Source organism: Thioclava sp. F1Mire-8 (assembly GCF_002213165.1).
GTDB classification, from domain to species: Bacteria; Pseudomonadota; Alphaproteobacteria; order Rhodobacterales; family Rhodobacteraceae; genus Thioclava; species Thioclava nitratireducens.
The window spans coordinates 221,215-334,299 of sequence record NZ_NBNY01000004.1 but is presented as its reverse complement, the minus strand read 5'-3'; the positions used below and the strand labels follow the sequence as shown (position 1 = coordinate 334,299).

Below are 113,085 nucleotides of genomic sequence, written 5' to 3'. Positions count from 1 at the left end.
AGCCCGCGCTTCGCAAGGCCGATTGGAAGGTCACGGTCGCGATCCACGATGCGGGCGACGGGCCGCGCGTGACGGGCATCTTCCCCGGCGTGCGCGAAGTGCCGCTGTATGGGCTGGCGATCGACCTCGGCTCGACCACGATTGCGGGGCATCTGGTCGCGCTCGACGACGGGCGGGTGCTGGCGAGCGCGGGCGTGATGAACCCGCAGATCCGCTTCGGAGAAGACCTGATGAGCCGGGTCTCCTACGTGATGATGAACCCCGGCGGCGATCAGGAAATGACCAACGCCGTGCGCGATGCGATGGGCGATCTGGCGCGGCAACTGGCGGAAGAGGCGAAGGTCGAGACGGGCGAGATCGTCGAGGCGGTCGTCGTCTGCAACCCGGTGATGCACCACCTGTTGCTGGGCATCGATCCGGTGGAGTTGGGTCAGGCGCCCTTTGCGCTCGCGACCTCGGAGAGCCTTGAATTCGCCGCACGCGAGATCGGCATCGAGGCCAGCGCTGGCGCGCGCGCCTATATCCTGCCGCTGATCGCGGGCCATGTCGGCGCGGATGCGGCGGCGGTGGCGCTGTCCGAGGCTCCGCAGAAGCGCGAAGACCTGTCGCTGATCGTCGATGTCGGCACCAATGCCGAGATCATTCTCGGGAATAAACAACGGGTTCTGGCCTGTTCTTCACCCACCGGCCCGGCCTTCGAGGGCGCGCAAATCTCCAGCGGTCAGCGCGCCGCACCCGGCGCGATCGAGCGCATCGAGATCGACCCGGAGACCAAGGAGCCGCGCTTCAAGATCATCGGCAACGAGCACTGGTCGACCGATCCCGAATTCGGCACGCCCCGCATCACCGGCATCTGCGGCTCGGGCATCATCGAGGCCGTGGCCGAGATGCGGATGGCCGGGATCGTGGACACATCAGGGCTGATCGGTTCGGCCGAGCAGGTCGGTACCCCGCGCTGCGAGCCGAACGGGCGCACCCATGAATACGTGATCTACGACGGTGGTGAGGAAGGCCCGCGCATCACCGTCACCCAAGGCGATATCCGTGCGATCCAGCTGGCGAAATCCGCGCTCTACGCGGGCGCGCGTCTGCTGATGGACGAGATGGGCGTGGACACGGTCGACCGCGTGGTGCTCGCGGGTGCGTTCGGCGCGCATATCTCGCCCAAGCACGCGATGGTGCTGGGGATGATCCCGGATGCGCCGCTCGATCGTGTCACCTCGGCGGGCAACGCAGCGGGCACCGGCGCGCATATGGCGCTGTGCTCGGTGAAGGCGCGGCGCGAGATCGAGGCGCAGGTGCATCAGATCACCAAGGTCGAGACCGCGATCGAGCCGCGCTTCCAGGAGCATTTCGTGGCCGCGAACGCGCTGCCGCACGCCACCGCCCCCTTCCCCGAGCTGCGCAAGATTGCGCCGCTTCCGGAGGTCAGCTTCAACACCGGCGGCTCGGGCGAGGATGGCGGGCGCAGACGGCGCAGGCGCGGCTGAGGCAGGCCTGCGGGCCTCGCTTCAGAGCGCTGCGAGCGGCCCGATTTCGGGCCGGATCAGCTTACACACGATTTCGTGATGAGACGTAAGTGATCGGCTCGCCCCCGGCGCGCCGTAACCCTCTTGCTTTGGCGGGGACAACCGTCGCTCAACAGGGAAGGAAAACCTATGTCCATGAAATTCCGCGCATTCGCCGCGTCGCTCACCGCAGCCGCAACCTTGGGCCTCGCCCTGCCCGCGCTGGCGAACCCGATGGTCGGTGGCGCGAAAATGTATGAGAGCAAGCCGATCGCGGCGAACGCTTCGGCCGCTCCGAACCTCACGACGCTCGTCGCAGCCGTGAAAGCTGCGGGCCTCGTCGACACGCTGGCGGGCCCCGGCCCGTTCACCGTCTTCGCGCCGACCAACGCGGCCTTCGACAAGCTGCCCGCGGGCACCGTCGACACGCTGGTGAAGCCGGAGAACAAGGAGATGCTGACGCATATCCTGACCTGCCACGTCGCCAAGGGCGTGATCACCGCCGAGAACATCATCGCGACCGTTCAGAAGGGCAACGGCATGGCCACGATCAAGACGCTCGGCGGCTGTGATCTGACCGCGATGGTCAAGGACGGCATGGTGATGCTTAAGGACCCGAAAGGCGATGTCGCGACGGTTCAGACCGCCGATGTGAAACAGAAGAACGGTATGGTCCACGTGATCGACACGGTGCTTCAGCCGAAGATGTAACTACCCCCCGCGCGCCTCGTCTCCCTTTTTTCGCGCGGCGCCTGGCGCCCGGTGAGCTGATCCTCGCCGGGCGCTTTTTCATGGGAGGGCGCGAGGCCCCGCGCGATCCCTCTTGACCGTGGCTTTTGGCTGGAATACCTCTGCGTTCGCACCATGCGGGTATGATGTAATGGTAGCCTGTCAGCTTCCCAAGCTGAACGCGCGGGTTCGATTCCCGCTACCCGCTCCACCCTCCCGAGACGATAAGCTGTTGTTTTGAAAGCGCCATCCCCGCTCTACGGCGGAGAAGAGCTTTCGACTGTTTTGCTGACTGAGAAGCCAATTCAGGACATAAAACGACGGAAATTCCCGAAGAGTCCCGAAGAAACTCCCGAAGCGGATGGACCCCATGCGCCCGACCTACAAAACCAAGAGCTGGCCAGCCTACAGTAAGCCGGTGGCAGCGTCGCTCGGTTGAGCCTACCGGCGGTCGCGATGGTCGCGGGGCTCGCTGACGATCTGGTTTGACCCCGAGATGACCGAGGATGCCGTGCCGACAGGTCGACGTGGCCACCAGCAGACTGTCTGTCATGCCTGCACTGGCGCAGTTCTCAGTTTTGGAGATATTCTTCTCCGGAAAGCACTGAATTTCTTGACGTTGGTCCCTCCGAGTCCAGATTTTCAATGAAGAACCAAGAAGGAGCAGTTCGGTCGCATGGTGAAGAGCTTGTTCTCTCTCGGTGCCCTGTTTCTGGGTTCAGCGTTTTTGCTGTTCGCGGGCGGCGTCAATGCCTTGATCCTGCCTGTCCGCGGCGAGGCCGAAGGCTTCACGGCAGCGTCGCTCGGCCTGCTCGGGACAGGGTGGGCGATCGGGTATATCGCGGGGTGCTTGCGCACGCCTGCCCTCGTGGCGCGTGTCGGACACATCAGGGCATTTGGGGCCATGTGCGCGATTGCCGCCATTGCCGTTCTTACTTCTCTCATCCTTATCACACCATGGGTCTGGATCCCGGTGCGGGCGCTGTCCGGTTTCTGTTTTGCAGGAGCGGCAATGATCGTCGAAAGTTGGCTCAACGAGCGGACCGAGGCATCCTCGCGCGGTCGGGTCTTCGGCATCTATACGATGGTAAATCTTGCTGCGACGACGGCAGGCCAGATGGTGCTGACACTTGGGGATGCCAGCGGCTTTTTCTTCTTCGTTCTGGCCGCGATGGTTTACTGTCTGGCGCTTCTGCCGACAGCCATAAGCGCGACAACGACCCCGCGGCCGCTCACTAAGGTCTCGCTCAATCTGCGGGGACTTTGGAAAAATTCACCTATTGCAGTCTTTGCGGTGTTGATGGTCGGTGTCTCAAATGCTTCTTTCGGAACTTTGGCCGCCGTTTACGCGGCCCGGATCGGCCTGACGCTGGGCCATATTGCGTTGTTCGCCAGCATTCCGATTCTGGCAGGCGCTGCGATGCAAATCCCCGTCGGGATCGCCTCGGACCGTCTTGACAGAAGAAAAGTGCTGATCGCCATCACCGGCTTCGCCCTTGTTTCTGATGCGCTCTTTCTGGTCTCGGGCGCGACCACTCCAGCCGCTGTGCTTAGCCTTTCCGCTCTGTTTGGAGCGACGGTTTTTGCGATGTATCCGGTGATCGTGGCCCATGCAAACGACCATGCCGAGCCCGGAACATATATTCAGGTGAGCGGTGGTCTGTTGCTGGTGTTCGGGATCGGGTCGATCATCGGCCCTACGGTTGCCGGTATGTCGATGACGGCATTCGGGGCTCTCAGCCTGTTCGCTGTCACCGGCGCTGCACACATCCTTTTGTTTGCTTTTGCGGCCTACAGGCTAAGAAATGCTCCTGCCGTCTCCAGTGAAAACAAGGTGGCGTTCCAATCCAAACCGATGGCCCGCGCTTCGACACCTGAAACGGTCGCCCTCGGTGCTGATCAGGCCGAACTGGATGCGGACCAGCCCGAAGACGCTCCCCTCCCCATGGAATTGGCGCAACAGGACCCAAGAGAATGAACTCCGTTATTTTGGCGACAATTGGCCTTGCAGGTGTGGTGGTCGGCGGCGAACTCCTTGTGCGCGGTGCTGCTCCGTCCGCTCTGCATACGATGGAGGAATGGCCGGTCTCATGAAGCTGCAGCGCAGCGGTCTGACAAAGGCTGAGGGTCAGCTTTGGGCCGTTAACGAAGTGATGCAGGAATGGGCGGAAAACAGTCATTCGCTGCATTTGGTGCGAAAGTCCGCTAACGGCGTAGCGCGACGAGCAGGTGATCAAGGCTGAGAACGGGCCTGGGTCGGCACGCATCGTGAAGTCTCGATCCGTAGACGCGAGAGCTGTCAGTTCAAATTCAAAGCCGCGAAAACCAGCATTTCCGTTCACATGACATGCTGGTTCCTTGAGACTGTAAAAGGATCGAGCGCACAATAGTGTGCTGGTCGGAAAAATGACCGGCACACTCCTTTCCAGTGGTAAATGCTCTCAGACCGTGAAGGCTCTGCGGAAAGCCTCAAGTGCGACCTCATCATCGCCTTGCGCGAAGGCCTCCATGCCCACAGGGCCCTGATACCCCATTTTCTGCAACGCCCTCGCCACACCGGCGTAGTTGATCTCGCCAGTGCCCGGCTCACAGCGACCCGGATTGTCCGCCACCTGAACCTCACCGATCCAAGGCAAACAGGCCTCACACCAGCGGATCACATCGCCTTCGCCAATCTGCGTGTGATAGAGGTCGAGATTGATCCGCAGCTGTGGTCGATTGACGGTCGAGACCAGCGCCAGAACATCCGCTGTCGCGCCGAACGGGCAGCCCGGATGGTCGATCGGGTTGAGGTTCTCGAGGGTGAAGACCACCCCCTCCTCTTCGGCCAGATCGCAAATCCTGTTCAGCGTATCGCAAGCACGCTGGAACATGCCCGGAGCGAAGCTCCCAGAGTGCGGGATCGGGAGACCGCCGTCCCCAAGACCCGTGCCATGCAGGTTGAGCCGGTCCACGCCAAGGCGCTTGCCGATCTGCGCAATCTCACGGGCCGAGCGTAACAGCATCTCGGCACCTTCGGGGTCACTCAGCCGCCCCTGCAGATAGCCGTTCATGATCGTGTAATTCGCTCCCACCGCCTCGAGCTTGTCGAGATCGTGGTCGGGCCCGTTCCACAGCCCTACGCCGAAGCCCATCTCGGTGAGGCGCGCCGCGCGCCATTCGATCGGGCGGTCACTCCAGAGCATTTCTGCGCAGGCGGCCAGTTGAAATGGTTGTCCCATGGTTCTTCTCCCAACGGATGCCGCTCAGGCATCCCGCTCCATGATCCACTGCACAGCAGGATCAGCCTGGAAACGCCAGTTGCGGCGCGGCCCGGCCATGACGTTGAGGTAATACATCTCGAACCCGTAAGGCGCGCCGCAGGGGTGATGCCCGCGCGGGACCAGCACAACGTCGCCATCCGAGAGCGCCATCGTCTCGTCGAGCGTGCCATCCTCGGTATAGACCCGCTGGATGCCGAAGCCCTGCGCCGGGTTCAGGCGGTGGTAGTAGGTCTCTTCGAGATAGGTGATGCGCGGGAAGTCATCCTCGTCATGGCGGTGACTTGGATAGGACGACCAGTGGCCCGCTGGCGTGAAGACCTCGGTCACCAGAAGGCTGTCGCAGTAATCCTCTCCCTCCATCGCGATATTGTTGATGTAGCGCGTATTGGTGCCCTTTCCGCGCTCGGTCAGGCTGATCCCGTCGGGGCCGATGCGGCGCGCCTCATGCCCGCCTTTGCCCGGCGCGAGGCAGACCGCGATCGTGCAATCCGTCTCTGCCACGGCCTCCCAGTCCTGATCGTTCGGGACATAAAGGCAATGGGGCGGCGTCTTCTCGAACACATCCATCCGCTCGCCCAATACCCCCCAATCCCGCCCGGCGGCGTTAATCGCGGCCTTGCCCTCGACCATCACGAGGATCGCCTCGTTAGAACCGGTCGCCTCCGCCGCACTCTCGCCCGCCCGCAGCCGATAGAGCGAGAAGCCGACATAGCGCCAGCCCGCCGATTGCGGGGTGATCTCGTGGACTTTACCATGAGTGCCAAAGGGTTTGCGCAGCAGATCGGTCATTTGTCTTCTCTCGGCTTGAAGGTCACGAAAAGACGATAGGCGGCATACCCGCCCATCGCGAGGAACAGGATCGCGAAACCCGGATCTCCAGCGACGAGTTCGAACAGCCCCCAGCCAAGGGCCACCCCCACCACCAGCAGCCGCTTCCAAAGCGGGCGGAACCAGGGCGTGTCGAAATCGAGGAAGCGATCACGGGCCATGCGCTCAGGCCTGTTCGGTGGCGATCAGCCCCGCCTCGACGGCGGCTGACTTGAGTGTTTTGAGCCCCAGCGACTGATACTCGAACGGGTTGTGCTGATCGGGATCCTGCTCGGCCTCGATCACAATCCATCCGTCATAGCTCGCCTCTTTGAGGACTGAGAGCAGCGGTGCGAAATCGATCCCTCCTTCGCTATCGCCCGGCACGGTGAAGACGCCGCCGCGCACCCCGTCCATGAAGGACATGCCTTCCTCGCGCACTTTGCGCATAACTTCGGGGCGAACATTCTTGGCGTGGAAATGGCGCACGCGGTCGACGTATTTGCGCAGGATCGGAGCCGGATCGATCCCGTCGCCGCCGAAATAGCAATGCCCCGCATCGAACAGCAGCTTCGTCGCAGGGCCGGTCGCCGCCATGAACGCGTCGATCTCAGCAGGCGTCTCGACGACGGTGCCCATGTGGTGGTGATAGACCAGATCAATGCCCTGCCCGGCGGTGAACGCCGCCAGTTCCTCGACCTTGGCACCAAATTCGGCCATTTCGGCGGCGCTCAGAACCGCCTTCTCGCTCAGCGGCACGTCCTGCCCCTGCACCGAATTCGACGTCTCGCAGGCAATACAGACCTTGCAGCCATTATGCTTTAGCTTGTCGAGATGCGGCTGGATCGCGGCCTTCTCCGCCTCCACCGATTGCGCCAGCAGGTTGAGCGAATACCACCCCGAGACGAAATCCAGCCCATAGCCGCTGAGCAATTTCTTGAGCGCTTCGGGATCATCCTGCGGCCAGCGATGGCCGTTCTCGATCCCCTCGAAGCCGATCTCGGCGGCCTCGCGCAGGATCTGTTCGGTCGGGATATGCGCGCCCAGCGAATGGTCGTCGTCATTGGCCCAGGCGATCGGGTTCGTGCCGAAACGGATCATGGTTCAACTCCTCGAAGGGGGATACCCCTTCCTCTTGGTTCAAATATCCCGGGGGCTCCCGCAGGGAGCGGGGGCAGAGCCCCCGGTCTCAGTCAATTCTCAATTCACCAGCCGCGCGTTTGCGATCTGGGTCAGGTATTCCTCGAAGCGGTCGCGCTGCTTCTGGCGGTCCGAGACTTCCGGCACCGCCACTTCCCAGAATGCGCCGTGCTTGCCTGCGCTGGTCTCGAGCCCGGTGCCGGGGAAGTCGCGCGCTTCAGTTTCGATCACGATCACGGTGGGGATGTCGCGCCCGCGCGCGGCTTTCACTTCCGCTTCCAGCTGATCGGTATTCGCCGCCTTCACCGCATGCGCGCCCATCGCCGCGGCGTGGGCGACGTAGTCGATCTCGGGCTGTGCCTCGACATTGCAATCGACATACATGTTGTTGAAAGGCTCGCCGCCGCAACCCATCGTCTGCAGCCGGTTGATGCAGCCATAGCCGCGGTTGTCGGTCAGGATCACCGTAAAGGGCACGCGGCGCATCACCGCCGTTGCAAGCTCCGAATTCGCCATCATGTAGGAGCCGTCGCCCACGAAGCAGAGCACCTCGCGTTCGGGCCGCGCGAGCTTGAGGCCCATCGCGCCCGCCACCTCGTAGCCCATGCAGGAATAGCCGTATTCCATGTGATAGCCCCCCTGAGAGGGCTTCCACAGCAGCTTCAGCGCACCGGGCATCGTGCCCGCCGCACACATCGCGACCGCATCTTTGCCGGTCGCGCGCTGCACCGCGCCGATCACCTGTCCGTCGGTCGGCAGTGCCGCCTGATCCTCGGGACGCGCGCAATAGGCGTCGACCGCGCGCAGCCAGTCCTCGCGGGCATCGGCATCGGGCGCCGCGGCCTGATAATCGCCAAGCGCCGCGCTCAGATGCTCGAGCGCGACCTTGGCATCGGCCACGAGGCTTTCGGCCCCGTGCTTGGCCGCGTCATAGCCGTGGATATTGATCGAGACGAGCTTCGCCCCTGCCCCGAACAGCGTCCGCGAGCCGGTGGTGAAGTCCTGGAACCGCGTGCCGACCCCGATCACGAGATCGGCGTTCTGCGAGGCGGCATTGGCCGCCGCCGACCCGTCGACGCCGGAGGCCCCGAAACTCATCGGATGGCTCTGCGCGAGGCTCGATTTACCCGCCTGCGTCTCGGCTACCGGGATCCGGTGCTTCGACGCGAACTCCGCGAGCGTGTCTTCGGCTTGGCTATAGACCACACCGCCGCCTGCGATGATCACCGGGTTCTTCGCCGCCTTCACCATCTCCGCAACGCGCGCCAGTTCCCCCGCATCCGGAGCGGGACGGCGAATACGCCAGACGCGCGGCTCGAAGAACTCGACCGGGTAATCATAGGCCTCGGCCTGCGTGTCCTGACAGAAGGCCAGCACGGCGGGACCGCAATTGGCCGGATCGGTCATCACCCGCAGCGCCCGCGGCAGCGCGCTCAGGATATGTTCGGGGCGCGAGATCCGGTCGTAATAGCGGCTCACGGGCCGGAAGCAGTCATTGGCGCTGACGGTGCCATCGTCGAAATCCTCGACCTGCTGCAGCACCGGATCGGGACGGCGCGTGGCAAACACGTCACCCGCCACGATCAGCACCGGCAGCCGGTTCACATGCGCCAGCGCCGCAGCCGTCACGAGGTTGGTCGATCCCGGCCCGATCGAACTGGTCACCGCCATCGCCCGCGTGCGCTTCTTGCCCTTGGCATAAGCGATCGCCGCATGGCCCATCGTCTGCTCGTTCTGCCCGCGCCAGGTCGGGAAGACGTCCTTGTAGGCATGCAGCGCCTCGCCGATCCCGGCCACGTTGCCATGGCCGAAGATCGCCCACATCCCTTCGATGAACCGCTCGCCATCCTCGGTCATCTGCACCGAGAGCCACTTCACCATCGCCTGCGCGGCGGTCAGCCGGATCGTCTCGCTCATCTTGCTTTCCTCCAGCGAAGCACCGCTTCGCTCTTTCAAAATATCCCGGGGAGCTCCCGTAAGGGAGCGGGGGCAGAGCCCCCTCCCCATTTCGTTCTGCGCGCCTCCGCGCGCGGGGGCAGAGCCCCTCCCCGCTCAAACCTCAAGCAGCCTTGGCCGCCTTCGCACGTGCTCCGTCCCAGATCCCGCAGAGCCGCGTGTAGCGGCGCGCCATCTCGGCCACGGCCTCGGCATCGGTCAGCTCACCCTGCATCCAGGCCCGCGCCACGTCACCGAAGATCGTCCGGCCGACGGCGAAGCCCTTGACCAGATCGAAGCTGGCCGCGACCTCGAAGCTTGCCGCCAGCTCGGCCTCCGGCGCGTCCAAGCCCAGCACCACGATTCCGCGGGTGTGCTTGTCGTATTCCTCGATGGCGGCCACCGCCTTGGCCCATCCGGCCGCGTCCGCCATCGGTTCCAGCTTCCACCAATCCGGGTAGACGCCGATCTCGTAGAATTGCCGGATCAGGGTCGCGGTGGTGTCGGCATCGACCGGTCCCACCTTGGACGGAATGATCTCGAGCAGGAATTCCAGCCCGTTGCGCCGCGCCGCGGTAAAGAGGCGCTTGACCGTCGCCTCCTGAGTGGCGCGGGTCTCGGCATCGTCGTCGGGGTGGCAGAAGCACAGAACCTTCACCACCTCCTCGCGCGCCCATTGGGTCAGACCGCCGCAATCGGGGCCAAGCTGCGGTTCCAGCTCCAGCGGGCGGCTCCCGGGCCATTCAGCAGGCCGCCCGATCCAAAGGCCCGAGCCCGAGGCCGCATGCAGCGCAGCGCGCCCGATCCGGTCATCGCAGAGGATGCCATAGCCCGGACGCCCGTCCTGCACCTCGCGCGCCGCCGACAGGCACAGCTCCTTGAACGCCCCACCCTTCTCGAGCGTGTAACCCGGCATCTCTTCGAGCTGCATCCGGTGATCGAAGGCGAAGACCCGGTAATCCGGCCAGTCGGGCAGCGAGCGCGTGTGGCGGTTGGTCGACCAGTGGATCTGCTCCAGCTCCGCATCGTTGCGCAGATCGGGCTGCTTCACGCCGCGTTTGAGGAAGAATTCCAGCTCGGTCAGCGACGGATAGGCGGGCGTGCAGCCATGGCGCGAGACCGCAAACGCCCCGCAGGCATTGGCGTATTCGAGCGCCTTCGGCCAGCTCTCGCCATCGAGCCAGCCCTTCATCAGGCCCGAGAAGAACCCGTCGCCCGCGCCCAGCACGTTGAACACTTCGATCGGAAAGCCCGGGCCGGTCTGGCCGTCATCGAGGCTGTCGGGAATATCGCCCTCGAAAGCCACCGCGCCGGCGGCCCCGCGTTTGCACACCAGCGTGGCGTCCGAGACTTTGCGCACCGCACGCAGCGCCGCAATCGTGTCGGTCGAGCCGCCCGCAATGTGGAACTCCTCTTCGGTGCCCACGATCAGGTCGAAATGATGCAGCACGTCCTGCAGCTTGGCCGTGACTTCGGCGCTTTCCACAAAACGGCTCTCGCCCTCGCCATGGCCCGCCACGCCCCAGAGGTTCGGGCGGTAGTCGATGTCGAGCGCGGTCTTCGCCCCATGCTTGCGCGCCAGTTCCAGCGCGCGGATCACCGCCGCCCGCGTGCGCGGATGCGACAGATGCGTGCCGGTCGCCAGCACGCTCCGCGTCCGCGCGATCAGCGCCTCGTCGATATCCTCCTCGCTCAGCGCCATATCCGCGCAGTTCTCGCGATAGAAGATCAGCGGGAACTGCTCTTCATCACGGATGCCGAGGATCACCAGCGCGGTCAGCCGCTCCGGGTCCGTCTTCACGCCGGTCACATCCACCCCTTCGCGCAGCAACTGCTCGCGGATGAAGCGGCCCATATGCTCGTCGCCGACGCGAGTGATCAGCCCGGACTTCAGCCCCAGCCGCGCCGTCCCGCAGGCGATGTTCGTCGGAGACCCGCCGATATACTTCTCGAACGAGCCCATATCCTCCAGACGCCCGCCAATCTGCGCGCCATACAAATCCACGCCGGCCCGGCCAATCGTGATCACGTCGAGGTTTTTCATGCCATATCTCCGATCCGGATCGGGGCACCGTTGGAGCGCGCCATTGCGTGGATCACCGTCTCGATCTCCAGACCGGCGGCGAAATCGGGACCGGCATTCGAGCCACTCGCGATGGCCGCGCACAGGTCACGCGCCTCGATCACTTTCTGTTCGTTGAAGCCAAAATTGTGCCCCGGCGCGGGGCAGAAGGCGGCGAAGTCGGGCTGCTCGGGACCGGTGAGGTGACGTGTGAAGCCCGCCTCTCCAGCGCGGTGCGCCCACAGTTCGTTCATATTCTCCTGATCGAAGACCAACGTGCCGTCCGAGCCATGAATCTCCCATTGCAGGCGACATTTGCGGCCCCGCGCGACCCGCGACGTGGCGAAGGAGCCCTGCGCGCCGCTGGCAAACCGGATCAGCGCCATCGCGCTGTCCTCGTTCTCGACCGGTTTCGGCCCATCGGGGGAGCCGCGCTCTGGGATCGCGATCTGCGTCATCGCGGTCAGTTCCTCAACCGGGCCCATAAGCGCGACCATTTGCGACACGAGGTGGCAGCCCAGATCGCCCAGGGCGCCCAGACCACCAGCCTCGCGCGTCATCCGCCATGACCACGGGAGGCGCGGGTCGGCGGAATAGTCTTCGTCGTAGACTCCGCGGAAGGCGCGCGGCGTGCCGATCGCGCCTTCGGCGATCAGCTTGCGCGCCATCTGGAAGGCGGGCGAACGCAGGTAGTTGTAACCGAGGATCGTGACCTGTCCGGGATGCTCAGTAGCAAGCGCCGCCATCGCCCGCGCATCCTCCAACGTCAGCGCCATCGGCTTTTCGAGCCAGACATGCTTGCCTGCACGCAGCGCGGCTTCCGCCATCGGGCGGTGCAGACCGTTGGGCGCTGTAATCGAGACCACGTCGACCGCCGGGTCGGTGCAGCTCGCCTGCCAATCGTCGCTTCCGCGTGCGAAGCCGAACTGCTCGGAGAAGGCGCGGGCTTTGTCGGAGGGCGTGTCGCAGAGGACCTCCAACCGGGGATGCGCACCGCCGAATACGGTCGCGAGGTTGCGCCACGCCATTGCGTGACATTTCCCCATGAAGCCGGTCCCGATCAGGGCCACGCCAAGCGGAGTTTCGGGCATCTGAAGCGCCATGTCAGCCTCGGTTTCTGAAGTCATTGTCACTCGTGGCAGGGGCATGCCGCGCCCCTGCCCGCCTGTCAGATTGTGCCGCCGAGCGAACCTTCGAGCTGCGCCATCTCCTGACCGCCCGCCATCATGTCCTGCAACTCGTTGGGTGTGATCTCACCGCGGTTCGCGGTGCCCAGCGTCTGGCCGCGATTGAGCACGGTGAAGCGGTCGCCCACCGCCATCGCGTGACGCACGTTGTGACTGATGAAGACGACGCCCACGCCCTGCTTGCGCACCTTGTCGATCGTGGCGAGCACGTTCGAGGTCTGGCGCACGCCGAGCGCCGAGGTCGGCTCGTCGAGGATCAACACCTTCGCCCCGAAATAGACCGCGCGGGCGATGGCCACCGTTTGGCGCTCGCCGCCCGAGAGCGTGCCCACCGCCTGATCGGGACCACGCAGGTTGATGCCCATGTTGCGCATCTCTTCGACGCAGACTTCATTGGCGTGCTTCACATCGAAGCGCTTGAACGGACCCGAGCCTTTCGTGGGTTCGCGGCCCATGAAGAAGTTGCGCGTCACGCTCATCAGCGGGATCATCGCAAGGTCCTGGAAGACCGTGGCGATCCCGGCTTCCATCGCGTCGCGCGGGCTCGAGAAATTCATCGGCTTGTCTTCGAAGAGTATTTCGCCTTCTGTCGGCTTATGCACGCCGGACATCGTTTTGATGAAGGTCGATTTGCCCGCGCCGTTATCGCCCAGAAGACAGTGACACTCGCCGGGGCGGATGTCGAAGCTGACGCCCGCCAGCGCGATCACGTTGCCGAAATGCTTCTTAATGCCGCGCATCTCGAGGATCGGTTTCGTGTCGGCGGCGACGGCGCCGTGATGGAATGCGGTTTCGAGTTCCATATCAGCGTTCCCCCGTCACGCGCTTGCGGATCACGTTGTTGAAGATCACGGCTAGCAGCAGCATCCCCCCCAAGAAGACCTGGAACCAGTCCTGATCGATAGAGGTGTAGGTCAGACCGATCACAACCATGCCGAAGATGATCGCACCGAAGAAGGCGCCGATGGCCGACCCGTAGCCCCCGGTCAGCAGCGAGCCCCCGATCACCGCGGCGATGATTGCCTCGAATTCCTTCTGGAAGCCGCGCCGTGCATCGGTGGAGCCTGCGTCGATCACCGTCATGATAGCGACCAGGGCGGCGCAGCAGGCGGTCACGACGAAGAGCGTCGTCTTCACCCGGTTGACCGGCACGCCCGAATTGGAGGCGGCGGTCTTGTCGCCGCCTGCGGCGAAAATCCAGTTGCCCGCAGGGGTTCGCAGCAGGATCCAGGTCGCGAAAAGTGCGATCGCGATGAACCAAAGGATCTCGACCGGGATGCCCGGCACTTTGGGCGCGCCGGATTTGAACCGGTCGATCCAGCCCCATTCGGCGAGCTTCGCGAAGAGACCCGTAAACGCGTCGCCCGAGAAGAACGGCGCCAGCCAGTCGTCGCCCACCGCTTCGCGCACACCGCGCAGCTGGGTCGATCCGCCGGTGAGATACTTCAGACCGACGAGCGACAGGCCCCGCAGGATGAAGAGGAATGCCAGCGTCACGATGAAGGACGGCAAGCCGGTGCGGATCACCAACTGACCGTTCACCACGCCCATCAGCCCCGCGAAGATCAGAGTTCCGGGAATAGCGACGATGAGCGGCAGACCGAGATTGACCACCAACGCGCCGAAAATCATTCCCGCGAACGCGACCATCGAACCGATTGAGAGGTCGAACTCGCCTCCGATCATCAAAAGCGAAGCGCCGATGGCGAGAATGCCGAGTTGTGCGGCGGGCGTCAGGAAGTTCATGATCCCGGAGAGGGTGAACATCGAACCGTTGGCGGTGAAGAGAAAGAAGATCGTCACGAGAACGAGCCCGGCGATCGCGCCCAGTTCAGGCCGCTTCATCAAGCGCGCGAGCAGTGACTCCTCGCGTACGCGCTCGTCGGTGACCGTAGTGTCGGCTGGCATTTTGCCCTCCCTGAAAATGCTGCTCCGTGGCGCTGTTGTCCCGCGATAGCTCGCGACGGCGCCGGCAGGATGCGCGCGTATTCTTGGAGCGCGCATCCCCTTGTCTGTCATCCGATGCGGATCAGCGGATGCCCTTGGCTGACAGGTCAACCACCTGGGCGGCCTTGTCCTTGGTGATAAGGTTCGGACCCGAGGCGACGTCCGAGGCCGGGATCAGGCCGTATTTCGCATAGAGCGCGAGGAACGAAACCGGTAGGTAGCCCTGGAGGTATTGCTGCTGGTCGATCGCGAAAGCCGCGTCGCCATCTTCAACCGCCTTCAGGAAGCCGGGCGACATGTCGAAGCTCGCCACCTTGATCTGGCCGCCGCCCTTGCCGAGCGCCTTCACAGCCGCCACCGAGGGCTCGCCTGCGGTCGCCGCGCCGAGTGCCATCACCGTGTCGATAGAAGGATCGGAATCGAGCGCTGCGCGCACCTTGGCTTCGATATCGGTCGGGTCATTGGTAGTCGGCAGAACGGTCGAGTCACCGAAGCCTTCCGCGAAGCCCTTACAGCGCAGGTCGAGCGAGACGTTACCGACCTCCTGGTTGACGCAGATCGCTTTGGTGCCGCCCATTTCCTTGAGCTTCTCACCCGCACGCTTACCCGCGTCTTCCTCGTCCTGCCCCACATGCAGCAGGGCGCCGAGCGATTTCGACACGTCCGAGCCCGAGTTCATCGAGATCACCGGAATACCCGCTTCGACCGCGCGTTTAATAGACGGCCCGAGAGCGTCCGCATCGGGAATCGAGACGACGAGCCCGTCCGGCTCCTGGTTCACGGCGGCGTCGATCAGCTGGCTCATCGCGACCATGTCGAAGGTTTCGGGCGAGCGGTATTCGACATTCACGCCGGTATCCTTCGCCGCCTGTTCGACGCCGTTCTTCACAACGGACCAGAACGGGTCATTGGCCTGCCCGTGCGAGACCACGACGATATCCGTCGCGAAAGCCGGTGCAGCGAAGGCAACCGTAGTGGCCGCGACTGCAGCACGCAGAAACTGTTTCATTTATTCCTCCCAGACTCTTTCTGTTTGTCACCGCACCACGACCCTCCATGTCGCTTCCGATGCGGCCTGACCGATCCCTTCGGCCTTTGAACCACAGGCACCTCCTCGCGCCTGCGATCTCCGTCCACTCCGAGGCCGAGCCTCAAAGCGTCGCCAGATCGACGGCTTTCCCCGTCTTGGCGGATTTGGTTGCGGCCTCGGCCATCGCGAGCGCGGCCACGCCGTCCTCGAGCGTCACCGGCATCGGGCGGCCTTCAGCCAGAGCAGTGACGAACACGTCCCATTCCGCGGCATAGGCGGGCATGTAACGTTCGAGGAAGAAATAGGTGGGCTTCGCCGAGGAGACCCCGGTCACGGTCGACTTCGAGACGGTGTTCTCCAGCATATTCGCCGCGCTCAGCAGCCCTTCCGAACCCAGAATCTCGACCCGCTGATCGTAGCCGTAGACGGCCCGGCGCGAGTTCTTGATGACTGCAATGCGTCCGTCTGCGTAGGTTAGCGTGACCACGGCGGTATCCACGTCGCCCGCCCTTCCGATCGCCGGATCGACGATGGACGAACCGACGGCGCGAACGCTGACCGGCGCACTGTCCATGATGAAATTCGTCATGTCGAAATCATGGATCATCATGTCGCGGAACAGACCGCCCGAGACCTTGATGTAGGAAACTGGCGGCGGCGCCGGGTCGAAGGACGTGACCGAGAGAAGCTCGGGCTTGCCGATCTCACCGGCCTGCAGGGCTGCGCGCAACGCACCAAAGTTCGGGTCGAAGCGACGGTTGAACCCGATCATCACCGGCTGGCCGGTTTTCGACACGACTTCCAGGCAGGCCTTCGCCCGCTCCAGCGACAGATCGACGGGTTTTTCGCACAGCACCGCCTTGCCCGCCGCAGTCGCCTTTTCGATCAGATCCGAATGCGTATCGGTCGAGGTCGCGACGAGAACCGCGTCGATCTCCGGGTCGGCGATGATCTCCTCCGAACTCGCCACATTGGCCCCGAATTTCGCAGCAAGTGCCCGCGCAGCCTCCGCGTTCACGTCCGAGACCGCAACGAGCGTGCTGCCCGCATGTCCGGCAATATTGACCGCATGCACCTGACCGATACGGCCGGCGCCGAGCAATCCGATTTTCAGCATCCATTCCTCCCAGAACCGGTCCGATTCGACCGACGATTGGCGTTAACATCAGACTTTTTGCACGCGCGTGCAAGAATTTTTTGCACGCGCGTGCAAAACCGACTTCGTTGACGCTCATTTCTGTGTGTATGCTTGCGTGAAAGCTGATAGGTCAGTTTGGGAGGAGAGCCCGATGACCGAAGTCCGAAGACCAAATTTCGAAAACAACATCACCGCCGATGATGTCGCGGAAGCCGCCGGCGTGTCGCGCTGGACGGTGAATCGCGCCTTCAAGAAGGACGCTTCGATCTCGCCTAAAACGCGCACCAAGGTAATGGAGGCCGCGAACAAACTCGGTTACGTGCCCGATCTTCGCGCCGCCGCTCTGGCCTCGGACCGTTCTAATCTCGTTGCGCTTCTGGTCGATGACTTCGCCAACCCCCACAAGCTGGTAATGATGGAGCGCCTGACGCGCATCCTGCGCAAGCATGGCTGGGATACGCTTCTCGTGAACACGCTCGATCGCGACGATGCGGGACATGCGATCCTGAATGCCAGCCAACGCCGCGTCGATGCCGCGATCCTGATCGGGATCCAGTTCGATGACGACGTGCTCGAGACCGCGCTGCATGCCCGGCGCTTCCACAAGCTGATCATTTTCGCGCGCACCTCTCGCCACCCGGACACGATCTCGATCGCGGTCGACGATGCCTTGGCGATGCAGGAGATCACCGCCTATGTCGCCGAACGTGGCTATCGCCGCCCCTTGTTCCTTGCAGGTCCGCGCACCTACTCCGCGCATTTGCTGCGCAAGGAAACCTTTTTGGGTTGCTGGGAGCGGCGGTTCGGAACAATTCCTGAATTCGCCGAAGTGCCCGCCTATGATCCGATACTCGCCGAGCAAGTCGTAACCCGAATGCTCACGGATCGCCCACGCGACGAGATGCCCGATATTCTCGTCTGTGAAAACGACGCGCTCGCGATCGGAGCGATCGACGTAATCCGCCACAAACTCGGACTGCGCATCCCCGAGGATATCGCGGTGACGGGCTTCGATGACGTGCCCCAATGCCAGAGCCCGAATTACGCGCTAACGACCTATCGTCAGCCATTGACGGAGATGGCCGAATATCTCGTCGAAGTGCTCGAAAGCAGTGAAGATCGCGACTTCGACCGCGCGTTCAAGGGCACACTTGTCCCTCGCGCAAGCGCCTGATGCAGCAAAGCCCGGCCCATCGATCGACTGAAGAATTGGTCGTGGGGGCGAAAAGCGCCTTGAGCGGGCGTAACTACTTCTTTTTCCGCGATTAAATATCTTCCATAGCCCACAAAACACTGAATAGCGCCGCGTTTCTTAGACGCCTTCGTGTCTCAGTTTCTGCTGCCGCTCAAAGTCGACGGGCGACAGCATTCCGTTCCGGGCGTGCTTGCGCTTTGGATTGTAGAACATCTCGATGTAGTCGAACACATCCTGCCTGGCTTCTTCGCGGGATCGGTAGGTCCGTCGTCTGATCCGCTCACGCTTCAGCAGGTTAAAGAAGCTCTCAGCGACCGCGTTGTCATGGCAGTTTCTGCGGCGGCTCATCGAGTGCTCCAGATTGTGGGCCCGAAGGAACGCTGCCCTGTCCATGCTGGTGAATTGGCTGCCCTGGTCCGAATGGATCAGAACCTTTTCCCTGGGCTTTCTCCGCCATGTCGCCATGAGCAGCGCTTGCAGGACAACTTCGGTCGTCTGGCGGCTTTGCATCGCCCATCCAACGACACGACGCGAGAAAAGATCGATGACAACGGCGAGATAGGCGATACCCTCGATCACGAGGCGCACGGCATCGGGACTCTCGCCCTGCCGGATCACATCCGTTCTGGGCCCGAGGTAGTAGGCCTCCTTGGTCACGGCCGTCAGCCGGTCGCAATCGTCTTCCGCCAGAAAGCCTCCGTGCTTCAGTTTCCTAGTGAGGATTTCCGCCATCATGGCTCCTTGTCCTATCTCGCGGACCCGCGGGAAATTCGACCGTGAGCACCGTTCCGCCATTGTCGCCTGCGGTCCAGCGGGCGCTCCCGCCGATCTCCGAAGCAAGGTCTCGAATGAGTTCGCACCCTTGGCTTTTCGTCAAATTCGCATCGTCGGGCATACCATCGCCGTCATCGGAGACACACAGCCGCCCAGTGCCCGCAGACGACAGGGTAACCTCGATGTCGATATGGCCGTTGACGTTCATCGCCGCCGGATACGCATGCTTGATGCAGTTGGTGACGGCTTCCTGCAGGATGAGCGCGATCGCCCCGGTGCATTGGCGCGACAGGCCGGAGAGATCGTCCCGCCGTACCGATATCTCGATGCTGTGCGGCAATGCGATCTGCCGCCAAAGCTGCTCGACCCCGTCCAGATATCGATGCAGCGCCCCGTCCTCAGCGATCGAGAGACCGGTCTGAAGCTGCGAGACCGTCAATATCTGGTCGAGGACAAGCGCGAGGCGCGAGCGCGCTTCGGGGGTCTCGGCCTCTCTGAGTTGGCGGCGGGTGTGTGCCGACAGAAGCTGGAAGCTATTGGCCATCCGGTGCCGGATTTCCGCGACGCGATCGGCCTCGACGCTCTCGTGGGATATCTGTTTCACGTCACTGCCTTTCCGAGCCATTTCCTGATGCATCGACGCTGAATTCATGGGGCGCGGCTGTCTCGAACAATTGTTGGGTTAAGCCCATTACACGCTCACGCCTTTGTGGGCGGGCGGAGGCTTGCCGACGCGAATGGGGCAACGCGGCGGGTTGCGCTCAATCCGAAGGCTCCAGGAACAAGTTGCTGCCCACTTTGTTCCAACGGCCGTTCGCCGGGATCGACCCCCTGACGACGCGCAACAGCAACGCGTGACGCGGGCCGCATTCGGCCCGGACGGAGGGTTTAGCAATCACTTTCTTTCGGAGTCTTTCAGCCGCCGGTTTCGCGGCGACCGCAATCAGCTACGGCCCCGGCCGCATGGGGTTCGGCCTCTTCGTGCCCCAATTCTCGTCCACATTCTCGATGTCACCCTCCGCGGTGGGCACGGTGTCCAGCATCGGCTTCGTGGGGTTCTTCCTCGGCCTGCTCGTCGCCCAGTTCTTCCTGAACCGCCGGGGACCGGAATTCCCGGTCCTGACCGGATTGAGCGCGGCGACCGCCGGGATGGCGATTGTCGCACTTGCTCCGACTGTCGGCGTTCTGGCGCTCGGCATCTTCCTCGCGACTTCGAGCGCCGGCTTTGCCTGGACCCCGTTCAACGACGCGGTGCACCGCAAGGTCAGCGACGTGGACCGCCCGACCGCGCTGTCGCAGGTCAGCACGGGCACCAGCGTGGGGATCATGGGGGCAGGCGCTTTGGCCCTGGCAATGGTCGTGATGGAGTTCGACTGGCGGATCTGCTGGTCGGTCTTCGCCGGGGCGAGCGCTCTGGCACTTATTGGCAACTGGGCAGCTCTGCGCCAGGTGGACAAGGCCCCCGAGGAGGCCCCCGATCGGAGTTGGGGCGACCTTCTCAATCGGTGCGCGCTGCCCCTTTTCTCCATCGCCTTCGTGTTCGGCATCACCTCCGCCGTCTACGTGTCCTTCGCGGCAGACCGCTTCGCGCAGGCGGAGTATCCCGGGCTCCCCGAAGACGCGACGCCGTCCGTCCTCTTCCTCTTTTTCGGCTTCTTCGGGCTGAGCGGTCTGTTCACGAAGCGGGCGCGGGATGCGGTCGGTCTGAGCCTGCTGGTGCGTATCCTTCTTGTGGTCGCAGCTGTATCGCTTGTTTTCGCAGCGTTCGAGCCCGGAAATTGGGTCGCGCTCGTTGCTTCCGCCGCCCTGCAGGGGATCAACGTGATGATGACGAGCGCGGTGCTCGCCTTCTGGTCCGAACGTCTATTCCCGTCCTTCCCCGCGCTCGGCTTTACGGCGACGCTTCTGGCGACCGCTGCGGGCAGCGTGATCGGCCCGGCGATCGCAGGCATGGTCGCCGGGAGCTCCGGGCCCGCCGCGATGTTCTGCGGAACGGCGGCGATCCCGCTCCTCGCCGCCTTGTCGTTGCGCGCGAGGTTCGTCGTGGAACGGCCCGCGAGGATGGTGGCGACCTGAGAGGGAAGGCGCGCTGCCACCCCTGCCCCGCGTAATCGCGGCGCGCTGCATTCCGCAGCAGGCAGGAACATATCGCGCCAGCTCCTGTTCCCGGCTCAGACCACGCTGCTTTGCGCGGTTGCCAAACACGAGAGGAGAAGCTCATGTCACGGCACTATGACGATATGACCGAAGAAGAGGCCCGCCGTGCCCTGTCGCGGCGGCACCACCCAGACGAAGGCGACCCGGAAGACCGCAGATCTCGGCTCGAACAGTTCGGCTATCCAGCGGCGCCGATGGCTGGAGGCTATGCTTGGCCATTCCTCCCGCCCGTCTATGGCGGAGCACCTTACGATCCGGACCCCTATTGGCGGGCGAGACCAGCGCAGCGGCGCGGCGCAGGACGTGAAGCGCACGGCGGACGGAGCTTCATGGACCGGGCCGGCGACGAGGTCGCTTCATGGCTGGGGGACGAAGACGCCGAAGCGCGTCGGGAAGAGGATCATCGCGGGCGCGGCCCGAAGGGTTACCGGCGCTCGGATGCCCGGATCGAGGAAGATGTTCACGACCGGCTCACCGACGATCGGCTGGTGGACGCGCGCGAGATAACCGTCAGCGTCGCGGATCAGGAGATCACGCTGGACGGCTACGTGGACTCCCGCCGCGCCAAACGCCGGGCCGAAGATTGCGCCGACAGCGTCTCCGGCGTCACCCATGTGCAGAACAATCTGCGTGTCCGGACGGCGGAGTGACGCTGTCGCAGCAACGAAACGCAAAGCGCGGCGGCGCCGTCGGGCGCCGCTGCGCCACGCCCCGGAATGGCCGGGTGCGCCATCGGTGTGAAGCCTCGCCATGGATTGCGCTTATCCGACGGAGGCATCCGCCAAATATAAACCGGTTTGCCTCGACCGCCGTAAAAGGCATAAGGAGGCAAGGCATGGAAAAAGAGCACGACAAAAAGCCTCCAGGCGAGGATTTGGATGAAGCGCTCCGGCAGCAGGCAGGCGAGGTCTGGAACAAGGACGTTCCCGAACGCCTCGTGTCGCTGGCACGACGCCTGGGCAAACGCCTCGATGAACGCGACAAGCCCGAGTAATCGGCGCGATCCGCGGCGACCTAGGGTTCATCTCTAATCTTCGAGGGGATCGTTCGGCGCGCGGGCTTCGAGGTCTTCGACCACCATCGCGCGTGCGCGGTTGGCGCGGCTCTTCACCGTTCCCATCTCGATACCGAATAGATTTGCCGCGTCCTGGTAACTTTCCCCCAGCATCACGACGACGATCAGAACCTCGCGGTAATGACGCGGCAGGCGTTCGACGGCACGCATCAGCTCGCCGCCCCGGACCGACCAATCCTGCGTGGCCGGCGTCGACAAGGTGGTCGAGACGCAATCCTTCTTGCCTGTCGTCGAGCGTTTCGATTTCGCGATGTTGTTGAGGAAGGTATTGCGCATGATCGTCATCAGCCACGCGCGCAGGTTGGTCCCGGATTGAAAGCTGTCGACCTTGTCGATCGCCTTGACCAACGTGTCCTGAACCAGGTCGTCCACGTCCTCGTGCCGCTTGGTCAGCGCCCAAGCATAGGAGCGCAGCGCCGGTATGAGTTCGATAATGTCGCGTTCCTTGCTCACGCCAACCTGTCCTTCTCGTTGAGGACTCAATGAAACGCGAGGGGGCGAAGTTCCTGCCGAGCGAAGTGTGAGCAGCGACCCGCTGAGACGTTGGCGGCAATGCGGCTCCCTCTAGCTGGAAAAGTCTGGTTCAAAATGTGCTCGGGCCTAAGCGGCGAAAACGCAGGAAGTTCCGACAGAAAGCCAGAATAAGTCCCGCGCGAACGTCGGGGACAGCGGTTGTCCGGTCCGACCGGCAATCGAGCGCTGTGCGGTGACGCGGTTGCAGAAAGGTCAGCTTCGCGGCTTGCTGTCACACCCCAAGGGCCGCGCAAGCAGGAACCGAACAGGTCAGCCGTTTGTTGATTTCCCGAACCAGACAGGAGACACGCCATGAAATACGGATGGAGACTTCTTTTCATTCCGCTCTGGGTGCTCTGCATTGCCGGAGCCGTTGTGACCGCCTTTCTCGCATTCGACTGGATGAACTGGCAGGCCTTCGTCGTGGCAGGCCTGATCGGTCTGCTGGCGGGCGTTCCGGCGGGCCTTTGGAACACGTTCAAGGTCAGACGGGAGGACCCGGACTGGAACCGGTCGCCCTCGCGCAGCGGCGTCACCTGAACCGGCTTCGCGCCCCTGCCGGATGGCGTTGGCGCGTTCGCCGGTTTCGGCTTTGACGCAAGGCAAATCCAGTTGCTCCATGCGACAGGCCCGTCGCCCACCCGAGGACCAAGGAAGACGTTCGATGACGAACAAGGAAGATATAGAATACGTGGATGGCAAGGCACGTTCAGGATCGGCGGAAGCCAGCCAGCTACGCGAGACCATCGACAAAGGCGGCGCGGGTGACAAGGTGGGGTTCAGCGACCCCGCCGCCGCGCCTCTCGGCACCGATGACGAGGCGGCCGGCACACCTCCGAGCCCCGATCAGGTACGTATGGCACAGCGTCTGGAGGGTCGCCGGTCCGAGGCGGAGATCGAAAAGCAGACCCCGGCCGAACGCAACAGCGGTATCAGCAAGTGGACCGCCGTCGCGATCGCCGTCGCGGTCCTCGTCGTCCTCGTGGTGACGTGGATGTGGATCGGTTGACTCGCCCGATCCGCGCGGATCCCGCGCAGTCCGTCGGCGCGGCCGAGGGCCGGGCCCTCAAGACCAGAGAAAATGCAGCGCGCTACCGATCGCGCCACCGACCACGGCCGATATCCCGGCAACGAAAGTGAGGCGCCTCTCATGCGCGCGGCGGCGTTCATCTGCCTGTCGATGAATTTCCATGCGCGCGATCCAGACTTCGTGGGGATGTGCTTCCGCGCCGAGCGACGAACTGAGGTAGAGATCTGCGAGCGGAAACCCCTTCACGCGCTCAACTGCGATTTTCACATCCTCGGCCCGGTTCATGTCCAAGCCCGTCAGGGCCGTCTCGACCATTCTATGGGACACGGCCGGGTCGGCCTGCTCCCCCTCCAAATGAGTCTCCATCTGCAAAGCCTTCCATCATCAAAGCCCCAGCAAGCCGCCTGCCGCAATTTTAGGCAACGCGTAAAATTGTATCCCTGACAATCGCTCACCGAAGAAGGCCCCCATTTCCCGCCGGGGAAAATGCGGCTGCGACAAGCGCCCTCAGCTCTATTGAACCTTTTTGGGAAACCGAAGCGGCGAACGCGGGTTGGCTCTGCATAGGCAGGGGATCTCGAAGATCCCCTGACGTAACGCGGCACGCAAGGACACGCTCCGATCGATCCCCATGAGTCAGGAGGCACACGCGTGGAACATGCGACGTTCGACCCGGGCCTGATCGGCCACGTTTCCCGCGCGGCCGGGTTTACGCTCGGGCTCCCCGTCCCTCGTGAGCGCAAAAGCGAGGCCGATGCGCTCCGCTCTGTGAGCGGAGGCGGGTGACGCCATGGTGCTTGCAGGTCGCATTTCCGACTTCATCCGGCAGACGATGGCCGGAGGGCCAGACTGGCTCGGGCCCGCAGTCGTGCTTCTGGGCGCGCTCCTGCTGTCCTTGCTGCTGCATTGGCTGCTTTTCCGCGCCCTTAGTCGCTGGGTGGACGCTGGCAGCGGCATGGCGGGCTCGGCGCTGCGACAGGCAAAGAGACCGATGCGGCTGGCATTTCTGCTCGCGGCATTGGCGATCGCGGTGCCGCGCACCGACCTGCCGTGGCGGTTGCAGGACGTATTGGGGCACATATTCCTGATCCTCCTGATCGTGTTGATTGGCTGGACCTCGATCCTGCTGACCCGAAACCTGAGCGACCGGGTGATCCGTCGCCAGCGGATGGACCTCGATGACAACCTTGCTGCGCGCAAACTGGTGACGCAGTTTCGCGTACTGCGGCGCACCGCGACGATCCTGCTGACCATCTTTACCGTCATGGGCGTGCTGCTGACCTTCGAGACCGTACAGAAATACGGCGTCAGCCTCTTCGCTTCGGCGGGCGCGGCGGGCCTGATCCTCGGGCTCGCGGCGCGCCCGGTTCTGGCCAACCTGATCGCGGGCATCCAGATCGCGATCACTCAGCCGATCCGGCTGGAGGACGTGGTGATCGTCGACGGCGAATGGGGCTGGATCGAAGAGATCTTCGCCACTTACGTTATCGTGCGGATCTGGGACTGGAGACGCATGGTGGTGCCGCTGAGCTATTTCATCGAACAACCGTTCCAGAACTGGACCCGCGAAAGCGCGTCGATCATCGGCGCCGTGCACTGGTATCTCGACTACACCGTGCCCGTGACCGAAGTGCGCGAAAAGCTCGAAGAGATCGTCCGCGAGTCGCCGCATTGGGACGGCCAGGTGATCAACCTTCAGGTCACCGATGCCGACAAGGACACGATTGCGCTGCGCGGTTTGATGAGCGCACGCACCTCGCCGCAGGCTTGGGACCTGCGCTGCGAAGTGCGCGAGAAGCTGATCGCGTGGCTGCAGGAAGCCTACCCCGAGGCGCTCCCGAGGCTGCGCGCGGAACTCCTTTCTTCCCCCGCTGACACCGGCGCGTCGCCGGCCTGATCCGCGACCGACCACAGGAGAGCTGCCATGGATAACGACATGAACATTTCGACCCTTGCGCTGCTTGGCGGCGCGCATGTTCATCTGCCGGACCACCTGCAGCAGATGAAGGCGCGCGGCTTTAGTGTCGGCTACGTGCATGATCGCGATCCGGACCGCCGCGACCGGCTTTGCGCCGAGCTTGACGCAAAGCCCCTCGCGACGCTCGACGCGCTTCAGGGGCTGCAAACGGCGGGCGCAGTCGTCTGCAGCGAGACGGCCCACCATGCCATCGATATCGGAGCGGCGCTGTCTGCGGGTCTGCCGGTCTTTTCGGAGAAGCCGCTCGCCGGTAGCGCCCGCGACGCCGAGGCCGTGGCGCAGCACTCCGCGAAGGCCGAAGCGATACTGCACACTGCGTATTTCTTCCGAACCGTGCCCGCCCTGCGCAAGGCGAAGGGTTGGGTCTCCGAGGGGCGGCTGGGCGAGGTACGATCGGCGAGAATGCTCTTCAATCACGACGGCGGCTACGCGGACTGGCTGAATCTCGACAGTTGGATGACCGACCCGGAGCTCGCCTGCTACGACGGGTTCGTCGACGAGGCGGTGCACGCGATCGACGCCTTGCAGTGGATACTCGGGCCGATCCGCGAGGGACATGCGGCCACCGGCAACGCGCTGGGGTGGCCCTTGAACGATCACGGTGCCGCAATCCTGCGCTTTGCGAGCGGCGCCACCGGCGTCGTCGAAGCGGGCTGGACCGACACCCGGATGCGGCTCGAACTGGACCTCGTGGGCGATGCTGGTGCGATTTCACTCAAGGAAGGCGAGATGACGCTGACCCCGCGCGGGGCCGAGAGCCCGACCGAGCGCATGGTGCTCGATCCGCTCGACGCGGGCACCGGAATCCTGCCTTTCCTGAGCGCGCTCGAAGGCCGTGCCGCACCGGGGCTGGTCTCGGCCGCCGAGGCGGCGCGCGTCAACCGGGTGCTGGACGATCTCGGGCTTCGGCTCAACTGAACACGCGAAAGGAGCACGACGATGGATTATGGACTTCAAGGCAAAACGGCCCTGATCACGGGCGGCGCCTCGGGCATCGGCAAAGCCGCCGCCAGAACGCTGTTGGCCGAGGGCGCGCAGGTTATCCTCGTGGACCTCAAGGGTGACGAGGTGTCCCGCGCCGCCAAGGAGCTCGCCCACGGCACCTGCGCGCTTCAGGCCGACCTGCGCGATCCGAACCAGATCAAGGGTCTCGCCGCCACCACGCAAGAGCGCTTCACCATGCCGGACATCCTCGTCTGCGCGGCCGGTGTCACCGGCGCCAAGGGGCACCCGCTCGAGATGACGGACAGCGACTGGCACGACGCGTGGGAGAGCGATTTCATGTCGGTCGTCCGCACCGTGCGCGCCTTCGAGCCGACGATGGAAAACCGCGGCTGGGGTCGCGTCGTCATCCTCTGTTCCGAGAATGCGGCGCAGCCCTATGAGAACGAGGCGGTCTATAATGTGGCCAAGGCCGCGCTTCTCAATTTCGCCAAGGGGCTAAGCGGGGTGGCCGCGCGCCGGGGCGTGCTGGTCAATTGCGTCTCGCCCGCCTTTATCGAGACACCCATGACCGATGGGATGATGGCCCAGAAGGCGGATGCGGAAGGCATCAGCCATGACGAGGCTGTCCGGAGCTTCTTGAAATCGGATCGCCCGTGGCTGGCGCTGGAGCGGCGCGGCAGACCCGAGGAAGTGGCCGCGACCATCGCCTTCCTGTGTTCCGAGCAAGCCAGTTTCGTTGTCGGTGCCAATTACCGCGTGGACGGCGGCTCGGTCGCCTCCATCGCCGTGTGACGGTCGGGGGTCGAAGACGCGCTTGGTGCGTAGATCAAGCCGTCGCCGGAGGGCCCACGCCGCCATGGCAATACGCCTCAGGATCAGGAACCGGCGCTAAGCGGCGAGTCCGCCTCGGGAGAGGCGACCGCCACATGCCCCAGCTTCGCCTGCACCTCGCGCTCGTATTCGCCGACGCGCTGGACATTGTGCATGATCCGCGCAAACCACCGCATCGCATCAGTCGCCTGAAACGTCTCCTGCATCGTGTAGAGCCCAACATGCTCGCCCAGCAACAGGCCGCGCCGGTGCCGCGCGAGGCGATGGGCGACCGGGTCGGCCATCCGCGCCATGCGCTCCCCGATCTGCGGCAGATCGAGCGGACGTTCGGGCGACAGGCAGGCGGCGAACCATTGCGCGGGTCTGGGCGTGATCTTGCCGCGCAACAGGATCGGGATGTAGCCGCGGTGCTCGGCCTGCTCCACCAGACGCATGAGATGGTCGGCCTGATGCATCAGCGCGGCGAAGGCGGCGGCTTCGGCGGGCCGGTCTCGCGGGACCGAAATCTGCGCCATGTAATCCTTCAGGTCATCCAGAGCGATCGCGATCCGTGGCCCCAGCGTCGACATCCGCCGCAGATCGCGCGCGCGGCCGATCGCCAGCGAATAGGCTGCGAAAATCTCCTGCGCGGCCCAGATCACCATGGAATGCGCCGCTTGCATCGCGGCCCCTTCGTCGCTCAACAGGCGACGGTCCAGTTCCGGGGGCGCCCGCCCGCCGAGATCGGGCCGCAATTTCGCGACGAGCGTGGCGAATTGGCGAGTGACGGGAAGAAAGACCAGCGTTCCCAGCAGGTTGAACCCGGTGTGAAACAGCACGAGCGCCGTATCGACCCCGGTTCGCGCCGCCAGCCCCTCTAACGGAGCCGCGACCAGTTGCAGGAGGGGAAAGGCGATCACCATCGTTCCGCAATTGAACAGCAGGTTCGCGATCGCGGTCTGCTGCATCGCGCGCGATCCCCCGAGGGCCGCGATCAGCGCGGTGAAGGTGGTGCCGAGGTTCATCCCGATCACCGCCGCAGCCGCCTGGATCAGCGGCAGCGCACCGTTGCTGACCAGCACCAGCACAACCGCGATCGCCGCCGAGGAGGATTGCATCACCACCGTGACCGCGAGCCCCAGCGCCGCCATCGCGAGCAAGCCGCCCACCCCGGTTCCGGGCGTGCGCTCCACCGTGATCCAGGCCTCCGCCCCGGACATTCCCTGCTGCATCATGTCGAGCCCGATGAAGAGCAGGCAGAAGCCTGCAAGGACGCGCCCGATGCGCGCCGCCCGGCCATGCGAGAGAAACAGCGTCAGGCTCGCGAAGAACAAAAGCCCCATCGCCACCGCGCCCAGTTTCAGCTTGAAGCCCACCAGCGACACGATCCAGCCGGTGACCGTCGTGCCGATATTGGCGCCGTAGATCACGCCGAGCGCTTGCGGAAAACTAAGCAGTCCCGCGCCGACGAAGCCGACCGTCATCACCGTCGTCGCCGAAGACGACTGGATCACCGCCGTCGTCACCAGACCGCTCGCGACGCCCTTCAGCGGCGTGGTGGTGAACCGCGCCAGCAGGCGGCGCAGATTGGACCCGGCGGCTTCGCGCAGCGCCTCGGTCATTATCTTCATGCCGAGCAGGAACAGCCCGACTCCGCCAAGTGCCGCCAGTGTCTCCGACATGGTTCTCCATCCCTCGCGATCGAGCATGCGGCCGCGCGACACGGAATTCAAGCGCCGGCAGGAACGCCTCGCAAGGTTCTGTTTTGCCGGATGAATTCGTGATCGTCTGGCGTCGAAGACGGCAGTGCACGTTCGGCGCCCCCGCAGCGGGCTAACCGCGGGCGATGAATTCGAAAGAGCACTTCATTCCGGGCTTCGGCGCTTGAGGTTTCCTATCTACATGTCTCGCGGGGGCACTCCGCTGTTGCGTGACCCCTCGATGAACGCCGATCCTCAGTCGCAGCTATGCGTGCGAGTTGCAGGTCGGCGCGGCGGTCGCGGACGGGCTTTGGGAACTGCCGCAATTCGCGCGACTAGCCTGAGCCCGCGCGCCGCCCTGTCACAGGTTTCGCACGGAAGTCTGAGTGTTGGCATCGCCAGAAGTGGGCTATGCTCGCGAGGGTACCGCGCCTCCCGCGGTGCTCGGAAACGGTAGGAACGCGGCATGAGCCAATCCCTGAACCGCCTCGTCGAGCGGCAAATCCAGAAGGCCCTTGCGGAGGGCCAGTTGAGCGGGCTTTCCGGCGAGGGCAAGCCGCTCCCGGATCGCTCGGGCGAGGCATTTACCGACATGGCGACCGCCGTGGCCGCCCGGATCATGGCCGAAGCCGGCGCGCTGCCCGAGGAGTTCAAACTCAAGAAGCTGCTGGAGGCGGCCAAGCAGAGCTACCGGGAGGCGGAGGGAGACGAGGCCAAGCGCGTCGCTATGGCGCTGATCGCCGATCTGGAACAGCGCTACAACATCGCGGTCGAGGCGCGGCGGCGGTTCATGGCGCCGTAGGACGCGCCGGGTCATCATTGGCGCGATGCGCTTGACCCAGAACAAGGATTTCGGCGCGGAAAATGACGATGGTAGGGCGGCCCCTGAACGCACATCCATGGTCAGCCGAATGCCAGTCGCACCCGAAGACCTGCCCCTGCACGCCACCGCGCGCGCCTTGCTCGCCTTTCTCGCGCTGACCTTCGCGATCACCTGGGGCGTGATCGGCAGCTACATCTTCTTGTCCGCAGAAATGACCGCGCGGTTCGGCCAGATCAGCGGCTCCCATCCACTTTTCTTCCTCGCAACCTGGGCTCCGGCAATCGCAGGGTTCACGGTGGTCTTGTTCTCTGCCGGGCTTGGCGGCTTGCGCCGGTTCCTGTCGCGCCTTCTGATCTGGCACTGCCCGGTCTCGTGGTGGGGCTTCATCCTGCTCGTGATCCCGCTCGTCTTCATGGCGGGCTCACTGATCCAGGGCGGGCCCCTCCTTGCGCCGATGCCGCCCGAGGGCGTGGGCGCGACGGTCAGCGTGATGTTCATGATGCTGCTTCTCGGACCTATCGAGGAGTTCGGCTGGCGCGGCGTCGCACAACCGCTCTTGCAGCGCCATGTCGCCCCGTTCTGGGCCGGCGTGCTGATCGGCGCGATCTGGGGCATCTGGCACCTGCCCGCCTTCTACCTCGCCGGCGTGGTCTTCGCGCAGTGGAGCTTCCTGCCCTTCTTCATCGGCAATATCACCCTCGCGGTTCTGGTCACGCCGATTTTCAACGCGGCGCGTGGCAGCCTGCTGCTGCCGATGCTGTTTCACTGGCAGCTCATCAATCCGTTCTGGCCGGATGCGCAGCCTTGGGACACCTGGATACTGGTGGGCGTCGCCGCGTTGGTCGTCTGGTGGAAGCGCGAGAAGATGTTCACGCGCGCGGGCGCCGTGACTGAAGTGGTCCCCGGTGAGGCACGGCCATGAGGCGATGTGGCACAGGCAGACGCAATCACTTGGGAAAGCGGATTTCGGTCACATCGACGAGGAAGAAGGGGAAATAGTCCTCGGTTTCGAAGTTGTTCCCCGCTTCCACATGGGTCGGCAATCGAAACCCGTCGACATTACGGAACTCCGAGAGATAGCCGCCGAAGGGCTGAAGGCGGTAACGCTTTTGCGGGTTCGCATTGCTCCAGCGCTGGAAGCAGACCTGCTCCGGCCGGCCACTCTCGGCGACGGTGAGGTCGACCGCCTGCTCCAACCCGTCATGCCGCATCGTCATCCGGGCGATGTTCCTCGAGACCGGCTCCCAGGTCACATTCGGGCCCGGCAGCACTGCCGCGGGCGTCCAGAACACTGCCTCGGCCACGTAGCGACCGAAGGCGGAGCGTTTGTGATCCGCGCTGCCGCCGAACCGGGCCACGGGGGCGAGCCCGGCGACCCAGAACCGGGTCCATTTGGCGCTGTCGGAGCCGCCGAGGCGCATTCCACCGGAGCCGCCCGACATCGTCCAGACAAACCCGTGCGGCGCGGCGAGCACCTGCGTGGCGCGCATCGGCATGTAGCCCGGCGCGGATTTGTCACCCATGCCGAACTGTCCGTGCATCTCCAGCCGTGCGACGGTGTAAAGCGGCGTCCCCTCCGCGATGGCGAAGGTGAAAAACCGCCGCGCGGGCTCTGGAAGACCGGCGACCATATCGGCAGAGAAGCGCGGCGGATCGAAAGGCTGCGATGCGCTCAGTCGCGCCATCTCTGCGCGGTCGGCGCGCCGATCGAGACGCCGCCTCGCGAAAAGGCCGAAAAGCCCGATGGCGAGGATGGCGAATATCCAAAGAGCCATGCAGCTTCCCTACCTTTCCACGCTCAAGCGACCACGCGGCAACCGCCGCATCCCGAGCCGGATGATAGCATGAAGCGATCAGCGCAGGGCACGCCCTCTGACCTCTGCGTCCCGTTCGCACGGGTCATCGAAGAGATCGAACCACGCCTCGGAACATGTTGCGCGCGCGACCGGGGCGCGCCTGATATGCCTGTGACACAGCGCCTCTTCCAGCTCGGAAATTTCCGCGCTCTTGAGAAAACGGTAGGGGAGGAACGGGTCGGTTCGGGATGCCATGTGAGTTCCTTTCGCGAAAAGGGCCCCGTCACGCGCGCGCCGGGACCGGAGAAAAACGATATCAGCCGGGCAGACGCCGACGCGCGAGCGTACGCAGCAGCCCCTCGTAGCGGCCCAGCTCGTCCTTCAGACGCAGGCGACGCCGCTTGAGCCGTTGCAGCACACTCATGTCGCGCCAGGCCCGTTTCTGCTCCTGCTCCACACGCGCATCGAGGTCGCGATGCCGCGCCCGCAGGGCTGCGATACGGGCCGCGATGGCGGCATGGGTCCGATCCGAAAGGCTCATCTCTAAACTCCTGTAAAGATTGGGGTTCACTCGTGCCGAGGGGGGATCCTCGCGGGGAGACTGCGGGGGGACACAATCCGCCGCCTCCGTCATTCGCGCTCCCTCAAGGCCCCCTCGACAGATCAGAGTTGGGGTTGCGGGCGGGTAAGCTCAATCCTAAGTATCCAGAAGTTATGATCGGAAATTCCTATGGATAAGCCGCGCCTGCCGACCCTGCGCCAACTCGAATATTTCCGCGCCCTCGCGGATGCCGGGAACTTCCGCAAAGCGGCCGAGCGCGTCGGCGTGAGTCAGCCCTCGCTGAGCCAGCAGATCGTCAATCTCGAGGACACGCTCGGTGCGGCCCTCGTCGAACGCGGACGCAGCGGCGCGGTGCTGACGGCTGCCGGGCGCGAGGTGCGTGCGCGGATCGACGCCATTCTCGACGAGGTCGCAGCCCTTGCGGGCCTCGCCGAACATACACGCGCGGGCCTTGCCGGGACCTATCGACTCGGGGCATCGGCGACATTCGGGCCCTATCTGCTGCCGAGCGTGGTGCGACGGCTCCACGCCGAGCACCCCGAACTGCGCCTGTTCATCCGCGACGGGCAGCCGAGCGCCCTGCTCGACGATCTGCGCGCGGGCCACCTCGATCTGGTCCTGACGCAGCTGCCGGTGCTCTCGTCGGATTTCGCCGTCACCCGCCTGTTCCGCGAACCCCTCCAGCTTGCCGTCGCCGGGGATCATCGCCTCGCGGAGAAGACAAATGTCGAGGATGCCGATCTCGCGGGCGAGACGCTGCTCGTTCTGTCGAACGGGTTTTCGCTGCATGCCCAGCTTGTCGAGCTGGCGCGCGAGATGAAAACCACCCTGCGGCAGGATTACGAGGGAAGCAGCCTCGATGCGCTGCGCCAGATGGTGGCGATGAATATGGGCATCACGCTCCTGCCCGCGCTCTATGCCCATTCGGAGGTCGAGCAGGCCGGACGGGATATCGCCCTCGTGCCGTTCCGGCGCGGGCGGGTGATGCGCTCGATCGGGCTCGTGACCCGGCGCAGCGCGCGCATTCCGCCGGTCTTCGCCGAGGTGATCCGCGAGGTCGTGCGCACCGGTTTCGCGAAGGTGCTTCATCCCGAGAGCTGATTGCCGGGACGCGGGCGACAGGGACGCCGTCACGCGCCCGTGAAATTGCAGTTCCGGCCCCCTGCCCCTATCGTGCCGCGGAAACCGCCGATCAGGCGCGCAGGACTGGCCCCGTGGGAAATTCCCGACTGGCCCTGTCGCACCGGCAGACCACGAACACAAGCGGGCCGCGACCGCCGCGCCGAGACGCGTGGCCCGACAGGCAGCAAGACAGGAAGGCCCCTTCATGACCAAGACCGCCCTCATCACCGGAGCCACCGCAGGGTTCGGCGACGCAATCGCCCGCCGTTTCGCCCATGAGGGCTGGAAGGTCATCGTGACCGGGCGCCGTCAGGAACGGCTCGACGCGCTGGTCGAGGCACTCGGCGGACCGGAGGTCGCGCATCCCCTGTGCTTCGACATCCGCGACGAGGCGGCGACGCGTGCAGCGCTCGACAGCCTGCCCGAAGGTTTCGCGCAGATCGACGCGCTGATCAACAATGCGGGCCTCGCGCGCGGCACCGCGCCTGCGCAGGACTGCAATCTGGATGACTGGCGCGCGATGATCGACACCAATATCACCGGGCTCGCGGTGATGACGCGGCTCACGCTGGATCGGCTGATCGCGCGCCGCGGGCTGATCGTGAACCTCGCCTCGATCGCGGCGAACTGGCCCTATCCGGGCGACAATGTCTATGGCGGCACGAAAGCCTTCGTGCAGCAGTTCTCGCTTGGGCTGCGCTCGGACCTGTCGGGCACTGGCGTGCGCGTGACCTCGATCGAGCCGGGTCTGTCGGAGAGCGAATTCACCCTCGTGCGCACCGGTGGCGACAAGGCGGCCTATGACAAGCTCTATGCCGGGGCCGATCCGCTGCAGCCCGAGGATATCGCCGAGAGCATCTACTGGGTCGCCGCCCTGCCCGCGCATGTGAACATCAACTCGATCGAGATCATGCCGGTGAGCCAGAGCTGGGCGCCGTTCCAGATCCACCGCGAATAGTCCGAGGCAAGCCAATCGGAACCCGTGCTCGTGGGTATCTCCCTGTGCGGCGGCATCGTCTGGTGATTTGATCTGGCGATGCGCCGGGGCGAGAATAAGGCGCGCCTTGGCTGGGCCGAATATAAGCCCGCAAACGGAAAGGCGGGGCCCCCTGCCCGACCTTCGCCAATTCCGACGGCGCCGCGCTCGGATGCGCGCACCGCCGTTTTGGGTCAAGCGCCGGGCAAGCTCATTTCGGCATCAGCCGATAGAGTGCGCCCTCGCCCGCGTCCTCGATGATCCAGACCTCGCCATTGGGCCCCACGGCCACGTCGCGCACACGCATCTGCAGGTTCCAGCGCGCGATCTGGTCCGAGCCGTCGCCCGCCACCAGCGCCAGCCCCTGCCCGGCGAGCCCGCCGATCAGCATATCGCCTTGCCAGTCGGGAAAGTCGCGGCCCTGATAGACCGCAAGCCCTGCCGGCGCTATCACCGGCGTCCACCAGAGCTTCGGCGCAGCGAATTCGGGCCGCGTGTCGTGATCCGGGATCGGCTGGCCGGAATAGTGTCGGCCGTTCGAGACCGCGTTCCAACCGTAATTCCTGCCCTTCTCGATCAGGTTCAGCTCGTCGCCGCCACGCGGGCCCATCTCGTGCTCCCAGAGCTTGCCGTCCGGCGTGAAAGCGAGGCCGTATTGGTTGCGGTGCCCCTCAGTCCACGTCTCGGCGCGCACACCGCCCGCCCCTTCATGGGGATTGCCGGGCGCGGGCTGACCTTCGCGGGTCAGGCGCAGGATTTTGCCGCGCGGGTTGCCCGGGTCCTGCGCGGTGTCGGGCTGCATCCGGTCGCCGACCGTGAGATAAACCATTCCGTCGGGCCCGAAGGCGACGATCCCGCCCGGCTGGCCACGCCCGCCCGGCGTCTGCTGCCAGATCGTCTTCAGCTGCGTGAGCTGGGTGCCATCCAGCACCCCACGCGCCAGATGCAGCGCGTTATCCGGCGCGACATAGGTGATATAGACCTCGCGCGTCTCAGCGAAATCGGGCGGCACTGCAACATCGAGCAGCCCGTTCTGGCCGCTATATTGCACCTCTGGCAGCCCGCTGATCGCCTGCGCCCCGCCGCCCGTGACATGCCACATCTTGCCCGCCTTGCCGGTCACCAGCACCGAGCCATCGGGCAAGGGCGCGATCGCCCATGGGTTTTCCAGCAGCGCAACCGGCTTGAGGACGAAAGGAAGATCGCGGCTTATCGGCTTCTCGCCCACGTTTTGCGCGGCGGCAGGCGCGGCGAGGGGCGCAAGGCCGAGGCTCGAGAGGACGGGGATCGTCAGGGCGAGCGCCAGAGCGGCGGGCATACTCGGAAACGGGTTCATGAAGCACCTCCTCCCCTAGAGATGGGGCGGGGGCACGGAATGGGAAGGGCGCGCGATGGCAACGGGAGCGAGGGGCGCAGCCCCTCTGCCTGCGGCATTCACCCCGGGATATTTCGGCAAGCCCGAGGATTTGAGCGCGCCTCTTTGCTTCGGGTTTGCGAAAATATCCCGGGGTGACGCGCGCAGCGCGGGGGGCAGAGCCCCCCTGCCGTCACTTGAAGTTGCGGCTGTCCTTCAGCTGGTCCCAGGCCCAGACGACTTCCTGAAGCATCTCTTCCTGCGAGCGGTCGCCGCCGTTCATATCCGGGTGCAGCACCTTGATCAGCGCCTTGTAGCACTTGCGGATCTCAGCCTTGGACATCGAGTCCTTCGCCTCGAGAATGTCGAGCGCGCGGCGTTCGGTCGGCGGCAGCTTGCGCCCCATCGTCCGGCCCGGGTTCTTCGTGGCGTTGTCGCCGAGGATCTCATGCGGGTCCGAGATGCCGTGACGCGCCCAGCCCGCCTCTTCCTTGGCCTTGCTGAAGGGCTTCGTGGGCCGTTCCCAGACGGTCGCATTGTCCAGGAAAGCCTGGAATTCCTCCTCGGACTGACCCTGGAAATAATTCCAGTTCAGATTGTACTCGCGGACGTGGTCCTTGCAGAACCAGTAGTAGTCGTCGAGGATTTTCGGGCTTTTCGGCGCACGGTACTTGCCCGGCTCGTTGCAGCCTTCCTTGTCGCAGATCCGGGTCGAGGTCTCGAAAGCCCCCGACATGCCGCGTCTGCCACGCGAGCGGCGCTTCTTGTCCGCCGCGGCCGAAATGTTGAAGCCGAAAGGATCGCTGTTGCTCATGCTTGCCTCTTGCCTGCTGCCCGAATGCCACTTCGGGGCGGCATTTGGGCCTGCCTCCGAGTCGGGTCACGCAGTCTACTGGAAATGACGGATGTTGAAAGGGGGTCGGGCGGAAATGGGGCCGCTAATTGCACGGATCAAGGGCGAGCAAGGAGCGTCCCGACGGCAACGCGACTGGCGCGCTGGTGCGGGCGCGCGGCACGTTTCGGGTGGATTGGTCCGGTTCCAAGCCGCCCTACCTTCGCCCTGTCCGTAACGGTCAGTCCCCGTCGCCTGACGACCCGTCGCGGCTGGCGCGCAGTTTCGGCGCACGGCCCTCGGGCGCATCGGCGAGAAGCGCGCGGCGCTTGGCCTCGGGCGCGTCCTCGTCATTCGCCGCAGCCTCGGGATCGGGATGTGCACCGATCGCCTGCGCCGGATCGGCGCTGGTCGGGCGGCGGAATACCAGCAGGTTGTGATAGACCGTGGACTTACCCGTCAGGCCGGTGCGCTCTTCCGCAGGCAGGGTCTCTGCGCGCAGGTATTCCCAGCCGCGCGCCGCCATCTCGTTCATCACACCGGAAAGCGCATGGGCGAAACGGTCGGCGCCGGATTTCAGGCCGCGCTCCTTGTCGCCGCGCGCGGGCGCCGGGATGACCTTGTATTCGTAATGCTGCATGATGCACCTCAAGCTTTCGCGTCTTTCTAGCGGATGCCGGGTCCGGGTCAACTCACTCCAAGCCACACTGGCGGGAACGGGCCGATAAAAGCCCCGCGCATCGCGCACCATCGCCCCCTTGCACGCCTGCGCGCGATGGTTCACAAATCGACCCAACCACGAAAGGACGTCCGCGATGCTCGACCAGACCGCCAAGCCCACCGAAGAAATCGACCTGCGCGAGGTGTTCGGCCTCGATTCCGACATGAAGGTCAAAGGGTTTGCAGAGCGCACCGACCGCGTGCCGGAGATCGACTCCACCTACAAATTCGACCCCGACACCACGATGGCGATACTCGCAGGCTTTGCCTATAATCGCCGCGTGATGATCCAGGGTTATCACGGCACCGGGAAATCGACCCATATCGAACAGGTCGCCGCCCGCCTGAACTGGCCCTGTGTGCGCGTCAACCTCGACAGCCACGTCAGCCGGATCGACCTGATCGGCAAGGATGCGATCAAGCTGGTCGATGGCAAGCAGGTGACGGTGTTCCACGAGGGCATCCTGCCCTGGGCGCTGCGCAACCCGACCGCGATCGTCTTCGACGAATATGATGCGGGCCGCGCCGACGTGATGTTCGTGATCCAGCGGGTGCTGGAAGCCGACGGCAAGCTGACGCTGCTCGACCAGAACGAAGTGATCACGCCGAACCCCTATTTCCGTTTGTTCGCGACCTCGAACACGGTGGGTCTGGGCGACACGACGGGCCTCTACCACGGCACCCAGCAGATCAACCAGGGCCAGATGGACCGCTGGTCGCTGGTCTCGACGCTGAACTATCTCAGCCACGACGCCGAAGTCGCGATCGTTCTGTCGAAGAACCCGCAATACAACACGGCCGAGGGCCGCAAGGTGATCAGCCAGATGGTGACCGTGGCAGACCTGACGCGGACCGCCTTCATGAATGGCGATCTCTCGACGGTGATGTCGCCGCGCACGGTGATCGCCTGGGCCCAGAACGCGCGCATCTTCGACAATATCGGCTACGCGTTCCGCCTGAGCTTCCTCAACAAGTGCGACGAGCTGGAGCGTCAGACCGTGGCCGAGTTCTACCAGCGCCTCTTCGACGAGGAGCTGCCGGAATCGGCGGCGGCCATCGCCTCGTGATGCCGCGCCTCGCGATCCGGGGCGTGCTTCTCGCGGCGCTGCTGCCCTTCGCGGCGGCAGCCCAGGAGGCGCCCAAGGATGGCGAGATTTTCGCGGCGCTCACCGGCGATTGGAACGGCGACGGCACGCAGGATGCGGCGATGCTGGTGCAGAACGGTGCGGATGCAGCCGATCTGGTGGTCTATCTCGGCGATCCGACCTTCGGACTGAAGCGCGAGATGACGGTCGAGCGGGTTGTCTTCTCCGGTCAGGCAGGCGGCCAGACGCCATCTCTCGAGCCGCTTCCCAACGGCGCGTTCAAGCTGCATTCCGAGCAGATCGGCATCGGGCGCAACCCGTGGGAGAGCACCTATTCCATCGCGTGGCGCAATGGTGGTTTTGTCGTCTCGGGCTACAGCTACAGCTTCTACGACCGGATCGATAACGAGAATACCGGCACCTGCGACGTCAACCTGCTCAATGGGGATTACGTCATGACGCGGCGCGGGCAGGAGGCGAAAGGCTCGCAGGATCGTCGCGCCTTCCCGCTGAGTACGCTGCGCGCGGACTGGATGCCGATGATCTGCTCGGGGCTTTTCCAGTAACCGCTCGCGCTGCGACCTCTTCGCGAGGAGCGGCGCAAAAAAGCCCGGCACAAAGGCCGGGCTGGTACTCGTTACTCAACTAACTACGAAAAACAGGCGGGGTCGGATCACGCGGCCTGACGATTTTCTGCCTCGATCTTGGCAAGTTTCGCCGCCTGACCCCAGAAGGCCATGTCGTCGAGCAGCGTTTTCGCCGGACCGTCGAGATGGTCGCCCAGTTCCGCGATCGGCGTGCCCTGCGAGGCCTTCACGAAATCAGCACCGCCAATGCTGACCGCACCCGCGACGGGCACCATGCCGAAATTGATCGCGACGAGGCGCAGATGCTCGACCGCGCGGGCCGCGCCCACGCCGCCATAGCCGACGGTGCCCAGCGGCTTGCGGCGCCAGCCCTCGAACGCGTAGTCGAAAGCGTTCTTGATCGTCGCGGGAATTGAGTGGTTGTACTCCGCCGTCACCACGATGAACCCGTCGAATTCCTTGAGCTTTTCGCCCCAAGCGCGCGCGTTCTCGCTGGTCACGGGTTTCGCGGCGGGCGGGCCTGCCTCGTCGAAGAAGGGCAGCGCGGCTTCGCGCAGATCCAGAACCTCGTAGCGCATGTCGTCGCGCGCCCCGATCTTGGTCTCGAACCATTCGAGCGCGCGGTCGGCGAAGCGACCTTCGCGGGTCGTGCCGACGATCAGGCCGATATTCAGGGTCTCGCTCATGTCGAACTCCTTTCCGGTATGTCGCACGGGAAGGCCCTCGGGGGAGGAAGGGCCACGGGGGGAGACGTGCTGTCCGTGTTGCGAGTTAACCTAAGAAGTAATCGCCCGCTTCCAACCGGGAGTTATGTGCGGATGCGAACGAGTGTCGCGCGTCAAATGCGGGAACCGCGCCGGCGGCGCTGCCCGTCTGCGCCGCATCGCCCGCTTACGCGATCGGCTCTTGCGGGTCGGCGCGCGCGGTGCTTTATCTGAGGCCATGAGCAAGCCTTCCGACAACCCCGCGGATCCCTTCAAAAAGGCGCTGGCCGAAGCCACCAAGACGATGGCCGACGCGCCCGACATGACGGTGAGCTACACGGTCGATCCTTCGGGAATGACCGCCGATACGATGCGCCTGCCGCAGGTTTCGCGCCGGATGAGCCGCGACGAGGTTCTGCTGGCGCGCGGCACGGCCGATGCGATGGCGATGCGCCGCCGTCACCACGACGCCAAGATCGACAGCCGTTACGCCCCGTCGGGCGAGTTGGCGAGCGCGATCTACGAGGCAATGGAGACCGCGCGCTGTGAAGCGTTGGGCGCGCGCGACATGCCGGGCACCCTGTCGAATATCGACGCCAAGATCGCCCATGAGGCAGAGCGCAAGGGCTACGCCCAGATTCGCGCTCCCGAGGAAGCGCCGCTCTCGGTCGCCGCGGGGTATTTCGTGCGCGAACTGGCGACCGGCCGGAAATTGCCGCCCGGCGCGGATAACGTGCTCGATCTGTGGCGCCCCTTCATCGAGCAATCGGCGGGCGACGATCTGGAAAACGTCAAACACGTCCTTGCCGATCAGGCCGCCTTTGCGCGCCTCACCCGCAAGGTGATCGCCGATCTCGGTTATGCCGATCAGTTGGGCGACGATCCCGACGAGGAGATGGGCGACGACGCCGAGGACGAGCAGGAAGAGAACGCCGACGAGGAACAGGGCGAAGAGCAGGCCCGCGACGAGCAGGAAGACGACGACGCCGAGGCCTCGCCCGAATCCAGCCAGGAAGCGCAGGACGACCAGACCCAGACCTCCGTCAGCTCCGACGATCTCGCCGATCAGGAAATGAGCGACGAGATGGATATGCCGCAGGCCGATGCGCCGCTGGAGCCGCCGCCGCCCCCGCCGCATTCGCAGGCCGACCCGAATTACGTGGTCTACACGACCGAATTCGACGAGGAGATCGCCGCCGAGGACCTGGCCGAACCGGCCGAGCTGGAGCGTCTGCGCCTTTATCTCGATCAGCAGCTGGACCCGCTGAAAGGAGCTGTCTCGCGGCTCGCCAACAAGCTGCAGCGCCGCCTGCAGGCGCAGCAGAACCGTGCGTGGGAATTCGACCGCGAGGAAGGGATGCTCGATGCGGGCCGCCTGGCCCGTGTCGTCGCGAACCCGACCACGCCGCTCAGCTTCAAGGTCGAGAAGGACACCGAGTTCCGCGACACGGTGGTGACGCTACTGCTGGATAATTCCGGCTCGATGCGGGGTCGCCCGATCTCGATCGCGGCGATCTGCGCCGACGTGCTCGCCCGCACGCTGGAGCGCTGCGACGTGAAGGTCGAGATCCTCGGCTTCACCACCCGCGCCTGGAAAGGCGGGCAATCGCGCGAGAAATGGCTTGCAGATGGCCGCCCGCAAAGCCCCGGACGCCTCAACGACCTGCGCCACATCATCTACAAGCGGGCCGACGCGCCGATGCGCCGGACGCGGGCCAATCTGGGCCTGATGATGAAGGAAGGTCTGCTGAAGGAGAACATCGACGGCGAGGCGCTGGAATGGGCGCATCGCCGGATGCTCGCCCGGACCGAGCAGCGCAAGATCCTGATGGTGATCTCGGACGGTGCACCGGTGGACGACTCGACGCTGTCGGTGAACCCCGCGATCTATCTGGAGAAACACCTGCGCGACGTGATCGCCATGGTAGAGCGCCGCCGCGCGGTGGAGCTGATCGCCATCGGCATCGGCCATGACGTGACGCGCTATTACCAGCACGCGGTGACGATCACCGATGTGGAGCAACTGGCGGGCGCCATGACCGAACAGCTCGCCTCCCTCTTCGACAGCGATCCGCGGGCCCGCGCCCGCTTCCTCGGGATCAAGAAGGCTATCTGATGTTTCAGGATTTCTCGGTGCAATCGCGCCCCGAACTGGGCCCGCCCCGGCTGGCGGCGCTGCGCGAAGCCATGTCAGCCGCCGGGCTCGACGGCTTCATCATTCCTCGGGCCGACGCACATCAGGGCGAATATGTCGCGCCTTGCGATGCGCGTCTGGCTTGGCTGACCGGCTTCACCGGCTCGGCGGGCTTCTGCATCGCGCTGCCCGAGATCGCAGGCGTCTTCGTCGATGGCCGCTACCGGGTGCAGGTACGCGCCGAGGTCTCGCTCGACCACTTCACGCCGGTGAGCTGGCCCGAGGTGAAACCAGCCGACTGGTTGACGGAAAACGCCCATGCAGGCGCCAAGATCGGCTTCGACCCGTGGCTGCACACCAAATCCGAGATCGCGAAGATCCGCGAGGGGCTTGAAGGCACCGGCATCGCGCTGATCGAGAGCGAGAACCTCGTGGACCGCGTCTGGGACGACCGCCCTGCCCCGCCCGCCGAGCCCGCCCGCATCCATCCGGCGGAATTCGCAGGCGAGACTGCGGCGGAGAAACGCACGCGTCTGGCCGAAGACCTGCGCGAAGAGGATATCGCGGCCGCCGTGCTCACCCTGCCGGATTCGATCTGCTGGCTGCTGAACATTCGCGGCGCGGATATCCCCCGCAACCCGGTGGTCCAGTCCTTCGCGGTGCTCTTCGACGACGGCACGGTGAAGCTCTTCGCCGATGACGCGAAATTCGACGCCGATCTGCGCGCCCATCTGGGCGACGGGGTCTCGATCCTGCCGCCCGACAGCCTGACCGCCGCGCTGGAAGCGATCGAAGGCCCGGTGCTGGTCGACCCCGACAGCGCGCCGCTCGCCGTCTCTCTGCTGCTGGCCGATCACGACACCAAGATCGTTGAGGCGCGCGATCCCTGCATTCTGCCGAAGGCGCGCAAGAACGCAGCCGAAATCGCGGGCATGGAAGCCGCCCATCTGCGCGACGCCACCGCGATGGTCGAATTCCTCAGCTGGCTCGACGCGGAGGCCCCGAAAGGCCAGCTGACCGAGATCGACGTGGCCACCGCCCTCGAGGGCTTCCGCCGCGATACCAATGCGCTGCTCGACATCTCCTTCGAGACGATCTGCGGCGCGGGCGGCAATGGCGCGATCGTCCATTACCGCGTGAACGAGGACACCAACCGCCCCGTGAAACCGGGTGAGTTGCTGCTGGTGGATTCGGGCGGGCAATATGTCGACGGCACCACCGACATCACCCGCACCGTCGCCGTGGGCGATGTACCGGAAGACGCCAAACGTCCCTTCACCCGGGTGTTGCAGGGCATGATCGCACTGTCGCGTACGCGCTTCCCGCGCAGCGTGGCGGGGGCCCATCTCGATGCGCTCGCCCGTGCGCCCCTGTGGGCCGAGGGCTGGGATTACGATCACGGGACAGGTCACGGCGTCGGCGCTGCGCTTTGCGTGCACGAAGGCCCCGCGCGGATCTCGCGCGTCTCGACCCTGCCGCTCGAACCCGGAATGATCCTGTCGAACGAACCGGGCTATTACCGCGAAGGCACATTCGGCATCCGGATCGAGAACCTGATCCTCACCGAAGAGGCCGGGGCCAAGGGCGACAACCGCGACCAGCTCTCTTTCTCGACGCTGACCTGGGTGCCGATCGACCGCCGCCTGATCGACATCGATCTGCTCGGCCCCGAGGAGCGCGACTGGCTCAACGCCTATCACGCCGAGGTTCTGGAGCGTATCGCGCCCAAGGTCAGCGAGGGCGCCAAGGCGTGGCTGCAAACCGCCTGCGCGCCGATCTGAGGCTGCGCGCACAGTATGCCGGGGATGCCTCCGGCGGGGATATTTTTACCAAGCCGAAAAGCTGGGTCCCCTCTTTCGTATTGGTCTAAATATCCCCCGCGGAGCGTCCCGCAGGGGCCGCATGCGCCGTCGTCTAGAGGTCGAGTACCGCCTTCGCCGCCCGCGCGATGACGATTTCCTCGTTGGTTGGGATTACGAGAACCCGAACCGCGCCCGCCCCGATCTCGCGCGCATTTTCGGCATTGGCGTCGGCATTGACCGCGACCCCGAGGAAGCCCAGACCGTCGCAGGCCTGCGCACGCACGCGCGCCGAGTTCTCCCCGATTCCGCCGGTAAAGACGATCCCGTCCAGGCCGCCCATCGCCGCCGCCATCGCGCCGATCTGGCGTTTGATGCGGAAGCAGAAATAATCGATCGCTTCTTTTGCCTTGGGATCGTCCGAGGCCTCGAGCGTGCGCATGTCGTTGGAAATGCCGGACATGCCCAATAGGCCCGATTCCTTGTAGAGCAGCGTCGAAATCTCGGACGGGCTCTTCCCCTCCTGATCCATCATGTAGAGCAGAATGCCGGGGTCCAGTTCGCCCGGGCGGGTGCCCATCGGCAGGCCTTCCAGCGCGGAGAACCCCATTGTCGAGGCGACGGACTGGCCGTTCTCGATCGCGCACATCGACGCACCCGAGCCTAAATGCGCCACGATCATCCGCCCCTTGTGCAACTCGGGCTCGGTCCGCGTCAGTTCGCCATTGATGAAATCATAGCTCAGCCCGTGGAAGCCGTAGCGGCGCACACCCTGCTCGTAATAGCGGCGCGGCAGCGCGAATGTGTCGCTGACGAAGGGATGGCCGCGATGAAAGGCGGTGTCGTAGCAGGCGACCTGCGGCGTGCCGGGGAAGGTATCGACCGCGGCACGGACACCGGCGAGGTTATGTGGCTGGTGCAGCGGCGCGAACGGGGCGAGCTTGGCCAATTCCGCCATGAGCGGCTCGGACAGGGGTTCCGGCGCGGCGTGGTCGATCCCGCCATGCACGATCCGGTGGCCGACCGCGATCACTTCCAGCCCGGGAAAGGCCGACTGGAAGGCCGCAAGCGCAGTGTGTAGCGCCGCCGCATTGGTGACGAAGTCATCTGGCGCGGAAGCGGGCAGCGGAAGCGGGGATCCATCGGGTCCGCTGAGTTTCATCGCCGCCTCGCGCCGTCCGATCCGGTCGACATGGCCAAGCGCGAGCGTCTCGAGGTCTTCCGAGAACAACCCCAGCTTCAGCGAGGACGAGCCGGAGTTCAGTGTCAGGATCGCACGGGTGCTCATGCGCGGCCCCCGCAGGTGCGGTGGTAGTGGATCGAGGCTACGGCGGCAGAGGCCAGCCGCGCCATCCCGCTATCGGAGCGCGAGTTCAGGATCACCGGCACCTTCGCGCCCAGCATCAGCCCCGCCCCTTCCGCGTGAGAGATGTAAGCGAGCTGCTTGGCCAGCATATTCGCGGAATCGATCCCGGGTGCGACCAACACCTCGGCCCGGCCCGCGACCGCCGAGCGGATGCCCTTGGTGCGTGCGGCGGCCAGATCGACCGCATTGTCCATCGCGAGCGGCCCATCGACTTCGCCCCCGGTGATCTGCCCGCGCTCTGCCATTTTCGACAGCAGCGCCGCATCGAGGGACGACGGGATCGCGGGCGTCACGGTCTCGACTGCAGACAGCACGCCCACTTTCGGCACCTCGATCCCGATCGAGATCGCCACGTCGATCGCGTTTTGCACGATATGCACCTTGGTCTCGAGATCCGGCGCGATATTGATCGCGGCATCGGTGACAATCAGCGGATGCACAACGCCCGGCACATCCATGACGAAGACATGGGTGAAGCGCTTGCCGATCCGCAGCCCGGTATTCTTGTCGAGCATCGGCTTCAAGAGCGCATCGGTATGCAGATGGCCCTTCATCACCGCGCCGGCGCGCCCCTCGTTGACCAGCTGCACCGCCATGCGCGCGGCATCGCGGGCGGTCTCGGCGGGCAGGATCTCGAACTTGGTCACGTCGCGGCCGAGCTCTTTCGCGACCGACATGATCTTTTCGGGATGGCCGATCAGCAGCGGCTCGATCAGGTGATGCTCGGCGGCGAGGAGCGCACCGTCGAGCGACACCGGCTCTTCGGGGCAGACGACGGCGGTGACCAGATCGGGCAGTGGCTCGGCCTTCTCTAGCAGTTTCTCGAAATGGCGATGGCGCTGGGAGATCAGGCCGGGCACTTCGAGCGCATCGAATTTCAGGTGTTTCTGCGGGGCATGGACCTCGGCCTCGCCCTCGACGATCAGCGCGTCATCGCCCACACGGCGCACTTCCGTCTTCATCCGCAGCAGCTCGCCGGGCAGCTTCTCGAGAACCTCGACGCGGGCGCAGAGCTCTTGACCCGCCATCGCGTGATCATGGAAGCGCAGGCTTTGCGCGCGGTAGAGCGTCCCCGGCCCCGGCAGCAGGTTGCCCAGGACCGCGGTGATCAGAGAGGCCACGAACATGCCCGGCGCGTAGGCCTCCTTCTGGCCGTCGCCATCGCCATCCTCGTCTTCGAGATGGACCGGGTTGTGGTTGCCGGAGGCGGCGGCGAAAACATAGAAATCGTCGGCAGTGCATAGCCGCTTCAATTCGGCTGACTGGCCGACCTCGATCTCGTCCCATTTCCGGCTCTCGAACATCATTGGCGCGCTCCTTCTTTTTCCTGCACTGCAAGTCTGCGAGACCTGCACGCTGCTGCCTAGGCAAAGATTCGCGACAAATCCTTGATCCGAGACAAAAACCGCCGACAATCCGCTGAAACCCTTTCACTCCCGCGCGGCTGAGCCTAAACCTTTGGCAGCAAGACATGGGAGGCGTTGCATGGCACTGGCAGAGGCGCTGGCGGAACTCGAAACTTTGCTGGGCGACCGGCTCGATACCTCGAAAGGCGCGCGCGACCAACATGGCCGCAACGAGACGTGGTTTCCCTTCTCACCCCCCGATGCCGTGGCTTATCCGACCAGCACCGAAGAGGTCAGCCAGATCGTCAAGATCTGCGCCGCGCATGACGTGCCGATCACGCCCTACGGCACGGGCACCTCGCTGGAGGGACACGCCGTGCCGGTGCGCGGCGGGGTCAGCCTTGACCTGATGAAGATGGACCGAGTGGTGGAGGTTCTGGCCGAGGATATGCAGGTCCGCGTCCAGCCCGGCGTGACTCGCGTGGCGCTGAACGAGGATCTGCGCGCGACGGGGCTGTTCTTCCCGGTCGATCCGGGCGCGAATGCCTCGCTTGGCGGCATGGCGGCGACCCGGGCGAGCGGGACGACGACGGTGGGCTATGGCTCGATGCGCGACAATGTGGCGGCGCTGGAAGTGGTGCTGGCCGATGGCCGCATCATCCGGACCGGCAGCCGTGCGAAGAAATCCTCCGCCGGATATGACCTGACCGCGCTGATGCTGGGTTCGGAAGGCACGCTCGGGATCATCACCGAATTGACGTTGCGCCTGCACGGCCAGCCCGAGGCTATCTCCTCTGCGGTCTGCGCCTTCGATACGCTGGAAGCGGCGGTCGAGACGGTGCAGATGACGATCCAGATGGGCATCCCGATGGCGCGGATCGAATTCGTCGACGACCTCACCGCGCAGATATTCAACGAGGCCAACGGCACCGATTTCCCCGCGAAACCGCATCTGATGATCGAGTTTCACGGCTCGGAAAGCGGTGTGGCCGAGGCCTCCGAGCGGTTCGGCGAAGTCGTGGCTGAAATGGGCGGCGCAGATTTCCAATGGGCGACGACGACCGAGGACCGCAATAAGCTGTGGAAGATGCGTCACGGCGCCTACCCCGCCACGATCGCACATCGCCCCGGCTGCATGGGACTGGTGACCGATATCTGCGTGCCGATCTCGCGGCTGGCAGAGGCCGTGGCCGCGACCAAGCGCGACATCATCGAGGCCGGGCTGATCGGTCCCGTTGTGGGCCATGTCGGCGACGGGAATTTCCACTCTGTCCTGCTGCTCGATCCCGAGGATAAGGACGAGTTCAAACGTGCCAAGAAAGTGGCCGCGAAGATGGCCGAACGCGCGCTCGAGATGCAGGGCACCGTCACTGGCGAGCACGGCATCGGCATGGGCAAGACGGGCTACATGCGCGACGAGCATGGCGCGGGTTGGGACGTGATGGGCCAGATCAAACGCGCGCTCGACCCGCAGAACATTCTCAATCCCGGTAAACTGGTGGAGCAGGACGAATGAGCTTCGAGACTCCGGACGCGCTGCCCCGCGCCTTCGCAAAAGCCTGGGGCGCGCGCGATGCGCAGGCGCTTGCGGGATTCTTCGCGGAAGATGCCGATTTCATCTCGCTGACGGGTGGAGTCGCCTCCGGTCGCACCCAGATCGCGGAGTTGTTCGCAGGCGAACTCGCCGGCGCCTTCTCGCGCGCGCGCCTGGTGACCGGCAAGGCCAAATCGCGCCCTGTCGGCGCCGAGGCAGCGGTCGTCCTGCAGCGCTTCGTCCTGACCGGGATCATCACCGAGAACGGCGCCGATGCCGGCCGCATCGGCTGCACGCTGGCCGCAACGCTGGAACTGACGCCGAATGGCTGGCAAATCGTCGCCGCGCAGTTCGTCGTGGAGGCGGGGTAAGCGGCGCTCCCCTACCCCTTCAGCAGGTCCAGCGCCGCAGCCTTCGCGGCGTCGGTGACTTCGGCGCCTGCGATCATCCGGGCGATCTCGTCGGTGCGCTCTGCTGTGGCCAGCGCGCGGACCTCGGACGTGGTCATGCCGTCAGTCACCGATTTCGCGACGCGGAAATGGGTGGCGCCACGGGCGGCGACCTGCGGAGAGTGGGTGACGACGAGGACTTGCGCCCCTTCGGCCAGCTTTGCGAGGCGGCGCCCCACGGCATCGGCGGTGGCTCCGCCCACGCCGCGGTCGATCTCGTCAAAGATCAGGGTTAGCGTATCGGTGCCGCGCGCGAGCACGACTTTCAGCGCCAGCAGGAAGCGCGACAGTTCGCCCCCGGAGGCGATCTTGTTGAGCGGGCCCGCCGGCGCGCCGGGGTTGGTGGCGACGGTGAAGCGCACGGTATCGGTGCCTTCCGGCCCGGGCTCGCCCTCGGACAGGCGCGTCTCGAACACGGCGCGGTCCATCTTCAGCGGAGCCAACTCGCCCGCCATCGCGGCATCGAGCTGCCCCGCGGCTTCGGCGCGCGCCTGCGACAGGGCCACGGCGGCCTTGTCATAGGTTGCACCGGCTTTCGCGAGGTCGGCTTCTAGCGCACCGATCCCCTCCTCGCCCGCGTCCAGCGCAGCAAGCTTCTCGCGCAGGCCTTCGGCGAAATCGGCCAGTTGATCGGCCAGCACGCCATGCTTGCGGGCCAAACCGCGGATCGCGAACAGACGTTCCTCGCAGGCCTCCAAGGCATGCGGGTCGAAATCGAGCGCATCAAGCGCGGTCTCCACGCCTTGGGCTGCCTCGCCCAATTCGAGGAACGCGCGCTCCAAGGCCTCCAGCGGCGCGTCGAGGCGCCCTTCGGCCCGGTCCGCAGCGCCCTGCAGCCAGCGATCGGCGTCACGCATCATCCCCTCCGCCCCTTCCGGGCCCAGAGCGGCAAAGGCGCGGGACACATCTTCGCGGATTTTTGCGGCGCCCTGCATCAGGCGACGCTGACCGTCGAGTTCGGCTTCCTCTCCGGGCTTGGGATCGAGCGAGTCGAATTCCTTCACGGCGTGGCGCAGGAATTCCTCTTCCTCTTTCACGGCCGCAAGTGAGCTACGCGCCGCCTCAAGCTTGCGCGCCGCAGCTGCGCGCGCTTTCCAGGCGGAGCGGGTAGCCTCCAGCAGCTCGGAATGGCCCGCGAAGGCATCGAGCAGCGCGCGGTGGCCGCGTTCGTTCAACAAGCCGCCATCGTCGGATTGACCGTGCAGTTCCACCAGCGAGGCAGAGACTTGCCGCAGCACGTCGCCGCTCGCCCGACGGTCGTTGATCCACGCGGTCTTGCGCCCGTCGCGCGCATTCACCCGACGCAGGATCAACTCGTCAGTTACGGGAATGCCGGCCTCGGCCAGCACGTCGCGCGCGGGGTGATCGGAGGGCAGTTCGAACACCGCTGTCACCTCGCCCTGATCGGCGCCCTGACGCACGAGTTCCGCGCGCCCGCGCCAGCCAAGGACGAAGCCCAGGCAATCGAGCAGGATCGACTTGCCCGCCCCGGTCTCGCCGGTCAGCACGTTGAGGCCGGGACCGAAGTCCAGCTCGAGCCTCTCGATAATCAGAATGTCGCGGATATCCAGCGAATGAAGCATGTCAGACCATGAGGGCCCAGATCAGAGCCACTTGCCCTGAATCACCTGTCGATACACGCTGGACAGCCACCCGTCGCCCTTCGCCTCGGGCTTCAACCCACGCCTTTGCAGCAGGTTGTACGCGTCCTGATAGAAGGGCGAGGACTGGAAGTTGTGGCCGAGGATCGCCGCGGCGGTCTGCGCCTGATCGGTGATGCCGAGCGCGAGATAGGCCTCCACCAGACGTTCCAGCGCCTCGGGCGTGTGGGTCGTCGTCTGGAACTGCTCCACCACAACGCGGAAGCGGTTGATCGCCGCCGTGTAGTTACCGCGCTTGAGGTAGTAGCGCCCGATCTCCATCTCCTTGCCGGCGAGGTGATCGAAGGCCAGGTCGAATTTCAGCATAGCCGACTGGGCATATTCGGAATCGGGGTATTTCTCGATCACGTCGCGCAGCGCCTGCAGCGCCTGGAAGGTCAGGCCCTGATCGCGACCGACCTCGTCGATCTGATCGTAATAGCTGAGCGCCAGAAGATACTGCGCATAGGCCGCGTCTTCGTCACCCGGATAGGTGTCGAGGAATCGCTGCGCCGAGGCGCGGGCTTCTTCGTAATTCTTCGCCTTGTGCTGAGCATAGGCTTCCATGATCAAGGCGCGCTTGGCCCATTGCGAATAGGGGTAAAGCCGCTCGACCTCGGAGAAATATTTCAGCGCGGTGTTGGGACGCCGCGGATTGCCGACCTCGAGCTCGTATTCGCCGCGCTCGTAGATTTGCTTGGCCGTGAAGTTTTCGAGGTTCGGTGCTTTGTTCGGATCAGGACCGCAGGCGGAAAGCGCCATAACAAGACCAAGAGCCCCGAGTTTCGCTGCCGCTAATTTGCCGCGCGCCATGCCCTGCCCCATCCCTCTTTCGTTGCCGGAGAAAGGCCCCGGACCCGTCAATCACTGCCCCGGTTCGGAGGCCGTTCGGCATGTCCTAGCACAGAAAAATCCGGGGCGCAAAATGCCTTTGCGGGTTTTGCGCCCCTTTTCCCGATGCCCGCGAACCCGTGACCGGGCCGCGATGCGTTCAGGCCGATGCCAGTGCCGCTGCCGAGCATACACCAGCTCCGGGCAGGCTGTAAGCCTGTGCGGGCGAGCAGGTTTCCCAGCACCACGCATCGGGGCGCGCAAACAGCGCCCGCAGAAGCTGGTTCGTCATCGCGTGACCCGCGCGGTTGCCGCGATAACGACCGAGGATCGGCGCGCCCGCGAGCGCGAGATCGCCAAGCGCGTCGAGCATCTTGTGGCGCACTGGTTCGTCCGCGTGACGCAAACCGCCGGGGCTCAGAACCTTGTCGCCATCGACGACCACGGCATTCTCGAAGGTGCCGCCGAGGCTCAGCCCCTTCTCGCGCATCGCATCGACATCGGCGAGGCGGCAGAAGGTGCGGCTGTCCATCAGCTCGCGCACGAAGGCGCCGTTGGCCATCTTGAGACGCTTGCTCTGACGGCCGATGGCGGCGTCGGTGAAGTCGATCGCGAAATCGATCTCGAGGCTGGCGGCCGGTTCGAGCCGCGCGACGGCCTTGCCGTTGCGCACTTCGACTGGCTTGAGGATGCGGATCGCGCGCAGTTCCGCGGCGAGGTGCCGCAGACCGGCTTCGCAGAACTCGGCGACGAACGGGGCCGAAGAGCCATCGAGGATCGGCACTTCAGGCCCGTCGAGCGAGATCAGCGCATTGTGAATGCCCGAACCGACGAGTGCCGCCATCAGATGCTCGATCGTCGAGACCTGGACGCCATCCTCGTTTTCGATCAGCGTGCAGAGCGTCGCGCTCGGCACGTTGCTCCACAAGGCGGGTACGCGGGGGTTCACGCCGGACACATCGGTGCGACGGAACACGATGCCATGGCCCGACGGCGCCGGATGCACATGCATCTCGACTGGGGCGCCCGAATGGAGCCCAACGCCGGAAAAGGCCACGGATTTGGCAAGCGTCGTCTGCACGATAGACCTCACAACTTTTTTCTCTGGCGATCAACGAACACACGGGTTCGGGAGCCGCAGCATCAGTTAGTCAGAGAGGGCGCGGTTAACAATTCACTCTTTGTAACGGCCTGAAACATTGCGACCGTGATCTGGCGGAACACCGCGTATGAGGACGTAAACCTTTGTTCTCCAATAGAAAAGGGCCCGCTCGCGCAGGCCCTTTTCGATGTTTCGTGAAGTCTTTGTGACCGATTAATTTGCCTGACGACGCAGGAATGCCGGAATTTCGATGCGATCCTGATCGTCGGATTGCTCGTCATCGTAGGCTTCCGCGCGCGGCTGAGCGGTCTGCGGACGCTGCTGCTGGGGCTGCGGCGCAGGCTGCTGCGGAGCGTGCTGCTGCGGCGCGTGGCCCTGCTCGCCATGGCCGTGACCGGTCATGCGGTTGATCAGCGAGTTGATCCCGAAACGCGGACGCTCTGCCTGCGGCTGCGGCTGCTGCGCTGCGGGGCGAGTCGCAGCCATCGGACGCTGCGCGGGCGCGTTCGACGGGGTCTTGTTCACCGCCGCCTCGAGGCGACGCAGCGCCTCCGGCGAAGGGGTGCCGGGTTGACGCGGACGCGGTGCGACATAGTCATGCGCGCCGTCTTCGACATGCAGGTCCTGCGTGGGCGCAGGCTGCGGACGGTAGGCCGGCGGCGGCAGATCGTCGGCGGCCTCGTGGGCGCGCGGCTGATCCATCGTGGCGCGCGCCGCGGGCGCATCGAACAGGGTCCGCTCTTGCGCGGTCTGCTGCGATTGCGGCGCAGGCTGCGGGGCTGCCTGAGCGGCCGGCGCGTGCTGCGGCGCAGGCTGCGGTGCCGGTTGCGGCGCCGGAGCGGCGGCTGCGACGGGTGCATGCTCGATGGTGGCCTCGGCTGCGGTTTCCGCGGGCTTCAGCGGCTCGGCCAGCGAGCGGCGCGGCACCGGGATTTCCGCCGGGCTCGCCAGCGCGTCGATGCCGGTCGCGACGACGGAGACGCGCATCGCGCCTTCCATCTCGGGATCCAGCGTCGAACCCACGATGATGTTTGCGTCCGGGTCGACCTCTTCGCGGATCCGGTTCGCCGCCTCGTCGAGTTCGAACAGCGTCAGGTCGTAGCCGCCGGTGATGTTGATCAGCACGCCTTTCGCGCCCTTGAGCGAGATCTCGTCGAGCAGCGGGTTCGCGATCGCCTTCTCGGCCGCCTGAACCGCGCGATCCTCGCCGGTGGCCTCGCCGGTGCCCATCATTGCCTTGCCCATCTCGTCCATCACCGCGCGCACGTCGGCGAAGTCGAGGTTGATGAGGCCCGGGCGGACCATCAGGTCGGTCACGCCTTTCACGCCCTGATACAGAACGTCGTCGGCCATCGAGAAGGCTTCGGTGAAGGTGGTTTTCTCGTTGGCCAGACGGAACAGGTTCTGGTTCGGAATGATGATCAGCGTGTCGACGACCTTCTGGAGCTCCTCGAGGCCCTGCTCGGCCTGACGCATCCGCTTGGAGCCTTCGAACTGGAAGGGCTTGGTCACGACGCCAACGGTCAGCACGCCAAGCTCGCGCGCGGCCTGCGCGATGATCGGCGCCGCGCCGGTGCCGGTGCCACCGCCCATGCCGGCGGTGATGAAGCACATATGCGCCCCGGCAAGGTGATCGACGATCGCCTCGATGCTCTCTTCGGCCGCGGCCGCGCCCACCGTGGGACGCGCGCCTGCGCCCAGCCCCTCGGTGACCTTGGTGCCCATCTGGACCCGGGCCTGCGACTTGGACTGCTGCAGCGCCTGAGCGTCGGTATTCGCGACCACGAACTCCACGCCCTCGAGCTGCTGCTCGATCATGTTGTTGACCGCGTTCCCGCCCGCGCCCCCGACGCCGAATACGGTGATCCGGGGCTTGAGGTCCTCGTGCTCTGACATCATCAAATTCAACGCCATGTGGTATGTCCGCCTGTTGTTGCTGCCCGACCCTGTCCCAGGCCGATTTCGATGGAAATTAGGCCGATTTTAGCGATGAATCGCCGCAGCGTCACGCAAAAAACCGTCCCGAACCACAAAATCTGGAGCTCCAGATTCCGTGACCAGCGGTATTTCGCGCAAACGTCAGGATATTGTGTGGATCGTGCGGTCAGACCGCCGCCGCTACGCGAACTTGAAGTTCGCGCGACAGGCGTCTGAGATCAGTCGATTTTCACTTTTGCAACATTTCACCAATTATCGCGGAACCAGCGGATGGCCCGGCGCAGCGAGCGCCCGCCCAGCGTTTCGGGCGGCATTTCGAAATCCCACCATTCGTCTTGCGGATGCGCCGCGAAAAGCGAGAGCCCCACCACGGAAGAGAAGCCCGCCCCGGTCGCGGCCTGCGGCAGCCCCTGCACCCGCATCGGTCGCCCGAGCCTTACGTTCTGGCCGAGGATTCGCGCAGCCAGCCCGTCGAGGCCGGGGATCTGGCTCGCCCCGCCGGTCAGCACGATCTGCTTCGAGGGCAGATGCTCGAACCCTGCGGCATCGAGGATCGCACGCACGTCTTCGAGGATTTCCTCGACGCGCGGACGCATGATGCCGATCAGCTCGGCCCGGCTTACCTGGCGGCGATCCTTCTCCCAGTCGCCGGAGTCGCCGCCCAGCTCGATCATCTCGCGATCGTCCATGCCGGTAGCCACGACGCCGCCGTGGAAGGTCTTGATCCGTTCGGCCACCGACATCGGCACCCGCAACCCCGCCGCGATGTCGCGGGTGACATGCTCGCCACCCAGACGCACCGCATCGGCATAGATCATGTGTTTCTTCATGAAGATCGACACGCCGGTCGCACCGCCGCCCATGTCGATGCAGGCAGCGCCCAGTTCCTGCTCGTCTTCGACAAGGCTGGAGACGCCGGAAACATAGGCCGAACTCGCAATACCCGCGAGTTCGAGATCACAGCGCCGGATGCAGTAAATCAGGTTCTGGATCGCGGTGTCGGAGACGGTCAGCAAATGCATGTCGACCGCGAGCCGTTGCCCCGCATGGCCCCGCGGATCAGCCAGACCCGAGCGATGGTCGAGCGCGAAGTTCACTGGCTGCGCATGGAGCACTTCGCGCCCTGCCCCGAGCGGTGGGATATCGCACGACGCCAACACGCGGCTCACATCCACCTCGGTGACCTGATCGCCCTGCACTTCGATCTCACCGGCGAGACCATAGGAGCGCGGTTCGGCGCCCGCGAAACAGGCGATGACGTGATCGACACGGGTATTGGCCATCTTCTGCGCCGCCTGCACGGCGGTCCGGATCGCGCGCTCGGTCTCGGCCATCGCGTCGATCTCGCCGAAGCGCACCCCGCGCGAGCGCGTCGTCGCGGCCCCGATCACACGCACGGAGGCGTGACCCGCCAGCGAGCCTTCATCCTCGGTCCCGTTGGGATTGTCGAACTTCAGAACGAGGCAGGCGATCTTGGAACTGCCGATATCGAGAAGCGCGATCACGCCCCGTTGCATCGCTGCCTTACGCATGTTGCGCATTGCGCGCTGGAACTCGTAGAGATCGGTCATTGCGTGGCCCTCGCTTTGAGAATGTCTGATTGCACCCGGCGGAATTCGGCGAGCGCGTTATCGCTGAGCCGGATCGTCGGACGGTCCTTGTTTCGAAAATCAATCACGGTGAAATCGCGGGCGAGCAGATCCTCGGCGGTATTGAGCGCGAGGATGCGGTCGAGAGCGGCGACGGGATCGGTCTCGGGGAGCATGATGCGCTGATCGTGATCGAGCACCATGTCCCAGCGCCGCTCGCCCAACCGCTCCAGCCCGCGCAGGCGCGGCAGGATCGGACCGGCATCGGCGATGATCTCCAGCGCCTCGGGCACCGCCTTGTCCGCGCCCATGCCGGAAATCACCGGCAGATCGGGGCGCGCGTCGCGCGAAATCAGCGTGGCGACCCGGTGGCCGGAGGCGTCGAGCATTTCCAGACCCGCTGGCTGCCGCCAGAGGATCGCGGGCACGCGCTCGGTCACGTCGGCCTCGAGCACGCCACCGGGGCGGATCACGAGGCGCGCATCGGCCACCGCATCGAGCCGGCGGATCGTATCGCGATAGGCATCAAGGTCGATGTCGAAGCTGGACGCGGGCAGCCCCACCGGCAGCATCGCGCGCACGGCATGCGCGACCTCGGGACTCGCACCCTCGATCTTGAGCAGCTTGACCATGAATTCGGGGCGATGCTCGATCGCGTCCTTCACATCCTGCACCTGCGCGACCAGCTCGGCGCGTCGGCCGGGATCGCCGAGCCATACCCCAAGGCCCGCAACGATCAACACGAGCGGAAGGCCGATCCGGGTGAAGGCGCGCACGGCGGGCGTCAGCCACAGCCGTTCGAGTTTGAAAGCGAGCCGCGACGGCGCGGGATCGCGGCGCGCGGGACGTTTGGAGCGTTGGTAAACGCGAGGAGCCATGCCGCCCGAGGGGCCTTTGCGATGCCCGGGGGCTTCGCGCGGCGTGGTCCCGTTCAGCGGCCGCATGAGGCGTCCTCCACCAACCAGGCGCAAAGCTCCGGGAAGTCGATGCCGCAATGGGCCGCCTGTTCGGGCGAAAGCGAGGTGGGCGTCATGCCGGGCTGGGTGTTGGTTTCCAGCAGCACGAGACCGGCGAGCCCCCTGCCCTCGTCCCAGCGGAAATCGGTGCGCGAGAGCCCCCGGCAGCCCAGCACCTGATGTGCGCGAATTGCGTAATCGAGGCAGGCTTCGGTGATCTCGACGGGGATTTCGGCGGGAAGGACGTGACGCGATCCGCCGGGGCGGTATTTCGCGTCATAGTCGTACCAGCCCTCGGTGATGATTTCGGTCACGCAGAGCGCGCGCTCGCCCATCACGGAAACGGTCAATTCGCGGCCCGGGGCGTAGGTCTCGACCATCACCTCTTCGGGCATCTCGGCCGACAGCTGCGGCGGAGAATTCGCGCCGTCCATCACCAGGTAGACGCCGACGGACGATCCTTCGTTATTCGGCTTCACGACGTAGGGCGCGGGCAGCACGTGCCGCGCCATCACGTCACCCCTGGAGGCGATCACCGATTGCACGATGGGCAGGTTCGCGGCGGCATAGGCCTGCTTGGCGCGGGCCTTGTCCATGGCCAGCGCAGAGGCCAGAACGCCGGAATGAGTATAGGGGATACGGAGCCATTCGAGCATGCCCTGAACGCAGCCATCTTCGCCCCAGCGACCGTGCAAAGCATTGAAAACACAGTCAGGCGCGGCATCGTTCAGCCGTTGCGGAAGATCCTCTCCCGCGTCGATCTCGATCACTTCGAAACCCGCCGTGCGCAATGCCTTGGCGCATTCGCGCCCCGAGGACAGAGACACCTCCCGCTCAGCAGAAGGGCCGCCCAGAAGAACCGCCACACGGTGGGATGCCCTGCTCGACATACCCGCTACTTTCGCCTCATGCGGGGGTTGGCCCCCGTCCGGTAATTGCGTTGTAGGGTGGAGGTCTTATGCCTCGAATTCTCCTACACGCATGATTTCCCACTCTAGCGAAATTCCGCTCGATTGCACAACCTTTTTGCGCACCTCTTCCCCGAGATTTTCGAGATCGGCCGCGGTCGCCCCGCCAGTGTTGATCATAAAATTACTGTGTTTTTCCGACATTTGCGCGCCGCCGATGCGCGCGCCGCGCATGCCGGCGTCGTCGATGACCTTCCACGCCTTCAACTCATGCGTGTCATCGGCGCGTCCCGTCGAGGAAAAGCCCGCCGGGTTGCGGAAGGTCGATCCGGCGGTGCGCTCCTTGGTGGGTTGGGTCGCGTCGCGCTTGGCCAGCTGTTCAGCCATATGCGCCTCGAGCGCCGCCGGATCGCCGGGTTCGGCGCGGAAAGTCGCGCCGGTCAGCACCCAGCCCTCGGGCAAATCGCTTTGACGATAGGCGAAGTTCAGATCGGCGGGCGTGAGCGTGACCCGCTGCCCTGCCCGCGTGATCGCACGCGCTTCGATCAGGTGGTCGGCCACGTAACTGCCGTAGCAGCCCGCGTTCATCCGCACTGCGCCACCAATCGCGCCGGGGATCGTGCGCAGGAAGGTCAGATCGAGCCCCGCCTGCGCCGCTTTGCGCGCGACATGGGCGTCCAGCGCCGCCGCACCTGCGGTGACGGTCTCGCCCTCGCAGTCGATGCCGTTGAAACCGCGCCCCATGCGGATCACCACCGCGCGCAGACCGCCATCACGCACGATCAGGTTCGAGCCGACGCCCATCGGGAAGACCGCGATCTCTTCGGGCAGGCCTTTCAGGAAGGCGGCAAGGTCATCCTCGTCGGCAGGCTGGAACAGCCAGTCGGCCGGGCCGCCCACGCGAAGCCAGGTCAGCGAGTCAAGCGGACGGTTCGGCGTCAGAGCGCCGCGCGGAGTATAGGTCGAGGGGCAATCGGTCATGGCGCGTTTCGTAGCCTCGCGCGCGGGGCGAAGCAAGCGATCGTGAGCTCACTCAGCGGTGTCGCGCGTGCCGCGCAGCGCCCGGACGAGGAAAATGACCGGCCAGCGCAGCACGGACATCCCGCCCGCCATGACCAGCAGCCCCCAGATCGGACCGTTCTGATAGGTCACCCAGCCGACCAGCGGCACCCCCACCGCGATCAGCCCCCACGCGCCCGGCCAATGAAACCGCCGCGGTCCCATCGCGATCAGCGTGGCTATGAGTGCCCAGACACAAGCGAGAAAGAGCGAGACGGTCATGAGAAACCTCCCAAGGCTGCAATCAGGGCCGCTCCGGCGACTAATGCGCCCACCACCGGAACCGCCATCGGCACCTTGAACGGCGCATAGTCGGACCGGCTTTTCAGCGCGACGAGCGACAAGTTAACGAGAAGGAAGACGCCCAGAAGCACCTTCGAGGTAATACCGGCCAATTGCTCGACCGGGGCGGCGAGCGCAAGCGCAATCATCGCCACGCCGCAAAGAAGTGTCGCGAGAACCGGCGTGCCAAAGCGCGGATGCGCCTGATGAAAAACCGAAAGCGCGGGGCTGCGGCGACCGAGACCGAACAGCACGCGCGCCGCCATCACCACCTGCGCGAGCACCCCGTTCAGCGCCGCCGCCACCGCGATCGCGGCGAGGATTCCGGGCGCGTGCCCCGCCGATTGCCATACCAGCGCCAGCGGCTGTTCGGAGCGGGCGAGATCGGCCAGCGGCACCGCACGCACGGCGGCATAGCTCACGGTCAGATACAGAACGGCGGTGATCGCGAGCGCGGCGAGGATCGCGCGCGGCATGTCACGGATGGGGTCGCGCATCTCCTCGGACATGTTCACCATGTCCTCGAAACCAATGAAGGCGAAGAAAGCGAGCGAGGCGGCCGCCGCGATCCCGGCCCAGTGCGGCGCGGGCAGCGGCGTGAGATCGGGGCTCGGAGCGGCGGAGAGCCCCGCCCAGATGACCAGCGCGAGCCCGACCACCTCGACCAGCGTCAGCGCCGCGGCGAGACCGACGGATTCGAGCACGCCGAGGCATGCGACGCCGATCAGCGCCAGCCCGAAGGCGATCATCACGCCCTCGACCGGCAACGGCACCAGCAGCGTCATGTACCCCGCCCCACCGCGCAGCACCGCCGCCGCGGAGACCGTGCCTGCCACGACAATGCCCAGCCCCACGATCAGAGCCAGCGCATGGCTGCGCAGCCCCTCCTCGACATAGGCCGCCTCCCCGGCGGCTTCGGGGATGCGCGAAGAGAGTTCGGCATAGGAAAGCGCCGAGGGGGCCGCGATCAGCCCCGCAAGCACGAAGGCCAGCGGCGCCCAGATCCCTGCCTGCGCGGCGACCGCGCCGACCAGCACGTAGATACCCGCGCCCACCATGACGCCGACCCCGTAGCCGGTCATCAGCCACGGACCCAATCGACGTTTCAGATGCGCCTCGTCACGCATAGCGCGGCTTTCCTTGCCCACATGAGACGACGTGGCAGCGCCGCAAGCCTTTTGGATGTCGTGCCGGTTCACCCCGGCGCCTGCTCAGCCCCCCAGCTTCGCAGGCAGGTTGTTCGCCCAGGTCGAGATCGTCCCCGCCCCGAGGCAGACGACGATATCGCCGGGACGCGCCTGTTCACGCACCAGCCGGGCCAGATCATCTTCCGACAAGATGGCACGAGCATGACGGTGACCATGCGCGATCAGACCGGCGACCAGATCGTCGCGCGTCGCCCCCTCGATCGGCTCCTCGCCCGCCGAGAAGACCTCGGCGATGGCGACCACATCGGCCTCGTTGAAACAGGTGCAGAAATCGTCGAACAGCGAATGCAGACGCGAATATCGGTGCGGCTGGTGGACCGCGATCACACGCGCACCGGGCTTCACCGCCTGACGCGCCGCTTTCAGCACCGCGGCGATCTCGACCGGGTGGTGACCGTAATCGTCGATGATCGTCACCCCGCCCAGCACGTCGCCCACCTTGGTGAAGCGCCGGTTCACACCGCCGAAGCCCGCAAGCGCCTCCTTGATCTCGCCCATCTTCATCCCGAGGTGGCGCGCCACCGCGACGGCGGCCAGCGCGTTCGAGACGTTATGATCGCCCGGCATCGGCAGCGTACAGCCCTCGATCACCGGCTTTCCCTCTTCGCCCTGCAGCGCGATGTCGAAATGCGCGACGCCCGCCTCGTAATGCAGGTTGATCGCGCGGATATCGGCCTGCGCGTTGAAGCCGAAAGTCACGACGCGGCGGTCATTGAGCTTGCCGACCAGCGTCTGCACCTCTGGATGATCGGTGCAGCAGACAGCCAACCCGTAGAACGGGATGTTCGAAACGAAATCGTAGAAGCCCTTGCGCAGCGCGTCGAATGACCCCCAGTGCTCCATATGCTCGGGGTCGATATTGGTCACGATGGCGATGGTCGCGGGCAGACGGTTGAACGAGCCGTCGCTTTCGTCGGCCTCCACCACCATCCACTCGCCCGCGCCTGCGCGCGCATTCGAGCCATAGGCGTGGATGATCCCGCCATTGATCACGGTCGGGTCGAAATTGCCCTTGTCCAGAAGCGTCGCGACCAGTGTCGTGGTCGTCGTCTTGCCGTGGGTACCGCCGATCGCGATGTTCGATTTCAGGCGCATCAGCTCGGCCAGCATCTCGGCGCGGCGCACGACCGGAAGACCGCGGCGGCGCGCTTCTTCCAGCTCGGGATTGCCCGGCTTGATCGCGGTGGAGATCACCACGACTCCAGCCTCCCCGATATTCTCGGCGCGCTGGCCTTCGAAGATGGTCGCGCCCAGCGTGGCCAGGCGGTCGGTGATTTTCGAGGATTTCGCATCCGAGCCCTGAACCGTGAAGCCCTGCGTCATCAGCACTTCGGCGATGCCGGACATGCCGATCCCGCCGATACCGACGAAATGGATGGGGCCGAGTTCTCCGGGCAGTTTGGTCGCGTTCATTGAGTCTTTCCTGCTAGGTCTTCGACGAGGGCGACAAGCCGCTCGGTGGCGTCCGGCACCCCGTAGGAGAGGGCCGCGCGCGACATCTGCAGCGCGCCCTCGGGGTTGTCCAGCACCAGTGAAATTTGATCCGCGAGGCTCTCTGCCGAGAGCTGGCTTTCGGGGATGGTGATCGCGCCGCCGGTCTTCGCGAGACCGCGCGCATTGGCCGCTTGGTGATCGCCAGCGGCGGCGGCATATGGGATCAGGATCGCGGGCCGCCCGATGACGGAGATATCCGCGACCGATGATGCGCCCGCGCGCGAGATCACCAGCTGACATTCGCTGAGGCGGCGCGGCACGTCGTTGAAGAAGGGCTCGACCTCGGCGCTGATGCCCGCGGCCTCATAGGCGGCCACGACCCGGTCGAGATCTTCGGGGCGCGCCTGATGGGAGACGCGCAGATTGGCGCGGGCGGCTTCGGGCAGGCTCGCCATCGCGGCCGGAACCGTGTCAGACAGGATGCGCGCGCCCTGCGAGCCGCCGATCACGAGGACCGACATCGGGTAATCGCCCGGTGGAATATAGGCAGCCCCCGCACGCTCCAGCACGGAAGCCCGCACCGGATTGCCCGTGTGCTCGCCCTGCACGCCCTCGGGCAGATCGGTCGGCCAGGTGCCGCAGGCGAAGCGGTTCACCCTCTTGGCGAAGACGCGGTTCACCTTGCCCATGATGCCGTTCTGTTCGTGGATCGCACGCGGAATGCCGAGCGCGACCGCCGAGGACAGCGCCGGGATCGTCGGATAGCCGCCGAAACCCACCACGACCGTCGGCTTGTCCGACAGGTTCTTGCGGATGGCCGAGGCCACACCGCCCGCGATCTTGAAGGGCACGCCCAGCTTGCCGAGCGCCCCGCCGCGCGCGAAGGTCGCCGAGGCGATCTGCTCCACCGTCACCGTATGAGGAAAGCCGCCCGCGTAGCGCGCACCGCGCGCATCCGTGGACAGCTTGACGCGCCAGCCCCGGCGCACCATCGCCTCGGCCAGCGCCTGTGCGGGGAACATGTGCCCGCCGGTGCCGCCAGCGGCGATCAGCAGTAGCGGGGTCGTGTCCTTGGCCATGTCCCCCTCCTGAGGGTTTTAGCGACCGCGCCGGGCGAGAATATCCGAAATCTGCCCCTGCGGCCGGGTCCGAGTCAGCGCGAGCAACATACCCACCGCAATCCCCGAAGCAATGACCGAAGAGCCACCGTAACTGACGAACGGCAAAGTCATGCCTTTCGCGGGCAGAAGGCGCACCGCGACGCCCATGTTGATGATCGCCTGAACGCCGAAGGCGCATGCCAGACCCGCGCCTGCGAGCCGGGTGAACGGGTCGCGCTCGCGCATCAGGCGCAGCAGCGACCGGATCACGACCGTCGCGTAGAGCGCGATGATGACGAGGACAAGGATGAGGCCGTATTCCTCGGCGGCGACCGCGATGATGAAGTCGGTATGCGCATCGGGCAGCGACCATTTCACCGACCCCTGCCCGACGCCCACGCCGAAGAATCCGCCCTCCTGGATGGCGTTCGTCGCGTAGCCGATCTGGGTGCGCGGGTCGACATCCGTCGACAGGAACCCGTTGATCCGGCGCGCGAAGTGTTCCGAGAAGTTATAGGCGAAGAAGCCGCCTGCGACGGTCATCGCCCCGATCCCCGTCAGCAGCGCGATCGGCGCGCCCGAGATGAAATACATTACCGACCAGGCGAAGAGCACCAGCGAGGCCTGACCGAAGTCGGGCTGCAGCGCGAGCGCCACGACGATGATCACCATCAGCAGGAAGGAATAGAGCCGCCCCTTCGGCCCGCCGACCTCATGCGCTGCGGCCATGAACCAGCCGGTGATGATGACGAAACCGGGTTTCAGGAATTCGGAGGGCTGGATCGAGGCGAAGCCGAAGGAATACCAGCGCACCGCGCCCTTGCCGAAATCGGTGCCCAGCACCGGCAGCAGCATCACCGCGATGAACGCGCCCACGAAGCCGATCACGCCGAGCCTGCGCACCTGTTTCGGATCGAGCATCGAGATGCCCAGCATCACGCACAGCGCCAACACGCCGAAGGCCGCCTGTCGTTTCACGTAATAGAAGGGTTCGAGTCCGTTGCGCTCTGCCAGCGGCACCGAGGCTGCGAGCCCCAGAAGCATGCCAAGGCCGAACAACGCCAAAACGGCGCCGAGCGCCCATTTGTCGATCGTGCGCCACCATTTCGGTAAGACGGGTTCACCGACCCGCACGGGGACGGTGCCGAATGCCATTTCTGTCATGGGCTATACTGCCGTTACTGCCTCGAATACGCCCGTTTTCCGGGTCTGAATGGAATCGTAGCCCAAAAGCTTTGAGATGACTAGGAAAATTCAACTGCGACGCGATCACTCGGCGATGATCGGCAAGGGCAGGTGCGATGGCCACCGCCCTCAGGTCAGATCAAGCTCCTCGAGGATGCGCGGGAGCTTCTTCTTGATCTTGAAGAAACCGGCCGTGGCATGGGGCCAGATAGCGCGATCCCAATCCCTATTGACCTCGCACAGCGCAATACCGTGCTGGCCCAGCGCCGCGTCCGCCCTCTCCCGCCAGTCGCCAAGCGGGCCGACCGGGATAAAGGGCGTGACGATCTGCTTGGCACCAAGGCTTAGCGCCCATTCCACGAGCACGGCCAGATCGTCGGCTCCCATGGGCCGCCCTTCAGAGATTCCTGAGCGAACCGTAGCATCGGCGAGCGCGTCACGCTCGAACCGGGCGACATGTTCGGCCACCGCGCGCGGCGAGCGCAGATGGCTTGCGCTGACGGTCGCCACCCCGCGCAGGTCGAGCGCGCCCAGATCGAAATCCTCGACGCGGCAGTCTTCCTCGGTAATCAGAAGCGCCGTGGGCAGCCCCGGCTGCGGGGCGCGCGGCGCGCGTAACGGGGCGACCGGGGGCAGCCCCTCTGGCTCTTGCGCCTCCAGCCCCGCACTCACCGCCGCAAATTGTGCGGGATCGGGCGCGAACCGCCCGCCGGTATAGCGCGCGATATTGGCAGCTTCGGCGGCATAGAACTTGCCCCGCGTATGCAGCCCCGCCACCCAGCGCCAGCTGAGCGTGTTCGAGGCCGGATCGCCATCGAGCAGGTTGCGATAGAAGAAATCCGCCCCGATCCGCCACGGCAGCCGAAGCGTGAAAATCCAGATCGAGGCGAACCACATCCGGGCGTGGTTGTGCAGATAACCGGTCTCGCGCAGCTCTGTCGCCCATGCGTCGAAACAGGCGATACCGCTGCGTCCCGCCTCGGCGTCGTTCACACGCGCCGCTAGCTTGGGGCTCTCCTCGAGAGTCGCGAGGTCATGCGCCAAGCCGTCGCGATAGCGCATCCAGATTGCCGGACGATGCTCCATCCAGCCTTTGAAATAGCCTCGCCAGAGAACCTCCTGCACGAATTTCTCCGCAGCTTTTGCCCCATGGGCGTCGAGGGCCCGCGCCACCGCATCCCGCTCCAGCACAAGACGGCGGCGCAGATAGGGAGAGAGTTGCGAGACATCCCTGTGCCGACCGGCCCCGTGATCGAAATTGCGCCCCTGCGCGTAAGCCGCGCCCATCCTCGGCGTGAAGCGCGCGAGGCGCTCTTCGCCCGCAGCGCGGGTGGCAGCAGGACATGGCAAAGGCTCGGCTACAGTCACGGCGTCTCCTTTTGGGTCAGGACTACCGATCTACGCCGCGAAGAAGATATGCGATCACTCGGCCAGTTCGAACCGCACCGTCGGGTTGCTCATCAGCACCTCGACCGACCCGTCGAACGTACCCAGCCGCACGAGGCTCGGCGAGTTGGCGAAGGGCTTGTAGAAGATCGCGAGATTGCCCCACGGCGCATCAAGCGTGATGTCGCCCGTCTTCGGCTCATAGCTCCGAGGCGCGTTGGTCGCGTCGAGTTCGCGCGGTAGGTCGGCGATCTTCTCGACGCCGTGGGCGTCTCACTGGGTCAGCCCCAGCGGATCAGGCTCGCGAAAACGCGCTCCCGCGGGCGTGTCGTCCAGCTTCGCGGTCAGCACCGTCTCGCCTGCGGTCACGGTCACTATGATCGGGATCATGCTGTCTCCTTTCGCTTCCTGAGCGCTGGCCATGCTCGCGACGATGAACAGCGCCGCGACGGGTCTGAGAAACCTCGGAAAGCGCATGGCCGGTGCCTCACGCTGCTGGAGGCAATACTGCCACAGATGAACGGCGCTCATCTGTTGCGACCTGGGGCGCGCAGGTAAGCGACGCAGGCTACCTGAAATGACGCACTGTATAATCCGTGGACGTCATGAACCACGCGCCACCTCTATTACCCCAGCCGACAGCGCCCGTCCTCCGCCTTCGGGGCGGTTCTGGAAGCCCTGCGGGAGCGCAGTTGACCGGGCTCCCATTATCACGCTCGGTTGAATGAACCTGCACATTCATGGCTCTTGCTCATGAGTGCTGTAAAGATTCCACCGATTATCCTGTCGCCCCTGCCGCACTAGGTTGCAGGACATGAACCGAAGTCGTGCACTTCAAACGTCCCGTCTATGGCGGGCAGCTCTGATTTCGAGAACCTGCGCGGCTGAGCCCCGCACTCCCCTACCCCAAGAAAGGAGTTTTCCCATGAAGATCATTCGCTCCGGCACCAACGCCTCGATGCAGGGCCCCGAAGACTGGTTCACCGGCACCGTCCGCCTCGACCCGCTGTTTCAGGCCGAAGAGCCCGGCCGCACCTCGGGCAGCCATGTCACGTTCGAGCCCGGCGCGCGCACCGCATGGCACACCCACCCGGCGGGCCAGACCCTGATCGTCACCTTCGGGCGCGGCCGCGTCCAGCGCGAAGGCGGCCCCGTCGAAGAGATCAGCCAGGGCGATGTCGTCTGGTTCCCGGCAGGCGAAAAGCACTGGCACGGCGCCTCGTCCGAGACCGCGATGAGCCATATCGCGATTCAGGAGAGCATCGACGGCTCGCCGGTCACATGGCTCGAGAAAGTCGCCGACGAAGACTATAACGGCTGACCCTGATGGCCGGGCCCGCGCGGCTCGGCCTTCTCTCCAAGAACGAAACGATGCGAGCGGCTTCCGCGAGTACCGCTCGTCGCAAGCGGCTGGATCCGCTCTCCATCTCCCGCACTCCCGACCGCACCTTTATCCAGCGACCACAGCGTGGCCGGCACCGAGCCCTACTCTTTCGCGGACTGCATTGAACCGGCGAGGAAGTATTCAAAATCATTGCTACTGACCGACCGGTCAGTTACTTTCTTTCCATGACGACCTCCGACTCGCCCGAGCCCAAATTCCGCCGTCGCGCCGAGGCGCGGCCCGACGAGGTGCTCGACGCGGCCCTCACGCTCTTCGAAGAGAAGGGATACGCCCATACGTCCGTGGCCCAGATCGCCAAGACCGCAGGGCTCTCCAAGGGGGCGGTCTACCTCTATTTCCCCTCGAAACAGGCCATTCTCGAAGGCTTGGTGCGGCGGGCTGTCTCTCCGATCGCCGCGCGGGCGCAAGCCCTTGTCGAACTGAGCTCCGACGACGCGCGCGGCACGTTGCGCGCGCTGTTCTCGCTGATAGCGACCTCGCTTTCGGACCCGAAGGTGCTGGCGATCCCCAAGGTCGTGATCCGCGAAGCCGTCGTCGCCCCCGAGATCGCCGCGATGTATCGGCGCGAGGTGTTCGACCACGTCCTGCCCGCAGCGACTGAAATGGTGCGGCAGGGCATCGCGTCAGGCCAACTACGCCCGGTCGATCCCGAACTGACCCTGCGCTCGGTCATCGGTCCGATCGTCGTGCATCTCTTGCTTGCGGAAATCTTCAACGTCGTGCCGGAGGGGGGGCTCGCGATCGACCAGTTGATCGAGAACCACCTCGATATCCTGTTCCACGGCGTTTTCCTGTCCACAGAAGGTTCGACCGATGCTTGATACCATCCTCGCCTGGATCAGCGCACTGCTCGCCGCGATCATTCCCGGCTACGGGGACGCCCCGATGCCGCATTACTCGGGCTATGTCGAAGGCGAATATGTCTACGTCGCCCCCTCGGTCACCGGACGCATCAAGACGCTGGCGGTGGTGGAAGGCGACACGGTGAAGGCCGACCAGTTCCTGTTCGACATGGATTCGACCAAGCAGCAGGCTGCGGTCCGCGCCGCCGAAGCCAAGATCGGGACCGCGAGCGCCAATCTGAACAACCTCGAAACCGGCTCTCGCGACCCGGAGATCGAGGTAATCAAGGCCTCGCTGGAACAGGCCATCGCGCATCGCAATCTCGCGGAATCCGCTTTGAAGCGCACCGAAGATCTGTTCGCCCGAGAGATCGTCGCGCAGGCCAAGGTGGATGTCGACCGCGCTGCGCTCGAAGAGGCCGAGGCGCAGGTCGCCCAACTCAAGGCTCAGCTCGAAGTGGCCGCCCTGCCCGCGCGCAGCGCACAGCTTCTGGCTGCCCAGAAAACCCTCGAGGCAGCACAGGCCGATGCCGATCTCGCGCGGTCGCAACTCGATGACATGACGGTCGCCGCGCCGGTGGAGGGGCGGATCGAGACGGTCTATTACAAGGCCGGGGAAGTGGCCGCAGCGGGGGCGCCCGTGCTGTCGATCCTGCCGCCGAACGCGCTAAAGGTCCTGTTCTTCCTGCCCGAGGCCGAGCGCGCCGACTTTGCGCTCGGCGATCAGCTGGAGATGGAATGCGACGGCTGTGACACCGGCATCAAGGTGACGATCAGCAAGATGGCTTCCGAGCCGCAATACACGCCGCCAATTATCTATTCCCGCGAAGAACGGTCGCGGCTCGTGTTCCGCGCCGAGGCGCGCATTCCTGCGGGCGCGACGCTCCTACCCGGCCAGCCGGTCAGCCTGAGGCGAGTGAAATGACCACGACGCCGGCTGCGATCTCCGAGACCGAGCCCGCGATCAAAGTGCGCGGGCTGACGAAAATCTATGGTGGCAAAAAGGTCGTGGACGCGGTGGACATGTCGGTGCCGAAAGGCGCGATCTACGGCTTTATCGGACCCAACGGCTCGGGCAAGACCACCACGATCCGGATGATGTGCGCCCTGCTCACCCCCGATGGTGGCGAAGGTCACACCCTTGGCTACGACATCCGCAAGGACGCGCGCCTGATCAAGGAAAACGTCGGCTACATGACGCAGAAGTTCTCGCTCTATGGCGATCTGACGATCCGTGAGAACCTCGACTTCATGGCGCGGATGTATCGGGTGAAAAACCGCAAGAAGGTGGTGGACGAGACGCTGCGCACGCTCGGCCTCGAGGGGCGCGGCAAGCAGTTGGCAGGCACGCTGTCGGGGGGCTGGAAACAGCGCCTCGCGCTGGCTGCGTGCATGCAGCACAAACCCGCGCTCCTCTTGCTCGACGAACCCACCGCCGGGGTCGACCCGAAGGCGCGACGCGACTTCTGGGACGAGATCCGCCAGCTCAGCAAGCAGGGCGTCACGGTGCTGGTCTCGACGCATTACATGGATGAGGCGGTGCAATGCGACTACATCGCCTATATCGCCTACGGGAAGAAGCTGATCGACGGGCCGGCGGCCGAGATCTCCCATCAGGTCGGCCTGACCACCTGGCGGGTCTCCGGCCGCGATCTGATCCAGCTAGAAGACGATCTGCGCGCCGATCCCAGGGTCGAACAGGTGGCGCGGTTCGGCGCCCAGCTTCATGTCTCCTCGACCGACAGCGCCGGGCTTGACGCGGTCGTCGCTGAAAAGCGGAACGAAAACGACGCACGCAAATGGGAGAAGAAAGAGGCCGAGCTCGAAGAGGTCTTCATCTACCTGATGGCGACAGCGGCCGACAATTTCGGTGTCAACGGAGGCCCCTCCGCATGAGCTGGTTCTCTCTGTCGCGTTTCGGAGCGGTGCTCTACAAGGAATTCATCCAGATGCGGCGCGACCGGATGACCTTCGCGATGATGATCGGCATCCCGATCCTGCAGCTGATCATGTTCGGCTACATCATAAATTCCGACCCGCATCACCTGCCGACCCTGATCGAGATGGCCGACGAGAGCCCGGTGGCGCGCGCGGTGCTGTCAGGCATGGAAACCTCGGATTACTTCAAATTCGAGGGCATCGTGACCAGCGCCGAAGAGGGTGATCGCGCGCTTCGCGACGGCACCGCGAATTTCGTCGTGGTCATTCCGCCCAATTTCGAACGCGACATCGTGCGGGGCCTCTCGCCGAAGCTGCTGGTCAGCGCCGATGCCTCCGACCCGACGGCGGTGGGGACGGCCGTAGGCGCCCTGGCGGGGATCGTCGACACCGCGGTGAAGCAAACGTTCGAGGGCCCCCTCGCCCCGGTCGCAGGGCAACCGCCGCCGTTCTCGGTCGTCGTGCACAAGCAATTCAACCCGGCAGGCGAAACCTCCCTGAACATCGTGCCGGGGCTGATCGCCGTGATCCTCGCGATGACCATGGTGCTGATCACGGCCATCGCGATCGTACGAGAGACGGAGCGCGGCACGATGGAGACCCTGATCGCGACACCGGTCCGACCGCTCGAGGTGATGCTGGGCAAGATCCTGCCCTATGTTGTGATCGGCTACATCCAGACCATAGTGTTCCTGATCGCCGGGAAGCTTCTGTTCGGGGTGCCGTTCCTCGGATCGGGTCTGGCCTTCTTCATCGGCTTCAACCTCTATATCGTGGTGAACCTCGCCCTCGGCTTCCTGATCTCGACCCTCGTGCGCACCCAGATGCAGGCGATGCAGGCGAGCTTCATGACGATCCTGCCGACCATCCTGCTCTCGGGGTTCATGTTCCCCTATGCAGGCATGCCCGGCTGGGCACAGGTAATCGGCGCGGCGATCCCGGCCACGCATTTCCTGCGGATCGTGCGCAAGGTGATGCTCAAAGGCGCCCACCTGGCCGACATCACCGGCGACCTGCGCGCGATCCTGATCATCGGCGTGGCGATCATCGTCATCTCGCTGCTGCGCTACCGGCAGACGCTGGATTGATGCCGGTCCAGCGAATGAAATCAGATCGAAGATCGTAAACCGCTGGAACAGAAAAGCCCCTGACCAGACGGTCAGGGGCAGATCTTTTCATATCAATGGCCGGATCAGCTCAGCCACATTTCGAATGGCCGCAATCGGCGCAGGTCATGCAGCCTTCGACCATCCGGAGGGCGTAGGAGCCGCAGGACGGGCAGGCCTTGCCGCGGGGGGCTTCGCCGATGGCCATACGGTCGGCCTCGGGGTCGGATTTCAGGCCCATGCCCTCGCCTTCGAGAAAGCCGATGGAGATCATGTGACGCTCGATGACGCCGCCGATCGCCGCGAGCATGGAGGGGATGTATTTGCCCTGCATCCAAGCGCCACCGCGCGGATCGAACACGGCTTTCAGCTCCTCGACCACGAAGGAGACATCGCCACCGCGCCGGAACACCGCCGAGATCATCCGGGTCAGCGCCACGGTCCAGGCGAAATGCTCCATGTTCTTGGAGTTGATGAAGACCTCGAAGGGACGGCGATGGCCGCCTTGGACGATGTCGTTAATCGTGATGTAGATCGCGTGCTCCGAGCCCGGCCACTTGATCTTGTAGGTCGAGCCTTCGAGCGCCGCGGGACGGTCCAGCGGCTCGGTCAGGTAGACCACATCGGCGCCCTCATCGACTTCCGGCGCGTCTTCGGACTTCTCGGAAACGCTGAGAACCGAGCCGGTGACGTCGTTCGGACGGTAGGTGGTGCAGCCTTTGCAGCCGGTGTCCCAAGCTTCCATATAGACCGATTTGAACGCCTCGAAGGGGATATCCTCGGGGCAGTTGATGGTCTTGGAGATCGAGCTGTCGATCCATTTCTGCGCCGCCGCCTGCATCCGGACGTGGTCCATCGGCGCGAGCGTCTGGGCATTGACGAAATAGTCGGGCAGCGGTTTGTCTCCGAACTTGTCGCGCCACATCTGCACCGCGTAATCGACCACTTCTTCCTCGGTGCGCGAACCGTCGGGTTGCAGCACCTTGCGCTTGTAGGCATAGGCGAAGACCGGCTCGATGCCGCTGGAGACGTTGCCCGCGTAGAGCGAGATCGTGCCCGTGGGCGCGATGGACGTCAGCAGCGCATTGCGGATGCCGTGCTCGCGGATCGCTTCGCGCACGTCGTCATCCATCTGCATCATGTTGCCCGAGGCGAGGTATTTCTCGGCGTCGAACAGCGGGAACGGCCCCTTCTCCTTCGCGAGATCGACCGAGGCGAGATAGCTCGCCCGCGCGATCTGCTTCATCCAGGCTTCGGTTTGTGCCGCGGCCTCTTCCGAGCCATAGCGCAGGCCCAGCATCAGGAGCGCGTCGGCCAGACCGGTCACACCCAGCCCGATGCGGCGCTTGTTCTGCGCCTCTTCGCGCTGCTGCTCCAGAGGGAAGCGCGAGGCGTCGACCACGTTGTCCATCATGCGGATCGCAAGGCGCACCATCTCGTCGAGCTGCTCGGGATCCAAACCCGCATCCGCCTCGAACGGGTTCGTCACCAGCCGCGCGAGGTTGATCGAGCCCAGCAGGCAGGCGCCATAGGGTGGCAGGGGCTGCTCGCCGCAGGGGTTGGTCGCGGCGATCTGCTCGACATAGTTGAGGTTGTTCATCTTGTTGATGCGGTCGATGAAGATCACGCCCGGCTCGGCGTAGTCATAGGTCGCGCGCATGATCTTGTTCCACAGATCGCGGGCGTTCAGCGTGTGATAGACCTTGTCGCCGTATTTCAGATCCCACGGACCATCCGCCTTCACGGCCTCCATGAACGCGTCGGTCACCAGCACGGACAGGTTGAACATCCGCAGACGGGCCGAATCCTGCTTGGCGGTAATGAAGCTCTCGATATCGGGGTGATCGCAGCGCATCGTCGCCATCATCGCGCCACGGCGCGAGCCCGCCGACATGATGGTGCGGCACATCGCATCCCAGACATCCATGAAGCTCAGCGGGCCGGAGGCATCGGCGGCGACACCCTTCACCTCGGCCCCGCGCGGACGGATGGTCGAGAAGTCGTAGCCGATTCCCCCGCCCTGCTGCATCGTCAGCGCGGCTTCCTTGAGCATGTCGAAGATGCCGCCCATGTTGTCGGGGATCGTGCCCATGACGAAACAGTTGAACAGTGTCACGGCGCGGCCCGTGCCCGCACCTGCGGCGATCCGGCCGGCGGGGAGATATTTGAAATCTTCCAGCGCGCCGTAGAATTTCTCCTCCCATTTCGCGGGCTTATCCTCGACCTCGGCCAAGGCGCGCGCGATCCGCCGCCAGCTGTCTTCCACGGTGGCGTCGATCGGGGTCCCGTCCTGCTCTTTCAGGCGGTATTTCATGTCCCAGATCTGTTCGGCAATCGGGGCGGCAAAACGGCTCATGAGGTCCTCGTGGCAGCAGTTCGAGTGAGGTCAGAAATCGAAAGCCCCCGCCGCATATCGTGCGTCGGGGGCGGGCTGACACTATACCTAAGGCCTCTTCGCATGACCAGACGCAAATCGGACATTGCCGTCGCGGGAACGAAATCCTAGTTAAGGGGTATGGGTGACAAAGTGGTGAATCTGATAAAACTGTGCGTCGGCGCCGAGAAGGTCGAAGACCTGATCGCGTGGCAGGCCAGCCGTTATGGCAAAGGGCCGGCGATGCATGTCACGCGCATGTGGCCGAAACGCGCGGACGAAATCCTCAACGGCGGGTCGCTGTACTGGGTCTTCAAGGGCGCGGTGCTGGCGCGCCAGCGCATTCTGGAACTGTCCGAAGTGATGGGCGCGGACGGGATCGCGCGCTGCGCCATCGTGCTCGACCGCGAGGTGATCCGGACAGAGGCCCTGTCGCGTCGCCCCTTCCAGGGCTGGCGTTATCTCAGCCCCGAGGATGCACCCCGCGATCTGCCCAAAGGCCGTGCCCGCGAAGAGGCTCTGCCCCGCGAGCTTGCAGTGGCGCTCTCGGAAATCGGCCTGCGCTAAGAGCCGAGCCAGCGTTCCGCCTCCGCCTGCACGGTAAAGATGCGGAACGCGCCGCCCTCGCCCTGCAAATCCGCCTCGGAGCGCATATCCTCCGGCATGACCAGCGCGCAGCGCCCGGCCTGACCGTCTTCGCAGCTTTGGCGCAGCCCGCCGATCAGTTCGGCCATGTAGCCATCGAAGCGCGGCGCGACGACGACCATCATCCGGTCCGCCGTGCCTACGAGGCGCATCGCCTCGGTCACGTCATGCTTGAGAACGGTGCCCGACGCGCGGAGTGCCGCGACGCCTTCGGGTCCATCTTCCATCTTCTCGATCATCGCGAAAATCCTTCACTCGAACCTAGGCGGGTGGAGCGTCCCGGCCTGCAAGATGAACGGAAGGATAACCGACGCGGTTCCGCCCGCAGGCGGGACCGCCGAACACGTTTGGATCAGCCGCGCAGCGACTGGACCCGGGCGACAAGCTGCCGGGTCGAGCCGTCCTTGCCCTCTCCCGCATCCTCGCCTTTGAGCACCGGCGCAAGCGCAAGCGCCAGTTCCTTGCCCAACTCCACGCCCCATTGGTCGAAGCTGTTGATGCCGAGGATCACGCCCTCGACGAAGACGCGATGCTCGTAAAGCGCGACGATCCCGCCGAAGACCTCGGGGGTCAGTTTCGGATAGAGCAGCGTCGTCGATGGCCGCGAGCCCGGGAAGACGCGGTGCCGCGCCTGACGGTCCAGCTCATCGCCCTCGAAGCCTTTCTTGCGCATGATCTCGGTCGCCTCGGCCAGCGAGCGGCCCCGCATCAGCGCCTCGGATTGGGCAAGGCAGTTGGCCACGAGCAACATGTGCTGATGCGCCAGATCGGGCTCATGCCCCTCGGCCGCGACCATGAATTCGCAGGGAATGACCCGCGTACCCTGGTGGATCAGCTGGTAGAATGCGTGCTGGCCGTTGGTGCCCGGCTCGCCCCAGACGACGGGGCCCGAATTGTAAGGCAGGTCCTTGCCATCCATGCTCACGCGCTTGCCGTTGCTCTCCATCTCCAGTTGCTGAAGATAGGCTGGCAGCCGCGCAAGCCTTTGATCATAAGGCAGAACCGCACGGGTAGCGTAGTCGCAGAACTGATTGTGCCAGATACCCACCAGCGCCAGCAGAACCGGCAGGTTGTCCTTGTAATCGGCGGCGCGGAAATGGGCATCCATCTTAGCCGCACCTTTGAGGAAATCTGCGAAATCCTCCGGCCCGATCGCAATCATCAGCGACAGCCCGATCGGCCCCCACATCGAATAGCGCCCGCCAACCCAATCGGCGAACCCGAAGACGCGTGCCTCGTCGATGCCGAAGGCGGCGGTCTTGTCGGCAGCGGTCGAGAGCGCTGCGAATTGCTGCGCCGGGTCCGCGACCTTCTCGGCCATCCAGCGCTTCGCCGTCTCGGCGTTGGTCATCGTCTCGATCGTGGTGAAGGTCTTGGAGGCGACGATCACCAGCGTCGTTTCCGGGCTCAGGCCGGCCAGCGTGTCATGGATATGCGCCCCGTCCACATTGGACACGAAATGGCAGCGGGGACCGTCGTGATAAGGCGCAAGCGCCAGCGTCGCCATCGCCGGGCCAAGGTCCGAGCCGCCGATGCCGATATTGACCACATCGGTGATCTTGCCGCCCTCCCCCTTGAACTTGCCCTCGCGAACGTCGCGGGCGAACGCTTCCATACGGGCATAGGTTGCGCGGACCTCGGGCATGACGTTCTCGCCATCGACGAACACGTCCGTGTCGAGGTTGCGCAGCGCGGTATGCAGCACCGCGCGGCCTTCCGTGTCGTTGATTTTCTCACCGGTGAACATCGCTTCCGCGCGGGCCGCGACGCCCTTCTCCTCGGCCAGCTTCACCAGCAGGTCGAGCGTTTCCGAGTCGATGTTGGTCTTGGAGAAATCGAACAGGAATGGCCCGGTTTCGCGGCTGAAACCGGACGCGCGATTGTCCTTTTCGAACAATTCCGCGATTTCGCGGGACTGCACGGATTGCGCCTTGTCGAGGAGGTCTTGCCAGATGGTCATCGGTGAAAGTGCTCCCTTATTCAGCCCAGTGCACGGTCGCGTCCTTGAGAACGGCGCGCACCGGCGCCTGTTCCACGGGGAGCTTTTCCGCCGCTTCGATCGCCGCGCGCTTCTCCGGCCCGGTGATCAGGATATGCGTGTGCATCGCATCGCGCAGCACCGGGGCCGAGAGCGTGATACGCGGCTCGCCCGCAGCTTCGGCGCGCATCGGCAACAGGATCGGCGCCTCGTTCGACAACGCCTCTTTCAGGCGGTCGGCACCGGGGAACAGGCTCGCCGTATGCATATCCGCGCCCATACCCAGAAGCAGGACGGAGATCGGCAGATGCGGTTCGATCCCGGCGGCCAGTTCCGTCATTTTGTCCTCGGGCCGCTCCGCTTCCGCATAGAGTGGCACCAGCGTCGCCGCCGCCGCCCGGCCCGTCAGGAGCCGCGCGCGGATCAGGCGCGTATTCGACCGCTCCGAGGTTTCGGGCACCCAACGCTCGTCATTGAGCAGCACCGCGACCTTGGACCAGTCCAGATCGATATCCGAGAGAATGTCGAATATCGGTCCGGGCGTGGAGCCGCCCGGCACCGACAAGGTCGCGCGGCCCTCGTTGTTGATTGCCGCGCGAAGCTGGCTCGCGATGCGGTCCGCAAGCCCCATCATAAGCATCTCGCGATCGGGGTAACTTTCGAAATTCATTCGCGAATCTCCCGCCAGCGGCGGCCGTCCCGATGCATCAGCATCAACGCGTCATCGGGGCCCGACGAACCGCTGTCATAGCCTTGAGGTTTGTCGCCGCGCGACTCCCAGCCTTCGATGATCGGATCGGTCCAAGCCCAAGCCGCTTCAACCTCGTCGCCGCGCATGAACAGCGTCTGGTTGCCGCGGATGACGTCCATGATCAGCCGCTCGTAGGCGTCGGTGATGTCGGCCTCTTCGCCCAGAGCTTCCGCGAAGGACATATCGAGCGGCACCTGCACGAGGCGCATGCCGCCCGGCCCCGGCTCTTTGATCATCATCTTCAGGTTCATACCCTCGTTGGGCTGGAGCCGGATCACGAGCACGTTCTCGCGCCACTCGCCCTCGGCCTCGTCGAAGATCTGGTGCGGCGGCTGCTTGAAGGTGATCGCGATCTCGGACGTGCGGGCCCGCAGCCGCTTACCGGTGCGCAGGTAGAAGGGCGTGTTGACCCAGCGCCAGTTCGCGACATGGCATTTCATCGCGATATAGCTCTCGGTCGTCGACTCCGGGTCCTCGGCATCTTCCAGATAGCCGGGCGCGTCCTTGCTCGCCACGTATTGGCCGCGCACGATATCGGCAGGTGCGACAGGCTGCAGAGCCCGGATCACCTTGAGTTTTTCGTCGCGCACCGCATCGGGGTCGAAGTGGTAAGGCGGCTCCATCGCGATCAGGCACAGAAGCTGCATCAGGTGGTTCTGCACCATGTCGCGCATCGCGCCCGACTTGTCATAATACGATCCGCGACCGCCTACGCCGACCGTTTCGGCGACCGTTATCTGCACATGATCGACAAACTGACTGTTCCAGAGCGGCTCGAACAGGATGTTGGCGAAGCGTACCGCCATCAGGTTTTGCACGGTTTCTTTGCCGAGATAATGGTCGATCCGGTAGATCTGTGTCTCGTCGAAATACTCCGCGAGCACCGCGTTGAGCGCCTTGGCAGAGGCGAGGTCGCGCCCGAAGGGCTTTTCCACGACGATCCGGGCATCCGGCCCAGCGATCCCGCGCTTGTGCAGCCGCTCCGCGAGGTCGCCGAACAGCGAGGGCGCCACCGAGAAGTAGAACGCGTTGACCGTGTCGCCGCGGACTTTCGATTTCAGATCATCCCAGCCGCCATCGCCTTTCGCGTCGATCGCGACATAGTCGAGCATCGGCAGGAACCCGTCCAGCGCGCCTTCGTCGTCGCATTTGCTGCCCCCGAATTCGGCGATCGCCGCGCGGACCTGATCGCGGAATTCATCAGGGGTCATCTCCGAGCGCGCGGCACCGATGATGGTGGAGCCTTCGGGAATCTGTCCCGCGCAATAGCGCCGAAACAGGCCGGGGAGAATTTTGCGATTGGCGAGGTCGCCAGTGGCGCCGAAAATCACCAGGTCGAAACGTTCGACGGGAATGACGCGCGAAACCATGGGCTGCTCCGTGTTTGGGGTCCGTTAGCGCTAACGACCCCCTTGTACTCACCTTAGCGGAACAAGTCTAGCATGGCAGCGGCGCGAGACAACGTAAGGGCGCGGATTAAGCGCTCTCACGCGAGAGAAATGCCTCAAGCGCCTGAATATCCGGCAGGATTTCTTCGGCCAAACCATCCGTGAACGCCGCGAAATCCGCGCGCGTTTCTGGCGGAACGGACAGAAGCACCGGAAAATCGGAGGCCATCGCCTGCGCTATCAGGTCGCGACAGCCGCGCCCCGCGGCTTCCTGTTTGCCGAACTTGTTGAGGATCACGATGGTGCCCGGTTGCGCCATCTCGAGCGCATGGCCGACCTGTGCGACGACCTCTTCGAGCGCACCCGCGTCGAGCGAACACGCCCCCGCGCCCTGCCCCAGATCCTGCGAAATCGTGCGGGTTTCGCCCTCGGGGAGGATGCGCAGATGCATCTCGCACTCGAACCGCTGCGGCACCTCGGCGCGCACCATGCCAATCACGTCGCGCCCCTGCGACAGCAGCCTGTCGGCGAGCTGGGCAAGGAGCTTGTCGGCCGCGCCGCGCTCTTGGCATGTGATGAACCCGATCATTGCGCCTGTTTGGCGAGGCTTTCGCGGGCGGTCAAGGGGCCACGCCCTGAGACGGAGCGCAAGATCACGCCGCCAACGCCTTGCCGAAGCGCGGCAGACGCGCCCGTTTCATCAGCGCCCGGATCGGCTGCGGCTCGCCCGACAAACGCTCTGCCTCGGCGCGTACGGATTCGGTGATGGCGCGCATCTGCTCGGGGTGCTCGGACAGAAGCTGCCAGAGGAACCCGTCCGGATCGCGCCGCTCCAGCCCCTCGCCCGCCAGTGTCCCGCGCGGGAAGTCCTGCGCGTTGAAGGTCAGGATCGCATCGGCGCTGCCCGCGATCGCCACGGCCAGAACGTGCAGATCGTTTTCGTCGGGCAGGACCAGCCGGTCCTCGATCCCCGGCTGCGCCGCCACCTCGGCCTTCGGGAAGGTGGCGCGCAACAGCGCGATCTCGCCCCGCGCGATCGCTTCGTCGGCGGGCGCGCGGCGCGCGGCGGCCCGCGCCCATTCCTCGAGAATCCGCGCCGACCAGAGCGGACGATAGAGCCCCGCCTTCGCCGCCCCGATCAATATCTCGCGCAGCACCGTCGGGTAGAGCACGCAGGCATCGAGCACGACCCGCATCAGTCGAGCCGGAAGAACAGTGATTTCAGGTAACCTGATTCCGCCAGTTGCGGCAGCATCGGGTGGTCCGGCCCGGCATAACCGGTGTGGATCAGCTGCGCGGACCGCCCCGCCTTGCCGATGCCACGCGTGCAAGCTGCGCGGAATTGCGACAGATCGGCGGCATGCGAGCAGGAGCACAGCACCAGATAGCCGCCCGGTTCGACCAGCGGCGCGGCCATCCGGGCGATCCGCTCATAGGCACGCAGCCCCGCTTGCAGCGCGGGCTTGGCGGGGGCGAAGGCGGGCGGATCGCAGATCACCAGATCGAACCGCTCATCTTCTTGACCCAAAGCGTCGAGCGTATCGAAGGCGTCCCCCTGACGCGTCGCGAACCGGGCGCTGGCGCCCATCGTCTCGGCGCTCTTGCTTGCCAGCTCGAGCGCCGACGCAGACGCATCGACCGACAAAGCGGATTGCGCGCCACCGGCCAGCGCGGCCAAAGCGAAGCCGCCCACGTGAGAGAAGACATCCAGCACCCGCGCGCCCTCGGCCAGCCGCGACGCAAATGCGTGGTTCGGGCGCTGGTCGTAGAAAAGCCCAGTCTTCTGCCCGCCCATCAGATCGGCGAGGTAAATTGCACCATTCATCGGCACCTCGACCGGGGCGTCGATCCCGCCACGGAGCGTGACCGTCTCCTCGTCGAGACCTTCGAGATTGCGGGCCCGGCCCGCGCCGTTCTTGATGATCGTGGTGACGCCCGTGACCTCGGCCAGCGCGGCCTCGAGATCGGCGATCATCACCTCCGACCATGCCGCGTTCGGCTGGATCACCGCCGCGTCACCGAACCGGTCGATGATGACACCGGGCAGCCCGTCCGCCTCGGCATGGACCAAGCGATAGAAAGGCGCATCGAACAGGCGCACGCGCATCTCGAGCGCCCGGGCCAGCTTCACAGTGAGCCAGTTGCGATCGATCACCGCCTCGGCGTCGCGGCTCATCACCCGCGCGATGATTTTGGAGTTCGGATTGACCGTAACCGTCGCGAGCGGACGGCGCTCGCCATCCTCCAGCGTCGCGATCGTGCCGGGCGCGATCGCCTTGGTGCGGCGGTCGGTCACCAGCTCGTCCGCATAAACCCAGGGAAAGCCGTGGCGGATCGCGCGGGCCTCGGCTTTCGGGCGCAGCCGGACGGTCGGACGGGTGGCGGGGTCTTCGGACTGGCTCATCGGGGGCTCCTTGCGCGCGCTGTCTCAGGCGCGGCCTTCCTAGCGCCAAGCGACCCGGCGCGAAAGCCCTCGCGCTTGCCGCATCCCCGCTCTGCCCCAGATAATCGACAAAGGGAACGGGTTGCGGCGTTAGCGCTAACATGGTAGCGAGGACGCAACCGCGATCCGCGCCCGCTGCGCGAGCGGCCCTTACGGGCTGCATGTTCCGCATCAGATGCATAGCAAGGAAAGGCCCCGCCGATGACCCTCGATGCCACAATCGCCCGTGTGACCGACCGAATCCGCGCCCGCTCCGAAGGCCCGCGCGGCGACTATCTCGCCCGGATGCAGGCCGCCGCCGATGCAGGGCCCGCCCGGGCGCATCTCAGCTGCGGCAACCAGGCCCATGCCTATGCCGCGATGGGAGAGGACAAGGACAAGCTCGCCGGCGAACGCGCCCCCAACGTGGGCATCGTGACCGCCTATAACGACATGCTCTCGGCCCACCAGCCCTTCGAAACCTTCCCGCAGACGATCAAGGCTGCGCTGCGCGAGGTGGGGGCGACGGCACAGGTCGCGGGCGGGGTGCCCGCGATGTGCGACGGCGTCACACAGGGCCAGCCGGGGATGGACCTGTCGCTCTTCTCGCGCGACGTGATCGCGATGGCCGCGGCAGTGGCGCTCAGCCACAACACCTTCGACGCGGCGCTCTACCTCGGCGTCTGCGACAAGATCGTGCCCGGGCTCATCATGGCCGCCGCGACCTTCGGGCATATCCCGGCGATCTTCATCCCCGCGGGGCCGATGACGACCGGCCTGCCCAATGACGAGAAGGCCAAGGTGCGCCAGCAATTCGCCGCCGGCGAAGTCGGCCGCGACGCGCTGATGGCCGCAGAGATGGCTTCCTATCATGGTCCAGGCACCTGCACTTTCTACGGCACCGCGAATACCAACCAGATGCTGATGGAGTTCATGGGTCTTCACCTGCCCGGCGCCTCATTCGTGAACCCGAACACACCGCTGCGCGAGGCGCTGACGGTGGCAGGCGCGAAGCGCGCCGCCGAGATCACCGCGCTCGGCAATGACTACCGCCCGGCCTCGGAAGTGCTCGACGAGAAGGCCTTCGTGAACGGCATGGTGGGGCTGATGGCCACCGGTGGCTCGACCAACCATGTGCTGCACCTGCCGGCGATGGCGCGCGCCGCCGGGATCGTGCTCGATCTGGAAGATTTCGACGAGATTTCCTCGGTCGTGCCGCTGATGGCGAAAGTCTACCCCAACGGCCTCGCCGACGTGAACCACTTCCACGCCGCGGGCGGTCTGCAATTCATGATCCGTCATCTGCTCGACGCGGGGCTGCTGCACGAGGACGCCAAGACCGTCGCGGGCGACGGGCTGACCCGCTACACGCAGGAGCCGAAGATCACCGAGGACGGTCTGGTCTGGGAAGAGGCCGATCCCGAGAGCCAGAACGAAAAGATTCTGCGCAAACCCGCCGATCCGTTCCAGAAGACCGGTGGCCTGAAGCAGCTCGAAGGCAATCTCGGCCGCGGCGTGATCAAGGTTTCCGCCGTCGCGCCGGAGCGCCATGTGATCGAGGCGCCGGTCCGCGTGTTCAAGGAACAGCACGAGGTGAAGGACGCCTTCAAGGCGGGCGAATTCACCTCGGACACGATCGTCGTGGTGCGCTTCCAGGGACCTAAGGCGAACGGGATGCCGGAGTTGCACTCTCTCACCCCGACCCTCGCAGTGCTGCAGGATCGCGGGCTGAAAGTGGCACTGGTCACCGATGGCCGGATGTCGGGCGCATCGGGCAAGGTTCCCGCAGCAATCCATGTCTCCCCCGAGGCCGCCGATGGCGGGCCGCTTGCGAAGCTGCAGGACGGCGATATGGTGCGGCTCGACGCGACGACGGGCGAGTTGACCTGCCTGAGCGAAGGCTTCGAGAGTCGCGCGCCGGTCGAGCCCGACCTCAGCGGCAACCAGTTCGGCCTCGGCCGCGAGTTGTTCGGCGCCTTCCGCACCCATGTCGGCCCGTCCACCAAAGGCGCCTCCGTGGTGCTGTGAGTTTTCTTGCCTCCGGCGGGGATATTTCCACCAAGGCGAAAACAGGGTTCTGCTTTCGGCTTGGCAAGAAATATCCCCCGCGGAGCGTCCTTCCCTCTCCGCCCGCATGGGCGACCCAGACTGGAGTGATCCGATGACCCCGAGTGAACAATCCGCATCCGCCCGCAAGATCTGCGAACTGGCCCCGATCGTGCCGGTGATCGTGGTGAAGGACGTGTCTCATGCCGCGCCGCTGGCCAAAGCGCTCGTCGCGGGCGGCCTGCCCGCGCTGGAGGTGACGCTGCGCACGCCCTGCGCGCTCGACGCGATCCGCGCCATGGCCGATGTCGAAGGCGGCGTGGTCGGCGCGGGGACGCTCCTGACCCCCGCCGATGTGAAAGCCGCGAAAGCCGCGGGCGCGAAATTCGGCGTGTCGCCCGGCGCGACCGAAACGCTGGTGAAGGCCTGCGAGGACGAAGGTCTGCCGCTTCTGCCCGGTGCCGCCACTGCATCCGAAGTGATGAAGCTTCTCGAGATGGGTTACGACGTGCTGAAGTTTTTCCCGGCGGAAGCTTCGGGCGGCGCGCCTGCGCTGAAGGCGATCGGGGCCCCGATCCCGCAGGTCAGCTTCTGCCCGACGGGCGGCGTCAGCATGAAAAACGCCAATGATTACCTGAGCCTGCCCAACGTTCTTTGCGCGGGCGGCTCGTGGGTTGCGCCCGATGCGATGGTGCAATCGGGCGACTGGGCCGGGATCGAAGCACTCGCGCGCGAGGCGGCGGCGCTGCCGCGCTAATCACCCTGCTAGGGACGACGCGCCCGCCAGCCGCCGCGCCGCATCGGCGGGGCGCTTTCGCGGGTCAGACCTTCTTCGAGCACCCGGGTCATCGGGTGCTCGGGCGGCGCCTGATACGCCGCGAGCACGGTGCGCATCGCTTCGCTCGCATCCATCCCCGGCCCGAGGCTCAACGCCCAGTCCATGAAGATCGAGCGGCACTCTTCCATAGTGATCCCGTCGATCTTGAAGCTCTCGCGGATCAGCCCTTTCGGGTCCGCCTCGCTCAATTCCATAAGTTTGCGCGCCATTCAGCCCTCCAGAGCCCTGTCCACGATGGCGGCTGTCTCGGTCGTGACCTCGTTCAGACGCGCCGTCAGAGCATCGAGATCATCCAGCCCCGTCTCGCGCAACAGGAAAGCGCGGCCGCCTTCTCCGATCGCCGCCATATCCAAGGGCTTCTCGCTCAGCAAGCGCCCGCCTGCCTGCAACCGCCACAGCAGACGATAGGCCGAGGCAAGCGCCTCACCCTCTTCGCGGGTCACGAACCCGCCGCGGGGGCCTGCGCGCAGTTGCGCCTCGACCTTGCGCGCCGGGACGCCCGCGCGGAGCGCAAAACTCTGGGCGAGCAGTTCGATATCCTGCAGCCGTCCGGGGCCGACCTTCGCCTCCCAATCGCCATCGGAGGCTTTGGCCGCGAAGATCCGCGCCCGCATCTGCGCCAGATCGCGCAGCACCTCGGCGCCGCCGCCTTTCGCCTGTAGAACCTTCAGCCGGATCGCCTCCACCCGATCGGCCAGATCGGCGCTGCCGGCGACCGGGCGCGCCCGGGTGAGCGCCAGATGCTCCCAGGTCCAGGCCTCCTCCATTTGGTAGCTCTCGAAGCTTTGTACCGAGGTCGCGACAGGCCCCTGCTTGCCCGAGGGGCGCAGCCGCATATCCACCTCATAGAGCGTCCCTTCCGGCATCGGCGCGCTGAGCGCGGTGATCAGCGCCTGCGTGAGCTTCGCATAGTAAGCCCTTGAGGCAAGTGGCTTCTTGCCATCCGAGAACTCCTCCCCATCGGCGTCATAGATCACAATCAGATCGAGATCGGATTGCGCATTCAGCCGCTCGGCCCCGAGGCTACCCATGCCCAGAACCACCGCCCCCTTGCCCGGGCATGACCCGTAGCGGCGCGCGAATTCGCCCTGCACGACCGGCCAGAGCGCGCCCAGCACCGCGCCGGCCACATCGGCATATTGGCCCGCGGCTTCTGACGCATCGACGAGACCGCGCAGATGATGCACGCCCACGCGGAATTTCCATTCCTTCGCCCAGCGCCGCGCCGCAATCAACGCGGCCTCGTAATCGTCGGCGCGCTCCATCAGCCGGGCGAGATCGGCTTCCAGCGCAGATTTTCCCGGCCAGGGCGCGAAGAACGAGCCGCCGAGAACCGCGTCCAGCACCCCGGCATTGCGCGACAGGTAGCTCGCGAGCCCCGGCGCAGTGGCGCAGATGTCGACGATGAGATCGACCAGTTGCGGATTGGCTTCGAACAGAGAGAACAGCTGCACGCCCGCGGGCAGCCCCTTGAGGAAGCCGTCGAACTGGGTGAGTGCTTCCTCCATGTTTGCTGCGCGCCGCATCCGGTCGAGCAGTTCCGGCTCCAGCCGCTTGAAGATCGCGCGCCCCCGCTCGGATCGCAGCGCCGGATAGCCCGTCCAGCCCTCGACGATCTCACGCGCGGCGTCGCTCAGTTCGGGGCGCTCGGCGGCGGCATCGGGGGCGAAGAAATCATTCGTCAGGCTTTCGACCCGCTCCAGCCGGTCGCGCAGCCGATCGCGCCAGCGAGCCACATCGCCCTCGCCCATCATAGCGGCGATCCGGGCGAGCCCTTCTTCATTGCCGGGCAGAATCTGGGTCTGGGCGTCGCCCACCATCTGCAGACGGTGCTCGATCTCGCGATGCTCGCGGTAATGACCGATCAGTTCCTCCGCGACATCCTCGGCCACCCAAGTCTTCGCGGCGAGCGCACGCAGCCCGCCCACCGTGGTCCGGTCGCGCAGCGTCTCGTCGCGCCCGCCTGCGATCAGTTGCCGGGTCTGGGTGAAGAACTCGATCTCGCGGATGCCGCCCTGACCGAGCTTGATATTGTGGCCCGCCACCTCGATCGGACCGTGCAGACCCTTATGCTCGCGGATGCGCAGGCGCATGTCGTGGGCGTCCTGAATCGCCGCGAAATCGAGATGCTTACGCCAGACGAAGGGCCGCAGTCGTTCAAGGAACTGCTCCCCCGCCGCGAGATCCCCCGCGCAGGGACGTGCCTTGATATAGGCCGCGCGCTCCCATGTTCGGCCTTCGGCCTCGTAATAGAGCTCCGCCGATCCCATCGAGATGCAGACCGGCGTGACGGCGGCATCGGGGCGCAGGCGCAGGTCGGTGCGAAAGACGTAACCCTCGGACGTGCGATCGTTTAGCATCGCCGCCATCTTGCGCGTCGCCCGGATCAGTGCGCTGCGCGCCTCCATTGCGTCATCGGGGTCGTACCGGCTTTCATCGAAAAGGCAGATCAGGTCGATATCGGAGGAGTAGTTCAGCTCCCCTGCCCCCATCTTACCCATGGCGAGCGCGACCATCCCGGCGGCGCTCTCGACATCATCGTCGCTCGCACCGGGTATCTTGCCGCGGCGGATTTCCTCGGCCACCAGCCGCTTCATCGCGAGATCGACTGCGATATCGGCAAGCCGCGTCAAGGCGCCGGTCACTTCCTCGAGACACCAAACGCCACCGAGATCGGCCAGTCCCGCGAGCAGCGCGACCCGCCGCTTCGCCCGGCGCAGTTCGCTCGGTAGATCGGCGAGGCTGACGGGCGTGATCCGCGCGAATTCATCGGCCAGCGCAGCTTCCGGATTGACTGAAATCGCAGACCGCAGCCACTCGGCCTCTTTCTCCATCAGGCCTTTGAGATATGGGCTGCAACCCGCCGTGCCCCCTAACAATTCGCGCAACTCCGGCGCGAGATCGGAAAACAGCTCTTCGGCCTCGGCGGCGCGGTCGGGCTCGAAAGGCAGGGGCGAACGGGTGAGACGCGAGGCAAACGGCATGGCGCCATGCTTACCCTGCGGGGCCAGCCGGTCAATGGGGATTGCTGTCACGCGCCATCTGGCCATAACTACACCCCGCCCCGGGGCGCATCCGCGCCCTGACCGCAGACCGTCCGGAGCCTCGCCATGAGCAAATCCCTGAAACGCGTTCGTGCCGCCCTCGAAGCCGCAGGCGCGCCTTTCGAGATCACCGAACCGGGCGAGGCCCGAACTGCCGAGATGGCGGCGCAGGCGGTGGGCTGCGAGGTCGATCAGATCGCGAAATCCATCATCTTTCGCGGAGAAGACAGCGGCCATGTCGTGCTCTTCATCACCGCAGGCGGCAACCGGGTGAGCGCCGAGAAGGCGAGCGCTGTCGCGGGCCAGCCCTTGGGCAAGGCAGACGCGGGGCTGATCCGCGCGGAGACCGGCTTCGCGATCGGCGGCGTCGCGCCGCTGGGTCATGTCGGGCCGGTAACGGCTTTCCTCGACCCCCGGCTGTTCGATTTCGATACCGTCTGGGCCGCAGCGGGCACGCCTCGGCACGTTTTTGCCATCGCCCCGGCCGACCTGGAACGGATCAGCGGCGCGAAACGGGCCGATTTCACCGAATAAAACAAAGCAATTTCGGTGCCTTGCGGCAAAAATGTAAAAATCATTTACATCCCCCCTTGCAAGACACGGTCCGACTTCCGATCTTGGAGATGTGAAAGGAATTCACATACTCAACCCGGAGGTTCCAATGTCCGCCTATTCCACCAACTCCATGCCCGTCGCGGTTGGTAACTGGTTTACCCGCGCCGTTAACTGGATGGATGGGAACGGCCCCGGCGCCTGGATCGCGCTGATGGTGGCCGGCTTCATCTTCGCAGGCCCCCTCGGCCTCGTCATTCTCGCCTTCATCCTGTTCACCGGCCGCTTCGGGCGTCGCTGGCGCACGGGTCAGGCGGTGCAGAAACGCGGCTTCGGCTGCTACGGCGCCGGTGGCGTCCATGTTTCGCGCTCGACCGGCAACGCCGCGTTCGACGCCTACAAGGCCGACACGCTCGAGCGACTGCAGCGCGAACAGCAGGAATTCGAAGAGTTCCTCGGCCGTCTGCGCGAAGCCCGCGACAAGGCAGAGTTCGACCAGTACATGGAAGAGCGCGCCAAGGAAGCGGCCCAGTCGGAGAACACCTCCGAAGAGGCGAAAGCCTAACCATATAGACAGTTCGCGACGCGAATTCAGCGCCCCGGTTGACCTGACCGGGGCGCTTTCTATGTCGTCACCATGAAACACTTGGCGGGTGAGCGCTCCTTTGCTAGCCTGCCGCCACCCCTCCCCAACGAGGCTTTTGATGCGCCATTCGCTTCCGCTTGCACCGCAGTTCTATGTAACCGCGCCGCAGCCCTGCCCCTATCTGGACGGCAGGTCGGAACGAAAACTGTTCACCGCCTTGCAGGGCGAGTCCGCCGAGAAGCTCAACAACGCGCTGTCGCGCCAAGGCTTTCGCCGGTCACAGAACGTGCTCTATCGGCCGTCCTGCGCCGATTGCACCGCGTGCCTGTCGGCCCGCATACGGGTCGCCGATTTCAAACTGTCGAAATCGCAGCGCCGGGTGATGAAGAAGAACGGCGACCTGCGGCGCACCGCGACGTCTCCCTGGGCGACAGAAGAGCAATTCGCCCTGTTCCGCCGCTATCTCGATGCGCGCCACGCCGATGGCGGCATGGCCGACATGGATATCTTCGAATTCGCCGCGATGATCGAGGAGACGCCCGTGAAATCGCGGGTCATCGAATATCGCGAGACCGCGGCCACTCCCGACAGCATGCGCGCGCTGATCGCGACCTGCCTGACCGATGTGCTCGATGACGGGCTGTCGATGGTCTATTCCTTCTACGAGCCTGAACGCATCCGCGATTCCCTCGGGACATACCTCATTCTCGACCATGTCGAGATCGCGAAGCGCGTGGGCCTTCCTTACGTATATCTGGGCTATTGGGTACCCGGCTCGCCGAAGATGAACTACAAGGCGAACTTCTCCGCGCTCGAGATCTACAAGGGCGGCAAATGGACCGATATCGGTGATCCCGCCAAGCACGAGACCGAGACGCATCCGCTCTCGGTGCCGCCGATCGCAGAACAGGTCGCGCGAATCCAGCTCCCCGACACACGCAACAGTTGAGCCACCACCACGCGCCGCCGACGCTCTCGCAGACGACTGCTCAACCGTTCGGCACTCGCCGTATGTCAAATGATTTTTTTAAAACTTTTCCACGACTTCCGTTGATTACGCGCGCGTGAACTCTGGACACTCCCGGCCTGTGGTGAAACGGTCCCGGCAGACCCGCCACGGAGGATACGAGGTGGGTGGCGAGGCGCGTCCTCGCGCAACGGAGCAATAATGGGAGGATCCTAAATGGACCGTCGTTCCTTTCTGACGAAAGCCGCGCTGGGTGGTGCGGCTGCGAGCACGCTGGCAGCCCCCGCGATCGCACAAAGCAACCCGCAGATCACCTGGCGTCTCGCCTCGTCCTTCCCGAAGTCGCTCGACACGATCTATGGCGGCTCGGAAGTCCTGTCGAAGATGGTCGAGGAAGCCTCGGACGGCAACTTCAAGATCCAGGTCTTCGCCGCAGGCGAGATCGTCCCCGGTCTTCAGGTCGCAGATGCTGTGATGAACGGCACGGTCGAAGCCTGCCATACCGTGGGTTACTACTTCTGGGGCAAGGATCCGACCTGGGCGCTCGGCGCGGCAGTGCCGTTCTCGCTCAACGCGCGCGGCATGAACGCGTGGCACTACCACGGCGGCGGTATCGAGCTCTATAACGAGTTCCTCGGCAAGCAGGGCCTCTACGGTCTGCCGGGCGGCAACACCGGCGCACAGATGGGCGGCTGGTTCCGCAAGGAAATCTCGACGGTCGATGATCTCAAGGGCCTCAAGATGCGCGTTGGTGGCTTCGCGGGCAAGGTGATGGAAAAGCTCGGCCTCGTGCCGCAGCAGATCGCCGGCGGTGACATCTACCCGGCGCTCGAAAAAGGCACGATCGATGCGACCGAATGGGTCGGCCCCTACGATGACGAGAAGCTCGGCTTCTATAAAGTCGCGCCCTACTACTACTACCCCGGCTGGTGGGAAGGTGGCCCGACGGTCCACTTCATGTTCTCGAAAGAAAAGATGGAAGGCCTGCCGAAGCAGTATCAGCAACTTCTCCACACCGCCGCTCAGGCCGCCGATGCGGACATGCTGCAGAAATACGACATGAAGAACCCGAAGGCGCTCAAGACCCTGGTCGCCAACGGCACCCAGCTGCGCGCCTTCTCGCCGGAGATCATGCAGGCCTGCTTCAAGGCGGCCAACGAGGTCTATTCGGAGATGGAAGCGAACAACCCCGAATTCGCGAAGATCTGGGGTTCGATCAAGGACTTCCGCAAGGACTGGTTCACCTGGGAGCAGCTGGCCGAGTTCAACTACGATTACTTCATGATGAGCGAAGCCAACAAGGGCGAGCTGTAAGCCGCCCAAACTGGTCAAGCCAGAGAACCGAAGCCCCGGCGCGCTGCGCGCTGGGGCTTTTTCTATGCCTGCACGAGACCAGGCGCCGGGCGGAGATTCTGCGCGTGCAATGCTACATTGCAGCATGGTTTCGGAACTGTGACCACACACGACATAAAATTGCGTGATGCCCGGTTTACACCCGGAACCGGTCAAGTAAAGTGACCGCAATGCCCACACCGGAGGGAACGCCATCAATGGAGCGGTGTGGTCAGAAAAATTGACAGACATCCACGACTTGGGAGGAAACCATATGGATCGTCGTTCTTTCCTGCGCAAAGGTGCGCTTGGCGGGGCAGCCGCAGCTGCCAGTAGCGCACTCGCCGCACCTGCTATCGCGCAAGAAACCCCTACCGTGACGTGGCGCATGACCTCGTCTTTCCCCAAATCGCTCGACACGATCTACGGCGCCGCCGAGACGATGGCGAATTACGTCAAGGGAATGACGGACGGGAAATTCAACATTCAGGTCTTCGCGGCGGGCGAAATCGTGCCCGGCCTGCAGGCCATGGATTCGGTGTCGAACGGCACCGTCGAGGCTTGCCACACCGCGTCCTACTACTACTGGGGTAAGGATCCGACCTTCGCCTTCGCAACCGCAGTGCCGTTCGGCCTGAACATGCGCATGCAGAACGCCTGGTTCTACTATGGCGGCGGCAACGACCTGATGAACGAGTTCTACGCGAACTACGGCATCACCGCATTCCCCTGTGGCAACACCGGCGCCCAGATGGGCGGCTGGTTCCGCAAGGAGATCAACACGCCCGAAGACCTCAAGGGCATCAAGATGCGGATCGGCGGCTTCGGCGGCAAGGTCGTGGAGAAGCTCGGCGTCGTGCCGCAGCAGATCGCCGGCGGCGACATCTACCCGTCGCTCGAGAAAGGCACGATCGACGCCACCGAATGGGTCGGCCCCTATGACGACGAGAAGCTCGGCTTCTACAAGGTCGCACCCTATTACTACTATCCCGGCTGGTGGGAAGGCGGCGCCTGTCTGCACGCCATGTTCAACAAGAACGCTTACGAGCAACTGCCCGAGGCCTACAAGGTCGCACTGCAGGCAGCGACGCAGGCGGCGAACTCGGATATGATGGCGTCCTATGACTACAAGAACCCGACCGCGCTGAAGAAGCTCCTCGGCCAAGGGGCACAGCTGCGTCCGTTCAGCCAGGATATCCTCGAAGCCTGCTTCAACGCGGCGAACGAGGTCTACGACGAGATCAACAGCTCGAACGAGGCGTTCAAGAAGATCTACGACAGCCAGTTCAGCTTCCGCAACGACGCCTATGGCTGGTGGCAGCTGTCGGAGTTCAACTTCGACTACTTCATGATGCGCCAGCAGGCGGCGGGCAATCTGAAGATCTGAACCACGCCCAGCGTGAAACGAGAAGGCCCCGGGGTTCGCGCCCCGGGGCCTTTTTCGATCCGGGTGCGGCCCGACCTCACTTCGTGGTCGCGGCCCCTGCCGTCGCGCCTGCGACGGCCCCCACGGGTCCGGCCACGACAAGCCCGCCGACGCCGCCAGTGGCTGCGCGTTCGGTGGTGGTATCTCCACAGGCCGCGAGCGAAACCAGCAGGCCGCCCGCCATCACAATCGTCGCAATTCGCATCTTCTCGTCCTTTCGATAGCAGCCGCAACGCGCGACCTTCTCAAGGACAAGACGCCGAGACGCCTTTCGCGGTTCCCAAGCTCCGTGAAAGGCTGCTCGTCAGTTCCTGTGCGTCACCACACCTAGCCCGGCCCCGACGACCGCTCCGACAGGGCCCGCCACGACGAGACCGGCCACGCCGCCCGTCGCCGCCCGCTGCTCCTTGGTCTCACCACAGCCCGCCAGCGCAAGCAACGAAACCCCGAAAATCACCAGAAGAGGATACCGCATCCCTCGCCCTCCACTCTCTCTCTATAAAAAAGGGGCGGCCCCTGAAGGCCGCCCCGATCTTTCATTTTACGGTCGATCAGTTGCTGCCCGGTGTGGGAAGCGGGGGCAGCCCGCCCGGAGCCGCGCTTCCCGAGCTTGACCCGCCAGAGGTCGACCCACCGAGCGGCGCCAGAGACGGCAGTCCACCGAGGCCGCCCCCATCGCCCATGCCCGGCATCTGGGGCAGCTTGATCTCGACGTCCTTCAGATCAACCTGCGGCCCCTTGTAGTGCATCACCATGGCCGGGAAGGCGATCACGATGGCGATCATCGCAACCTGGATGAACACGAAGGGAATTGCGCCCCAGTAGATCTGCGAGGTCTTCACCGGCTCCATCTTCTTGCCGGTAACCTTGTCGATATAGGGTACCTTGGCCGCGACCGAGCGCAGGTAGAACAGCGCGAAGCCGAAGGGCGGGTGCATGAACGAGGTCTGCATGTTCACGCCCAGGATCACGCCGAACCAGATCAGATCGATCCCCAGCGCCTGCGCGGCAGGCGCCAGAAGCGGCACGATGATGAAGGCCAGCTCGAAGAAATCGAGGAAGAAGGCGAGGAAGAACACAAGGAACGACACCACGATCAGGAAGCCCAACTGGCCACCCGGAAGCGAGGTCAGCAGATGCTCGACCCAGACCTGCCCGTTCACCCCGTAGAAGGTGAGCGAGAAGACCCGCGCGCCCAGCAGGATGAACAGCACGAAGGCCGACAGGCGCGTCGTCGCCGCCAGCGCGTCACGCACGACGGGGAAGGTCAGACGCTTCTTGACCGCCGACAGCACCAGCGCGCCGACCGCGCCCATGGCGCCGCCTTCGGTGGGGGTCGCAACACCCAGGAAGATCGTGCCCAGCACCAGGAAGATCAGCGCCAGCGGCGGGATCAGCACGATGACCACCTGCTGGGCCAGACGGCTCATCAGGTTGATCTTCAGCGCCTTGTCGAGCAAGGCCACGATATAGACCACGATCACGGCGGCACCGGCAGCCAGGATCTCGGAGTTGTTGACGCTCGACCCGCTCGCCTCGAAATACTTCTCGGCGAAGATGAAGACCGCGACCGCACCTGCCAGCGCGACAAGGAGCGACATCACACCCGAGCCGAGCGTACGCGCCTCTTTCGGCAGGGCCGGCATCGACTTCGGCTTGATGATCGACATCACGAGCACGTAGCCGAGGTAGATGCCGGTCAGCACCATACCGGGGATCAGCGCTCCCTTGTACATGTCACCCACCGAAACACCCAGCTGGTCAGCCAGAACGATCAGCACCAGCGAAGGCGGAATGATCTGCGCCAGTGTCCCAGACGCCGCAATGACACCTGTGGCCACCTTCCGATCATAGCCGTAGCGCAACATGATCGGCAGCGAGATCAGACCCATAGCGATCACCGACGCCGCGACCACGCCCGTGGTCGCCGCCAGAAGCGCGCCCACGATGATCACCGCATAGGCGAGACCGCCGCGCACCGGACCGAACAACTGACCGATCGTGTCGAGGAGATCCTCGGCCATGCCCGATTTCTCGAGCACGATGCCCATGAATGTGAAGAATGGAATGGCAAGTAGGGTCTCGTTCGACAAGACCCCGTAGAACCGTTGCGGCATCGCATTCAACAACGGCCAGTCAAGATTGATCGTCCCGCCGGAATAGCCCGACAGTTCAACGCCGATGACGAAGAACAAAAGACCGTTGGCCGCGAGCGCGAAGGCCGCAGGATAGCCGATCAGCAGGAAGACGATCAGCGAGATGAACATGATCGGGGCCATGTTCTGAGCAATAAGCTCGAGCATTACAGACCCTCCTCTTCGGCGATGGGATCATGGCCGTGATGGCCCGCGCTGTCGGCATGGGGATCCGCGATCAACCCACGCATCACGCCGATCTTCTTGATGATCTCGGACACGCCCTGGAAGAACAGCTGCCAGAAGCCGATCAGCAGCAGGAGCTTGGCCGGCCACAGGATCAGACCGCCCGAATTCGTCGACATCTCGCCCGAGCGGATCGAGATCATCACGAAGGGAGTCAGCTTGAACAGCATCAGCACGACGAACGGCATCAGGAAGAAGATATGCCCGAGCAGATCAATCCAGTGCTGCACTTTCCGCGAGAACGCACCATAGATGATGTCGATGCGGATATGCTCGTTTTGCTTGAGCGTGTAAGCGGCAGCGCCCAGAAACGCCGCGCCGAAAAGATACCATTGCAATTCCAGCCAAGCGTTCGACGACATGTCGAAGGCTTTGCGTACAATGGCGTTGGTCGCACTCACGAGGACCGACACCAGAATAAGCCACGACACCGCCTTGCCGATGGTCTCGTTTATCCGGTCGATCGCGCGTGAAAGGGCCAGCAAAGCGCCCATCTCACTTCCTCCCTAATTTTGTCCCGAAAGCCTGCCCGAGGCTTTGCCCGTGATTGGCCGAGTGGAGGCGAAAGGTCAAGCAATTAAGGCCCTATCTGGTCTGTTCACTTGACCAGATCGACCTAAAAACATCGCTCCCCAGCGCCGACCTGGCGACTGACGAAGCGTCAACGGGATCACTTTGATGCGACTGACCTAGCGGCACCCGCGTCGCACGCCGCTCATGATTTCTCAAAGTTGCGACTCGCAGGTCGCGATGCGCAACAATCGGGAAGAAATTTCCTCCCTTCGCGACATTTTATTCAGCGTTTGGGCATTGACGCCTCCTGCACCCGCTCATAATGTCCGCGCAAAGCAGTCCGAAAGGGATCCGCAATGGATGCGATTCTTCTTGTCGTCGTAGGAGCCAAGCGCATGGGCCGGTAACGGTTAGACCATGAAGGTTCCCATGCGCCCCCGCCTCAAAGCCGGGGGCTTTTTATTGGACGATTGGACGCTTGAGAGGTAGCGGCGGGCGGCGTGGCCCTCGCGCAAGGATGGAGTGAGCATATGGCACGGCAGATGACCGGCGCGAAGATGGTGGTTCAGGCGCTGAAGGATCACGGAGTCGAGGTAATTTTCGGCTATCCGGGCGGCGCGGTCCTTCCGATCTATGACGAGATTTTCCAGCAAAACGACATCCGTCACATTCTCGTCCGCCACGAGCAGGCCGCGATCCACATGGCCGAAGGCTATGCGCGTTCGACCGGCAAGCCGGGCGTGGCGCTGGTGACCTCGGGCCCGGGCGCGACCAATGCGGTGACGGGTCTGACCGACGCGCTGATGGACTCGATCCCGCTGATCGTGCTGTCGGGGCAGGTGCCGACCTTCCTCGTGGGCACCGACGGTTTCCAGGAGGCCGACACGGTGGGCATCACCCGCCCCTGCACCAAGCACAACTGGCTGGTGAAGGACCCTGCGAAACTTTCGGAAACGATCCATCAGGCCTTCCACGTGGCGACCTCGGGCCGCCCCGGCCCGGTGCTGATCGACATGCCCAAGGACGTGCAATTCGCAGTGGCCACTTACTGCGAGCCGAAAGCCGCGAAGGTCGACCATTACCAGCCGCAGGTGAAAGGCGATCTGGACGCGATCACCAAGCTGGTCGAGCTGATCGAAACCGCCGAGAAGCCGGTCTTCTATACCGGCGGCGGCGTGATCAATTCGGGCCCTGCCGCGAGCCAGCTGATGCGCGAACTTGTCGACGCGACCGGCTTCCCGATCACCTCGACGCTGATGGGTCTGGGCGCCTACCCTGCCTCGGGCAAGAACTGGCTCGGCATGCTCGGGATGCACGGCCTCTATGAAGCCAACCTCGCGATGCATGGCTGCGATCTGATGATCAACCTCGGCGCGCGCTTCGACGACCGGATCACCGGCCGCGTGGCGGACTTCTCGCCGAAATCGACCAAGGTGCATGTCGATATCGACGCCTCCTCGATCAACAAGATCATCGCCGTCGACCTGCCGATCCTCGGCGATATCGGCCATGTGCTCGAAGACGTGCTCAAGGTCTGGAAATCGCGCGGGCGCAAGGTGAACAAGCCCGCGATCGAGAAATGGTGGAAGAAGATCGACGAGTGGAAGAAGGTGAACTGCCTCGCCTACACCAACTCGGAAAAGACGATCAAACCGCAATATGCGCTGCAGCGTCTCGAAGAGCTGACCAAGGGCATGGATCGCTACATCACCACCGAGGTGGGTCAGCACCAGATGTGGGCCGCGCAGTTCCTCGGCTTCGAGGATCCGAACCGCTGGATGACCTCCGGGGGCTTGGGCACGATGGGCTACGGCTTCCCGGCGTCGATCGGCGTGCAGATCGCCCATCCCGAGAGCCTCGTGATCAACGTGGCGGGCGAGGCGAGCTGGCTGATGAACATGCAGGAGATGGGTACCGCGACCCAGTTCCGCGTGCCGGTGAAGCAATTCATCCTCAATAACGAGCGTCTGGGCATGGTCCGCCAGTGGCAGGAGTTGCTGCATGGCGAGCGCTACTCGCACAGCTGGTCCGAAAGCCTGCCCGATTTCGTGAAACTCGCCGAGAGCTTCGGCTGGAAGGGGATGCAGGTCTCCGACCCCGCCGATCTCGACGATGCGATCATGGAGATGATCAAGCATGACGGCCCGGTGCTGTTCGACTGCCTCGTGGAGAAGCACGAGAACTGCTTCCCGATGATCCCGTCCGGCAAGCCGCATAACGAGATGCTGCTGGCGGCCGATGCCGATGTCTTCAAGGAAGGCGCGGCGCTGGTGTGAGCGACGCCGGGGGCTCTGCCCCCGGACCCCCGGGATATTTGGACCAAGCCGAAGATCGGGTCCGAACTAGGAAAAGGAGAGAGGCAATGGCCGCTCTGAAAATCAAGAAAGGCTCCTCGAGCCATTCCGCTTACGACCTGCGCGACAGCCACGATCAGATTGAGCGCAGCCATACGCTCGCCGTGATCGTGGATAACGAGGCCGGGGTTCTGGCCCGTGTGATCGGGCTGTTCTCGGGCCGGGGCTACAACATCGACAGCCTGACCGTGGCCGAGGTGGACCATAAGGGCCATCGCAGCCGGATCACCGTCGTCACCCGCGGCACCGAGAACGTGATCGATCAGATCAAGGCGCAGCTGGGCCGCATCGTGCCGGTCCACGAGGTGAAGGACCTGACCGTCGAGGGCTATCCGGTCGAGCGCGAACTGGCGCTGATCAAGGTCGCAGGCACCGGCGACAAGCGTATCGAAGCGCTGCGTCTGGCCGAGATCTTTCGCGCCAATGTGGTCGACTCGACGCTGGAGAGCTTTGTCTTCGAGATCACCGGCACGCCCGAGAAGATCGACGCTTTCGCCGATCTGATGCGCCCGCTGGGTCTGGCCGAAGTGGCCCGCACCGGGGTCGCGGCGCTGTCGCGCGGGGCCTGAGCCCGAGCGACATGGCCGAGCCGCATCCCGCCACCGATCCTGCTCTGGGTGTCGTCATTGTCACCTATCGATCCTCGGATGTGATCGCGGCCTGCATCGCCTCGCTGCGGGCGGCGACCGGCGTGGCGCTGCATGTGGTGGTAGTCGACAATGCCTCGCCCGATGACACGGTCGAGGTGATCCGCGCAGCCGTCCCCGATCTGATGGGGGCTGCGGAGGCGGGTCAGGACGGCATCGCGCTGATCGAGGCGGGGGCCAATGGCGGGTTTGCTGCGGGCGTCAATCTGGGGCTGGCACGGCTCGCGGCCAATCCCGCGCTCGACCGGTTCTGGCTGCTCAACCCCGATTGCGTGGTGCCGCCCGAGACGCCTGCCGCCCTCGCCTCGCATGATCCCGGACCGCGAGGCGCCGCGATGATCGCGCATCGGGTGGTCTATGGCGATGATCCGGGCACGATCCAGATCGACGGCGGCGTGATCGACCGGCGCACCGGGATCACCCATAACCTCAACCAGTTCGCCCCCGCCGACAGCCCTGCCCCAGACCCGTCGCGCATCGATTTCGTCACCGGCGCGAGCCTTGTCGCGACCCGCGCCCATCTCGAGCGTGCAGGGCCGATGACGGAGGACTTTTTCCTTTACTACGAAGAGGTCGACTGGGCGCTGCGCCGGGGCAATCTGCCGATCTCCTATTGCGAAGGCGCAATCGTTCATCACGTTGCGGGCACGGCGATCGGCTCGCAGCGGATGGGCTCGGTCGCCTCGCCGTTCTCGCAATATTTCAAGCATCGCGCACGCGCGATGTTCCTGCGCCGCCATTTCCCCGCCGGGCTGATCGGCGGCGCGGCGTGGTCGCTTGCCAAAGCCGCGCAATTGCGGGCGCAGGGGCATGGAGCGGAAGCCGCGGCCCTGTTGCGGGGTTTCTTCGGAATGGCACCGCCCGATCCGGTTCTGGCCGCGCTCAGCCCGGAGGCACGGGCAAAGATCGGCCGTTAATCCCGCCGATGACTCTGTGCAAACCGCGTGTAGCTGGTGGCGCGCGCCTCAGGCCGTGCCGTGTCCTCGGGGGCGTCGGCCCGCTCTTTCACCGCTTCGGTCAGCATCCACATGCCGGCGCCGAACAGGAAGAAGGTGAAGGCGTAGATCGACTCCCAGACATAGACGGTGCAGAGCGTGAAGGTCATCCCCGCGAAGGTGAACACCCAGGAGCGACGGAAATTCTGCATCCGCGTATCGCCGCTGAAATCCCGGAACATCACCTTGAACAGCCCCCAGACATAGCCGCTCGTGACCAGCAGGAAGCCGGGGATGCCATAGCGCACCGCCATCACCAGCCAGAAATTATCCATCGAGCCGGAATACATGTACCACGGTCGCACCCAGTCGTTCAGGCCGATCCCGAAGACCGGGTTGGCCCAGACATTCTTCAGCCCCCACTCGAAGATGATCGTGCGCCAATAGGCGGTATGGGCCGAGAAGGTCGCGTAGCTGAGAAACACCATGATCGGCGAGCGGTTCGACAGCAGGTCAACCGTGACATAGGCGAAAGCGAAGAGCCCCGTCAGCAGCCACCAGCGCCATTCGATCCGCACGAAGGTGATATACCAGCCGATCAGCCCCAGTTGCAGCAGCAGCGACAGAAGCGCGCCCGAAGACAGCGCGAGAAAGCCATTGAGCAGGATCATCCCGCTCGCCACCACCCGCCACCCTAGCGATTTGATCCCGTCGAAGGCCACGAAGGCGAAGGCGAAGACGACCGAGCAATAGAGCCCGAAATGGATCGGATGCGCGAAGGGGCCCTGCACACGCTCCAGCCCCAAGCGCGGCTCCTGAAAGTTGTAGGTGATCGTGCTCATTCCCGGCAGCTTGTCGATCAGCGTCGGGATCAGGGTCGTGCCGGTCTTGGTCTCGTAAAGCGAAAATGGCGTCAGGATCAGCACCGACCAGATCAGCACCTTGCCCAGCGCCGCGAAATCCTCGCGCGAGCGGATATAGGCGCGCCCGATCAGGTAGCCTCCCAGCACCTCGAGCCCCACCGAGCCCGCTTGCTGAATGACGCGATCCGGGTTGTTGACCGCGAGCGCGACCGACAGCCACAGCGCATGGAACAGGAACAGCCAGTCCACCGGCAATATCCGCCCCGCGCGCCCGCTGAAGACCCGCGCGAAGGCGGGCAGGATGAAGAACATCAGCACGAGACGGCTTCCGGTGATCGCAAGCGGGCCGAGGTTAAACTTGAAGGGCAGCAGGATCGACAGCACGAACAGCAGCACCGGCCACGGCAGTTTCGCGGTCGCGAGCGCGGCGGTCTCGGCAATGCGGTTTCGCCCACCCGCACGGCGTGTCGGGCGCGCATGCTCCTGCATGGTGCCACCGATCGCCCCGGCGCGCATCAGCGCATCGCCCCGCTCACCGCCGGGCGGCTCGCGGTCAGATCAAGGGCTTCAAGCTCGCCGTGGAAGCTGCCCTTGCCGAAGGGATTGCCCAGCGCAAGGCCCCAATATTCCATCGGCTTGAGCCGCCCCGAGACGGTGCCTTTGCCGATCACCTCCTCGCCCGCCAGCACCTCGAAAAGACTATCCTCCGAGGCGTAGCGGAAGGTGATGTCGTGCCATTTTCCGTCATAGATCGGCACGCGTTTGGTGCGAAGGAACAGCCGCTGCCCACTCTCGGGCCAGAACTCGACCTCGAAGGTACCGCGCCCGGTAACCCGCACGATCAGCGATTGATGCAGGCGCAACAGTTCTCCCGCGGATTTGTAATCGCCCATCGCTCGCAGGCTCATATGCAGCGAGAAGCGATCTGCTCCGAAGAGAGGGGCGACCATCTCGCGCGGGATCACCACTGCGCCCCCGCCGAGCCCGAATTCCAATGCGCCGGGGCTGAGCGGGATCGAGTCGAGCACTTTCGGCTGCGACCCGGCATGCGAGATCACCCGGCCCAGTTGCGGATCGTAGCTGAGGATACGGTCGTCGCGGACCATGACGTAGCCGGTGCTCTGCGCGCTCCGCCCATCGGGCAGCGTGAGCGAGAGGGTCACTTTGTGCCGACCCGGCATTCGGAAGCCCACCGGCACCTGCACACCATCGAGACTGGTCTGCCCGTCGATCTGCCACTCATAGGCGACCTCGGCGGGGTCCACGCCTTCGGGAAGCACACTCGCGCGCGCATCGAATTGCAGCGTCGTGCCGCCTCCCTCGCCGCGGGCAAACCGCATGACCGGCTGGAACGCATCCGGACCGCCGAGGATATCCAGCATCGGCGCACCGATCCCGCTCCCGGCCAATGGACCACTCGGCAGATAGGCGTAATTCGCGATCTCACGCGGCGCACCGGTGCGCGCGGCGACGAAAATATCGTCGTAATAGCCCGCCCGCTGCGGCGTGATGTCCTGGATCAGCAGGTTGTCCCGCACTCTCCAGTCGGGCTGCCCCGCGGGCCCTGCGATCTCGCTCACCGCATTGCGGGCGATCTCGACGGCGCGGGCGTCGCGCGCCACGCGGATCTGCGGGATCCAGAGAACCGGGTCGCGTTTCTCGCCCTCGGAATAGACATCATGGATGAGCGTGTTGTTGGCGATCTTCACGCCGTCCGCCTCCCCCAAAGTGATCCCGTGCAGATGGGCGTTGATGATGACGTTCCCGCTGATCTCGACGTTGCGGTAGAACATCTCCGCCCCGGCCTTGCCGCGATCGACCAGCTCGTTGCGCATCAGGATCGACTGGGTGAAGTCGCCCTCCCCGGAATTGAGCAGATTGCCCCGGATCGCGATGTCGCGGCTCGGTCGCTCGGTCCCAGCGGTCCAGAACTGGATCATGTCGGCATGATCGCCGGACGCGACCGCGCGACGGAAATCGTGAATGTGGTTGCCCGCGATCTCGGCGCGCTCGATCTGGGCGAAGTTCAGCCCGTCCATCCGCATGTCGTGGATGTCGTTGCCGACCAGATTCAGATCGGTGCAATCGGTGAAGATCGCGCCGCGATAGAAGCGTCGGAACTCGGAGCTCTCGACCGTGATCCCGGTCGAGGCGCGCACGGCGAGGCCGAAAGCAGTCGGCAGCGGGCCCTGCTCGATCAACTCGCGATCGGGCGGCGCGAGGTCACCGTCGAACACCACATTGCGGATTGTCAGATTGCGCGTGGTAAAGACCTGAAACGGGCGCGTGTTGGACCGGTCTCCCTCTGCGTAACGATAGTCGAAAATCACCGCCTCGATCACGACATGACTGACCTCCTGCAGGTCCATTCGCGCGATCACCGCCGGGTTGCCCGGATCGGCAGAGCGAAAGGTGATCGGCGCATCCTCTCGCCCCTCCATACCCCGCAGATCGAGAGCGTCATAGTCGCCCGGCGCGATCAGGACCGTATCGCCCGGCTCCAGCTTCGCCCCGATCCGCGCGAGTGCTTCCGTATCCGAGACCTGCCAATCGCGCGCCATTGCGGGCCATGCGCCGAGCATGACAAATCCGACGGTCAAAAGCCCACGCCATCCGACGCGGGCCGCATGCCTCGTGGTGAATGCGATCTGCTCCATCGCTGCCTGCCTGTCCCGGGCCGCTTCTTGCGGCTCTGATGTCTTGACGTCACGCTAGCGTGAGGGCGATCAACGCAGCAAGCGCTTTAACCCAGATTTAACTTTTCACGTCACCTTTGTGGCCTTCGCGCCGCTAAAGCCGCCCGAAAATCGCCTGCCGCAGCATCCAGCCCATCCGCGCAAGCCGCAGCCTTGCGAGCGTCCCCACCGCGCGGCGACGCTCGGTCGCACCGTTCAGCTCGGGATGGCGCAGGACCTTCGGCAGATGGGCGAGTATCGACACCGGCATCAACAGCGCCTTCGCGCCCCAACGCAGCCGCGCGGGCAGGCTCGCGCCATTCACACCGAAGCCTTCCTCGGTCAGGCGCCGCCATTTGCGCGACAGCGCCGCCCAATCCTGCCGCGACGGATGGCCCACGCGCAGCCTTTCTGCATAAACCAGAGAATACCCCTTCGCGGTCGCCCGGTGGCACCAGTCCAGATCCTCCGACAGCCCGGCGATGAAGGGGCCGGTGGCCTCATAAACATCGCGCCGGGTCAGCAGGTTGCCGGTGCCGGAGAAGCCTTTCTCCTCGATATAGCGGCGGAAATCGAATGCGAAGACGGTCTCGAACGCCTCCGCGCCAGAACGCGGCGGCGGAGTCTCGTCGAAGACGAAGACATGCCCGCCGACCAGATCGCCCTGCCCGGCCACGGCGAAAGCGGTCGCGATCCAGTCCGGGTCGGCCACGCAATCGCTGTCGATGAAGAACAGCCGCTCCGCCGTCGTCTCCGCCACGCCGCGATTGCGGGCCTCTGCCGCGCCCTTCTTGGTCTCGGTGACGATCCGAAGGTCGGGATAGGCCGCGCGGACGGGGCCAAGATCATCGGTCGAGCCATTGTCGACCACCAGCAGCTCGCAACGCGCATCCAGCTGCGGCGCAAGCGTCTCCAGGCAGCGCATCAGCCGCGTGACATCGTTGAAATGCGGGATGATGATCGCGGCCTGGGCCATCATAGAGCCTTCATCAGGTTTAACAGCGCCGCGTCATAGGCGGCGAGCCGGTCGATCCCCCGCGCCAGCGCCGATTGCGCCTCTGCGGCCAGCGTCTCGCGATTGGCGAACCCTCGCTCCAGCGCGGCCATCACCGTATCCGTATCCGCCGTGGTCGCATCGACCGTGTGATCGTAGCCAAGCGCGCCGAAAAGCCCCGCGAACTTTCGGCTATAGGCAAGCGGCACCACCGCGACACCCGCCGAAAATGCCGCGATACAGGCATGCATCCGCGCCCCGGTGAAGAAATCGAGCCCGGCGATATAGCTCTTGGCCTCGGAGGGGCTTGCGAAGGCAGGCGCGCAGATCGCGTCATGCTCGGCCGCCAGCGTCTCACAGGCGCGCAGGTCATCCTCGATCACCATCGGGCCTTCGGGCACGATCACATGCGGGACCAGATGGACCTCCGCTCCCTGCCCCTTGAACCAGTCGATCGCGCGCGCGATCAGCGCGGGATAATCCAGCGCCATCCCGAAATCATTGCTCCCGTGATAGCCCCCCGCCATCAACAGCCCCGAGACATTGACGCCGACGCGCACCGGGCCACCGTCGCACGGCACGGGCGGATCGTAGGGCAGCCGCAGCGCCAGATCGGAGGCCAGAACCGGCGCGCCGCGATAGCCCAGATCGTCCAGCGCCGCGCGCGAGCGTTCGTCGCGCACCGCCACCAGAGCCGAACGGTTGAGGCTCATGCGCGCCAGCCGCTTCGACCAGCCCTTGGTGAACGGCCCGACCGTCTGCGGCGCGACCACCAAAGGCGTGCCCGCGAGATGGGTGGCGAACTTCATCCAGAACATCTTCACCAGCCGCGAGGTGCCGTAGATGTCCGCGAAACTGTCGCCGCCGCCAATGTCGATCACCAGATCGGCGGCCTTAACTTCGGCCCACAACCCTTTGGGAGATTTCAGAAACGCGCCATCCACCTCGATCAGCCGCAGGTCATCGCCCGCGACATAGGGCGCGCGCCGGTCCTTCCAGTCGAGCACGGTAATCGCGATCTCGCGCCCCGCTTTCGTGGCCAGATCGCGCAGCAGGGCGATCTCCGACACGGTCAGTGCGCCAACGCCAAGATTGTCCGAGCGCGTCGAGTGAAAGATCATGCAGACGCGCAGCGTTCGGCTCATATCCGTCCTCGCCAGACGCGGCGCATCGTGCCTGCGAAGTTGCGCAGGTTCCGCGTCACCGGGTTCTGCAACGCGCAGGCGCGCAGGTTCATCCCCTCATAGCGCGGGATCGGGCGGGCCATCAGCTTGAGCGCCGCGAGACGCGCGAAAAGGGCGCGGCGGCGCTCGCGCTGACCGGGTTGGATCGCGGCGAGGTCCGTCACATCGAACGGCGCGGTCTCGACCGCCTCTGCCGCTTCGGCCTCCCTCAGAATGTCCGCGCCGAGCCGCGTGCGCGCCACGATCAGGCTGCGCCCCGGCGCCTCCTCGAACAGCGGATAGCCTTCGTCATCGGCTTCCCACGCATCGGCGCAGACCAGATCGGCGGCAACCCCGGTGCCATCGGCGCAAATCTTGCAGCGATGCTGGACATGGCGCGAGAGCACCCCGCCCCAGGCCGCGTGATAGCTCGTCTCGCGGGTGGAGCCATCATGCAGCGTGGCCACCGTCTTGCCCGGCCAGCCATTGCCGCGATAGCGCAGGCCTGTCAGTTGATCCTCGGGCGCGCCCATCTCCGCCAGCAACTCCCGCGCGCCCTCCGCGCCGGGAACGCCCGCGCAGAAGAAGGACAGGATCACCGGGAAAGTCCGGGCGAGTTTCGGATCGCGCGCGACCAGCGCCCGCAAAGCCACCGCATCGCAAGGCTTCCCGATCACCGCGAAGCGCCGCCCATCCGCGATCAGCGCCGACAGATCGGCCAGCGGGGCTGAGGGCGCATAGCGCGAGCCCGCAGCCCCCAGAACCTCGTCGCGCGTGGTGCTCAGCCGCATCCGGTTTCCGATCGGGTTTTCGGGGTCGGGTTCGATCTGGGCGATGGCATCGACACGACCCGATTGCAGCAGATGCAGCGCCAGCGCCGAGAGCGCCCCGCCCGAGGCCCCCGCATGGCGCAGGTCCGCGTCGGTGGCATGGCCCGCTTTCATCTGCATGAACCGCCCCCAAAGCGGCTCCTCTCCGGGCGCGACGCGCTGCGCGCTTTGCCCCAAGCCCGGGCAGCACGCGGCTATGGCGGTCTCCGCACGCGCACTGATCTCGGCGCTCTGCACCGGGCGCAGGAAGCCCCGCGCATCAGACGCCATCGCGATCTCATCCGGTGCGACCCCGGCGCAAAGCCCGCAGCCTGCACAGAGATCACCCGCCGCGACATGCGCGAGCGCATCGCTCGAAGGCGTCGAAATGGGGTTGTGATGGGTCATGCTCGGCCGCCCTGCTTTTTCACGAAGTTGAACAGCAAAGCCGGGAATCTGGCAAGGCGGCACACCGCCGGAGACCTCGGTTGACGTGGCTGTCAGGCCACAGCCGTAATGCCGCGCTTGACCAAGCGGTACCCAGGGCGGGATTATGGGCGCAAAACATGCGCGGGCGGCCAAACCCCGCCCCATATCGGACAGTACATGCTTCGCACCGCGATCCTCATCCTCAGCGGGAACGCCGCCACCTCGGCGCTGATGCTCGCGCGCAACCTCGTGATCGCGCGGCTGATCCCGGTCGCCGATTACGGCGTGGCCGCGACCTTCGCGATGGTGATGGCGGTGATCGAGATGGGCTCGACGCTGGGGCTGCAGCAGCAGATCGTACAGTCCAAGCGCGGCGACGACCCCGCGTTTCAGGCAGCACTGCAAGGTTTCCAGCTATTGCGCGGCGTGATCGCGGCGGCGGCGCTGTTCGTGCTGGCCGGGCCGATCGCCGGCTTCCTCGATATCCCAGAGGCCGCATCTGCCTATCGCTGGCTCGCGCTGGTACCGCTCCTGACGGCGGCGCAGCATTTCGACATCCACCGCGCCCAGCGCAGGGGCCACTATCGCCCGATGCTGCTGACAGGCGCCCTGCCCGCACTGGCCGCGCTGATCGCAATCTGGCCGCTTTCGCGTCTCTTCGACGACTGGCAGGTGGCGCTTTGGGCGATCCTGCTGCACGCGGCCCTCGGGGTTCTGGTCTCGCACCTGATGGCCGAGCGCCGCTACCGCCTGCGCCTCGACCGCGCCGAGATGCGCGCGAACCTGGGTTTCGGCGCGCCGCTTCTGGCCAATGCGGCCCTGATGTATCTCGTCTTTCAGGGCGACAAGATCATCGTCGGGCGACTGGCAGGAATGGAGGCGCTGGCGGTCTTCGCGATGGGCATGACGCTGACGCTGACGCCCACGCTGATCGGCGCGAAGTCGGTGCAGAACCTCTTTTTACCGAAACTCTCGGCCGCACATGGCCGTGCGGACGCCTCCGCGCATCGCCAGCTTGCCGGGGCGACATTCGAGGGGATGTTCCTCACCGGATCGACCCTCCTGCTGGGCACGGTCCTGATCGGACCGTTCGTCGTCACCGCCCTTCTGGGGACGAAATATGCAAGCCTCCTGCCGCTCCTGATCCCCTTCGCGCTTATGAACGCGCTCCGCGCGATCAAGAACGGGCCGAGCACGGTCGCGCTCTCTGCGGGGCAGACCGATAACGGTTTTTGGGGGAACCTGCCCCGGATCGCGGTTCTCCCGCTGAGCTGTTGGGCGCTTGCCCAGACCGGCTCGGTCGTGCCGGTGATCTGGCTCGGGGTCACGGGCGAGGCGATCGGTCTTGGCGTGGCGCTCTGGCGGCTGTCGCGGGTTATGGCGCTGCCACAGGTTGGCCGCGCTGCGCTGACGACCGCACTCGTGCTGGTCGCGATCCCGCTGATTACACTTGCCGCGCCCGGCACGCTGCTGATCTGGCCGATCGCGCTGCTCCTGATCGCGGCGCAACTTGCCGCCCTACCCCATCTGCGGGCCTATTTCGGACACCCGCAGATCGGCACTGCCTGACGCCGCGCCTCTTTACGATTTTCGTGCTACACTCTCCGATGACGCGCGCCATAAACCAAAGAGGGAGGATCGGTATGAACCGATTTCTGGGTTATGTCTTCGTCGCGGCGCTCTCATTCGCTACGCCTGCCCTCGCGGAGGAGATGCGCGAGGTTCCGGTGTATTTCTCAGCCGGAGCGGATAACGCGGTTCTGAGCGATCGCATCAAGGGCTATGACAGCGTGATCTACACGATCGGCGCCGAGGCCGGTCAGACGATCGATATCAAGCTGTCCACGAAACACACCGCCACGTATTTCAACCTCTACGGTCCCGGGAGCGGGCCCGGCGATCAGGCGATCATGAACAGCCAGTTCACGCCCGAGCTGAACCACTACACCGGCACGCTGCCCAGCTCGGGGACATACAAGATCTCGGTCTACATGATGCGCTCGGCGGCGCGGCGCGACGAGGTTGCGAATTTCGACATCCGGATCGGGATCACCGGCGAGACCGGCGCGATCGTGCAGGGCGATTATGCCGACGGGCTGCAGGGCGGGCCGGATTTCTGGCAGGTCCAGACCGGCGATATCAACGATCCGCTGAACCTGCGCGCGAGGCCCTCGACCGGGGCTACGATCCTCGGCCGGTTCCCCGAGGGGGCGATCCTGCGCAACATGGGCTGCCGAATGGCCGAGGGTCAGCGCTGGTGCCAGGTCGCGGCCACCGAGGGCTATCTGACCGGCTGGGTCGCAGGACGCTATCTGCGAGAAGGCTCTGCCCCGCCACCGCGCGTGGCCGAACCCGAGACCCGCGATCAGCAGGTCCAGTTCGCCCCCGGCACGAGCGGCGCGGTGCTGAGATCGACCCTCGACCCCGGCGCTGCGGTCAACTACCGGCTCGGCGCGCGGGCCAAGCAGTTCCTGACGGCACAGCTCCAGACAGGCTCGCCTGCGGTGCATTTCAACATCTTCACCCCGGACGGCCAGCTTCTCTACGAGAGCCGCGGCGGTAGGCGCGACTATCGCGGACAGCTCTGGCTCAACGGCGAAAACCGGATCACGGTGTACAATATCGGCGACGCCCCTGCCCCCTTCACGATGATCGTCGGGATCGAGTGAGCGCGGGCGCAAAGCCGGGAGGACAATCCAATGAACAAGAGGACGACACTCTCACGCAGGGCCGCCACCGCGGCCCTGGCGGGCATGACCCTGAGCGCGTTCGCAGCCTGCGTTCCAGAGCCACCCGACGGACGGCCAAGCCCGCTCGACGGGCACTGGGTCGGTAGGTACACCCCTCAGAGCATGCGTGTGATGGATCGGCCCTGCACGCCGGGCTACGGCGGGATATTCATCCGGGACGGCCGGGTTTCGGGCCAGGCCACCAACACCTACGGAGCTTCCTACAGGGTAACCGGGCAAGTCGTCGGAGCCGACCGGATCGTCGGGAATTTCTACTTCCGAACGCGCTCTGTCGGCTCACTCAAGGGGCAGCTCGTCAAAGGGCGCCTCGTGGGGGATTATCAAAACGTCGACGGGTGCAGCGGCACCTGGGTCGCGACGCGACAATGAGGAGGCTTACTCGGAAACTTTTTTCACGAATTGGGACTTCAGCCCCATCTGGCCGATGCCGGGCACCTTGCAGTCGATATCGTGATCGCCGTCGACGAGACGGATGCCGCGCACCTTGGTGCCGACCTTCACCACCGAGGAGGAGCCCTTCACCTTGAGGTCCTTGATCACGGTCACCGTGTCGCCGTCGTTCAGCACGTTGCCCACCGCGTCGCGCACCTCCGCGGGCGCATCCGCGTCACCCGAGGCCGACCATTCATGGCCGCATTCGGGACAGATCAGCAGGGCGTCCATCTCGTAGGTGAAGGACGAGTTGCATTCGGGGCACGGGGGCAAGGTATCGCTCATGGGTCATGCCCTTAGTCTCGCGCGCCTGTTATCGCCAGAAAAATCTTTCTCCTGCGACGAAAAGCGGGAAGCGATCTGTGCGGCTCCGGCCCGCTCAGGCTGGATCAGGCAAGCCGTGAACCTCGCCAGCGCGCAGGACCTCTGGCGCATAGGCCTTGCGGGAAAACACCTCGCGGACGTCCTCGACGAAGCTCTCCAGCGGGTCCATCGGATAGGCCGGATCGAAGCTCGACTGATCCCAGCGCTCGCAGAATTGCTCGCAGCTGCGATAACAGGGGTGGTCCTTGAATTTCTGGCGCTCCTCCGGGTCCCAACCGTAGTGATGGCCGTAATAGGCGATCTGGAAAATGCCGTGATGTTCGACCACCCACGAGACCTCCTCGCGGACATAGGGCCGCAGAATTTCCGCCGCCATCCGGTCGTGGTTCTGGGGCGCGAGCCGGTCGCCGATGTCGTGCAGCAGTGCCGCCACGATCCAGTCAAGATCCGCCCCGTCCCGCCGCGCCCGGGTCGCCGCCTGCAGCCCGTGTTCGAGCCGCGTGATCTGGTAGCCCGACAGCGTCTCCTCCGCCTGCGCGGCGAGTTCGCGCAACAACCGATCCGCCGTTCCCGCAAGGAAAGGCTTCTCCAGCTCTTCGAGCAGTTCGTAATCTTCGCGGGTGCCGTCTTTCATCTGGGTGAAGGAGACTGTCGGTCCGGATGCGGTCATCTGCGGTCCTTCCGGTTGCGGGTTTCATTCCTCGGCCGCCTCGGGCCACACCGGACATCGTGACGCGGGATGGCGAAAATGGCCAGAGCGCGGCCGCACCTTCCAGTTTCACCCCGAACGGAAAGAGGCCCTCTCCGGGGGGCGGAGAGGGCCAGTTTCGCCGATCAGGCTCATTAGTTTACCGCCCGAGCTGTTTTTAGTCTCGCCTGGGCCTTCTCGGCGTCTGGGACGAGCGCACCCGCCCCGGATCTCGTTGTTGCGCACGGCGGCGCTCAGTGCAGCGCCATCTCGCGCGCGGTCATCAGGGTGACGGTGGTCGCACCGCCGCCCATCCGGATATCGGTCACGTCAAGCGCGTGGTGATCGAGGTCGCCGCCGAGGCAGGCGATCTCGGTGCCCGTGAAAGTCGCGTCGATCAGCGAGGTCAGCCCCTCGCCCACCAGCTCGGCCTCGATGCCACCGGGGATGCGGCGCGTCGTTTTGGGGGTCACCCGCTTATTGCCGACGATCAGGTCCAATTTCCGCTCCTTGCCGCCTTTGGCGGTCGTTTCTGTCCCTCGGGCCGCGCCCGTCTTCCCTCGGCCCGGACAGACCGGACCGCGCCGTCGTCGTCGGGGCCCCGGCCGCCAGACCGAGACCCCTGTCCCTCAAGAGCAACCGCTGGTCGCCCCGCAGGTGTTGCACTTCATGCAGGTGCCGTTGCGCACCAGCGTGTAGTTGCCGCAATCTCCGCAAGCTTCGCCCTCGTAGCCCTGCATCTTCGCCTTGGCGCGGGCATCCATCTGGACCGAGCCCGAGGAGACCGCGGTGGAGCTGGAGGCACGGGCCTGCGCGCTTTGCGCGGGCATCTGCGAGGTCACCACTTCCACGCCGCCCTGCAGAGCCATCAGCTCTTGCGGCAGGCGCTTGCGCAGATAGCCGGTCGAGGAAATCTGGCGCAGCACTTCGAGCGACTTCGAAGCGTTCTCGGACATCGGCTCGACATTGCCGTCGGCGCGCTTGCCCTCGTTCTCGCCACCGCCCAGATCGTCGAAGCTGGTGCCCTGCGGCTTGATATGCGCAAGGTCGGTGCGGTCGAGATAGGACACGGCCAGTTCGCGGAACACGTAGTCGAGGATCGAGGTCGCGTTCTTGATCGAGTCGTTGCCCTGCACCATCCCGGCCGGTTCGAACTTGGTGAAGGTGAAGGCGTCCACGAACTCCTCCAGCGGCACGCCGTATTGCAGGCCCACCGACACGGCGATCGCGAAGTTGTTCATCATCGCCCGGAAGCCAGCGCCTTCCTTGTGCATGTCGATGAAGATCTCGCCCAGCGTGCCGTCATGGTATTCGCCGGTGCGCAGATAGACCTTGTGACCGCCCACGACCGCCTTCTGGGTGTAGCCCTTGCGACGCTCCGGAAGCTTCTCGCGGTGGCTGCGGACGATCTCCTTGACCAGCACCTTCTCGACGATCTTCTCGGCGAGCACGGCGGCCTTTTCCTGGGTCGAGCCGGTGGCGAGGATTTCCTCGGCCTCCTCGTCATCCTCGACCAGCGCGGCAGCCAGCGGCTGCGACAGTTTCGATCCGTCACGGTAGAGCGCGTTGGCCTTGATCCCGAGCGACCAGCTGAGCTCGTAAGCCGCTTTCACGTCTTCGATCGAGGCATGGTTCGCCATGTTGATCGTCTTCGAGATCGCGCCCGAGATGAAGCTCTGCGCGGCAGCCATCATGTGGATGTGGCTCTCGACGCTGAGGTAGCGCTTGCCCTTCTTGCCGCAGGGATTGGCGCAGTCGAACACGCTCAGGTGCTCGTCCTTCAGGTGCGGTGCGCCTTCCAGCGTCATCGTCCCGCAGACGTGGTCGTTCGCGGCGTCGATCTGCTTCTTGGTGAAGCCGAGGTGACGCAGCATGTCGAAGGTCGGATCGTTCAGCTTCTCGGCCGGGATGCCCAGCGTCTGGGTGCAGAACTCCTCGCCCAGCGTCCACTGGTTGAAGACGAAGCGGATATCGAAGGCGGTCGGCAGCGCGGCCTCGACCTTCTCGATCTCGCGCGGGCCGAAGCCGTGGCCGATCAGCGCGGTGGTGTTGATGTCGGGGCAGTTGCCAAGGCTGGCGTGGCCCACGGCATAGGCGATGATCTCTTCGATCTGCGCCGAGCTATAGCCCAGCGTTTCGAGCGCGCCCGGCACCGAGCGGTTGATGATCTTGAAGTAGCCGCCGCCTGCAAGCTTCTTGAATTTCACCAGCGCGAAGTCCGGCTCGATCCCGGTGGTGTCGCAATCCATTACCAGACCGATCGTCCCGGTTGGCGCGATCACCGACACCTGCGCGTTGCGGTAGCCGTGCTGCTCGCCCAAGGCCAGCGCCTCGTCCCAGGATTGTTTGGCCAGCGCGATCAGTTCCTGATCGGGGCAGCCCTTGTGATCGAGCGCGACCGGCTTGATCTCGAGGCTCTCGTAGCCATCGGTCTTGCCGTAAGCGGCGTTGCGGTGGTTGCGAATGACGCGGAGCATATGCTTCGAGTTCTTCTCGTAGCCCGGGAACGCGCCCAACTCGCCCGCCATCTCGGCCGAAGTGGCGTAGGAGACACCGGTCATCACGGCGGTCAGCGCGCCACACAGCGCCCGGCCCTCTTTCGAGTCGTAGCCCAGACCCATGTTCATCAGCAGGCCGCCGATATTGGCATAGCCGAGGCCCAGCGTGCGGAAGTCGTAGCTGCGCTGCGCGATTTCCTTCGAGGGGAACTGCGCCATCAGCACCGAGATTTCCAGCGTCACGGTCCACAGGCGGGTGGCGTGCATGTAGCTTTCGGCGTCGAACTTGCCGTCCTTGTAGAAGGTCAGCAGGTTCATCGAGGCAAGGTTACAGGCCGTGTCGTCGAGGAACATGTATTCCGAGCACGGGTTCGAGCCGCGGATCGGGCCGTCCTCGGGGCAGGTGTGCCATTCGTTGACGGTGTCGTGGAACTGGATGCCCGGATCGGCGCAGGCCCACGCGGCGTGGCCAACCTGCTCCCACAGCTCGCGCGCCTTCACGGTCTTCGCGACCTTGCCGTCGGTGCGGCGGATCAGTTCCCAATCGGCATCGTCCTTCACCGCTTTCAGGAAGGCGTTGGTGACGCGCACCGAGTTGTTCGAGTTCTGGCCCGAAACCGAAACATAGGCTTCCGAGTCCCAATCGGTGTCGTAGGTCGGGAATTCGATCGAGCTGTAGCCCTGCCGTGCATATTGCAGCACGCGGTTGATGTAGGTCTCCGGAATCATCACGCGCTTGGCGGATTTGATCGCGGCTTTCAGCGCTTCGTTCTGGGTCGGATCGACCGAGGTCTCGTCGGAGCCGTCGAATTCGCGGATCGCGGCGAAGATGCCGTTCAGCTCGCGCTCATGCAGTTTGGAGCCCGCGACCAGCGAGGCCACTTTCTGCTCTTCGATGACCTTCCAGTTGACGAATTCCTCGATATCCGGGTGATCCATGTCGCAGATCACCATCTTCGCCGCGCGGCGCGTGGTGCCGCCCGACTTGATCGCGCCCGCCGCGCGGTCGCCGATCTTGAGGAAGCCCATCAGGCCGGAGGATTTGCCACCGCCCGAGAGGCTCTCGCCTTCGGCGCGCAGGCTCGAGAAGTTGGTGCCCGTGCCCGAGCCGTATTTGAACAGGCGCGCCTCGCGGACCCAGAGATCCATGATCCCGCCCTCTTTTACCAGATCGTCCGAGACCGACTGGATGAAGCAGGCATGGGGCTGCGGATGCTCGTAGGCCGAGGTCGAGGAGGTCAGCTTGCCGGTCTTGTGATCGACATAGAAGTGGCCCTGACCGGGACCGTCGATGCCGTAGGCCCAGTGCAGGCCGGTGTTGAACCATTGCGGCGAGTTCGGCGCGGCCATCTGTTCGGCCAGCATGAAGCGCATCTCGTCATAGTAAGCCTGCGCATCAGCTTCCGTGGTGAAGTAGCCGCCCTTCCAGCCCCAATAGCACCAGGCACCGGCGAGACGGTCGAACACTTGCTTGGCCGAGCTTTCGCCCGTGAAGCGCGCCTCTTCGGGGAGTTGGTCCAGCGCCTCTTCATCGGGAACCGAGCGCCACAGGAATTCCGGCACGCCCTTTTCCTTGACCTTCTTCAGCGCCGCCGGGACGCCGGCCTTGCGGAAGTATTTCTGCGCCAGAACGTCCGAGGCGACCTGGCTCCAACCGCTGGGCACTTCGACCGACTCGTTACGGAACACCACCTTGCCGTCGGGATTGCGAATCTCGGATGCGGTCGTCGTGAACTCCAGCGCGCCGTAGGCGCCGGTTTCGTCGGTGGTGAACTTGCGTTCGATCTTCATTGCCCTGTCCCCGTTTGCAGTCAGTCAAATCCGGTGTCGGCGGGAGCCGCAGAGAACAGAAAGCCCGGACCTCGCAGTCGACACCGCGAGGGCTGCGCGCCCCGGATTCGGGGGTGCAATGTCCGAAATCTGTCCCTTGGCCCTAGGCCCCACTACATCTGGTGGGTTGGCCTCCGACACCACACAACCTGCCGTAGGCGCACCGAGCCGTCAACGAAACTTTCACCTTGAGTCAGTCCATTTTTCAGTTGACCGGCCCCAAGGGAAGCGGACTGCACGATTCCTCCACATTTGGTTAACGCTAGGACGCCGCGCTGCGGCACCAATAAGGGCCAAATTTCATTGAGGATTCCCGCGCGTTTGCGGCTCATCTGGGAATTTCAATCCACAGCACGCAATATCTTGTGGATAGCCGCGCCGGCTTTGCGCAAAAAATGGGCAAATTCGCGGATCGTGTCGCTAGTGCCAC

General features: G+C 64.8%; 100 protein-coding genes, 1 tRNA gene and 2 pseudogenes (1 of these 103 only partly in view). 42 read left to right on the top strand and 61 right to left on the bottom strand.

All coding sequences use genetic code 11. The features are described 5' to 3' along the window. From B6V75_RS15235 to B6V75_RS15215, 5 genes and pseudogenes are all read left to right on the top strand, one after another. A protein-coding gene (locus tag B6V75_RS15235; protein ID WP_088720253.1) for an ASKHA domain-containing protein crosses the window boundary here: on the top strand, positions 1-1,490 show its 3' portion. Its footprint begins 529 nt before the window's first position; only the last 1,490 of its 2,019 coding nucleotides appear in the window; the start codon falls outside the window, past its left edge; it ends in the stop codon at positions 1,488-1,490. A 168-nt stretch (positions 1,491-1,658) separates the two neighbouring features. After that, positions 1,659-2,219, top strand: a complete 561-nt coding sequence (locus B6V75_RS15230) for a fasciclin domain-containing protein (protein ID WP_088720252.1) — start codon at positions 1,659-1,661, stop codon at positions 2,217-2,219. Between the two features lie 155 nt (positions 2,220-2,374). Next, a tRNA-Gly gene (locus tag B6V75_RS15225) sits at positions 2,375-2,448 on the top strand. Between the two features lie 150 nt (positions 2,449-2,598). Continuing rightward, positions 2,599-2,781: pseudogene (locus B6V75_RS15220) on the top strand (hypothetical protein); the annotation flags it as partial. A 132-nt stretch (positions 2,782-2,913) separates the two neighbouring features. Further along, entirely contained in the window at positions 2,914-4,215 is a 1,302-nt protein-coding gene (locus B6V75_RS15215; RefSeq protein ID WP_088720251.1) for an MFS transporter, read from the top strand. Between the two features lie 463 nt (positions 4,216-4,678). Here the strand turns inward: B6V75_RS15215 and B6V75_RS15210 are convergent, their stop codons facing one another. The 11 genes from B6V75_RS15210 to iolG all read right to left on the bottom strand — a co-directional run bounded on the left by B6V75_RS15210 (position 4,679) and on the right by iolG (position 16,725). Then, positions 4,679-5,458, bottom strand: a complete 780-nt coding sequence (locus B6V75_RS15210) for a TIM barrel protein (RefSeq protein ID WP_088720250.1) — start codon at positions 5,456-5,458, stop codon at positions 4,679-4,681. Positions 5,459-5,482: 24 nt separating this feature from the next. Then, the gene (gene iolB / locus B6V75_RS15205) at positions 5,483-6,289 is read right to left on the bottom strand and encodes a 5-deoxy-glucuronate isomerase (protein ID WP_088720249.1); all 807 of its coding nucleotides are present in this window, start codon (positions 6,287-6,289) and stop codon (positions 5,483-5,485) included. Continuing rightward, positions 6,286-6,489 (bottom strand): hypothetical protein, encoded by a 204-nt coding sequence (locus B6V75_RS15200; RefSeq protein WP_078542413.1) that lies wholly within the window; start codon positions 6,487-6,489, stop codon positions 6,286-6,288. Before B6V75_RS15200 ends, iolB begins: the two co-directional genes overlap by 4 nt. A 4-nt stretch (positions 6,490-6,493) precedes the next feature. Beyond that, positions 6,494-7,408: a myo-inosose-2 dehydratase gene (iolE, locus tag B6V75_RS15195; protein ID WP_088720248.1), complete on the bottom strand. Its 915-nt coding sequence runs from the start codon at positions 7,406-7,408 to the stop codon at positions 6,494-6,496. A gap of 99 nt (positions 7,409-7,507) precedes the next feature. Next, positions 7,508-9,364, bottom strand: coding sequence for a 3D-(3,5/4)-trihydroxycyclohexane-1,2-dione acylhydrolase (decyclizing) (gene iolD, locus B6V75_RS15190; protein WP_088720247.1), 1,857 nt, complete (start codon positions 9,362-9,364; stop codon positions 7,508-7,510). 142 nt (positions 9,365-9,506) lie between these two features. After that, positions 9,507-11,426 carry a 5-dehydro-2-deoxygluconokinase gene (gene iolC / locus B6V75_RS15185; RefSeq protein ID WP_088720246.1) on the bottom strand — a complete coding sequence of 640 codons (1,920 nt, stop codon included), beginning with the start codon at positions 11,424-11,426 and terminating at the stop codon, positions 9,507-9,509. Beyond that, positions 11,423-12,571 (bottom strand): Gfo/Idh/MocA family oxidoreductase, encoded by a 1,149-nt coding sequence (locus tag B6V75_RS15180; protein WP_240496980.1) that lies wholly within the window; start codon positions 12,569-12,571, stop codon positions 11,423-11,425. The genes iolC and B6V75_RS15180 overlap by 4 nt, the downstream gene beginning before the upstream one ends. Positions 12,572-12,612: 41 nt before the next feature. After that, positions 12,613-13,434 carry an ATP-binding cassette domain-containing protein gene (locus B6V75_RS15175; RefSeq protein WP_088720244.1) on the bottom strand — a complete coding sequence of 274 codons (822 nt, stop codon included), beginning with the start codon at positions 13,432-13,434 and terminating at the stop codon, positions 12,613-12,615. Between the two features lies 1 nt (position 13,435). Then, positions 13,436-14,539, bottom strand: a complete 1,104-nt coding sequence (locus B6V75_RS15170; RefSeq protein WP_088720243.1) for an ABC transporter permease — start codon at positions 14,537-14,539, stop codon at positions 13,436-13,438. Positions 14,540-14,660: 121 nt separating this feature from the next. Further along, entirely contained in the window at positions 14,661-15,587 is a 927-nt protein-coding gene (locus B6V75_RS15165; protein ID WP_088720242.1) for a sugar ABC transporter substrate-binding protein, read from the bottom strand. Positions 15,588-15,729: 142 nt separating this feature from the next. Continuing rightward, positions 15,730-16,725, bottom strand: a complete 996-nt coding sequence (gene iolG, locus B6V75_RS15160; RefSeq protein ID WP_088720241.1) for an inositol 2-dehydrogenase — start codon at positions 16,723-16,725, stop codon at positions 15,730-15,732. A 172-nt stretch (positions 16,726-16,897) separates the two neighbouring features. Between iolG and B6V75_RS15155 the strand changes: the two genes are divergently transcribed. Continuing rightward, complete coding sequence (locus tag B6V75_RS15155; protein ID WP_088720240.1) at positions 16,898-17,920, top strand: LacI family DNA-binding transcriptional regulator; 1,023 nt, start codon at positions 16,898-16,900, stop codon at positions 17,918-17,920. 138 nt (positions 17,921-18,058) lie between these two features. On the opposite strand, the pseudogene B6V75_RS15150 reads toward B6V75_RS15155, so the two are convergent. Both B6V75_RS15150 and B6V75_RS15145 read right to left on the bottom strand, forming a co-directional pair. Continuing rightward, positions 18,059-18,514 (bottom strand): annotated as a pseudogene (locus tag B6V75_RS15150) (IS3 family transposase); the annotation flags it as partial. 139 nt (positions 18,515-18,653) lie between these two features. Then, positions 18,654-19,340 (bottom strand): sensor histidine kinase, encoded by a 687-nt coding sequence (locus B6V75_RS15145; protein WP_276206185.1) that lies wholly within the window; start codon positions 19,338-19,340, stop codon positions 18,654-18,656. Positions 19,341-19,609: 269 nt separating this feature from the next. Here B6V75_RS15145 and B6V75_RS15140 point away from each other — a divergent pair, with 269 nt between their 5' ends. From B6V75_RS15140 to B6V75_RS18740, 3 genes are all read left to right on the top strand, one after another. Then, positions 19,610-20,791 carry an MFS transporter gene (locus tag B6V75_RS15140; RefSeq protein WP_088720238.1) on the top strand — a complete coding sequence of 394 codons (1,182 nt, stop codon included), beginning with the start codon at positions 19,610-19,612 and terminating at the stop codon, positions 20,789-20,791. A 143-nt stretch (positions 20,792-20,934) separates the two neighbouring features. After that, a complete protein-coding gene (locus tag B6V75_RS15135; protein WP_088720237.1) occupies positions 20,935-21,522 on the top strand; it encodes a BON domain-containing protein in 588 nt (195 codons plus the stop codon). A 185-nt stretch (positions 21,523-21,707) separates the two neighbouring features. After that, complete coding sequence (locus B6V75_RS18740; protein ID WP_157771597.1) at positions 21,708-21,866, top strand: hypothetical protein; 159 nt, start codon at positions 21,708-21,710, stop codon at positions 21,864-21,866. A 33-nt stretch (positions 21,867-21,899) separates the two neighbouring features. Here the strand turns inward: B6V75_RS18740 and B6V75_RS15130 are convergent, their stop codons facing one another. Beyond that, a complete protein-coding gene (locus tag B6V75_RS15130) occupies positions 21,900-22,400 on the bottom strand; it encodes a sigma-70 family RNA polymerase sigma factor (protein WP_233243130.1) in 501 nt (166 codons plus the stop codon). A gap of 372 nt (positions 22,401-22,772) precedes the next feature. Between B6V75_RS15130 and B6V75_RS15125 the strand changes: the two genes are divergently transcribed. Together B6V75_RS15125 and B6V75_RS18790 are read left to right on the top strand one after the other, a co-directional pair. Next, positions 22,773-23,000 carry a hypothetical protein gene (locus B6V75_RS15125; protein ID WP_088720236.1) on the top strand — a complete coding sequence of 76 codons (228 nt, stop codon included), beginning with the start codon at positions 22,773-22,775 and terminating at the stop codon, positions 22,998-23,000. Between the two features lie 124 nt (positions 23,001-23,124). Next, positions 23,125-23,469, top strand: coding sequence for a hypothetical protein (locus B6V75_RS18790; RefSeq protein ID WP_075775576.1), 345 nt, complete (start codon positions 23,125-23,127; stop codon positions 23,467-23,469). A gap of 57 nt (positions 23,470-23,526) precedes the next feature. Here B6V75_RS18790 and B6V75_RS15115 read toward each other — a convergent pair whose 3' ends face one another. Next, positions 23,527-23,856 carry a hypothetical protein gene (locus B6V75_RS15115; RefSeq protein ID WP_088720235.1) on the bottom strand — a complete coding sequence of 110 codons (330 nt, stop codon included), beginning with the start codon at positions 23,854-23,856 and terminating at the stop codon, positions 23,527-23,529. Positions 23,857-24,280: 424 nt separating this feature from the next. Between B6V75_RS15115 and B6V75_RS15110 the strand changes: the two genes are divergently transcribed. From B6V75_RS15110 to B6V75_RS15100, 3 genes are read left to right on the top strand one after another with little or no spacing between them, the layout of a single operon-like run. Beyond that, positions 24,281-25,387, top strand: a complete 1,107-nt coding sequence (locus tag B6V75_RS15110; RefSeq protein WP_088720234.1) for a mechanosensitive ion channel domain-containing protein — start codon at positions 24,281-24,283, stop codon at positions 25,385-25,387. Between the two features lie 27 nt (positions 25,388-25,414). After that, positions 25,415-26,386: a Gfo/Idh/MocA family oxidoreductase gene (locus B6V75_RS15105; RefSeq protein ID WP_088720233.1), complete on the top strand. Its 972-nt coding sequence runs from the start codon at positions 25,415-25,417 to the stop codon at positions 26,384-26,386. 21 nt (positions 26,387-26,407) lie between these two features. Further along, positions 26,408-27,205, top strand: coding sequence for an SDR family oxidoreductase (locus tag B6V75_RS15100; RefSeq protein WP_075775579.1), 798 nt, complete (start codon positions 26,408-26,410; stop codon positions 27,203-27,205). Between the two features lie 83 nt (positions 27,206-27,288). Here the strand turns inward: B6V75_RS15100 and B6V75_RS15095 are convergent, their stop codons facing one another. Further along, on the bottom strand, positions 27,289-28,905 hold the full coding sequence (locus tag B6V75_RS15095; RefSeq protein WP_088720232.1) for a Na/Pi symporter: 1,617 nt from the start codon (positions 28,903-28,905) through the stop codon (positions 27,289-27,291). Positions 28,906-29,389: 484 nt separating this feature from the next. Here B6V75_RS15095 and B6V75_RS15090 point away from each other — a divergent pair, with 484 nt between their 5' ends. Further along, positions 29,390-29,725 carry a DUF1992 domain-containing protein gene (locus B6V75_RS15090; RefSeq protein ID WP_088720231.1) on the top strand — a complete coding sequence of 112 codons (336 nt, stop codon included), beginning with the start codon at positions 29,390-29,392 and terminating at the stop codon, positions 29,723-29,725. A gap of 31 nt (positions 29,726-29,756) precedes the next feature. Further along, positions 29,757-30,668 (top strand): CPBP family intramembrane glutamic endopeptidase, encoded by a 912-nt coding sequence (locus tag B6V75_RS15085; RefSeq protein WP_240496979.1) that lies wholly within the window; start codon positions 29,757-29,759, stop codon positions 30,666-30,668. Between the two features lie 25 nt (positions 30,669-30,693). Here B6V75_RS15085 and B6V75_RS15080 read toward each other — a convergent pair whose 3' ends face one another. Both B6V75_RS15080 and B6V75_RS15070 read right to left on the bottom strand, forming a co-directional pair. Further along, positions 30,694-31,521, bottom strand: coding sequence for a DUF6544 family protein (locus tag B6V75_RS15080; protein WP_088720229.1), 828 nt, complete (start codon positions 31,519-31,521; stop codon positions 30,694-30,696). Between the two features lie 337 nt (positions 31,522-31,858). Then, positions 31,859-32,083, bottom strand: a complete 225-nt coding sequence (locus B6V75_RS15070; RefSeq protein WP_075775584.1) for a DUF465 domain-containing protein — start codon at positions 32,081-32,083, stop codon at positions 31,859-31,861. A gap of 189 nt (positions 32,084-32,272) precedes the next feature. On the opposite strand from B6V75_RS15070, the gene B6V75_RS15065 reads away from it, so the two are divergent. Beyond that, positions 32,273-33,205, top strand: coding sequence for a hydrogen peroxide-inducible genes activator (locus tag B6V75_RS15065; protein ID WP_088720226.1), 933 nt, complete (start codon positions 32,273-32,275; stop codon positions 33,203-33,205). A 226-nt stretch (positions 33,206-33,431) separates the two neighbouring features. Next, entirely contained in the window at positions 33,432-34,184 is a 753-nt protein-coding gene (locus B6V75_RS15060) for an SDR family NAD(P)-dependent oxidoreductase (protein ID WP_088720225.1), read from the top strand. A 229-nt stretch (positions 34,185-34,413) separates the two neighbouring features. Here B6V75_RS15060 and B6V75_RS15055 read toward each other — a convergent pair whose 3' ends face one another. From B6V75_RS15055 to B6V75_RS15045, 3 genes are all read right to left on the bottom strand, one after another. Next, positions 34,414-35,538, bottom strand: a complete 1,125-nt coding sequence (locus tag B6V75_RS15055; protein WP_206198500.1) for a PQQ-dependent sugar dehydrogenase — start codon at positions 35,536-35,538, stop codon at positions 34,414-34,416. A gap of 211 nt (positions 35,539-35,749) precedes the next feature. Beyond that, positions 35,750-36,370 carry a DnaJ domain-containing protein gene (locus B6V75_RS15050; protein WP_075775588.1) on the bottom strand — a complete coding sequence of 207 codons (621 nt, stop codon included), beginning with the start codon at positions 36,368-36,370 and terminating at the stop codon, positions 35,750-35,752. Positions 36,371-36,629: 259 nt separating this feature from the next. Beyond that, entirely contained in the window at positions 36,630-37,028 is a 399-nt protein-coding gene (locus B6V75_RS15045) for a DUF4177 domain-containing protein (protein WP_088720224.1), read from the bottom strand. 175 nt (positions 37,029-37,203) lie between these two features. Between B6V75_RS15045 and cobS the strand changes: the two genes are divergently transcribed. Further along, positions 37,204-38,175, top strand: coding sequence for a cobaltochelatase subunit CobS (gene cobS, locus B6V75_RS15040; protein ID WP_075775590.1), 972 nt, complete (start codon positions 37,204-37,206; stop codon positions 38,173-38,175). Then, the gene (locus B6V75_RS15035; protein ID WP_088720223.1) at positions 38,175-38,759 is read left to right on the top strand and encodes a hypothetical protein; all 585 of its coding nucleotides are present in this window, start codon (positions 38,175-38,177) and stop codon (positions 38,757-38,759) included. The genes cobS and B6V75_RS15035 overlap by 1 nt, the downstream gene beginning before the upstream one ends. A gap of 107 nt (positions 38,760-38,866) precedes the next feature. On the opposite strand, the gene B6V75_RS15030 is transcribed toward B6V75_RS15035, so the two are convergent. Beyond that, positions 38,867-39,466 carry an NAD(P)H-dependent oxidoreductase gene (locus B6V75_RS15030; RefSeq protein WP_088720222.1) on the bottom strand — a complete coding sequence of 200 codons (600 nt, stop codon included), beginning with the start codon at positions 39,464-39,466 and terminating at the stop codon, positions 38,867-38,869. A 256-nt stretch (positions 39,467-39,722) separates the two neighbouring features. Between B6V75_RS15030 and cobT the strand changes: the two genes are divergently transcribed. After that, complete coding sequence (gene cobT, locus B6V75_RS15025; RefSeq protein ID WP_075775737.1) at positions 39,723-41,600, top strand: cobaltochelatase subunit CobT; 1,878 nt, start codon at positions 39,723-39,725, stop codon at positions 41,598-41,600. After that, the gene (locus B6V75_RS15020; RefSeq protein ID WP_088720221.1) at positions 41,600-43,399 is read left to right on the top strand and encodes an aminopeptidase P family protein; all 1,800 of its coding nucleotides are present in this window, start codon (positions 41,600-41,602) and stop codon (positions 43,397-43,399) included. Before cobT ends, B6V75_RS15020 begins: the two co-directional genes overlap by 1 nt. Before the next feature lie 133 nt (positions 43,400-43,532). Here B6V75_RS15020 and B6V75_RS15015 read toward each other — a convergent pair whose 3' ends face one another. Both B6V75_RS15015 and B6V75_RS15010 read right to left on the bottom strand, forming a co-directional pair. Continuing rightward, entirely contained in the window at positions 43,533-44,705 is a 1,173-nt protein-coding gene (locus B6V75_RS15015; protein ID WP_088720220.1) for an acetate/propionate family kinase, read from the bottom strand. Continuing rightward, a complete protein-coding gene (locus B6V75_RS15010; RefSeq protein ID WP_088720219.1) occupies positions 44,702-46,090 on the bottom strand; it encodes a bifunctional enoyl-CoA hydratase/phosphate acetyltransferase in 1,389 nt (462 codons plus the stop codon). Before B6V75_RS15010 ends, B6V75_RS15015 begins: the two co-directional genes overlap by 4 nt. A gap of 178 nt (positions 46,091-46,268) precedes the next feature. Between B6V75_RS15010 and B6V75_RS15005 the strand changes: the two genes are divergently transcribed. Both B6V75_RS15005 and B6V75_RS15000 read left to right on the top strand, forming a co-directional pair. Continuing rightward, positions 46,269-47,645, top strand: a complete 1,377-nt coding sequence (locus B6V75_RS15005) for an FAD-linked oxidase C-terminal domain-containing protein (RefSeq protein ID WP_088720218.1) — start codon at positions 46,269-46,271, stop codon at positions 47,643-47,645. Continuing rightward, positions 47,642-48,034 (top strand): SgcJ/EcaC family oxidoreductase, encoded by a 393-nt coding sequence (locus tag B6V75_RS15000; protein WP_075775597.1) that lies wholly within the window; start codon positions 47,642-47,644, stop codon positions 48,032-48,034. Before B6V75_RS15005 ends, B6V75_RS15000 begins: the two co-directional genes overlap by 4 nt. Before the next feature lie 11 nt (positions 48,035-48,045). On the opposite strand, the gene recN is transcribed toward B6V75_RS15000, so the two are convergent. The 14 genes from recN to B6V75_RS14930 all read right to left on the bottom strand — a co-directional run bounded on the left by recN (position 48,046) and on the right by B6V75_RS14930 (position 64,712). Next, positions 48,046-49,695 (bottom strand): DNA repair protein RecN, encoded by a 1,650-nt coding sequence (gene recN, locus B6V75_RS14995; protein WP_088720217.1) that lies wholly within the window; start codon positions 49,693-49,695, stop codon positions 48,046-48,048. 21 nt (positions 49,696-49,716) lie between these two features. Further along, positions 49,717-50,565, bottom strand: a complete 849-nt coding sequence (locus B6V75_RS14990; protein WP_075775738.1) for an outer membrane protein assembly factor BamD — start codon at positions 50,563-50,565, stop codon at positions 49,717-49,719. A 178-nt stretch (positions 50,566-50,743) separates the two neighbouring features. Continuing rightward, complete coding sequence (lpxC, locus tag B6V75_RS14985; RefSeq protein WP_088720215.1) at positions 50,744-51,664, bottom strand: UDP-3-O-acyl-N-acetylglucosamine deacetylase; 921 nt, start codon at positions 51,662-51,664, stop codon at positions 50,744-50,746. A gap of 234 nt (positions 51,665-51,898) precedes the next feature. Beyond that, positions 51,899-53,599: a cell division protein FtsZ gene (gene ftsZ, locus B6V75_RS14980; protein WP_088720214.1), complete on the bottom strand. Its 1,701-nt coding sequence runs from the start codon at positions 53,597-53,599 to the stop codon at positions 51,899-51,901. A 269-nt stretch (positions 53,600-53,868) separates the two neighbouring features. Next, entirely contained in the window at positions 53,869-55,194 is a 1,326-nt protein-coding gene (gene ftsA / locus B6V75_RS14975) for a cell division protein FtsA (protein ID WP_088720213.1), read from the bottom strand. Further along, positions 55,191-56,156 (bottom strand): cell division protein FtsQ/DivIB, encoded by a 966-nt coding sequence (locus B6V75_RS14970; RefSeq protein ID WP_088720212.1) that lies wholly within the window; start codon positions 56,154-56,156, stop codon positions 55,191-55,193. Before B6V75_RS14970 ends, ftsA begins: the two co-directional genes overlap by 4 nt. Beyond that, complete coding sequence (locus B6V75_RS14965; RefSeq protein WP_075775602.1) at positions 56,144-57,058, bottom strand: D-alanine--D-alanine ligase; 915 nt, start codon at positions 57,056-57,058, stop codon at positions 56,144-56,146. The genes B6V75_RS14970 and B6V75_RS14965 overlap by 13 nt, the downstream gene beginning before the upstream one ends. A gap of 66 nt (positions 57,059-57,124) precedes the next feature. Further along, positions 57,125-58,057: a UDP-N-acetylmuramate dehydrogenase gene (murB, locus tag B6V75_RS14960; protein WP_088720211.1), complete on the bottom strand. Its 933-nt coding sequence runs from the start codon at positions 58,055-58,057 to the stop codon at positions 57,125-57,127. 48 nt (positions 58,058-58,105) lie between these two features. Then, positions 58,106-58,357: a DUF2484 family protein gene (locus tag B6V75_RS14955; RefSeq protein WP_075775604.1), complete on the bottom strand. Its 252-nt coding sequence runs from the start codon at positions 58,355-58,357 to the stop codon at positions 58,106-58,108. Then, positions 58,354-59,544, bottom strand: a complete 1,191-nt coding sequence (locus B6V75_RS14950; RefSeq protein ID WP_088720210.1) for an APC family permease — start codon at positions 59,542-59,544, stop codon at positions 58,354-58,356. Before B6V75_RS14950 ends, B6V75_RS14955 begins: the two co-directional genes overlap by 4 nt. 84 nt (positions 59,545-59,628) lie before the next feature. Beyond that, complete coding sequence (gene murC, locus B6V75_RS14945) at positions 59,629-61,038, bottom strand: UDP-N-acetylmuramate--L-alanine ligase (protein WP_075775606.1); 1,410 nt, start codon at positions 61,036-61,038, stop codon at positions 59,629-59,631. Then, positions 61,035-62,138: a UDP-N-acetylglucosamine--N-acetylmuramyl-(pentapeptide) pyrophosphoryl-undecaprenol N-acetylglucosamine transferase gene (locus B6V75_RS14940; RefSeq protein WP_088720209.1), complete on the bottom strand. Its 1,104-nt coding sequence runs from the start codon at positions 62,136-62,138 to the stop codon at positions 61,035-61,037. Before B6V75_RS14940 ends, murC begins: the two co-directional genes overlap by 4 nt. Before the next feature lie 18 nt (positions 62,139-62,156). Next, positions 62,157-63,323 (bottom strand): putative peptidoglycan glycosyltransferase FtsW, encoded by a 1,167-nt coding sequence (locus B6V75_RS14935; RefSeq protein ID WP_075775608.1) that lies wholly within the window; start codon positions 63,321-63,323, stop codon positions 62,157-62,159. 150 nt (positions 63,324-63,473) lie between these two features. Then, positions 63,474-64,712: an FAD-binding domain-containing protein gene (locus B6V75_RS14930; protein ID WP_240496978.1), complete on the bottom strand. Its 1,239-nt coding sequence runs from the start codon at positions 64,710-64,712 to the stop codon at positions 63,474-63,476. Between the two features lie 943 nt (positions 64,713-65,655). On the opposite strand from B6V75_RS14930, the gene B6V75_RS14920 reads away from it, so the two are divergent. From B6V75_RS14920 to B6V75_RS14900, 5 genes are all read left to right on the top strand, one after another. Continuing rightward, complete coding sequence (locus tag B6V75_RS14920) at positions 65,656-66,051, top strand: cupin domain-containing protein (protein ID WP_088720206.1); 396 nt, start codon at positions 65,656-65,658, stop codon at positions 66,049-66,051. Between the two features lie 248 nt (positions 66,052-66,299). Then, positions 66,300-66,956, top strand: a complete 657-nt coding sequence (locus B6V75_RS14915) for a TetR/AcrR family transcriptional regulator (RefSeq protein ID WP_075775610.1) — start codon at positions 66,300-66,302, stop codon at positions 66,954-66,956. Then, positions 66,949-67,902 (top strand): HlyD family efflux transporter periplasmic adaptor subunit, encoded by a 954-nt coding sequence (locus B6V75_RS14910; protein WP_088720205.1) that lies wholly within the window; start codon positions 66,949-66,951, stop codon positions 67,900-67,902. The genes B6V75_RS14915 and B6V75_RS14910 overlap by 8 nt, the downstream gene beginning before the upstream one ends. Beyond that, the gene (locus B6V75_RS14905; protein ID WP_088720204.1) at positions 67,899-68,873 is read left to right on the top strand and encodes an ABC transporter ATP-binding protein; all 975 of its coding nucleotides are present in this window, start codon (positions 67,899-67,901) and stop codon (positions 68,871-68,873) included. The genes B6V75_RS14910 and B6V75_RS14905 overlap by 4 nt, the downstream gene beginning before the upstream one ends. Continuing rightward, positions 68,870-70,003, top strand: coding sequence for an ABC transporter permease (locus B6V75_RS14900; RefSeq protein ID WP_088720203.1), 1,134 nt, complete (start codon positions 68,870-68,872; stop codon positions 70,001-70,003). The genes B6V75_RS14905 and B6V75_RS14900 overlap by 4 nt, the downstream gene beginning before the upstream one ends. A 109-nt stretch (positions 70,004-70,112) precedes the next feature. On the opposite strand, the gene B6V75_RS14895 is transcribed toward B6V75_RS14900, so the two are convergent. Continuing rightward, positions 70,113-72,377, bottom strand: a complete 2,265-nt coding sequence (locus tag B6V75_RS14895) for an adenosylcobalamin-dependent ribonucleoside-diphosphate reductase (protein ID WP_075775614.1) — start codon at positions 72,375-72,377, stop codon at positions 70,113-70,115. Between the two features lie 159 nt (positions 72,378-72,536). On the opposite strand from B6V75_RS14895, the gene B6V75_RS14890 reads away from it, so the two are divergent. After that, entirely contained in the window at positions 72,537-72,962 is a 426-nt protein-coding gene (locus B6V75_RS14890; protein ID WP_075775615.1) for a DUF1489 domain-containing protein, read from the top strand. On the opposite strand, the gene B6V75_RS14885 is transcribed toward B6V75_RS14890, so the two are convergent. From B6V75_RS14885 to B6V75_RS14855, 7 genes are all read right to left on the bottom strand, one after another. Further along, positions 72,959-73,279, bottom strand: a complete 321-nt coding sequence (locus tag B6V75_RS14885; protein WP_088720202.1) for a hypothetical protein — start codon at positions 73,277-73,279, stop codon at positions 72,959-72,961. The genes B6V75_RS14890 and B6V75_RS14885 overlap by 4 nt on opposite strands. A 113-nt stretch (positions 73,280-73,392) precedes the next feature. Beyond that, positions 73,393-75,000: a glucose-6-phosphate isomerase gene (pgi, locus tag B6V75_RS14880; protein WP_088720201.1), complete on the bottom strand. Its 1,608-nt coding sequence runs from the start codon at positions 74,998-75,000 to the stop codon at positions 73,393-73,395. A gap of 16 nt (positions 75,001-75,016) precedes the next feature. Further along, positions 75,017-75,688, bottom strand: coding sequence for a 6-phosphogluconolactonase (gene pgl / locus B6V75_RS14875; RefSeq protein ID WP_088720200.1), 672 nt, complete (start codon positions 75,686-75,688; stop codon positions 75,017-75,019). Beyond that, the gene (gene zwf, locus B6V75_RS14870) at positions 75,685-77,139 is read right to left on the bottom strand and encodes a glucose-6-phosphate dehydrogenase (protein WP_088720199.1); all 1,455 of its coding nucleotides are present in this window, start codon (positions 77,137-77,139) and stop codon (positions 75,685-75,687) included. The genes pgl and zwf overlap by 4 nt, the downstream gene beginning before the upstream one ends. Positions 77,140-77,245: 106 nt before the next feature. Beyond that, a complete protein-coding gene (locus B6V75_RS14865) occupies positions 77,246-77,746 on the bottom strand; it encodes a DUF2478 domain-containing protein (RefSeq protein ID WP_075775620.1) in 501 nt (166 codons plus the stop codon). A 64-nt stretch (positions 77,747-77,810) separates the two neighbouring features. Further along, positions 77,811-78,353 (bottom strand): PIN domain-containing protein, encoded by a 543-nt coding sequence (locus B6V75_RS14860; RefSeq protein ID WP_075775621.1) that lies wholly within the window; start codon positions 78,351-78,353, stop codon positions 77,811-77,813. Further along, positions 78,353-79,561: a class I SAM-dependent rRNA methyltransferase gene (locus B6V75_RS14855; RefSeq protein ID WP_088720198.1), complete on the bottom strand. Its 1,209-nt coding sequence runs from the start codon at positions 79,559-79,561 to the stop codon at positions 78,353-78,355. Before B6V75_RS14855 ends, B6V75_RS14860 begins: the two co-directional genes overlap by 1 nt. Before the next feature lie 240 nt (positions 79,562-79,801). Between B6V75_RS14855 and edd the strand changes: the two genes are divergently transcribed. Both edd and eda read left to right on the top strand, forming a co-directional pair. Then, positions 79,802-81,607: a phosphogluconate dehydratase gene (gene edd / locus B6V75_RS14850; protein ID WP_075775623.1), complete on the top strand. Its 1,806-nt coding sequence runs from the start codon at positions 79,802-79,804 to the stop codon at positions 81,605-81,607. 133 nt (positions 81,608-81,740) lie between these two features. Then, a complete protein-coding gene (gene eda, locus B6V75_RS14845) occupies positions 81,741-82,382 on the top strand; it encodes a bifunctional 4-hydroxy-2-oxoglutarate aldolase/2-dehydro-3-deoxy-phosphogluconate aldolase (protein WP_088720197.1) in 642 nt (213 codons plus the stop codon). Positions 82,383-82,390: 8 nt separating this feature from the next. On the opposite strand, the gene B6V75_RS14840 is transcribed toward eda, so the two are convergent. Together B6V75_RS14840 and B6V75_RS14835 are read right to left on the bottom strand one after the other, a co-directional pair. Further along, positions 82,391-82,657, bottom strand: a complete 267-nt coding sequence (locus tag B6V75_RS14840; RefSeq protein ID WP_075775741.1) for a hypothetical protein — start codon at positions 82,655-82,657, stop codon at positions 82,391-82,393. Between the two features lie 15 nt (positions 82,658-82,672). After that, entirely contained in the window at positions 82,673-85,447 is a 2,775-nt protein-coding gene (locus B6V75_RS14835; RefSeq protein WP_088720196.1) for a glutamine-synthetase adenylyltransferase, read from the bottom strand. Positions 85,448-85,573: 126 nt separating this feature from the next. Here B6V75_RS14835 and B6V75_RS14830 point away from each other — a divergent pair, with 126 nt between their 5' ends. The 5 genes from B6V75_RS14830 (at position 85,574) to B6V75_RS14810 (ending at position 90,331) form a co-directional block, all read left to right on the top strand. Further along, on the top strand, positions 85,574-86,041 hold the full coding sequence (locus B6V75_RS14830) for a YbaK/EbsC family protein (RefSeq protein ID WP_075775626.1): 468 nt from the start codon (positions 85,574-85,576) through the stop codon (positions 86,039-86,041). Positions 86,042-86,168: 127 nt separating this feature from the next. Then, positions 86,169-86,624 carry a DUF2852 domain-containing protein gene (locus B6V75_RS14825; RefSeq protein ID WP_075775627.1) on the top strand — a complete coding sequence of 152 codons (456 nt, stop codon included), beginning with the start codon at positions 86,169-86,171 and terminating at the stop codon, positions 86,622-86,624. 139 nt (positions 86,625-86,763) lie between these two features. Then, entirely contained in the window at positions 86,764-87,594 is an 831-nt protein-coding gene (locus tag B6V75_RS14820; RefSeq protein WP_075775628.1) for an arginyltransferase, read from the top strand. A 234-nt stretch (positions 87,595-87,828) separates the two neighbouring features. Then, positions 87,829-88,926 carry a TRAP transporter substrate-binding protein gene (locus B6V75_RS14815; RefSeq protein ID WP_088720195.1) on the top strand — a complete coding sequence of 366 codons (1,098 nt, stop codon included), beginning with the start codon at positions 87,829-87,831 and terminating at the stop codon, positions 88,924-88,926. 292 nt (positions 88,927-89,218) lie between these two features. Continuing rightward, entirely contained in the window at positions 89,219-90,331 is a 1,113-nt protein-coding gene (locus B6V75_RS14810) for a TRAP transporter substrate-binding protein (RefSeq protein ID WP_075775630.1), read from the top strand. 76 nt (positions 90,332-90,407) lie between these two features. Here the strand turns inward: B6V75_RS14810 and B6V75_RS18730 are convergent, their stop codons facing one another. From B6V75_RS18730 to B6V75_RS14795, 4 genes are all read right to left on the bottom strand, one after another. After that, the gene (locus B6V75_RS18730; protein ID WP_157771598.1) at positions 90,408-90,575 is read right to left on the bottom strand and encodes a hypothetical protein; all 168 of its coding nucleotides are present in this window, start codon (positions 90,573-90,575) and stop codon (positions 90,408-90,410) included. A 99-nt stretch (positions 90,576-90,674) separates the two neighbouring features. Beyond that, the gene (locus B6V75_RS18725; protein ID WP_168174490.1) at positions 90,675-90,845 is read right to left on the bottom strand and encodes a hypothetical protein; all 171 of its coding nucleotides are present in this window, start codon (positions 90,843-90,845) and stop codon (positions 90,675-90,677) included. A 76-nt stretch (positions 90,846-90,921) separates the two neighbouring features. Next, positions 90,922-92,673: a TRAP transporter large permease subunit gene (locus tag B6V75_RS14800; RefSeq protein WP_075775631.1), complete on the bottom strand. Its 1,752-nt coding sequence runs from the start codon at positions 92,671-92,673 to the stop codon at positions 90,922-90,924. Beyond that, positions 92,673-93,245, bottom strand: a complete 573-nt coding sequence (locus B6V75_RS14795) for a TRAP transporter small permease subunit (protein WP_075775632.1) — start codon at positions 93,243-93,245, stop codon at positions 92,673-92,675. The genes B6V75_RS14800 and B6V75_RS14795 overlap by 1 nt, the downstream gene beginning before the upstream one ends. A gap of 549 nt (positions 93,246-93,794) precedes the next feature. Between B6V75_RS14795 and B6V75_RS14790 the strand changes: the two genes are divergently transcribed. The 3 genes from B6V75_RS14790 (at position 93,795) to B6V75_RS14780 (ending at position 97,182) form a co-directional block, all read left to right on the top strand. Further along, on the top strand, positions 93,795-95,540 hold the full coding sequence (locus B6V75_RS14790) for an acetolactate synthase 3 large subunit (protein WP_088720194.1): 1,746 nt from the start codon (positions 93,795-93,797) through the stop codon (positions 95,538-95,540). Positions 95,541-95,626: 86 nt separating this feature from the next. Next, on the top strand, positions 95,627-96,187 hold the full coding sequence (gene ilvN / locus B6V75_RS14785) for an acetolactate synthase small subunit (protein ID WP_075775634.1): 561 nt from the start codon (positions 95,627-95,629) through the stop codon (positions 96,185-96,187). An 11-nt stretch (positions 96,188-96,198) separates the two neighbouring features. Beyond that, on the top strand, positions 96,199-97,182 hold the full coding sequence (locus B6V75_RS14780) for a glycosyltransferase family 2 protein (protein WP_088720193.1): 984 nt from the start codon (positions 96,199-96,201) through the stop codon (positions 97,180-97,182). Here B6V75_RS14780 and B6V75_RS14775 read toward each other — a convergent pair. The 5 genes from B6V75_RS14775 to B6V75_RS14755 all read right to left on the bottom strand — a co-directional run bounded on the left by B6V75_RS14775 (position 97,179) and on the right by B6V75_RS14755 (position 104,112). Next, a complete protein-coding gene (locus B6V75_RS14775) occupies positions 97,179-98,579 on the bottom strand; it encodes an O-antigen ligase family protein (protein ID WP_088720192.1) in 1,401 nt (466 codons plus the stop codon). The genes B6V75_RS14780 and B6V75_RS14775 overlap by 4 nt on opposite strands. Then, on the bottom strand, positions 98,579-100,720 hold the full coding sequence (locus tag B6V75_RS14770; protein WP_088720191.1) for a right-handed parallel beta-helix repeat-containing protein: 2,142 nt from the start codon (positions 100,718-100,720) through the stop codon (positions 98,579-98,581). Before B6V75_RS14770 ends, B6V75_RS14775 begins: the two co-directional genes overlap by 1 nt. 133 nt (positions 100,721-100,853) lie before the next feature. Beyond that, positions 100,854-101,717: a glycosyltransferase family 2 protein gene (locus B6V75_RS14765; protein ID WP_240496977.1), complete on the bottom strand. Its 864-nt coding sequence runs from the start codon at positions 101,715-101,717 to the stop codon at positions 100,854-100,856. Further along, positions 101,714-102,877 carry a polysaccharide pyruvyl transferase family protein gene (locus B6V75_RS14760; protein ID WP_088720190.1) on the bottom strand — a complete coding sequence of 388 codons (1,164 nt, stop codon included), beginning with the start codon at positions 102,875-102,877 and terminating at the stop codon, positions 101,714-101,716. The genes B6V75_RS14765 and B6V75_RS14760 overlap by 4 nt, the downstream gene beginning before the upstream one ends. Beyond that, complete coding sequence (locus tag B6V75_RS14755; RefSeq protein WP_088720189.1) at positions 102,874-104,112, bottom strand: Coenzyme F420 hydrogenase/dehydrogenase, beta subunit C-terminal domain; 1,239 nt, start codon at positions 104,110-104,112, stop codon at positions 102,874-102,876. Before B6V75_RS14755 ends, B6V75_RS14760 begins: the two co-directional genes overlap by 4 nt. Before the next feature lie 198 nt (positions 104,113-104,310). On the opposite strand from B6V75_RS14755, the gene B6V75_RS14750 reads away from it, so the two are divergent. Both B6V75_RS14750 and B6V75_RS14745 read left to right on the top strand, forming a co-directional pair. Then, entirely contained in the window at positions 104,311-105,702 is a 1,392-nt protein-coding gene (locus tag B6V75_RS14750; protein WP_168174489.1) for an oligosaccharide flippase family protein, read from the top strand. 74 nt (positions 105,703-105,776) lie between these two features. Further along, a complete protein-coding gene (locus B6V75_RS14745) occupies positions 105,777-106,802 on the top strand; it encodes an SH3 domain-containing protein (protein ID WP_168174488.1) in 1,026 nt (341 codons plus the stop codon). A gap of 456 nt (positions 106,803-107,258) precedes the next feature. On the opposite strand, the gene B6V75_RS14735 is transcribed toward B6V75_RS14745, so the two are convergent. From B6V75_RS14735 to B6V75_RS14720, 4 genes are all read right to left on the bottom strand, one after another. Next, positions 107,259-107,600 (bottom strand): zinc ribbon domain-containing protein YjdM, encoded by a 342-nt coding sequence (locus B6V75_RS14735; RefSeq protein ID WP_075775641.1) that lies wholly within the window; start codon positions 107,598-107,600, stop codon positions 107,259-107,261. A gap of 94 nt (positions 107,601-107,694) precedes the next feature. Then, positions 107,695-108,309, bottom strand: coding sequence for an HD domain-containing protein (locus B6V75_RS14730; protein ID WP_240496976.1), 615 nt, complete (start codon positions 108,307-108,309; stop codon positions 107,695-107,697). Positions 108,310-108,581: 272 nt separating this feature from the next. Beyond that, positions 108,582-108,827 carry a hypothetical protein gene (locus B6V75_RS14725; protein WP_075775644.1) on the bottom strand — a complete coding sequence of 82 codons (246 nt, stop codon included), beginning with the start codon at positions 108,825-108,827 and terminating at the stop codon, positions 108,582-108,584. Between the two features lie 129 nt (positions 108,828-108,956). After that, entirely contained in the window at positions 108,957-112,616 is a 3,660-nt protein-coding gene (locus B6V75_RS14720; RefSeq protein ID WP_088720185.1) for a vitamin B12-dependent ribonucleotide reductase, read from the bottom strand. Positions 112,617-113,085: the final 469 nt, after the last annotated feature.

What these genes read in the sequence shown, in the direction of transcription:
- B6V75_RS15080 (WP_088720229.1), bottom strand. Translation starts at nt 31,521, where the DNA reads ATGGCTCTTTGGATATTCGCCATCCTCGCCATCGGGCTTTTCGGCCTT.
- iolE (WP_088720248.1), bottom strand. Translation starts at nt 7,408, where the DNA reads ATGATCCGTTTCGGCACGAACCCGATCGCCTGGGCCAATGACGACGAC.
- B6V75_RS18790 (WP_075775576.1), top strand. Translation starts at nt 23,125, where the DNA reads ATGACGAACAAGGAAGATATAGAATACGTGGATGGCAAGGCACGTTCA.
- pgi (WP_088720201.1), bottom strand. Translation starts at nt 75,000, where the DNA reads ATGACCATCTGGCAAGACCTCCTCGACAAGGCGCAATCCGTGCAGTCC.
- B6V75_RS15035 (WP_088720223.1), top strand. Translation starts at nt 38,175, where the DNA reads ATGCCGCGCCTCGCGATCCGGGGCGTGCTTCTCGCGGCGCTGCTGCCC.
- cobT (WP_075775737.1), top strand. Translation starts at nt 39,723, where the DNA reads ATGAGCAAGCCTTCCGACAACCCCGCGGATCCCTTCAAAAAGGCGCTG.
- iolC (WP_088720246.1), bottom strand. Translation starts at nt 11,426, where the DNA reads ATGAAAAACCTCGACGTGATCACGATTGGCCGGGCCGGCGTGGATTTG.
- B6V75_RS14775 (WP_088720192.1), bottom strand. Translation starts at nt 98,579, where the DNA reads ATGCGCGCCGGGGCGATCGGTGGCACCATGCAGGAGCATGCGCGCCCG.
- B6V75_RS15090 (WP_088720231.1), top strand. Translation starts at nt 29,390, where the DNA reads ATGAGCCAATCCCTGAACCGCCTCGTCGAGCGGCAAATCCAGAAGGCC.
- B6V75_RS14780 (WP_088720193.1), top strand. Translation starts at nt 96,199, where the DNA reads ATGGCCGAGCCGCATCCCGCCACCGATCCTGCTCTGGGTGTCGTCATT.
- B6V75_RS14965 (WP_075775602.1), bottom strand. Translation starts at nt 57,058, where the DNA reads ATGTCGAGCAGGGCATCCCACCGTGTGGCGGTTCTTCTGGGCGGCCCT.
- B6V75_RS14795 (WP_075775632.1), bottom strand. Translation starts at nt 93,245, where the DNA reads ATGGGCGCTTTGCTGGCCCTTTCACGCGCGATCGACCGGATAAACGAG.
- B6V75_RS14990 (WP_075775738.1), bottom strand. Translation starts at nt 50,565, where the DNA reads ATGGCGCGCGGCAAATTAGCGGCAGCGAAACTCGGGGCTCTTGGTCTT.
- B6V75_RS15105 (WP_088720233.1), top strand. Translation starts at nt 25,415, where the DNA reads ATGGATAACGACATGAACATTTCGACCCTTGCGCTGCTTGGCGGCGCG.
- B6V75_RS14935 (WP_075775608.1), bottom strand. Translation starts at nt 63,323, where the DNA reads ATGACAGAAATGGCATTCGGCACCGTCCCCGTGCGGGTCGGTGAACCC.
- B6V75_RS15030 (WP_088720222.1), bottom strand. Translation starts at nt 39,466, where the DNA reads ATGAGCGAGACCCTGAATATCGGCCTGATCGTCGGCACGACCCGCGAA.
- B6V75_RS14855 (WP_088720198.1), bottom strand. Translation starts at nt 79,561, where the DNA reads ATGAGCCAGTCCGAAGACCCCGCCACCCGTCCGACCGTCCGGCTGCGC.
- B6V75_RS15000 (WP_075775597.1), top strand. Translation starts at nt 47,642, where the DNA reads ATGAGCTTCGAGACTCCGGACGCGCTGCCCCGCGCCTTCGCAAAAGCC.
- iolG (WP_088720241.1), bottom strand. Translation starts at nt 16,725, where the DNA reads ATGCTGAAAATCGGATTGCTCGGCGCCGGCCGTATCGGTCAGGTGCAT.
- eda (WP_088720197.1), top strand. Translation starts at nt 81,741, where the DNA reads ATGACCCCGAGTGAACAATCCGCATCCGCCCGCAAGATCTGCGAACTG.
- B6V75_RS14885 (WP_088720202.1), bottom strand. Translation starts at nt 73,279, where the DNA reads ATGATCGAGAAGATGGAAGATGGACCCGAAGGCGTCGCGGCACTCCGC.
- B6V75_RS15210 (WP_088720250.1), bottom strand. Translation starts at nt 5,458, where the DNA reads ATGGGACAACCATTTCAACTGGCCGCCTGCGCAGAAATGCTCTGGAGT.
- B6V75_RS15045 (WP_088720224.1), bottom strand. Translation starts at nt 37,028, where the DNA reads ATGCAGCATTACGAATACAAGGTCATCCCGGCGCCCGCGCGCGGCGAC.
- B6V75_RS15155 (WP_088720240.1), top strand. Translation starts at nt 16,898, where the DNA reads ATGACCGAAGTCCGAAGACCAAATTTCGAAAACAACATCACCGCCGAT.
- B6V75_RS15015 (WP_088720220.1), bottom strand. Translation starts at nt 44,705, where the DNA reads ATGAGCACCCGTGCGATCCTGACACTGAACTCCGGCTCGTCCTCGCTG.
- B6V75_RS15110 (WP_088720234.1), top strand. Translation starts at nt 24,281, where the DNA reads ATGGTGCTTGCAGGTCGCATTTCCGACTTCATCCGGCAGACGATGGCC.
- murC (WP_075775606.1), bottom strand. Translation starts at nt 61,038, where the DNA reads ATGAACGCGACCAAACTGCCCGGAGAACTCGGCCCCATCCATTTCGTC.
- B6V75_RS14940 (WP_088720209.1), bottom strand. Translation starts at nt 62,138, where the DNA reads ATGGCCAAGGACACGACCCCGCTACTGCTGATCGCCGCTGGCGGCACC.
- B6V75_RS14890 (WP_075775615.1), top strand. Translation starts at nt 72,537, where the DNA reads ATGGGTGACAAAGTGGTGAATCTGATAAAACTGTGCGTCGGCGCCGAG.
- B6V75_RS15175 (WP_088720244.1), bottom strand. Translation starts at nt 13,434, where the DNA reads ATGGAACTCGAAACCGCATTCCATCACGGCGCCGTCGCCGCCGACACG.
- B6V75_RS15145 (WP_276206185.1), bottom strand. Translation starts at nt 19,340, where the DNA reads ATGGCTCGGAAAGGCAGTGACGTGAAACAGATATCCCACGAGAGCGTC.
- B6V75_RS15095 (WP_088720232.1), bottom strand. Translation starts at nt 28,905, where the DNA reads ATGTCGGAGACACTGGCGGCACTTGGCGGAGTCGGGCTGTTCCTGCTC.
- B6V75_RS14800 (WP_075775631.1), bottom strand. Translation starts at nt 92,673, where the DNA reads ATGCTCGAGCTTATTGCTCAGAACATGGCCCCGATCATGTTCATCTCG.
- B6V75_RS14790 (WP_088720194.1), top strand. Translation starts at nt 93,795, where the DNA reads ATGGCACGGCAGATGACCGGCGCGAAGATGGTGGTTCAGGCGCTGAAG.
- B6V75_RS14910 (WP_088720205.1), top strand. Translation starts at nt 66,949, where the DNA reads ATGCTTGATACCATCCTCGCCTGGATCAGCGCACTGCTCGCCGCGATC.
- iolD (WP_088720247.1), bottom strand. Translation starts at nt 9,364, where the DNA reads ATGAGCGAGACGATCCGGCTGACCGCCGCGCAGGCGATGGTGAAGTGG.
- ftsA (WP_088720213.1), bottom strand. Translation starts at nt 55,194, where the DNA reads ATGACCGATCTCTACGAGTTCCAGCGCGCAATGCGCAACATGCGTAAG.
- B6V75_RS14955 (WP_075775604.1), bottom strand. Translation starts at nt 58,357, where the DNA reads ATGACCGTCTCGCTCTTTCTCGCTTGTGTCTGGGCACTCATAGCCACG.
- cobS (WP_075775590.1), top strand. Translation starts at nt 37,204, where the DNA reads ATGCTCGACCAGACCGCCAAGCCCACCGAAGAAATCGACCTGCGCGAG.
- B6V75_RS18730 (WP_157771598.1), bottom strand. Translation starts at nt 90,575, where the DNA reads ATGCGAATTGCGACGATTGTGATGGCGGGCGGCCTGCTGGTTTCGCTC.
- B6V75_RS15215 (WP_088720251.1), top strand. Translation starts at nt 2,914, where the DNA reads ATGGTGAAGAGCTTGTTCTCTCTCGGTGCCCTGTTTCTGGGTTCAGCG.
- edd (WP_075775623.1), top strand. Translation starts at nt 79,802, where the DNA reads ATGACCCTCGATGCCACAATCGCCCGTGTGACCGACCGAATCCGCGCC.
- B6V75_RS14815 (WP_088720195.1), top strand. Translation starts at nt 87,829, where the DNA reads ATGGACCGTCGTTCCTTTCTGACGAAAGCCGCGCTGGGTGGTGCGGCT.
- B6V75_RS14950 (WP_088720210.1), bottom strand. Translation starts at nt 59,544, where the DNA reads ATGCGTGACGAGGCGCATCTGAAACGTCGATTGGGTCCGTGGCTGATG.
- iolB (WP_088720249.1), bottom strand. Translation starts at nt 6,289, where the DNA reads ATGACCGATCTGCTGCGCAAACCCTTTGGCACTCATGGTAAAGTCCAC.
- recN (WP_088720217.1), bottom strand. Translation starts at nt 49,695, where the DNA reads ATGCTTCATTCGCTGGATATCCGCGACATTCTGATTATCGAGAGGCTC.
- B6V75_RS18740 (WP_157771597.1), top strand. Translation starts at nt 21,708, where the DNA reads ATGGAAAAAGAGCACGACAAAAAGCCTCCAGGCGAGGATTTGGATGAA.
- B6V75_RS15065 (WP_088720226.1), top strand. Translation starts at nt 32,273, where the DNA reads ATGGATAAGCCGCGCCTGCCGACCCTGCGCCAACTCGAATATTTCCGC.
- murB (WP_088720211.1), bottom strand. Translation starts at nt 58,057, where the DNA reads ATGACCGATTGCCCCTCGACCTATACTCCGCGCGGCGCTCTGACGCCG.
- B6V75_RS14720 (WP_088720185.1), bottom strand. Translation starts at nt 112,616, where the DNA reads ATGAAGATCGAACGCAAGTTCACCACCGACGAAACCGGCGCCTACGGC.
- zwf (WP_088720199.1), bottom strand. Translation starts at nt 77,139, where the DNA reads ATGGTTTCGCGCGTCATTCCCGTCGAACGTTTCGACCTGGTGATTTTC.
- B6V75_RS15135 (WP_088720237.1), top strand. Translation starts at nt 20,935, where the DNA reads ATGTCACGGCACTATGACGATATGACCGAAGAAGAGGCCCGCCGTGCC.
- B6V75_RS15010 (WP_088720219.1), bottom strand. Translation starts at nt 46,090, where the DNA reads ATGATGTTCGAGAGCCGGAAATGGGACGAGATCGAGGTCGGCCAGTCA.
- B6V75_RS14770 (WP_088720191.1), bottom strand. Translation starts at nt 100,720, where the DNA reads ATGGAGCAGATCGCATTCACCACGAGGCATGCGGCCCGCGTCGGATGG.
- ilvN (WP_075775634.1), top strand. Translation starts at nt 95,627, where the DNA reads ATGGCCGCTCTGAAAATCAAGAAAGGCTCCTCGAGCCATTCCGCTTAC.
- B6V75_RS14765 (WP_240496977.1), bottom strand. Translation starts at nt 101,717, where the DNA reads ATGATGGCCCAGGCCGCGATCATCATCCCGCATTTCAACGATGTCACG.
- B6V75_RS15100 (WP_075775579.1), top strand. Translation starts at nt 26,408, where the DNA reads ATGGATTATGGACTTCAAGGCAAAACGGCCCTGATCACGGGCGGCGCC.
- ftsZ (WP_088720214.1), bottom strand. Translation starts at nt 53,599, where the DNA reads ATGGCGTTGAATTTGATGATGTCAGAGCACGAGGACCTCAAGCCCCGG.
- B6V75_RS14730 (WP_240496976.1), bottom strand. Translation starts at nt 108,309, where the DNA reads ATGACCGCATCCGGACCGACAGTCTCCTTCACCCAGATGAAAGACGGC.
- B6V75_RS15230 (WP_088720252.1), top strand. Translation starts at nt 1,659, where the DNA reads ATGTCCATGAAATTCCGCGCATTCGCCGCGTCGCTCACCGCAGCCGCA.
- B6V75_RS14810 (WP_075775630.1), top strand. Translation starts at nt 89,219, where the DNA reads ATGGATCGTCGTTCTTTCCTGCGCAAAGGTGCGCTTGGCGGGGCAGCC.
- B6V75_RS14750 (WP_168174489.1), top strand. Translation starts at nt 104,311, where the DNA reads ATGCTTCGCACCGCGATCCTCATCCTCAGCGGGAACGCCGCCACCTCG.
- B6V75_RS14920 (WP_088720206.1), top strand. Translation starts at nt 65,656, where the DNA reads ATGAAGATCATTCGCTCCGGCACCAACGCCTCGATGCAGGGCCCCGAA.
- B6V75_RS14900 (WP_088720203.1), top strand. Translation starts at nt 68,870, where the DNA reads ATGAGCTGGTTCTCTCTGTCGCGTTTCGGAGCGGTGCTCTACAAGGAA.
- B6V75_RS14865 (WP_075775620.1), bottom strand. Translation starts at nt 77,746, where the DNA reads ATGATCGGGTTCATCACATGCCAAGAGCGCGGCGCGGCCGACAAGCTC.
- B6V75_RS14835 (WP_088720196.1), bottom strand. Translation starts at nt 85,447, where the DNA reads ATGCCGTTTGCCTCGCGTCTCACCCGTTCGCCCCTGCCTTTCGAGCCC.
- B6V75_RS15050 (WP_075775588.1), bottom strand. Translation starts at nt 36,370, where the DNA reads ATGAGCAACAGCGATCCTTTCGGCTTCAACATTTCGGCCGCGGCGGAC.
- B6V75_RS15060 (WP_088720225.1), top strand. Translation starts at nt 33,432, where the DNA reads ATGACCAAGACCGCCCTCATCACCGGAGCCACCGCAGGGTTCGGCGAC.
- B6V75_RS14860 (WP_075775621.1), bottom strand. Translation starts at nt 78,353, where the DNA reads ATGCGGGTCGTGCTCGATGCCTGCGTGCTCTACCCGACGGTGCTGCGC.
- B6V75_RS18725 (WP_168174490.1), bottom strand. Translation starts at nt 90,845, where the DNA reads ATGCGGTATCCTCTTCTGGTGATTTTCGGGGTTTCGTTGCTTGCGCTG.
- pgl (WP_088720200.1), bottom strand. Translation starts at nt 75,688, where the DNA reads ATGAATTTCGAAAGTTACCCCGATCGCGAGATGCTTATGATGGGGCTT.
- B6V75_RS15180 (WP_240496980.1), bottom strand. Translation starts at nt 12,571, where the DNA reads ATGACTTCAGAAACCGAGGCTGACATGGCGCTTCAGATGCCCGAAACT.
- B6V75_RS14735 (WP_075775641.1), bottom strand. Translation starts at nt 107,600, where the DNA reads ATGAGCGATACCTTGCCCCCGTGCCCCGAATGCAACTCGTCCTTCACC.
- B6V75_RS15005 (WP_088720218.1), top strand. Translation starts at nt 46,269, where the DNA reads ATGGCACTGGCAGAGGCGCTGGCGGAACTCGAAACTTTGCTGGGCGAC.
- B6V75_RS15200 (WP_078542413.1), bottom strand. Translation starts at nt 6,489, where the DNA reads ATGGCCCGTGATCGCTTCCTCGATTTCGACACGCCCTGGTTCCGCCCG.
- B6V75_RS15115 (WP_088720235.1), bottom strand. Translation starts at nt 23,856, where the DNA reads ATGGAGACTCATTTGGAGGGGGAGCAGGCCGACCCGGCCGTGTCCCAT.
- B6V75_RS14970 (WP_088720212.1), bottom strand. Translation starts at nt 56,156, where the DNA reads ATGCGGCCGCTGAACGGGACCACGCCGCGCGAAGCCCCCGGGCATCGC.
- B6V75_RS14915 (WP_075775610.1), top strand. Translation starts at nt 66,300, where the DNA reads ATGACGACCTCCGACTCGCCCGAGCCCAAATTCCGCCGTCGCGCCGAG.
- B6V75_RS14840 (WP_075775741.1), bottom strand. Translation starts at nt 82,657, where the DNA reads ATGGAATTGAGCGAGGCGGACCCGAAAGGGCTGATCCGCGAGAGCTTC.
- B6V75_RS14895 (WP_075775614.1), bottom strand. Translation starts at nt 72,377, where the DNA reads ATGAGCCGTTTTGCCGCCCCGATTGCCGAACAGATCTGGGACATGAAA.
- B6V75_RS14825 (WP_075775627.1), top strand. Translation starts at nt 86,169, where the DNA reads ATGTCCGCCTATTCCACCAACTCCATGCCCGTCGCGGTTGGTAACTGG.
- B6V75_RS14820 (WP_075775628.1), top strand. Translation starts at nt 86,764, where the DNA reads ATGCGCCATTCGCTTCCGCTTGCACCGCAGTTCTATGTAACCGCGCCG.
- B6V75_RS14905 (WP_088720204.1), top strand. Translation starts at nt 67,899, where the DNA reads ATGACCACGACGCCGGCTGCGATCTCCGAGACCGAGCCCGCGATCAAA.
- B6V75_RS15055 (WP_206198500.1), bottom strand. Translation starts at nt 35,538, where the DNA reads ATGAACCCGTTTCCGAGTATGCCCGCCGCTCTGGCGCTCGCCCTGACG.
- B6V75_RS15170 (WP_088720243.1), bottom strand. Translation starts at nt 14,539, where the DNA reads ATGCCAGCCGACACTACGGTCACCGACGAGCGCGTACGCGAGGAGTCA.
- B6V75_RS15020 (WP_088720221.1), top strand. Translation starts at nt 41,600, where the DNA reads ATGTTTCAGGATTTCTCGGTGCAATCGCGCCCCGAACTGGGCCCGCCC.
- B6V75_RS14745 (WP_168174488.1), top strand. Translation starts at nt 105,777, where the DNA reads ATGAACCGATTTCTGGGTTATGTCTTCGTCGCGGCGCTCTCATTCGCT.
- B6V75_RS14760 (WP_088720190.1), bottom strand. Translation starts at nt 102,877, where the DNA reads ATGAGCCGAACGCTGCGCGTCTGCATGATCTTTCACTCGACGCGCTCG.
- B6V75_RS15070 (WP_075775584.1), bottom strand. Translation starts at nt 32,083, where the DNA reads ATGAGCCTTTCGGATCGGACCCATGCCGCCATCGCGGCCCGTATCGCA.
- B6V75_RS14755 (WP_088720189.1), bottom strand. Translation starts at nt 104,112, where the DNA reads ATGACCCATCACAACCCCATTTCGACGCCTTCGAGCGATGCGCTCGCG.
- B6V75_RS15165 (WP_088720242.1), bottom strand. Translation starts at nt 15,587, where the DNA reads ATGAAACAGTTTCTGCGTGCTGCAGTCGCGGCCACTACGGTTGCCTTC.
- B6V75_RS14830 (WP_075775626.1), top strand. Translation starts at nt 85,574, where the DNA reads ATGAGCAAATCCCTGAAACGCGTTCGTGCCGCCCTCGAAGCCGCAGGC.
- B6V75_RS15125 (WP_088720236.1), top strand. Translation starts at nt 22,773, where the DNA reads ATGAAATACGGATGGAGACTTCTTTTCATTCCGCTCTGGGTGCTCTGC.